Genomic DNA, 115343 nt, shown 5'->3' with positions numbered 1-115343 from the left:
CCTGCCGGCGGTGCCGGCCGAGGAGCCGCGGACCGTGCACTGGGTCGAGCCGTTGCTGGTCGGCGAGGTCGAGTTCGCGGGCTGGACCGAGCCGGGCCTGCTCTGGCACCCGGTCTGGCGCGGCTGGCGGCCGGACAAGACGCCGGACGAGATCGTCGTCGAAGAGTGATGTGTACGATTGGTGTATGACACGCACCAACGTCGACATCGATGATGAACTCGTCGAGACCGTGATGAAGCAGAACGGGCTGTCCACGAAGCGTGAGGCGATAGATTTCGCGCTCCGCCGGACCGTCCGTGATCAACGTGCATTCAAGGCGAAGTTCCGCAGCCTGCGCGGCATCGGCTACCCGATGAGCAACGACGAACTCGAAGATCATTCGGGTTCTTGATGGCGCGCTACCTGCTCGACACCTCGATCTGGGTGAGTTGGCTCAGGGGTGACAGAGATCTGTCGGACCGGGTCGATGCCCTCATCGACCCCGACGACGCGGAGGTGTGGAGTTGCGGACCTGTGCGACTCGAACTGCTTCGCGGCACCGACGCAACAGATCAGCAGCTGATCCGGGAGACGTTCAGTCTCGTCCCGTCCGCGCCGGTGGATGAATCAGATTTCGACGAGGCGGCGACGATCTACCACCTCGCCCGCGGCCGCGGCCACACGATCCGGTCCAGCCTCGACTGCCTCATTGCGGCCGTCGCGCTCCGGCAGGAATTCGTCGTGGTTCACCGCGACGTCGACTTTGTCCGGATGGCCGATGCCATCCCGGCCCTTTCCGTGATCGACCTAACGGCGTGACGCCCGCCGCGGCAGGATCGGCCGCGGCTCCTCCGGATCGCGGGACAGCGAGGAAGCCAGCAGCACCGGGATGATCCCGCCGAACGGCCAGGCCAGGAAGCCGATCGGGGTCCGCAGGGTGAGGTCGACCGGCACCCGATCTCCGGGGACCGCGGCGGCCAGCCGGGCCTCGAAGTCGTGCGGCCCGATGACCCCGCCGGCCAGGAAGCAGAGCAGCCCGGCGGTGATCACGCCGAGCACCGCGACCACGACCACCGGCCAGCCGAGCCGGCCGAGCCAGCGCCAGGCGATCACGCCGAGGCCGAGCCCGACGGCGAAGCCGATCACCACGAAATAGGCATCGCCGGCGACGATCTCGACCATTTGCCGCTCCGGCATCGTCGCCGACGCGTCCGACGCGACCTGATAGCCGGCCAGCGGCGTGACCCGGGACCAGAGGACCCCGGTCAGCACCCCGACGGCGACGCAGAGCGCCGCGTACGCCGAGATCCAGATCGTGGATTTGCGCCGGCGCTCCCGCCTCGTCTCGATCGCCCGCCGTGCTGACATCTGGCGAGTCTATTGCGACCGCTCCGCCGCCCGCGCTCAGGCCGGGCGGAGCGCGATGTTGGCGTACGTGATCGGGTCGCCGGACAGGTCGAGCGCCTCGCCCATCGTGCAGAAGTAGAGGTCGGTTCGGTGCCGGCGAAGGGCCAGCCGCCGCTCGCCGTCGAACTCGATCGCCGCGGCGCCCCGGCGGCGGAGCAGCCGGACGGAGTTGATCTTGCTGCCGGCGATGGTGATCGTGTAGTCCCGGTTCCAGGGACCGTCGACCGGTTGATCATCGGCGATCTCGATCGGGTCGTTGCGATAGAGCGCCAGCCCGTCGTTCTGGATCAGCCAGTCGCCGTCCTGCCGGAAGGTGGTGCCCGGCTCCTCCTCGTTGAGCTGGTCGGCCGAGAAGGTCACGGCCCCGCGGGCCGCATAGCTGCTCTCGATCCGCGGCCGCCGCGTGGTGATCAGGGGCGCCCGTTCGGCCCCGGCACCGAGCAGCTCCCGGAACGCGCGGCGGCAGAGGTCCTCGAACAGCGACGATCCGGACGAGTTGGTCAGCACCACGACACCGACCCCGTCGCGCGGCGCCCAGCCGAGGTAACAGGTGAAGCCGTAGCCGCCCCCGCCGTGGCCGAGGATCACCCGATCGTCCCAGCGGGCGTGCCGGACGGCGAGGCCGTACCCGAGATCCTGGTCCGGTTCCGGCGACGGCACCGCGTACTGCTCGCGCAGCAGCTCCGGCGTCAGGATCCCTTCGCCGCCGGCGAGGTGGAAGCTGACGAAGCGGCAGGCGTCGTCGATGCCGGAGTACACCCCGCCCGCGGCGATCATCGGGATCCAGACCGGCAGCCGGGCGACCTGCGGGTCGTGCCCGCGGGCCCGGTCCGGTTCGGTCATGATCGCGCGCTGGTCGAAGGTCGTCCGGCGCAACCCCAGCGGCTCCAGCAGCCGCTCCCGGGCGAGGGTCAGGAACGGCCGGCCGGTGACGGACTCCAGGGCGTGCGCGGCCAGATCGATGCCGAGGTTGGAGTACTCGTAGTGGTGGCCGACCGGAAACCGGAGCCAGCTGTCGGAGATGCTCCGCAGGTGCGCCGCCCAGGATCGGTCGGCGTGGTAGTTGCTGCCGATCGGGGCCTCGTGGGTGAAGCCGGCCCGATGGCTGAGCAGCAGGCGCAGCGTCATCCGGCGCTCCGGGTGCCGCTCCCAGGAACTGTGCACGGTGAAGTCCGGCAGATAGCTGGTGATCGGCTCGTCCAGGTCGAGCAGGCCGTCCCGCACCGCGGTCATGATCACCGTCGACGTGTACAGCTTGGACACCGACTGGATGCTGAACATCGTGCTCGGCGTGACCTCCGCGCCGCCGCGGGTGGTGTGGCCGAAGCCGGCCGACCAGCGCAGCCCGGAGGCGTCACAGATCCCGATCGCCAGCCCCGGCACGTCGTGCTCGGCCAGCAGGCCCGGGACATCGCGCCGCAACCGGTCCGTCGTCGTCTTCAGCCGCACCGGAGTCAGTCCTTGATCACGAAGCCAGGCAGGACGGGCCGAGCAGCGCCTTGAGATCCGCCATCAGCGGCCCGGACGGGTTGACCCGGAGTTGTTGATCAAGCCGCATCAGTGTCGTCTTGCCCGACGACACCAGCTTGAGCCGGACCTCGGTGCCGCCCGGATGGGAGGACAGCACCTCGCGCAGCTGCTCCACCACCGGCGGGGTGCAGCGGACCGCGGGCAGCGAGATCACCACCGGGCCGGACGGGGCATCGGTCACGTCGGGCAGGGACAACTCCTGCCCGGTCAGCGCGACGCTGTCGTCGTCCACCTTGATCCGGCCCTTGACCTTGACCACCGTGTCGGTCGCCAGTGAGGTCGAGACGAGGTCGTACGCCTTGGGGAACAGCAACACCTCGATCGAGGCCTCCAGATCCTCGACCGTGACCACCGCCCAGATGTCGCCGCGTTTGGTCGTCTTCCGGGTGATGCTGGTGATCATGCCGCAGACGGTGATCATGCCCTCGCGGGGCCCGTCGTCGGCCAGCACCGCGGCGATGCTCAGGTCTCGCTCGGCCGACAGGATGTGCTCCAGCCCCTGCAGCGGATGATCACTGACGTAGAGCCCGAGCATCTCCCGCTCGAACGCCAGCTTGGTGGTCTTGTCCCAGTCCTCCAGGTCGGGCACCGTGCCGCCGAGCACCGGGTCGGTCCCGCCGAGATCACCGAACAGGTCGTCCTGCCCGTGCGCCGAGTTGCGCTTGATGTCGATCACGCCGTCGACCGCGTTTTCGTAGATCGACATCAGCGCCCGCCGCGGATGGCTCATCGAGTCGAAGGCGCCGGCCTTGATCAACGACTCGGTGACCCGCTTGTTGCAGGCGATCTGGCCGATGTGATCAAGGTAGTCGTAGAAGGTGGCCGCCTTCCCCTTCTGCTCGCGGGAGGCGACGATGTCGTCGACCACGTTGCTGCCGACGTTGCGGATCGCGGTCAGGCCGAAGCGGATGTCGGACCCGACCGGGGTGAAGTTGTGCTCGGACTCGTTCACGTCCGGTGGCAGCACCTTGATCCCCATCCGCCGGCACTCGGCCAGATAGATGGCCATCTTGTCCTTGTCGTCCTTGACCGAGGTCAGCACCGCCGCCATGTATTCGGCCGGGTAGTTGGCCTTCAGGTACGCGGTCCAGTACGAAACCTGGCCGTACGCGGCGGCGTGTGCCTTGCCGAAGCCGTAGTCGGCGAACGGCATCAACGCGTCCCAGACCGCCTTGACCGCCTGGTCGGAGAAGCCGCGCTCCTTCATCCCGGCCTCGAACGGCGCGTACTCCGCGTCGAGGACTTCCTTCTTCTTCTTGCCCATCGCGCGCCGCAGCATGTCCGCGCGTCCCAGCGTGTACCCGGCCAGGTGCCGGGCGACCTCGATCACGTCCTCCTGATAGACGATCAGGCCGTAGTTGTCCTCGATGACCGGCTTGAGGGCGTCGACCACCTCGGGATGCGGATAGACGATCTCCTGCTGGCCGCTGCGCCGCATCGCGTAGTTGACGTGGGAGTTGATCCCCATCGGACCGGGCCGGTACAGCGCGATCGTCGCCATGATGTCCTGGATCCGCTTCGGCCGCATCAGCCGCAGCAGCGACCGGGTGCCGCCGGAGTCCAGCTGGAACACGCCCAGCGTGTCGCCCCGGCTGAGCAACTCGTACGCGGCCTCGTTGGTGGGGTCGGCGCCGAGGGCGTCCAGGTCGAGCTCCACGCCGCGGTTGAGCTTCACGTTCTCCACCGCGTCGCCCAGCACGGTCAGGTTGCGCAGCCCGAGGAAGTCCATCTTGACCAGGCCGAGCGCCTCGGACGACGGGTAGTCGAACTGGGTGATGATCGCGCCGTCCGCGTCCCGTTTCATGATCGGGATGATGTCCAGCAGCGGCTCGGAGGACATGATCACGCCGGCCGCGTGCACGCCGGACTGCCGGATCAGGCCCTCCAGCCCCTTGGCGGTGTCGACGACCCGCTGGACGTCGTTGTCGGTCTGGTAGAGCTGCCGGAACTCCCCGCCCTCGCCGTAGCGCGCGTCGGTCTGGTCGAACAGCTTCTTCAGCGGCACGTCCTTGCCCATCACGGGCGGTGGCATCGCCTTGGTGATCCGGTCGCCCATCGCGAACGGGTAGCCGAGCACCCGGGACGCGTCCTTGACGGCCTGCTTCGCCTTGATCGTGCCGTAGGTGGCGATCTGGGCCACCCGGTCGTCGCCGTACTTCTCGGTGACGTAGCGGATCACCTCGCCCCGCCGACGCTCGTCGAAGTCGACGTCGAAGTCGGGCATCGACATCCGCTCGGGGTTCAGAAAGCGCTCGAAGGTGAGCTTGTATTCCAGCGGATCCAGGTCGGTGATCCGCATCGCGTACGCCGTCAGGGAGCCCGCGCCGGAGCCGCGCACGCCGGTCCGGATGCCCCGGTCCTTGGCCCACTGCATGAAGTCGGCGACCACCAGGTAGTACCCCGGATACCCCTTGCCGATGATCACCTCGTTCTCGTAGTCGGCCCGGGTGCGGATCTCTTCGGTGATCCCGTTCGGATAGCGGTAGCGCAGGCCCTTCTCGACCTCCTTGAGATACCAGGTGGTCTCGTCCTCGCCGGGCGGGCAGGGGTAGCGCGGCATGAACCGGCCCTCGCCCTCGGTGAAGGTGATCTCGCACCGCTCGGCGATCCGCAGCGTGTTGTCGCAGGCCTCCGGCAGTTCCTTGAACACCTGCCGCATCTCGGCCGGCGACTTCAGGTAATAGCCGTTGCCGTCGAGCTTGAACCGGTTCGTGTCGGCCATCGTGGAGCCGGTCTGCACGCAGAGCAGCACCTCGTGCGCCGCCGCGTCCTCCGGCGTGGAGTAGTGCAGGTCGTTGGTCGCGACCAGCGGCAGCCGCAGGTCCTTGGAGAGTTGCAGCAGCCCCACCCGGACCCGCTTCTCCAGGCTGAGGCCGTGGTCCATGATCTCGATGAAGTAGTTCTCGGCGCCGAAGATGTCGCGGAATTCGGCGGCGCTGGCCCGGGCCTCGTCGTACTTGCCCAACCGGAGATAGGTCTGCACCTCGCCGGACGGGCAGCCGGTGGTGGCGATCAGGCCCTTCGAGTATTCCGACAGCAGCTCGCGGTCCATCCGCGGCTTGTAGAAGAAGCCCTCCAGCGACGCCCGCGAGCCCAGCCGGAAGAGATTGTGCATCCCCTCGGTGGTCTCGGACAGGATCGTCATGTGGGTGAACGCGCCGCCGCCGGACACGTCATCGCCGCCGCCGTCACCCCAGCGGACCCGCTTCCGCTCGCTGCGGTGCGTCTTCGGCGTGACGTAGGCCTCGATGCCGATGATCGGCTTCACCGGGTAGGACTTCGAGACCTTGTAGAACTCGTACGCCCCGTGCAGGAAGCCGTGGTCGGTGACGGCGAGGGCCGGCATCCCCATCCGCTCGGCGCCGGCGTAGAGGTCCTTGATCCGGGCCGCACCGTCCAGCATCGAGAACTCGGTATGGACGTGCAGGTGAACGAAGCTGTCGTCCGCCGCACCCGCTGCCGCCGTGGTTCCCGCCATGACCTGGACCAACCTCCAAATGTCGAAGTGTGCGGCGCCGGCCGTGGGGAAGTTCGGCTCGGAGACACACTTTATGCCCTCCTCGGAAGGTCCATCATGAGGCACGCCGCTGACAGTCCGACCCAACCCCTCGAGGGGCCGGATCCGGTGCTGTGCAAGGGATTTCTCCCTGGAATTCGACCACCGGTCAGCCGGAGATCCGCGACACGCCGAGCGGACCAGGCTCCCCGCCGACCTGGCGGTCGGATTCCAGGGCGACGGCTCAGGCGAACGGCCGCAGACCCTCCAACAGCGGGGTGGTCGGCCGGCCGATCAGCGACGCCAGCACCCCGTCCCCGGTGTCGGCCAGCACCCCGCCGGCGATGTTGGTGTCCAGAGCCGCGACGAAGCCCGCGGTGCCCTCGTCCAGGCCGGCGACGGTCAGTTCCTTGATCAGCACGTCGGGCTCGACCGGCCGGTAGCCGACCTCGCGGCCGAGCACGGTACCGACGGCGACAGCGAGTTCCGGGAAGTCCCAGGCGATGTCACCGGCGAGTTCGTACACCCGGCCCTCGTGGTCTCCGGCGGTCAGCACCGCGGCCGCCGCCTCGGCGTAATCCACCCGGGATGCCGACGCCACCCGACCCTCGCCCGCGGCCGCTGTGATCGTCCCGGTCTGCCGGGCCTGGTCCAGCTGGGGCGCGTAGTTCTCGGTGTACCAGTTGTTGCGGAGGAAGGTGTACGGCAGGCCGGACTCCTTGATCAACTCCTCCGTCGCCTTGTGCTCCGGAGCCAGCGCCAGGTCAGTGCTGTCCGCGTGCGGCGCACTGGTGTAGACGACGTGCCCGACCCCGGCCGCCTTCGCCGCCTCGATCACGTTGCGGTGCTGCGGGACCCGCTGCCCCGGCTCGCTGCCGGAGATCAGCAGCAGCTTTTCGACGCCCTCGAACGCCGCCCGCAGGGCCGCCGGCGATCCGTAGTCGGCGACCCGGACCGAGATCCCCCGTTCGGCCAGGTCCGTCGCCTTGGCCGGGTCGCGGACCACCGCCACCAGCTCGTCCGGCTGGTGCTGCCGCAGCAGCGCCTCGATCGTCAGCCGCCCCAACTGTCCGGTGGCTCCGGTCACTCCAATCGTCATGGATTCTCCCTCGGTCGAGTTACTTGATACTTCAAACAACCCCGAGGGCCGGGAAGTATTCCCGGTTGACGGTCCCTGAGCCTGTCGAAGGGCAAGCCTGATCGCGCCTCGGAGCCCACGATCGGGGCTCACCTGGCCTGCCCTTCGACAGGCTCAGGGAACGAACGACCTAGCCGCCGGCGAGCTCGGTCAGGGCCTCCTTGGAGCCGGGGGCCAGCTCGACGGGGGTGGTGTCCTGGGCGAGCTTGGGGTCGAGGTCCTTGGCCGAGGGGTGCACCTGGGCCAGCTTCTCGGTGTTGCTCCAGAGCAGCTTGGTGATCGCGCAGGCGTTGTTGGCCGGGAACTCGTCGGTGACCAGCAACAGGTTCGGCACCACGATGGTCTTGGCGTCGGCCTTCAGGTTGTACGTCGCCGCCGGGATGGTGCCCTCGGCGTAGACCGGGTTGATCTCCTGCATCTTCGGCAGCAACGGCGTGATGTCGATGAACTTCGCCAGGTCCGGCTGCGAGGTGTACAGGTCGGTCAGGTTCGGGGTCGGCAGGCCGCCGGACCAGACGAAGGCGTCGATGCTGCCGTCCTTCAGCCCGTCCACGGTCTTGGCCAGGTCGAGCCGCTGGGCCTTGACGTCCTTGGCCGGGTCGAGGCCGGCCGACTCGAGCAGCCGGTTGGCGATCACCTCGGTGCCCGACTTCGGCGAGCCGGTGGAGACGGTCTTGCCGCGCAGGTCCTCGACCGAGTCGATCCCGGCGTCGGCCCGGGCGACGACCTGGGTGTAGTTGGAATAGATCCGGCCCAGTGCCCGGATCGGCTGCGGCTCGGTGAACGAGCCCTTGCCGGTCGCGGCGTCGGCGGCGGTGTCGGCGAGGGAGAAGGCGATGTCGTAGGTGCCGTCGACGAGTTGCTGGATGTTCTGCACCGAGGCGCCGGTCTCGGCGGCGGTCGCCTGGATCGGGGTTTCGGCGCTGATCAGGCTGGCCATGCCTCCGCCGAGGACGTAATAGACACCGGTGCTGTTGCCGGTGGCGATGGTCAGCTGGGCCGCGGTCGCCTCGCAGGCACCGGCCGATCCGCTCGCGCCGGGCTCGCTGGTCCGGTCCTGCCGGCCGCCGCAGCCGGTGAGCAACAGGGCCACGACGGACACGGCGGCGACCATCGCACCGGCCCTTCGACGGTTCCAGGTGAGGGCGCGGCGTAGCTGATCAGGCATCGGTGACTCCTTGCGTCAGGGGTTGTCGTCGGGACGAGATCAGGTTCAAGATCACCGCCGCAGCGGCGAAGGCGAGCCCGATCGCGATCGAGATCGGGTGCAGATAAAGCAGCAACAGAGCGGCCGGCAGGCAGAGGATCCGCTGCAGCCGGCTGGCCTCGCGGAAGATCCAGCCGCCGGTCACCACGGCCAGGGCGGCGACCGCGATCATGCTCACCACGGTCGTCCAGATCACCTCCCACGGCGTGCCCTGGAGCAGCAGGTGCGAGCCGTTGTCGGTGATCACGAACGCCAGCGGCGCCAGGAAGGCGGGCAGCGTGTATTTCGTCGCCTGCCACATGGTCTTGATCGTGTTGCCGCCGGTGATCGCCGACGAGGCGACGGCGGCCAGCGCCGTCGGCGGCGACACCTCCGACAGCACGGCGTAGTAGAAGATGAACATTGCCGACTCCCCCGGGCTGACGCCGAGGGTCTGCAGCGCCGGCCCGATCACCACCCAGGCGATGATGAACGAGGCGGTCACCGGCACGGCCAGGCCGAGCAGCAGCACCGCGATTGCGGCCAGCACGGCGGTCAGCACCAGCACCACGGTCGGGTTGTCGGTCAGCGCCCGGCCGACGGCGACGAGGATGTCGGCCAGGTTCTGGCCCAGCCCGGTCTTCACGATCACCGAGGTGATCACGCCGGCCGACGCGCAGACCGTGACCACGCCGAGCGCCGACCGGATGCCGCCACTGAGCGCCCGGCCCAGGTCCTTGGCGTACGTGATCATGGCCGGACCGAACCTTTCGGCGATGCTTTCCGGGTCCAGCGGATCGCGGCGGGAGATCATCCGCTCGACCAGCCCGAAGACGGCAGCCACCGCGGTCGCGTACACCACGGCCCGGAACGGCGGGATCCCGGCGGCGAGGAAGACGATGATGATCGCCAGCGACAGCAGGTGGTAGCCGAAGCGCAGCAGCAGTTTGCCCGCGTGCTTCCGCGGCATCTCGACCGCCTTGGCGCCGAACCGGCGGGAGTCGATCTCGACCGCCAGGATGATGCCGAGGTAGTACAAGATCGTCGGGATCACCGCCCAGAGCAACACCTGCAGGTAGGACACCCGCAGGTATTCGGCGATGATGAACGCCGCCGCGCCCAGGGTCGGCGGCGACAGAATCGCGCCGATGCCGGCGGCGGCCAGCATGCCGCCCGCGTTCTCCCGCGGATAGCCGGCCCGGCGCAGGATCGGCCAGGTCACCGCCCCCAGACTGACCGCGGTCGCGGTGCCGGAGCCGGACACGGTGCCGAGCAGGAAGCCGCTCAGCGTGACCGTCCGGCCGGGTGCGGACCGGGACTTGCGGAACAGGGCGAAGCTCAGGTCGATGAAGAACCGGCCGGCCCCGGTCGCGTCCAGCACCGCGCCGTAGATCGTGAACAGCACGATGTACGACGCCGCGACGTCGAGCGGTGTGCCGAAGAAGCCGGACTGGTCGTTGTAGAAGCCGTTGATGATCTGGTCGAAGTCGACGCCGGCGTGACTGATCGGCCAGGAGATCGGCAGGAAGCCGCCGTAGTAGGCGTACAGGAAGAAGGCGACGCAGACGATCGGCAGCACCAGCCCGGTGGTCCGCCGGCAGGCCTCCAGCACCAGCAGGGTCAGCAGCGCTCCGGCGATCACATCCAGCGGGCTGAGCTGACCCTGTCGATCAAGGAATGCGTTGAAGCCGCCGCCCGGCACCGGCAGCACCGGATAGAGGCAGACCAGCAACGCGATCATGGCCAGCGCCCAGTCGATCACGTTCGGGTTGTCCGAGAGTCTGTTCCCTGAGCCTGTCGAAGGGCCGCTACGGGCCACCCGGCGCTTCCGGAAGCGGAAGGTGAGGAAGACCAGTGGCAGCGTCGAACCGAGGAAGATGATCAAGGAAAACTGGTTGCCCTGCGGCAGCGGGAAGAACACCTGCCACAGCACCCAGGCCGCGATCACGAAGCAGATCACGCCGATCACCCGGTCGAGCCGCGGCCCGAGCTTGCGCGCCGGCCGCTCCTCGTCGTAGGTCGCGATCAGCTCCTCGACCTGCTCCTTGCCGACCGTCCCGGCTCCTGATTCACGTCGCTTCTCAGCAGACGGAGCATCCACGGCGTCGGGACCCATGCGGTGACTATACGGCCGAAGCCCGGTGCCGGGCAGCCGGGTTAGGCTGCGCGGTACGGAACCACCGGCAGCCAGGGATGATCATGACGCGCAGCACCGCAGGTCGCGGCGAGCGGGTCCTGCTCGGCCGGGAGGAGCGCCGGGACCAGATCATCCAGGCGGCCGCCCAGGCGTTCCTGCGGCGCGGCTTCGCCGCCACCACGGTGGACGAGATCGCCGAAGCCGCCGGGGTGACCAAGGTGTTGATCTACCGGCACTTCTCGACCAAGCGCGAGATCTATCTGGCCGTCCTCGGCCGGGCCTGGGATCGGCTCGCCGCCACCGGCGACCAGGGCCCGGACGCCGACCGGCTGAGTCGGCTGGTGCAGGCGGCCGACCAGGACCCGGACGGCTTCCGGATCCTGTTTCGGCACGTCCGCCGCGAGCCGGAGTTCGCCGACTACGTCCGGGACCTGGACGAGACCCAGCGCGCCACCTCGAACGATCTGCTCGCCGTCCGGGTCCATGATCGCCGCCGCCGGGCCTGGCTCGCCGCCTTCGTCCCGGAGCTCGCGATCCAAGCCATCCTCGCCTGGCTGGACACCGACCGCCCGATCCCCGCCGCCGACCTGATCACCGCGATCCACGGCATGGCCGCCGCCGCCATCGGCAAGGACGCTCGCTGAGAGGCTCGGGGCGATCGGACCGCTGCCTGTTGCTGGGGACGGTTGATCAATCTGGCTTGCTGACGTTGGCGAGATGGAGGTTTGGGTGTTCGTTCCCTGAGCTTGTCGAAGGGCAAGAGTGATGACCCGACCTGCCCTTCGACAGGCTCAGGGAACGAACATCTCGACGTCCCATCCCAACGGCGCGGGGCTCGCTACCAGGCGACCTCGAGAGCAGCCAACCCGCCGCCGATCGCGTCGTGCCGGTGCTCCAATTGATCACTCGCCAGGTGCAGAGTCGGGTAGCGCTCGAACAGCCGGCTGAACACGGCCCGCAGCTCGACCCGGGCCAGGCTGTTGCCGATGCAGAAGTGCGGGCCGTGGCCGAACGCGAGGTGCGGGTTGGGCTGGCGGGTGATGTCGAAGGCGTCCGGCCGGTCGAAGACGGCCGGGTCCCGGTTGGCGACACCGAAGCCGAGCAGCACCGCGTCACCGAGGTTGATCACCGTCGAGTCGATCTTGAGTTCCTCGCCTGCATAGCGGAGCAGGGTGCCGGCCGACGAGCCGGTGCCGATGGTCAGCCGGAGGATCTCCTCCACCGCCGAGTTGATCAAGGACGGATCCTCATGCAGCAGCCGGCGCTGCTCCGGATGCCGGAGGAAGAGCAGGGTGCCGAGGTCGATCCGGGTCATCGTGGTCTCGTGGCCGGCGAACAGCAGGCCCTTGGCCAGCCGGGCCGCCTCGGCCGCGGCCAGCCCGTCGACTCCTGCCAGATCCGAGAAGACATCCTCCCCGGGCGCTGATCGTTTACGGTCCAGCAACTCCCCCGCGTACGCCGTGAACTCCTCGTCGGCCGCATGCGAGTCGGCGGCGTCGGTGATCTTGGCCAGCCGGGTGGAGAACGTACGCAATCGTTCGGAGTCCTCGACCGGTGCGCCCAGCAGGTCGCAGATCACCATCACCGGCAGCGGCGCCGACAACGCCTCGTGCAGATCGGTCGGCGGGCTGGGAAAGGCCTCCAACAGAGCGTCCACCCGATGCTCGATCGACTCCTGCAACAGCCGCATCCGCTTGGCCGAGAAGGCCGAGCCGAGCAGCCGCCGCATCTGGGCGTGCTGCTCCTGCTCGGTCTCGAAGTCGCCGCTCGGCCCACCCAGCAGCGCCGCTTCGTGGCTGCGCGCCGCGCGTTCGGGCTCGGGATGGGAGCGGCCGAGCGCCGGCTCCGAGGCCAACTGCCGGACCACGTCGTAACCGGTGGCCAGCCAGGCCTCGTCGCCGACCCGGGTCAGCACCCGGGTCAGCGGGCTGGAGTGCTGGAGCTCGCGATACCGCGGCGCGATCTCGATCGGGTCGTCGCTGGACGGGAAGGGCAGTTGATCCATCAGACCTCCTGAGAAGTGTTTACTTCCAAGTTAACAGTCGTGATCATGGACGAACAAGGGCGGCTCCGTGCGCCGATCACCGCTCGCGTGCCCGAAGCGGTGCATCCTGGTCCGCATGAATCGTCGCCGGGGTCGTCGTGGCTGAACCTTCGCAACTCCAACTGCGGCACATCGGCCCGGCTCGGTTCGGCCCGTATCTGGCGGCCGGCCAGGGTGATGCCACGGCGGCGGCACTCCACTATCACTGGAACGCCCAGCTGTCGGCCGCCCTGTGGATCGATCTCGGCCACACCGAGGTCGCGCTGCGCAATGCGCTGAACGAGCGGATGCAGCACCGTCATCTGGAGCGCGGTCGGCCCGGACACTGGCTCGACGATCCGACCCGGGAGCTGGGCAAGGCCGGCGTCCCGGGCGGCCGGCATGCGCAGCCGTACCTCGACATCCAGCGGGCCCGGGAGCGGGTGCAGCGCCGCCGGGAGCGGGTCACGCCGGATCGGATCGTCTCCGAGACGTTGATCGGGCTCTGGCATCAGCTGGTGTCGCGGCGCCAGATGTTCCTCTGGCCCGACCTGGCCGCCGCGTTCCCCGGGGCGCCGAACCGGCGTCAGGACACGATCGGCGAGTTGGTCACGTCGATCCGCGATCTCGGCAACCGGATCGTTCACCGACATCAGTTGCTCGACCTGCCGGTGGCCGGCCGGCACGAGGATCTGTGCACCCTGGCCCGCTATCTCGACCCCGAGCTCGAGCAGTGGATCATCGAACATTCCACGGTGGCAGGGATTCTGGAACAGCGCCCGGGATCGTGAACTGGACTGAGCCGGCCCTGATGCCTAGACTCGACTGCGGCGAACGCCCCGGAGCCGTCCCTGTAGTCCGTTTCTCGGACCGATCACACGGCCGGGGCTTTTATGTTGTTGGGCCGAATCGCCGGGGTGATCAACCCTGGCGGCTGCGGCGGTACGCGGCCGGCGAGGTCCCGGTCAGCTCCTTGAACTGCCGGCTGAAGTAGAACACGTCCCGATAGCCGAGCCGCTGGGCGACCTGCTTGATCGGCACCTCGCTGTCGCTGAGTTGGCGCTTGGCCTCGGTCACCCGGCATTCGAGATGGTGCTGGTGCAGGGTCTTCCCGGTGGCTTCGCGGAACTGGCGGCGCAGCGTGGTCAGCGACCTGCCGGACTCGGCCGCGAGCCGGGCATAGTCGGGCCGCCGGTCGGCCGCGACGAGCTCCCGCAGCACCCGTTCCAGCCAGGGCGGCCGGCCCGGTCCCGGCGTCTGCGCGGCTTCGGCCAGCTCGAGCAGCATCCGCTCGACCAGGTTGGCCGCCCGCCGGTGCGACCAGCTGCCGGGCTGCTGGGCCAGGTCCATCGCCTCGTCGAACAGTGCGGTGAGCGAGGCCGCGAGGACCGGCCCGGCCTTCGCGGGCCGGGTCGGCCACAGCCCGTCGGCCTGCCAGGACGCCACCCGCGGCCCGGTGAACGACAGGTAGCGGTGGTCCCAGGGCCGGCCGCGCGGCCATTCGTGGAACCGGATCCAGGGGCCCGGGTGACACGGCCATGCCCAGGCGCCGCCGCTGAGCTCGTACCGCTGATCGTCGTAGAACAGCTCGACCGCGCCCGAGGTCAGGAACTGCAGCGTGTAGTAGTCGAAGCGTTTGTCCACCGACGCGATGCACGCGGCCGTGCGTTTGCCGTGCAGGAAGATCAGATCGTCCAACACGGCAGCCTCCCGGTCTCGTGGTCGAAATACACAAAGTGGTGACGACAACCTCCATGGTCAACTGATCGCCAGCCAACCAGGATGTACGAGAGCAGTCAGCACTGATCAACCGGGGAAGGACCTGAATCCATGATCACTCCGACCGACACCGAGGTCGTGCAACCGTTGTCGTTGACCGACAGCGAGGTCGAATTCTACAAGCGTGAAGGCTATCTCTGCCTGCCCGGGCTGGTCGCCAGCGGCGCGGTCGAGCAGCTGCGGGCCGAGGTCTTCCAGGTCCTGGAGGCCAACGGCGTCTCGCGCGCCGGCCTCGATCAGGCCACCGAGACCGCCGACAAGCTCCGGCAGTGCCCGCAGTACCTGGCCGGCTCGGCTCTGGACACCTTGATCAACGGCGAGGCCACCCTGGCCGTGGCGGCCCGGCTGATCGGCGGCCCGGCGCACCGCTATCTGCCGTTCACCGCGGTGAAGGCCGGCGGCGGTGGCGGCACCATGCACTTCCACCAGGACAACAACTACACCCGGCACGACCCCGCCCTCGGCTCGATCAACCTCTGGGTCGCCCTCGGCGACATGACGCCCGACAACGGCTGTCTGCAGATCGTCCCCCGGTCCCACCATGATCAACTGGAGTCCCGCACCAGCGACGACGGTGACACCCACCGCCAGGTGGAGGTCGATCCGCTGGAGTGCCTGCCGATCCGGATGCGCGCCGGCGACGCCGTCGCCTTCAGTCGGTGGACCGTGCACGGCTCCGGCCCCAACGTCACGTCCGAACCGCGCGTCGCGTACGCGCTGCAGTATCACCGCGACGACGTCCGTTGGCTCGACACCGAGTCCGGGGACTGGCGCCTGCTGGTCGACACGCCACGAATGGCCACGCCGCCGGTTGCCAGACTGGGGGCATGAGCGCTTCGAAGGTGCTGACCCTGCGCGACCTCAACCGGGCGACGCTGCATCGCCAACGGCTGCTGGAGCGGGCCGACGGTCCGGTGTCCGAGGTCGTCGGCCGGCTGGCGGGACTGCAGGCGCAACATGCAACCTGGCCGTACGTCGCGCTCTGGAGCCGCCGGCACACCGCCGCCGTGAGCGAGTTGGAGGCAGCGCTCGCCGACGGCGCGGTGATCAGGGCGACGGTGATGCGGACGACGTTGCACCTGGTCGACGCCGCCGACGCCCGGACCTTCGACGTCCTGTCGGCACAGCCACGGCTGGCGACCTGGCAGCCGAGCGCGGCCCGGGCCGGGTTGGACCTCGTCGAGCTCAACGCGGAGGTACGGGCCTTCTGCCGCGAGCCGCGTACCGTCGCCGAGATCGAGGCCCGGCTCGGCCGGCTGCATCCGGAGATCGATCCGTCCCGGCACATCCCCGGCGGCGTCCGCAACGCCTGGTTCCGGCTCGGCACCGCGGCCGGTGGGCTGGTGCACGTGCCGCCGAGCGGCTTCTGGGGCGAGCACGGCAAGCCCAGCTATGTCGCGCTCGATGTTCGGGTGCCGGGCCTGGCGGACCCGACGCCGGAGCAGGCACTGCGGACCGGCATCGAGCGGTTCCTCGCCGCCTACGGCCCGGCGACCGCCGCCGACTTCATGCAGTGGTCCGGGCAGCGCCGGATCGGCATCGTCCGCGCCGCGCTGAAGTCGCTCGGCGACCGGATCGTCGAGCTCGAGGGGCCCGGACCGGACCCGTGGCTCGATCTCGCTGGGTTGGAAACGGTGCCCGCGGATGCCCCGCCGCCGCGCCGCTTCCTGGCCCGTTGGGACAGTGCCCTGATCGCCTATGGCACGAGGGCACGGGCCCGGCTCGTCGATCCGGCCCACACCGCCGCCGTCTACAAGAAGAACGGCGACGTGCTACCCACCTTCCTGATCGACGGTCAGGTCGCCGGCCTGTGGTCCACCGAGACCGCCGATGACCGGGCCATCCTTACCCTCGAGCCGTTCGCCAAGGTCGGCCGCAAGGACCGTGCCGCCCTCACCGAGGAGGCCGACCGGCTGCTCCGCTATCTGTCCCCGACCGCCACCACGCACAAGATCAACTGGTCCGACTGACCCAACGCGGATCAGCGGGATGGAACTGTTGCGTCCCAGACAGCGCGCGCGAGCCAAGCCCCGCGTCCACGACCAAGACGCCGGAATAGACCTCAGCCACGCGCAAGATCAACTGGTCCCGCTGACCTATCCCGCGTGGATCAGCAGGGCGGAACCGTAGAAGCGGCCCAGCCATCACGCGCGAGCGAAAGCGCGGCAGCGACCAATACCCCGGAACAGACCTCAGCCACACCCAAGATCAACAGGTCCGACTGACCTATCCCACGGCGGATCAGCAGGGCGGAACCGTAGAAGCGGCCCAGCCATCACGCGCGAGCGAATGCCCGCGGCAGCGACCAAGACCCCGGAACAGACCTCAGCCACACCCAAGATCAACTGGCCCGACTGACCTATCCCACGCGGATCAGCAGGGCGGAACCGTAGAAGCGGCCCAGACATCACGCGCGAGCGAAAGCCCGCGGCAGCGACCAAGACCCCGGAACAGACCTCAGCCACACCCAAGATCAACTGGCCCGACTGACCTATCCCGCGCGCTTCAGCGCGTTGGAGTGCTCGCGTCCCAGACGGCGCGGGCGAACATCCCGCGACCGAGGTCGAAGGTGCCGGAGTGGTTGGTGAGCTGGGTGTCGCCGTGCGGTGATCGGAAGATCATCGTGCCCGGCTCGGGTTGTCGCCGCCGCCACCCACCGTGGGTCACCGCCCGATGCTCCCGTCTCGCCAGCGGGGCCAGAGCGTCGATGCCGGTCTGGCCCGGCGGCCCACCCTCGCCCATCGACCGATAGGGCACGGTGTGATCAAGCTCCAGGTTCCCGGTCGCGGTCGACCACGGGAAACTGCTCCCCGGCCGGGCGAACCGCAGATAGCGTCTGTGCCGGTCGGGGATCTCGTAGGCATCGACCGGTGCCGGCGGATCATTCAGATCAACCACCGGAACGACGTTCACCCGATCATGACCGAGCCAGTCCTTCACCACACCCATCGTGGTCGGCCCGATCCCCGGCACCCGACAGATCCCGGACCCGGTCTCCAACGATTCCGCCGCGACGTGCACGACCAGGGTCGAGGTCGGCAACAGCAGGGACGGATCCAGCCCGGCCACGATCCGCTCGACCGCCGCCCTGAACACGACCAGTCCCGTATCGGTGATCATGGCCGGCTGATCCCGCAACGACTGGTGTAGCTCGGACTCCTCGACCGGCTCGTCGGGGTCCTCGCCCGCGACCGGTTGGACCGCGGCGGCGAACTCCTCGGCGAACAGATCAGGCTGCCGCGCCTCGGCCAGGATCCGGGTCGCCTCCAACTCATTACCCAACAACGCGAGCGCTTCGGCGCGGCGTTCGTCCGGCGTGCGGTCATCGGCGGGAAGCGCGTCGGCAAGCTCCTGGATCCGGGCATACAACCGGATCGCCGCGGCCGGTTCGAGACGGGCAAACAGCGACTTCAACCCTTCATCGGAGGTCTGCGACAACCACACCCCCAACTCGGACTTCCGTTCCGCCGCGACCCGCTCCACCCGCTCCGCATCGACCCGCGCGATCGCCGCCTCCGCCCGATCCCGCAGCTTCGAGAACCCGACCAACCCGGCGAACCCGGCCAGGTCCGCATCCACCTGGAGGGCCTGCTCGAGGGTGAGGTGGTGGGTCATCCGGGCGATCGTGCGGGCCTGCCAGCCCTCCACCTCACACCCCATCACCTTCTCCCACAACAGAGGCAACCGAAACCTGACATCGAGCACCTCACCGACGAACCGGGTCCCGGCGAACTCACCCTTCCGCATCGCCACCGCCAGCTCGACCAGGGCCAGATCGTTGACCTCCGGCGTCCCGTCCCCGCCAGGCCGGATCCCTCGCGGCCCGCCCCGCAATCGCAGCTCGTCGGGATGGATCGAGTCCGCGGAGTTCGCGTCCGCCCAGGCCGCGGTCCAGGCGATCAGTTCGTTCTCCGCTTCCAGCCGCGCCCGCACCGCGGCCTTGGCAGCTTTGAGGATGTCGTCGGTGCCGTACCCGGCAACCCGCAACTCCAACGACTCGAACATGTGTTCTATTATAGCTGTCGCCGCCCACAAACGCAGCAAAACAAGGAAAATCCAGGACACCAACCCAAAGATCACCCGCCCGCGAGCCCGTCGAAGGACAAACCAGATCCGTCAACATCGACGGCCCTGCGGCACGGTGATCGGCTGGCTCGGGCTGGACGACTGCCCTGGCTCCGGCCGGTCAGTCCGCAGCGCCGATCTGCTCTGGCCGGCCCTTCGACAAGCTCAGCCTGGATCCACCTGAGCTTGGATCGGGCGCCAGGCTGTTCGCTCCCAGAGGCCGGACCCACCAATCAACTCTGCGAGATCCCCGCCTGACCGGTAATCCGATGTCCGAAATCGACCCAACGTCACCCGAAACCCGCCGACAACGCCCCGGATCCCGTCACGTCGGGTCGATTCCGGACACCCCACCAAGACCGCCGCCCCGACCACACCACCCCAACCCAGCCGCCACCATCGACCCACGCCCAACCGTGCCCGGCCGCCATCCTCACCGACCGCGCCAACCCGCCCGCTCCTTGACGCGTTCTTTCCGGCCGTCAGGCCGAAACCGGAGGCGCACCAGCCGGCCTGCCCTTCGACAAGCTCAGGGAACGAACACCCAAACCTCCCGATCGATAGGCCCTACAGCACGAGGAAACGGAGGTCAGCGAAAGATCATCCGCTCCCTGAGCCAGCCAACGTCCCCCTCGACGAGGTCAGGTAGGAACACCCGAGACCGAGATCAGAGATCCCCCTTGCCGCCATGGTGATCAACTGCGCAAGGATCGGTGGAGGGAAGATCATCCGCTCCCTGAGCCTGTCGAAGCGCCGTCCTGAGGCTGTCGAAAGGGCAAGCCGGATCGATCAAGGTTCTCAGCGCCGGACGGAACTGGCCGGCCCTTCGACAAGCTCAGCCTCGATCCACCTGATCTTGGATCGGGTGCCAGGCTGTTCGCTTCCAGAGGCCGGACCCACCGATCAACTCTGCGAGATCCCCGCCTGACCGGTAATCCGATGTCCGAAATCGACCCAACGTCACCCGAAACCCGCCGACAACCCCCGGATCCCGTCACGTCGGGTCGATTCCGGACACCCCGAAGACCGACCCGGCCAGACCACCACCCAGCCGCCACCATCGACCCGCCCCAACCGAGCCCGGCCGCCATCCTCACCGACCGCGCCAACCCGTCCGCTCCTTAGCGCGTTCTTTCCGACCATCAGGCCGAGCAGAGAGGAGATCGCCGGGGCTCGGGAGCGGGCGATCGCGTGGAAGTCGGGCCGGGATCCGTCGACGATCAGTCGTGAGTTGCGGCGGGTGAAGCATGATCGCGGTCCGAGTGATCGGCACAAGCTGCCGCACCGAGCCTCGACCGCGCAGGCCGATGCCGACGTGAGGACCCCGCAAACCCTCGACTGGCGCACCCCCGCCGAAGCACACAGCCAGCTATGTCAAACCCGACAGCATCAACCGGTGTTGCAACAACCGCGTGAATCCACCCGCCGGTTGAGCCGGGAAACAGTCAAGGCCCAACCAGCGCCGGCTGACGTCCAAACCGGCGCCCGGCCGTAAGAGTCCACGGGCCGCCGCGACCCGCCCGCTCCTCGGCGCGTTTTCCGGCCGTCAGGCCGAAGCCGAAGGGGCACCAGCCGACTTGCCCTTCGATCGGCTCAGGGAACGAACACCCAAACCTCCCATCGAGAAGCGCATGACCAGTCCACCATGATCAGTGGGCGGGCCTGGCGGGAGCACGCGGACGCCATACCGCGGGAGCGGCACCTTGATCACCCGCGGGCGGATGGTTGCCCGCGCACAGACCCCCAGACCTCAACGCGGGCCCACGACCAAGTCAGATCGACCGTGGACTCAGACGGCCATCTGCCGCGCTGTGGACGGAATCGGTCGAGGCAGCTTGGTGGATCCGGACAGATACTCGTCCACGGTCGCGGCGCAGGCCCGACCCTCGGCGATGGCCCAGACGACCAAGGATTGCCCGCGGCCGGCGTCACCACAGACGAAGACTCCGTCGGCATCGGTCGAGTAGTTCTCGGCCCGTACGGCCAGCCCGCGGTCGGTCGAGACGCCCAGCTGATCCAGCAGGTCGGGCTCCGGACCGGTGTAGCCCATGGCGAGCAGGACGAGGTCGGCCGGGAACTCCCGGTCGGTTCCCTCGACAGGGGTGTTCACCCGATTTTGCCGGACCACCTCGACGATCCGCAGGGCCCGCACGGTGCCGTCGTCGTCGCCGACCAGCTCCGTGGTCGCGGCCTTGAAGATCCGCTCACCACCCTCTTCGTTGGCGGCCGAGGACCGGAAGATCCGCGGGTAGGTCGGCCACGGCTCGTGGGCTTCCCGCTGGTCCGGCGGGGTGATGTTGTGCTCCAGCTGCAAGATCGATTTTGCGCCCTGCCGGATGGCGGTGCCAAGGCAGTCGGCGCCGGTGTCGCCGCCGCCGATGATGATCACGTTCTTGCCGGCGGCGGTGATCTGGTCCGGCACGTCCTCGCCGAGCGAGGCGCGGTTGCCCTGGGTCAGGTAGTCCATGGCGTAGTGCACGCCGCCGAGCTCCGGGTTGACCGCTTCGAGCTTGCGCGGCACGGTCGCGCCGGTGGCGACGACCACCGCGTCGTAGCGCTGCCGCAGCTGGTGGCCGGTGACGTCGATGCCGACCTTGACGTTGCAGCGGAAGTTGGTGCCCTCGTCGCGCATCTGCCGGATCCGGCGATCGACGACCTTCTTCTCCATCTTGAACTCGGGGATCCCGTAGCGGAGCAGGCCGCCCGGCTTGTCGTCCCGCTCGAAGACGGCGACGGTGTGGCCGGCCCGGGTCAGCTGTTGGGCGGCGGCCAGGCCCGCCGGGCCGGAGCCGATCACCGCGACGGTGCTGCCGGTGTGCCATTCGGGTGGCTGCGGCTCGACCCGGCGCTCGTCCCACGCCTTGTCGATGATCGCGACCTCGACGTTCTTGATCGTCACCGGTTCGTCGGCGATCGCCACCACGCAGGCGTCCTCGCACGGCGCCGGGCAGACCCGGCCGGTGAACTCCGGGAAGTTGTTGGTCGCGTGCAGCCGTTCCAGGGCCTCGGCCCAGTCGTCGCGCCAGACCAGGTCGTTCCATTCGGGGATGAGATTGCCGAGCGGGCAGCCGGTGTGGCAGAACGGGATACCGCAGTCCATGCAGCGGCCGGCCTGATCACTGATGATCGGCAGCAGGGCCCGGCCGGGCGTGCCCGGATAGACCTCGTTCCAGTCCTTCACCCGCTCGGTGACCGGGCGGCGCTCGGCCACCCGGCGGGGATGCTTGAGGAATCCTCGTGGATCAGCCATGAGCGGCCTCCATCATCCGGGTCGTGGTGGTCGCGTCGTCGAGGCCGTCTCGTTCCGCCTGTTCCCGGGCGGCGACCACCCGGGCGAAGTCGCGCGGCAGCACCTTGGTGAACCGCGGGGCCGCCGCGGTCCAGTCGGCCAGCAGCGCTTCGGCCACGGCGGAGCCGGTGTTCTCGGCGTGCTTCGCGATCAGGGCCCGAAGCACCTCGAGGTCGGCCTCGGTCGGCAGCCCGGCGTCGACCAGTTCGGCGTTCAGCCGGCTCAGGTCGAGGTCGAGGAAGTAGCCGATGCCGCCGGACATGCCCGCGGCGACGTTGCGGCCGGTCGGGCCGAGCACCGCGACGATGCCGCCGGTCATGTACTCCAGGGCATGATCACCGACGCCCTCGACCACGGCCGTGGCGCCGGAGTTGCGGACGCAGAACCGTTCGCCGACGACGCCGCGCAGGAACAGCTCACCGGACGTGGCGCCGTAGGCGATCACGTTGCCGGCGATGATGTTTTCCTCCGCGGTGAGCACGGCCTCCCGGGCCGGGCGGACGACGATCCGGCCGCCGGACAGGCCCTTGCCCAGATAGTCGTTGCTGTCGCCCTCCAGCCGGAGCGTGATGCCGGCCGGCAGGAAGGCGCCGAAGCTCTGTCCGCCGCTGCCGGTCAGGGTGATGTCGATGGTGCCGTCCGGCAGGCCGACGCCGTCGGTCGCCTTGGTCACCTCGTGGCCGAGCCGGGTGCCGACGGTGCGGTGGATGTTGCGTACGTCGATCTGGGCCCGGACCGGCGAGCCGTTGTCCAGCGCCGGCCGGCAGATCTTGATCAACTCGGTGTCCAGCGACGACTCCAGGCCGTGGTCCTGGGTGATCACCTGGTGCCGGGCCGCCCCCTCGGGCAGCTCCGGCAGGTGCAGGATCGGGCTCAGGTCCAGCCCGTGCGCCTTCCAGTGATCTACAGCCTTGGTCGCGTCCAGCAGCTCGACGTGACCGATCGCCTCGTCCAGCGTCCGGAATCCCAACGAAGCCAGGTGTTCCCGGACCTCCTCGGCGATGTATTCGAAGAAGTTGATCACGAACTCGGGCTTGCCGGTGAACCGCTGCCGCAGCGTCTGGTTCTGGGTCGCCACGCCGACCGGGCAGGTGTCCAGGTGACAGACCCGCATCAGCACGCAACCGCTGACCACGAGCGGCGCGGTGGCGAAGCCGAACTCCTCGGCCCCGAGCAGGGCGCCGATGATCACGTCCCGGCCGGTCTTCAACTGACCGTCGACCTGGACCACGATCCGGTCCCGCAGTCCGTTGATCAACAACGTCTGCTGGGTCTCGGCCAGGCCGAGCTCCCACGGACCACCGGCGTGCTTGAGCGAGGTCAGCGGCGCCGCGCCGGTGCCGCCGTCGTGGCCGGAGATCAACACCACATCGGCCTTGGCCTTGCTGACCCCGGCCGCGACCGTACCGACGCCGACCTCGGCCACCAGCTTGACGTGCACCCGCGCCGACGGGTTGGCGCACTTCAAGTCGTGGATCAGCTGCTTCAGATCCTCGATCGAATAGATGTCGTGGTGCGGCGGCGGCGAGATCAGACCGACGCCCGGCGTCGAGTGCCGGGTCTTCGCCACCCAGGGATAGACCTTGGGCCCGGGCAGTTGACCACCCTCCCCCGGCTTCGCGCCCTGGGCCACCTTGATCTGGATGTCGTCGGCGTTGGTCAGGTAATCCGAGGTGACGCCGAACCGACCCGAGGCGACCTGCTTGATCGCGCTCCGCCGGACCGGGTCGTGCAGCCGGTCGGTGTCCTCGCCGCCCTCACCGGTGTTGGACTTGCCGCCCAGCCGGTTCATCGCGATCGCCAGGGTCTCGTGCGCCTCCTTGGAGATGGAGCCGTACGACATCGCCCCGGTGGAGAACCGCTTGACGATCTCCGAGACCGGCTCCACCTCCTCGATCGGGATGGCCGGCCGGTCACCCTTGAAGTGCAGCAAACCGCGCAGCGTCATCAGCCGCTCGGACTGATCATCGACGGCCCGGGTGTAGGTCTTGAAGATGTCGTAGCGGCCGGCCCGGGTGGAGTGCTGCAGCCGGAACACGGTCTCCGGGTCGAACAGGTGCGGCTCACCCTCCCGCCGCCACTGGTACTCGCCGCCGACCGCAAGCCGGCGGTGAGCCAGCGGGATCCCGTTCGCCGGATAGGCACCGAGGTGCCGCAGCCGGACCTCTTCGCTCAGCTCGGTCAGTCCGATCCCGCCGAGCTTGGAGGTGGTGCCGGTGAAGTAGCGGTCGACCAGGTCCGACGCCAGGCCCAGCGCCTCGAAGATCTGCGCCCCGGTGTAGGAGGCGACGGTGGAGACGCCCATCTTGCTCATCACCTTGAGTACGCCCTTGCCGAGCGCCTTGATCACGTTCTTGACGGCGTCCTCGGGCTCAAGATCAACAAAGTCGCCCTGCCGGGCCAGGTCCTCCACCGTCTCGATCGCCAGATACGGGTTCACCGCGGCAGCGCCGTACCCGATCAACAGCGCGACGTGGTGCACCTCGCGCACGTCGCCGGCCTCGACGATCAGACCGACCTTGGTCCGGGTCTTCTCCCGGACCAGGTGGTGGTGGATCGCCGAGGTCAGCAGCAGCGTCGGGATCGGTGCCAGCTCGGCGGTGGAGTGCCGGTCGGACAGCACGATGATCCGGGCGCCGTCGGCGATCGCGGCCGAGGTCTCGGCGCACAGGTCCTCCAGCTTGGCCGCCAGCGCCTCCGCGCCGCCCGGCCCGCCGGAGGTGCCGTGCACGTCGTACAAACCCCTGATCACGTGCGTCGCGTAGCCCGGCATGTCGCCGTCGCGGTTGATGTGCCTGATCTTGCTCAGCTCGTCGGAGTCGATCACCGGGAACGGCAGCACCACCCGGCGGCAGGACCGCGGGCCGGGCTCGAGCAGATTGTGCTCCGGCCCGATCGTGTTGTAGAGCGAGGTGACCAGCTCTTCCCGGATCGCGTCCAGCGGCGGGTTGGTCACCTGCGCGAACAGCTGGGAGAAGTAGTCGAACAGCATCCGCGGCCGCTCGCTCAGCACCGCGACCGGGGTGTCGGTGCCCATCGAGCCGATCGGCTCCGCCCCCGCGTTGGCCATCGGGGCGAGGATCCGGCGCAGCTCCTCCTCGGTGTAGCCGAAGATCTGCTGCCGCCGGGTGACCGAGGCGTGGCTGTGCCGGACGTGCTCCCGCTCCGGCAGGTCGGACAGGCCGATCCGGCCGCCGACCAGCCATTCGCCGTACGGCGCGGCGGCGGCCAGCGAGCCCTTCACCTCGTCGTCGTCGATGATCCGGTGCTCGGCCAGGTCGGCCAGGAACATCTTGCCCGGCTGCAACCGGCCCTTCTTGATCACCTTCTCGGCCGGCAGGTCGAGCACGCCCGACTCCGACGCGAGCACCACCAGGCCGTCGTCGGTGACCCAGAACCTCCCCGGTCGCAGCCCGTTGCGGTCGAGCACGGCGCCGATCTGGGTGCCGTCGGTGAAGACCACGCAGGCCGGGCCGTCCCACGGCTCCATCAGGCAGGAGTGGAAGGCGTAGAAGTCCTTCTGCGCCCGGGCCATCTCGGCGTTGTTCTCCCACGCCTCCGGGATCATCATCAGCACCGCGTGCGGCAGCGACCGGCCGCCCAGGTGCAACAGCTCCACCACTTGATCAAACGAGGCCGAGTCGGATTCGCCGGGCGTGATGATCGGAAACAGCCGCTCCAGGTCACCGGGCAGCAGGTTGCTCTTCAGCAGCGTCTCCCGGGCCCGCATCCAGTTCCGGTTGCCCATCACCGTGTTGATCTCGCCGTTGTGCGCGATCATCCGGAACGGGTGCGCCAGCTCCCAGGCCGGGAACGTGTTGGTGGAGAAGCGCGAGTGCACGATCGCCAGGGCGCTGGCCAGCCGCTCGTCGTGCAGTTCGGGAAACACCTGCTCCAACTGCGCGGTGGTCAGCATCCCCTTGTAGACCAGGGTCCGGCAGGACAACGAGGACAGGTAGACCCCGACCTCGTTCTGCACCCGGCGGCGCAGACAGTACGCCAGCCGCTCCAGCGCCATTCCGATCAGCGGCGTCGCCCGGGCGGCGACGAAGAGCTGCTCGAACCGCGGCATCGCGGCCCGGGAGACGTCGCTGAGCGAGCTCGGGTCGGTCGGCACCGGCCGCCAGCCGAGGACGGTGAGGCTCTCCTCCTCCGCCAGTAGTTCGATCTGGGCCCGGGCCTTGGCCGCATCCTCGTCGTCGACGGGCAGAAACACGTGCCCGACCGCGTAGCCGCCCGGCCGGGGCAGGTCGAAACCGACCTCGGCCCGCAGGAACGCGTCCGGGACCTGGATCAGGATGCCGGCGCCGTCACCGGTGCCGGGATCGGCGCCGGTCGCGCCGCGGTGGTCGAGGTTGCGCAGCGCCTCCAGGCCCTGCTCGACGATGGTGTGGGTCGGTTCGCCGGACAGGGTCGCGACGAACGCCACGCCGCAGGCGTCGTGCTCGTACGCCGGGTCGTAGAGACCCTCGGCGGGCCGAGACAGCCTGGAATGCACTGTGCTCATCGTCGGTACTCCCGTCGTCGAGGCCGGTGGCGGGATCGCCACGGGGATTGCTGTTGCGGCATCGGCGCACCCCGGAGGCGGCGCTGGCCAGGAGTGGTCCGAGCGATGCTAACTCAGCCCGACAGGCATTGCGGAACCGGTTTGTCGCACGGGCGACGCGGCGGTACCGACGACCTGCAAACACCTGGCGCAAAGATTGGCGCGCCCCCGAAAATCCCGGCCCGATCCGGCCGAGGTGCTACACATCTTTCACGCCGGGCCGCCCTGGTGTGACGCCCCTCACCCGCCCGCGGGGTGCTGCGAACGGCACCAACGATCCTATCGCGGGTGCCCTAGGCGGCTTCGGACCAGCGACGATGGTGGTCTCGGCCCCGGCCTCAGCAGTTGACGATGTCGACGCCGTTGTTGTCCTTGGCCACGTCATTGCCCCAGCGGGCCAGGTAGTAGGCGGAGACCCACTGGTTCTGCCACGGGTTGCCCTGGTCCAGATCCGTCTTCAGCCACCAGTGGTTGAAGCTGTCACCGACCTGGACCTTGGGGCCCAGCTGCCGGCAGTAGACGTAGTTGGTGCCCTTGAGCAGGGTGCCGGTCTGCGCACCACCCGGAGTGCTGTGCCCGGGCGCGTCGGCGAACGTGTCCACCCACTGCTTGCCGCCACCGCTGCAACCGTTGTCGCTGGTGATCGACTTCTGCCCGTAGCTGCCCGGATACGGTGCCAGCGAGGTGCCGTTGATCCGGATCGTCTGGCCCTGACCGTTGTACAGCTGCTCGTAATGGATGTGCGGCCCGGTCACGTTGCCGGTCGCGCCGGTGGTGCCGATCTGCTGGCCCTGCACGACGTTGACCCCGTTGCCGACCGAGAAGGCGGCCAGATGGAAGTAGTACGTCTTCCAGCCGCCGCCGTGGTCGATGATCACGTAATTGCCCGCGCCGCCGGCCTGGTAGTGCCGGGTCGCATAGCCGGCGGCGGAGGCCAGGTTGGGCTGGCCATTGGTGCCGCCGCCGTTCTTGATGAAGTCGAGCGCGAGCCGTACCTCTTGGCTGTGATGGCTGTAGGTCCAGCTCTGCCCGCACGGGAACGGTGCCTTGAAGTTCGGCGCCGCCGCCGGCGTGACCTGCTCCGCCTGCGCGGCCCCGGTCGGGGTCAGCGCGCCGACAACGGCCAGCGCCAGGATGAGCCCGACGATCAACGCTTTCTGGACAGTCCGCATGTCATCCCCCTGGGTAAGGAATTTGCCCGCCGGGCCTCACCTGGAGAATAAACCAACGAAGTGACGTACGCCACACTCCTGGCATGACAACCTGGCTGAGGCCCGGCCTCGTATAGCACGGTGCACGCAGTTGACGGCTGAGATGCGGAGGACAATGAGCCGGCGGGATGCAGAGTTCACCGAGTACGTCGCTCCACGACGGCGTAAGTTCCGGCGCACCGCGTATCTGATGTGCGGCGACTGGAGTCAGGCCGACGACATCGTCCAATTGGCTCTGGTCAAGCTCTATCGGGCCTGGCGCCGGATCCGGTCCGACCAGGCCGATGCGTACGTCCGCCGAACGATCAGCCGGACCGCCATCGACGAGTCACGCCGGCCGAACCGTCGAGTGAGTCTGCCGGGAGACGAACTGCTCGACCTGTCCCCCGTCCCGGCCGCGGGTGATCGGGTCGAGGATCGCTCGGTGCTGATGGCGGCGCTGCGCGAGTTGCCCCTCCGGCAGCGCCAGATCGTCGTGTTGCGGCACTGGTGCGACTGCTCGGTGGCCGAGGTCGCCGCGGATCTGAAGATCACTCCCGGCACCGTGAAGAGCCAGACCGCCCGTGCTCTGGAGCGGCTGAACAGCCTGCTCCTCGAACAACCGGACCTGGGCTATCGGCCCGTCGGACCGAAAGGACGTTGATCATGAACCCCTCGTCATCGCTGGACCACGAATCGCAGCCGAGCAGGTTCGACTTCGAATCCTGCTTCCACGACGAACCGCCGCTCGGCCCGCTGGCCGATGACCTGACCCGGGTCCAGACCCAGCTGCGGAATCGGCGCCAGGTCACCGTCGGTGTGACCGCCGTGGCCGCCGCCGTCCTGGCCGGTGCCGTCTGGATCGGGTTCAGCCCCGGCCAGCCGCCGACGCTGATGCCGGCCGGACAACCGACCCCCGGACAGCCGACCAAGGCTCCCGGGCTGCCGTCCGAGGCTCCTGGACTTCCGTCCGAGGGGCCCGGCTTGCCCTCCGAAGAGCCCGGGCTCCCCTCCGAAGGCCCGAGCACTCCCTCCGCGGGTCCCAGTGAACCGTCCGAGAGTCCGGCAGGACCGTCCGAGGGTCCGGCGGAACCGTCCCAGGGTCCCGCAGAGCCGTCCGAAGGCCCGGCCGAACCGTCCCGAGGTCCCGCGGAGCCGTCCGCCGGTCCCGGGGAACCGTCCGAAAGCCCTGGGCTCCCGACGCCGCGCTAGTCCTCGCGTCGCCGGTGATCGTTTCATCGCACCCGGAAGCAGGGATTAGCCTGCCGCCCATGCATCGCAGCCGGGTCGGCGTCATCCTGATCGATCATCCGCAGCCCCGTTCGGCCTCGGCGCTCGCCTTCTGGCGGGCCGCGGTCGGCGGACCGCCCGGCTCGTCCGACGGCGCGACCAACGGGGTGTACGCGGACCTCGGCTGGCTGAACGGGGTCGAGTTCGCGTTCCAGCATCTCGGCCAGGGCGACCCGCGGCTGCACCTGGACCTGGAGACCGACGACGTGCCGGCCGAGGTGGCGCGCCTGCTCCGACTCGGCGCGTCGGTCCGGACCGATCACGGTGAGTACGCGGTGCTGACCGATCCGGACGGAGTGGTGTTCTGCGTCGTCCCGGTGCAGACCGGCCCGGCCCGGTTTCGCGCCGGTGCGACGACCTGGTCTGAGGCCGGGGCAGACGGGGCCGACTGGTGGGGCTGGCAGCGCAGCTGGGATGCGCAACAGGAGGTCTATCTGCCGGACCGGGAGCAGCGTTTCGGCGCTCTGTTCGACGCGGTCGAGGCGGCGGTCGGGACGGCGCCGCGGGTGCTCGACCTGGCCGGCGGCACCGGCTCGATCAGCCAACGGCTGCTGGACCGGTTCCCGGGGGCTTCGACCGTCGTGCTGGACGCCGACCCGGCGCTGCTCCGGATCGCCGCGCACACGGTCGGCCGGGACGACCGGGTCGAGCTGGTCCGGGCCGACCTGCGCGATCGCGGCTGGGTGAACGCGGCCGCCGGGCCGTTCGATGCCGTACTGACGGCGACGGCCCTGCACTGGCTGGCCGAGGACCGGCTGGCCGAGCTCTATCGCGAGCTGACCGGCCTGGTCCGGCCCGGCGGGCTCTTCGGCAACGCCGATCACCTGCCCGACTCCGGGCTGCCGGGGCTGACCCGGCGGCTCGGCGAGCTGGCGGAACACCGGCGTGAGAAGGCCGTCCGCGACGGCGCGGCGGAGTCGTGGGGCGACTGGTGGCAGCGGGCCCGGGACTCCGCGGAGCTTGCCGACGCGGTGGTCGAACGGGACGTGATCTTTCCCGGAGCCTGGCACGATCGCGGACTGCCGACCCATGATCGACATCTCGAACTGCTGCGGTCGGCCGGCTTCGCCGAGGCCGGTCTGGTCTGGCGCGGCGGCGCCGATGCCGCGTTCGCGGCTATCCGCTGACCCCGTAATCGGCCCCGGACACCCTGGCGGCCGTTACAGTCCGATCAACGCCCGCGACATCCGAGGAGTGATCATGGTCATCTGCGCCACCTGTGCGGTCGAGTACGACGAGCCGTTGCCGGACGTCTGCCCGATCTGTGCCGACGAGCGGCAGTGGGTGCCGTCGGACGGCCAGCACTGGACCGACCTGGCGAAGCTCCGGGCCGAGGGCCGGACGATCAGCTGGACCGACCGCGAGCCGGGCCTGGCGGCGCTCGCCGCCGATCCGGGGGTCGGCATCGGCCAGACCATGGAGTTGATCACCACCCCGGCCGGTTCGTTGCTCTGGGATCCGCTGGGCTACCTCGACGACGCCACGGTCGAACGCATCCGGGCTCTCGGCCCGGTGCTGGCGATCGCCGCCAGCCATCCGCACATGTACGGGGTGCAGCTGGAATGGGCCGACGCCCTCGATGCCCCGGTCCTGGTCTGTGAGGCCGACCGGGAGTGGCTCGGCCGGACCGGGCCGCGGGTCGAGCTCTGGTCCGGTCGCCGCGACGTGACCGACGGGCTGACCCTGCACCAGGTCGGCGGCCACTTCGTCGGCAGCTGCGTCGCGCTCTGGGAAGCGGGCGCCGAGGGGCAGGGCATCCTGTTCGCCGGCGACACCGTGTTTCCCAATCCGGACCGGACCTCGCTCGGCTTCCTGCGCAGCTATCCGAACAAGATCCCGCTGTCCGGGGCCGTGGTGGAGCGGATCGCCGCCCAGCTGGGCGAACTCTCCTTCGACAAGATCATCGGCAACTTCGGCAACAGCACCGACTCCGGGGCCAAGGAGATCCTGCGCCGCTCCGCCGACCGGCACATCGGCTGGGTCCGCGGCGACTTCGACCACCTGACCTAGTCGGCGCGACCGGATCAGTTCCGTTCCACGGCGAGCCTGACGCCCAGGCCGACCAGGACGGTCCCCAGCACGGCGTCCAGGAGACGCCGCACCCGGGGCGTCCGGAGCAGGTTGCCGGCCTTCGCGACGATCACCGCGTAGAGCGTCAGCCAGCCGAACGTCAGCGCACAGAACCCCAGGCCCAGCAGCGCCGACCAGCCGAGCGTGGACTCCCCGGCCGGCACGAACTGCGGCAGCAACGCCAGGAAGAACACGGCCATCTTGGGGTTGGCCAGATTGCTCAGCAGACCCTGCCTGAAGCCGCCCCGGACCGACAACCGCCGTCGCGCTCCGGCCCCGCCCGGCTCGCCGTCGGGTGACGCCGGACCATCCGACCGAGCCCGCCAGGCCCGATACAGCGACTGCAAACCCAGCACGATCAGATAGCCGGCCCCGGCCAACTTCACCGCAAGGAAGACCGGCTCCGAGGCGACCAACAGCGCCGCGAGGCCCGCACTCGCGGCCAGAGTCCAGACGCCTTGGCCGGCCGCGACCCCGAGAGCCGTGCCGGTGCCGGCCCGCCGCCCGCCCAGCAGGGTGTTGCGGATCGTGATCGCGGTGTCCGGCCCGGGCGTCATGATCACCACGGCGGCGACGCCGAGGAACGCGATCAGGGTTGCGATGTCCATTCCGTACCGCCTCTCCGGTTTGCCCGATCCGAGAGTCCGTCATGCCCGCCCCGGCGCGCAACCGGTTTCAACCACCGGCCCGCGGGCTCGGAGGCGGATCGCGTGCCGAGTGGACCCTCCGACCAACTCCAAGGAAAGAACTCGCGGCCAAAGCGTCCACTCACGTAACGCCGCGGCCGCACAGACCGACGACCGGCAGCGTCAGCCGCGTTCCGCACGGCCCGCCCGTCCTTGATGCGTCTTTCCCCGCAGAACCATCGGCACCCGGCCGGCGGCACATCCCAAGGCACGGCGGGATCAACCGCCCTGACCCTTCGACAGGCTCAGGGAACGAACATCCAGTCGTCGGAGCTAGCCGTTGGTGCTGGGCTCGGGTTGCTTCTCCGGCTTCGGGTCGGGGTCATCGGACGGTTCGGGGTCGGTGTCGGTGTCGGCATCCGCCTTGGAGGCTTCGTCGCTGTCGGCCTCGTCGCTGTCGGCGGGGTCGGGTTGATCATCGGGGTCGCCCTCGACGATCGCTTCCCGGCCGGGGCGGAACTTGAAGAGCAGGGCCAGGCAGATCAGCGCGGCGACGAAGACGATCAAGGAGGTGTAGTTGTTCAGGCGAAAGCCGCCGACCTCGTTGACCGGGTCGATCCGCAGCGCCTCGATCCAGAACCGGCCGGCGGTGTAGAGCGCGACGTAGAGGGCGAAGACCTTGCCGTGGCCGAGCTTGAACCGGCGGTCGACCAAGATCAACACCACGTAGGCGCCGAGACACCACAGGATCTCGTAGAGGAAGGTCGGGTGGAAGGTCTCGAACTGCTCGTAGCCCTCCGGCCGGAACTGCGGCTCGATCGCCAGGCCCCAGGGCAGGGTCGTCGGCTCGCCGAACAGTTCCTGGTTGAACCAGTTGCCGAGCCGGCCGATCGCCTGCGCGACGATGATGCCCGGCGCCGCGGCGTCGGCCAACGCGAGGAACTTGATCTTGCGCTTCCGGGCGACCAGCCAGGCACCGAGCGCGCCGAGCGCGACCGCGCCCCAGATGCCGAGGCCGCCCTGCCAGATCTTCAGCGCGTCCAGCGGGTTCCGGCCGGGGCCGAAGTACAGCTGGTAGTCGGTGATCACGTGATAGAGCCGGGCCCCGATGATGCCGAACGGCACCGCGACCGCGACGACGAGCTCCATCGAGTCGGGCTTGCCGCCGCGGGCCTGCCAGCGCCGGTTGGCGATCAGGTAGCCGACGACGATGCCGATGATGATGCAGACCGCGTACGCCCGGAGTTGGAAGCCGAAGATGTTCCAGCTGGACCACGGCGGGCTCGGGATGCTGAGCAGCGTCAGGTCGATCATCGCGCCGGCGCCTTCTCGATCATGGCGATGAGCATGTCAGGTGTGGTGCCGGTCAGGTCAACCGGGTCGCCGTCCAGGAAGACCGTCGGCGTCTGCTGTACGCCGGCCGCCTCCGCGGCCGCGTTGATCGAGTCGACCCAGCCCGCCTCGGCCCGGGATCCGACGCAGCCGGCGAAGGTCGGCGGCACCTCGTTCGTCACCGCCGCGGCGAGCGCGGTCAGCTGGCTGTCGCTCCAGTCGAGGTCCCGGTTGGCGAACAGGCCCCGGTAGTAGGCCCGGCCGAAGCCCGCCTCGGTCGCGCAGCCGAAGGCGTTGGCCGCCGCGGTCGAGCCGGCGTCGTGGAACGACATCGGATAGACGTCGATCGCCACCGCGCCGCGGGCCGCCGCGTCGAAGAGCGCCGGGCCGTAGTCGTCCTCGAAGCCGGCGCAGCCCGGGCAGTGGAAGTCGACGTAGGCGGTCAGGGTCCGCGGCGCATCGGGCGTCCCGATCCGGACGGGTTTGCCGGCGGCGACCGGCTGCGGCGCGAGCGCCTCGGCCCGTTCCGGCACCGCTCCCGGCGCCCGGTTGACCTGCCAGACCTGATAGCCGACGCCGCCGCCGACCACCAGCAACAGCACCACTGCCGCCGCGATGATCAGGATCCGGCGGTCCCGGCGGCGTTGTTGCTGCTGCCGCTGCTCCTCAGACCCGTCGCGGCCGGACCGGTTCATCGCCGTGACCTCAAATCAGGCTCGCTTCCCGCTCGTCGTCCCGCGCCAACTCCTCGTCGCCCGGGCCCCGGTCGAAGCTGAACCGGCTCCGTGGCCGGGCGATCAGCCAGCCGGCGAGGGCCAACAGACCGGTCGCGCCCAACGCCTCGAAGCCGTAGCGGGCCTGGCCCGACGCGACCTCACCGCCGCCGCCGAAGCAGCCGCAGTCGATGTTCAGCCCGCGGGCCGCGGCGGAGGCGATGACGATCAGGAAGATGACCATCAGCGCCGCCGAGATGATCGCCGCGACCCGGGTGAAACCGCCGGCGAGCAGCACCAGGCCGAGCAACAGGGCGAAGAAGGGGGTGACCGTGCCGACCAGCACGGCGAGCGGATCGGGCAGCAACTGATAGGCCCGCACGGCCGCGGCCGAATCGATCAGGTCGACCACCTTGATCGCGCCGGAGGCGATCAGCACCCCACCGAGCAGCCACCGGGCCAACGTGGAGATCCACGCCGCCACCGGCGACGGACTCGCCGGATACGGAGGTTCGGCAGGATGCTGGAGACTCACTGTGGGACTAACCCGGCTGCTCCCGCAATGGTTCCGGCCGTGTCCGACTTGTGACCGCCGCTGTGATCCCGGACACCCGCGGCGAGGTCGGCGACCAGCGCACGCAGCCCGGACAGGTCCTCGGGCCGGCCGGCTTCGTCGGCCTCGATCATCCGCGACACCAACGCCGAACCGACGACGACCGCGTCGGCATAGGCCCCGATCTCCGCCGCCTGGGCGCCGTTGGAGACGCCGAGCCCGACGCCGACGATCGCGTCCGGCACGGCCGCGCGGACCCGGCGGACCAGCTCCGGAGCGGCCGCGGAGGTGGTGGCCCGGGCGCCGGTGACGCCCATCACGGCGGTCGCATACACCCAGCCGCGGCAGCTCTGGACGGTGCGGGTCAGCCGCTCGTCGGTGGACGACGGTGACACCAGGAAGACCTTGTCCAGCCCGTGCGCGTCGGCCGCGGCGATCCACTCCGCGCCCTCGTCCGGGGTCAGGTCGGGCGTGATCAGCCCGGCCCCGCCGGCCGCGGCCAGGTCGCGGGCGAAGGCGTCGACGCCGTAGCGGTCGACCAGATTCCAGTACGTCATCACGACGGCCGGGGTGCCGGTGGCGGTGACCGCCTCGACCCCGGCGAACACGTCCCGGACCCGGAAGCCGCGCTCCAGCGCCGCCGTTCCGGCCCGCTGCACGGTGACGCCGTCGATCACCGGATCCGAGTACGGCATGCCGACCTCGACCAGGTCGACGCCGGGCGAATCGCCCTCACCGGTCAGCGCCCGCAGCGCCGCCAGCGAGCCGGGCACCGACGGGAAGCCGACCGGGAGATAGCCGACCAGCGCGGCCCGATCCCCCGCTCCGTCGGCACCGGCCCGGACGGAGGCGATCGCCGCCCCGCTGTTGCCGAGTTCGTACCCCATCAGCCGATCTCCTTGCTGGCGTCCACATCGAGACCGAAGTAGTCGATCGCGGTGGCCACATCCTTGTCGCCGCGGCCGGACAGACTGACCAGGATCAGCGGCCGCTCGCCGTCCTCGCGGCGCAGCCGCCGACCCAGCTTGAGCGCACCGGCCAGGGCGTGCGCGGATTCGATCGCCGGCATGATCCCCTCGGTCTTGGTCAGCAGCGAGAAGGCCTCCATCGCCTCGGCGTCGGTGACCGCCTCGTAGCTGGCCCGACCGGTGCTGGCCAGCCAGGAATGCTCCGGCCCGACGCCGGGATAGTCCAGCCCGGCCGAGATCGAGTGCGAGTCCTTGGTCTGCCCGTCCTCGTCCTGCAGCACGTACGTCCGCATCCCGTGCAGCACGCCGACCTCGCCGCCGGTGATCGCCGCCGCGTGCTTGCCGGTCTCCACGCCGTCGCCGCCGGCCTCGAACCCGCACAGGGCGACCTCGGCGTCACCGATGAAGTCGGCGAAGATGCCGAGCGCGTTCGAGCCGCCGCCGACGCAGGCCGCGACCGCGTCCGGCAGTCGGCCATAGCGATCGAGCAGCTGAGCCCGGGCCTCGGTGCTGATCACCCGCTGGAACTCGCGGACGATCATCGGGAACGGATGCGGACCGGCGACCGAGCCGATCAGGTAATGGGTGGTGTCGACCGAGGCGACCCAGTCGCGCATCGCGTCGTTCATCGCGTCCTTGAGCGTCCGGGTGCCCGACTTCACCGGGACGACCGTCGCGCCGAGCAGCTGCATCCGGGCCACGTTGAGGGCCTGCCGCTCGGTGTCGACCTCGCCCATGTAGACGGTGCAGTCGAGGCCGAACAGCGCCGCAGCCGTGGCGGTGGCGACGCCGTGCTGACCGGCGCCGGTCTCGGCGATCACCCGGGTCTTGCCCATCCGCCGGGTCAGCAGCGCCTGGCCGAGCACGTTGTTGATCTTGTGCGAGCCGGTGTGGTTCAGGTCCTCGCGCTTCAGCACGATCCGGGCCTCGCCGGCGTGGGCGGCGAACCGCGGCACCTCGGTGACCGGGCTCGGCCGGCCGGTGTAGTCGGCGAGCAGGCCGGCCAGTTCGGCGACGAAGGCCGGGTCGGCCTGCGCGGCGGCGAACTCGCGGTTCAGCTGCTCCAGCGCGGCGTACAACGCCTCCGGGACGTAGCGTCCGCCGAAGGCGTCGAAGTGACCCTGCTCGTCGGGCAGGCGGCGATCACTCTGCTGAGTGGGTGAGCTAGGCACAGAAGATCACTTTCGTGGATGCGGCAGGTTGGCACCGTGCCGGAAATGCTTCAACGATCGAATTGTTGCCCGTTCGTGTCCCGGGTCGTGCACCGGGACCCCGATCTGCGCTCGGGTCAGGACTTGTAGAGCGCCGGGTGGGCGCCGGCGGCGACCAGGTCGGCCACCCCGGCCCGCGGGTCGCGACCGGTGACCAGGGCCTCGCCGACCAGGACGACGTCGGCACCGGCGCGGGCCAGCTCGATCACGTCGTGTGGGCCGCGGACGCCGGACTCGGCGATCCGGACGATCCCGCTCGGGATCGACGGCGCCAGCCGGGCGAAGGTGCTCTGGTCGACCTCGAGGGTCTGCAGGTTGCGGGCGTTGACGCCGATGATCTTGGCGCCGGCATCGACCGCACGCTTGATCTCGTCCGCCGTGTGCACCTCGACCAGCGGGGTCAGGCCGATCGACTCGGCCCGCTCGATCAGGCTGACCAGCTCGTTGTCATCCAGCGCGGCGACGATCAGCAGCGCCAGGTCGGCGCCGGCCGCGCGGGCCTCGAACAGCTGGTACGCGGTGACGATGAAGTCCTTGCGCAGCACCGGGATGTCGACCGCACAGCGGACCTTGATCAGGTCGTCCAGCGATCCGCCGAAACGACGACGCTCCGTCAGCACCGAGATGGCCGCTGCCCCGCCGGCCTCGTACTCGCCGGCCAGGGCGGCCGGATCGGCGATCTCGGCCAGCGCTCCCTTGCTGGGGCTGGACCGCTTCACCTCGGCGATCACGGCGACGGCGGAGCCGGCCAGGACCGGCACCGGGTCGAGCGCCGGCGCGACCTGCTGCACCCGCTCCTTGAGCCGTTCCAGCGGAACCTCTTGCTGGCGTACCTCGAGGTCGTCCCGGACGCCCGCGATGATGTCGTCTAGTGCTCCCATGACATGCCCACCCGATCGATTCTGCTCGGCCGAGGTCAGACGGCGCCGTGGCCGAGCTTGCGCATGATTCCGGTCACGATCAGGGACACGACCAAGATCGCGACCGAGATCCAGAAGAGGGTCCAGTTGGGGCCGGTCACCATGGCGATGCCGCCGACGATGAAACCGATCATCGCGATGGTCACGCCGGTCCAGGCGGCCGGGGTCCGGCCGTGGTGGACGTGCTTCACCCGAGGTTGCGCGGACGCCGTGTCCGATGCGCTGGATGTGTCAGTCATGGTCCCCTCGCCTCGCCATGTGTGGTCCCATTGTGGCCTCTCGACACCCCTTGATGCACATCGGGGTCGTGAGCAGGGCCGACGGGCGCGGCTCGCTACAGTGTGCCGTCGTCGAAACCGCGGGAGTCGTGATGTCCGAACCGAGCAGCACCCCAGGCCCGCCCCAGCGGGGTCGGATCGGCAGCCGGGTGCTGCTCGTGCACGGGATCGTGGTCCTCGCCTTCCTGATCCTGTACGTGATCGCGACCGCCCTGCACACCGGCCCGGACGCCAACATCGGCGCCGGTCTGGTCGGCCTCGTGCTGCTCGTGCTCGGCCTGCCCTGGACCATCCCGTTCCTGGCCGGCGCCACCGAACCCACCGGCGGGCTCGGCCTCCTCCTCCGCCTCGGCCCGGCGGTCCTCAACCTCGCCCTGCACGCCCTCCTCCGCCTCGCCCTCCGCCGCCGCCCCCGCTGACTTGTCAGAACTGAGTAGCCCCAGGGCACAACTCAGTTCTGACAAGTCGGCGTGGGATCAGCCGTAGGTCGGGTGTTGCGGCCAGCCCTCCGGGGAGTCCTCCCAGTCCTCCTGTCGGCCGTACGGCAGCAGGTCGAGCAGGTTGGTCGAGAACATCAGCCGGTCGACTCCGCGCGAGCCCGTGGTCCAGGTCTTGAACACCTGGTCGCCGTCGCGGAGGAAGATCGTCAGTTGGAAGCCGATCACGCCGCAGTCGGCGGCGAAGCTGGTGCCGCGGGAGGACGCGTACGGCACCGTCCAGCCGCGCTGCTGCCAGTAGCCGGCGATCTGCTCCAGCGGCATGTCCGAGACGGTGACCCAGGCGGCACCCCTCGACCGGAGCGTGTCGAGGTTCGTGACGTTGTCGGTGAACGCGGTGCAGCCCGGGCAGTAGTCGTCCGGCCCGTTGTCCATGAACTGGTACACGGCGAGTTGGAGCTGATCGCCGAACAGGTCGAGCAGGGTCTTCGGCCCATCCGGTGTCTCCAGCCGGTGACCGGTGCCGTCGAACGGGACCATCGGCAGCCGCCGCCGCTTCGCCGCCAACTGGTCCAACTGCCGGGTCAGCGCCTTCTCCTCCGCCAGCAGCTCGGCCCGGGCCTGCTGCCACTCCTCTTTCGTGACCACGGGCGGCAGCGCGGATGCACGAATTTCGTGGGACATGGACGGCCTCTCTGTCGGAACCCGAAACAACATCCGCAGGTTAGAACCATCGGACCCCGCGCCGGGCAGATTCCCAGACATCCCGCAGACCAGTTGGCAGACCGCGCCGTTCTCCCGGCCTTGATGCATCTTTCCGGCCGCCAGGCCGAATCCGTCCGGCGAACGGCGCGGACTGGCCTGCCCCCTTCGACAGGCTCAGGACATGCTTCGACAGGCTCAGGGAACGCACCCTTACGAATCCTTGGTCCGCCCGGGTGGCTCGGCGGCGGTGGGGTCCTGGCCGGAGTCCATCGCCTTCCACAGGTCGATCGGCTCCGCCTCCTCGACCGGCGTGGCGGCCCGGTCGCGGCGGAAGCGGTCGGTCCGGGTGGGCCAGGAGGGGGCGGTGATCATGATCATGGCCGCGGCGGCGAGCAGCAGCACGCCGGCGACCACGTAGCCGATCGGCCAGGGCGTGCCGGTCAGCGCGAACTGATCACTGAGGCTGACCTGCTGCAGCCGGGCCCGGACGGCGTCGGAGTCGGGCTGGAACCGGAACCCGCCGACCACGACGATCGCCACTCCGACCACGCCAAGCAGACCGGCGAGCACCTGTCGGCCGCAGCCGCGCAGCGCGAGACCGAGCAGGAACCCGGCCAGCGCGACGGCGCCGAGGGCCTGGCTCAGCCCCGCGGTCGCGTCGGTGCCGGTGAACACGACCCCGGCGTCGCTCCCCTGGGCCCGCCACCACGGCTGGGCCGAGACGATCAACGCGAGCAGGCCGGCCAGTGCCACGCCGGCCAGGCCGGCGATGCGGGATCGGGCCGGAGTGATCATGATCGGAGGCTGATCGTCACCGTGCCGCGGCCGTCGGTTCGGCGAACGACTCGGCGATCGAGATCGCCCGGATCACGGCGGCAGCCTTGTTCTGGCTCTCCTGATCTTCGGTGGCCGGCACCGAGTCGGCGACGATGCCGCCGCCGGCCTGCACGTACGCGACGCCGTCCTTGACCAGGGCGGTCCGGATGGCGATCGCGGCGTCGGCGTCACCGGCGAAGTCGAAGTAGCCGACCACGCCGCCGTAGAGGGCACGGCGGCTGGTCTCCAGCTTGTCGATGATCTCCATCGCCCGGACCTTCGGCGCACCGGACAGGGTGCCGGCCGGGAACGCGGCCAGGACGACGTCCAGCGCGCTGCGGCCGTCGGCGATCACCCCGGTGACGGTCGACTCCAGGTGCATGATGTGGCTGTAGCGCCGCACCTCGGCGAATTCGATCACCTCGACCGTGCCCGGCTTGCAGACCCGACCAAGATCATTGCGGCCCAGGTCGACCAGCATCACGTGCTCGGCCCGCTCCTTGGGATCGGACTCGAGCTCGGCCTCGTACGCGGCGTCCTCGGCCGGCGTGGCCCCGCGCGGCTTCGACCCGGCGATCGGGTGCGTGATCGCCGTGCCCTCCTTCACGGTCACCAGCGCCTCCGGCGAACAGCCGACGATGTCGAAGCCGTCCAGCCGGAGCAGATACATGTACGGGCTCGGGTTGGTCAGCCGGAGCACCCGGTAGATGTCCAGCGCGTCGGCCGACGTCTCCACCTCGAACCGTTGACTGACCACGATCTGGAAGGCCTCGCCGGCCTTGATCTCCTCGATCGCCGCCCGGACCGCGTCCTGGTATTCGTCCGCCGTCCGCTGCCGCCGGACCGGCACGGTGTGATCACGATTCGCCGCGACCACGGCCGACGGGGTGGGCCGGCGCAGCGCCTCGGTCATCGCCTCGACCCGGCGGACCGCGTCGGCGTACGCCTCGTCGACCCGCTCGTCGGTGGCGTCGTAGTTGATCGCGTTGGCGATCAGCCACACCTCGCCGGTGTGCTGGTCCAGCACGGCCAGATCGCTGGCCAGCAGGAACGCCAGCTCCGGGATGCCGATGTCGCCCGGGTTGGTGTCCGGCAGCACCTCGACCCGGCGCACCGCGTCGTAGGACAGATAACCGACCAGCCCGGAGGTGAACGGCGGCAGCCCCTCGTCGCGCGGGGTGTGCAGCAGCCGCAGCGTCTCCTGCACGGCCTGGATCGGGTCGCCGCCGGACGGCAGCCCGACCGGCGCATGCCCGGTCCAGTGCGCCTCGCCGTCGCGCTCGGTCAGGGTGGCCGCGGCCTTCACCCCGATGAACGAGTAGCGCGACCACACCCCCTGCTCGGCCGACTCCAGCAGATAGCTGCCGGGCAGGCCGCGGCTCAGCTTCGCGTACAGGCTGACCGCCGATTCGGTGTCGGCCAGCAGCCGGCGGTAGACGGGGATCACCCGGCGTTCCACGGCCTGCTTGCGGAAGTCCTCCAGGCTGGGCGTGATCATGGCCGACGCCGGCTCGGCGTCGGACGGGGCGACCACGACGGCCGGCAACTCCCGGTCGTCGAAGCAGCTGTGGGTGCCGGTGTGGCAGGCCGGGCCCTCCTGGTGGACCTTGATCAACAACGCGTCGCCGTCGCAGTCCAGCCGGACCTCGCGGACCCACTGCCGGTGGCCGCTGGTCTCGCCCTTGACCCAGTATTCCTGCCGGCTGCGGGAGTAGAACGTCGACCGCCCGGTGGTCAGCGAGCGGTGCAGCGCCTCGTCATCCATCCAGCCGAGCATCAGCACGTCGCCGGTGCTCTCCTCCTGGACGACGGCGGCGATCAGGCCGTCACGGTCGCGCTTGAGCGCGGCCCGGATCTCCTCGGGCAGGGTCTGGCTGGGGGTCGCGGGGGTGTCGGACACGGGTCCATTGTTGCGGCTCTCACCACATCGCCCACCACCGGATAGGGCAACGAACAGTCGGGTGTCCTAGCATTTCTGGTCATGACCTTCGCGAAGACGGAACGCGCCGCGTTGTGTGACCTCTTCGACGAGCTCGGGGCGGAGGCCCCGACCTTGTGCGAGGGGTGGACGACCCACGATCTCGCGACCCACCTGTGGATCCGGGAGACCGATCCGCTCGGGGCGCCGGGCATGCTGGCCAAACCGCTGGCCGGGCTGACCGAGCGCCGGATGGCCGAGACCAAGCAACGCTGGGAGTACGGCGAGCTGGTCGACCGGCTGCGGCACGGACCGGCCCGGTTCTCGGTCTTCGCCATCCCCGGGGTGGACGACGCTGCCAACACCACCGAGTTCTTCATCCACCACGAGGATGTCCGGCGCGGCGGGCCGGTGCCGCAGCCGCACCGGGAGCTCGACGACGAGGTCGAGGAATGGATGTGGCGGCGGCTCAAGCTGCTCGGCCGGGCCTTCTTCCGCCGGGCCCAGCTCGGGGTCACGCTGGAGCGGTCCGGCTCGGTCACCGACTCCGGCGAGGCGGAGAGCATCCGGGCCAGCACCGGCTCCTCGATCGTCACCGTCGTCGGCGTACCCAGTGAGCTGATGCTGTTCGCCAACGGCCGGACCACCGCCGCCGAGGTCAAGCTGGTCGGCGAACCGGAGGCCATCGACCTCCTCAATTCCACCGACCTGAACCTATGACTGGCCGAGGTGGGGGCATCGTGGAGTTGCGAGCGTTGGGTCCGGAGGACATCCCGGGCTGGGTGGAGTTGCTGGACGCCTGCGCGGCGGCCGACCGGACCGGTGAGCACTACTCCGCGGAGGACCTGGTCGAAGACCTGGAGTCCCCCGGGCTCGACCTGGCCCGGGACACGCTGGCGGTGCTGCGGGACGGCCGACTGGCCGGATACGGCAGCCTCGCGGTCCGGGAGACGACCGAACCGGTGTTCCGGGTCGCCCTCGACTCCGCCGTGCATCCCGAGCACCGCGGCCACGGGGTCGGCACCGAGCTGCTCCGCTGGGCGATCCGGACCGCCGAGCAGCGGCAGGCGGCCGAGGGCTCCGACCAGCCGCTGAACCTGCGGGCCGGCCTGCCCGAGGCCGACCAGCGCGGTGCGCGGCTGCTGACCAAACACGGCTTCAGCGCGGTCCGCTGGTTCTCCGAGCTCACCCTCGAGCTGGCCGCGGACCGGCCGGCGCCCGGCCCGGATCCGGCCGGGCTGACCCTGCTGCCGTACGCGCCGGAGTTCGAGGAGCCGCTGCGGATCCTGCGCAACGACGCATTCGCCGATCACTGGGGCGCCGGGACCTGGACCATCGAGGAATGGCGGCATTACAAGACCCGGAGCCGCAACTTCCGGCCCGAGCTGACCTGGCTGGCACTGACCGAGGACGGCACGCCGGTCGGGATGGCGATCACCATGTACTACGAGGCCGACACCGACGCGACCGGGGTCAAGGACGCCTGGATCGACATCGTCGGCACCGCGGCCAGCCACCGCAAGCGCGGCATCGCGTCGGCCCTGATCGGACGGGTCGGAACGTCGGCCACCGAGCTCGGCTACCAGACCATGTCCCTCGGCGTCGACGCGGCCAGCCCAACCGGCGCCGACGCGCTCTACCGTTCGCTCGGCTTCCAGCCGGAACGGACCACCGTGACGTACGACCGCATCGCGGCCGGTCCCGGCGACGCGTGACGGCTCCCAACCTGGTCGTCGTCCTGTCCGACGAGCACGCCGCGGCGGCCAGCGGCTTCGCCGGCCATCCGCGGGTCCGGACGCCGCGGCTGGATCGGCTGGCCGGCGAGAGCCAGCGGTTCGACAACGCCTACTGCGGCAACCCGATCTGCGTGCCGTCGCGGCTGTCGTTGCTCTCCGGCCGCTACCCGCACCAGGTCGAGGCCTGGGACAACGGGGCGATCCCGGGGCCGGACTTCCGCTCCTGGGGGCATCACCTGCGGCCGGCCGGTTATCGGTGCGTGATCGCCGGCCGGACCCACTTCAACGGGCCGGACCGGCTGCTCGGCTTCGACCGGCGGCTGTCCGATGATCTTGGTCACTGGCTCACCCCGGGAGCGGCGCCGCGGCGGACGCCGGAGGCCCGACGGGAGAGCAATTCCCACGTCAGCGAGGTCGGCGCCGGGCATGACGTGCAGACCCGCTACGACGAGCTGACCACGGAACTGGCGGCCGAATTCCTGACCCGGGAGGCGGCGCGGCCGGCCGAGCGGCCCTTCCTGCTCTATGTCGGCTACATGCATCCGCACTTCCCGCTGGTGGCGCCGCCGGAGGACCTGGCCCGCTACGACCCGGCCGACGTCGAACTGCCGCCGGACTGGCGGGCCGACCCGGCCGACCAGCATCCGGTGATCGCCCAGCTGCGCCGGTTCTTCCGCAACGACGAGCCCCTCACCGAAGATCAACTCCGGCGGGCCACCGTGGCCTACTGGGCCTTGATCAGCCACCTGGACCGCCAGGTCGGCCGGGTGCTGGACATGATCGACTCCGGGCCGCTGCGAGACAACACGGCCGTGCTCTACACCAGTGATCACGGCGAGATGGCAGGCCGGCACGGCATCTGGCAGAAGCAGTGCTTCTATCAGGACTCGGTCCGGGTGCCCCTGCTACTCCGGCTGCCCGAGTCGCTGCGCGAGGCCGGGGCGCCGGCCGTGATCACCGACGACGTCAGCCACCTCGACGTCCTGCCCACCCTCCGCGAGCTGGCCGGGCTGCCGGCCGACCCCGACCTGCCCGGCCGGAGCCTGCGCGCCATCGCGCGGGACGGGTCGGATCGGCCGGTCTTCGCCGAATACCACGCCCAGGGCATGCTGAACGCCGGCTTCATGATCAAACAGGGTCGCTACAAGCTCTGCGAGTACGTCAGCGATCAGCCCCAGCTCTTCGATCTCGACGCCGACCCCGACGAGCTCACCGACCTGGCCGCCGACCCCGCCCAGGCCGAGATCCTGGCTCGGCTGCGACAGCACCTGCGCACCATCGCCGACCCAGCGGAGCTGGACCGCCGAGCCAAGGAAGATCAACAACGCCGCCGATCGCGGTAAGGCAGGGCGCCTGGCCGACCGTCATCGCGGGCCGACCGTCATCGCGGGCCTCCGGTCGTCGTACCGCAGAGGGCTTCGAGCAGCTTGCCCATCGCGCTCTGCGCCGTGGCCGATGCCCGCGGGCCGAGGACGGTCAGCGCGGCGACCAGGGCCGACGCCTCGCCCGGGGTCAGGCTGAGCGGCGGCAGCTCCCGCCGGGCGTCGATCGCGTACCCGCCGCCCGGTCCGCGCCGGGTGGTGATCGGCACTCCCGCGTCGATCAACTCGGCGAGGTCCCGCTCGACCGTCCGGGCCGCCACCTGGACCCGGTCACCCAGGGCATCGGCGGTCACCGCCTTCGGCGCGCTGATCCGCAACTCCTCGATCAGTCGATGCTGGCGTTCCACGCGCGGGATCAGCGGCTGGGCTCGTCCGGTCATGACCCCCAACTTATGGCCCGGTGGCGGTTTTGCTGTCCGGAGAACACTGGGCCCCATGTCTCTGCCCCGGCGCAGCTTTCTGGCTCTGACGGCCGCGGTCGGTGTCACGGCCGCCTGCTCCAACCCGACGACGCCGCCCCCGTCGACTTCGCCGACCCCGGTGCCGAGCGCCTCCCGGGCGGTCGGCTCGCCCACGCCGTCCAGCGCGACGCCGAGCGAGACGCCCTCGGAACCGAGCGCGACCCCGACGAAGCTGGGTGAGCCGAAGGCCACCGAGCTCGTCACCGGCCTGACCTCGCCCTGGGGTCTGGTGCCGCTGCGCGACGGCGGTTTCCTGGTCTCCGAGCGGGACACGCGGAGGATCAAGCGGATCGTCGGCCGACAGGTGGCGGTGGTCGCCACCGTGCAGGACGCGGAGCCCAACGCCGAGGGCGGGCTGCTCGGCCTCGCCGCAACCGCGGATGCGCGGTCGGTCTTCGCCTACTTCACCTCCGGCCGGGACAACCGGATCGCCCGGTTCAGCTGGGACGGCAACCGGCTCGGGCAGCCGGAAGTGATCTTGGACGGGATCCCGTACGGCGCCCGGCACAACGGCGGTCGGATGATCGTCGGCCCCGACAATCTCTTGTACGTGAGCACCGGTGAGACCGGTGACCGGGAGCTCGCCCAAGATCGCGACTCACTGGCCGGCAAGATTCTCCGGATCACCACCGACGGCGATCCCGCCCCCGGAAATCCCTTCGACAACGAGGTTTTCAGCTACGGCCACCGCAACGTGCAGGGTCTCGTCTTCGACCCGGAGGGACGGCTCTGGGCGAGCGAGTTCGGCGATTCGACTTGGGACGAGCTGAATCTGATCAAGGCCGGGGGCAACTACGGCTGGCCGCAGGTCGAGGGCCGCGGCGGCGGCTCGGACCTGATCGATCCGCTGGCCGTCTGGTCGCCGTCCGACGCGTCGCCCTCCGGGCTGACGTACTGGAAGGGATCGCTCTATCTGGCCGCCCTGCGCGGCGAACGGCTGTGGGAGGTGCCGCTCGACGGCGACGAGGTCGGTGAGCCGATCGCCCACTTCACCGAGACCTACGGCCGGCTCCGCTCGGTCGAGGTCGCCGCCGACGGCGAGTCACTGCTGGTGCTGACCAACAACACCGACGGGCGGACCCAGCCGCGCGACGGCGACGACCGGCTGCTTAGGATCACCCGGTGACCACGAGGCGAATCCGATGAACTCACGCGTCCGGGCCCGGCTGTTCACCGTGATCGGAGTCGTCGCCCTCGTGCTCGGCCTGATCTGGGTCGGGCAGGGAGCCAACCTGATCAAGGGCAGCTCGATGACCGGGCAGTCGATGTGGTTGATCATCGGCCTGATCGTGGCCGCCGGCGGCGCGGTGTTGCTCTACCTCGGCGTCCGCTCCGGCCGCGACCCGAACGGCCCGCCCGGCCAGCACTGACGTCGCACATCTGATTCGCGACATCACGGCGCGAACGACCGCCGGTAGGCGACCGGGGAGGTGCCGACGACGCGGCGGAAGTGCTGGCGGAGTCCGATCGCGGTGCCGAAGCCGGCCCGGGACGCGATCTCCTCCACCGAGAGGCCGGTCGTCTCCAGCAGCTCCCGGGCCCGGTGCAGCCGCCGCTGGATGAGCCATTGCAGCGGCGTCGTCCCGGTCTGGGCCCGGAAGGTGCGATTGAGCGTCCGTACGCTCGTCGCCGCCCGCTCGGCGATCTCGGCCAGGGTGAGCTCCTGCTCCAGCCGGCCCTCCATCCACCGCATCACCGGCTCGAGACTGCCCGCGGATTCGGGCTCGGCATGGTGGATGAACTGAGCCTGGCCGCCGTCGCGTTGCAGCGGCATCACGGTGGCCCGCGCGGTCTGGGCCGCCACCGCGGAGCCGAAGTCGCGCCGGACGAGGTGCAGGCAGAGATCAAGGGCGGCCGCCCCGCCGGCCGAGGTGACGATGTCGCCGTCGTCGAGGTAGAGCACCGAGTCCTCGACCTGGATGTCCGGGTAGCGCGCCGACAGCTCCGCGGCATGCCCCCAGTGGACGGCGGCTCGCCGGCCGGCGAGCAGTCCGGCGGCGGCGAGCACGAACACGCCGTTGCAGATGGAGCCGATCCGGACGCCGCGGCGGTGCGCGTCGCGGAGCATCTCGACGATCTCCGGCGGCGGCGGCACGTCGTGCGGGTTCAGCCCGGGCACCAGGATCGTGTCGGCCTTGGCGGCTTCGGCCAACGGGTACGGCGGCGTGACCTTGAAGGTCTTCCGGCCGCCGGAGAAGGTCGTGGTCACTTCCGGGCCGCTGACCCGCACGTCGTAGAGGGCCTGACCGGTCGGGGTTCGGGGCGCCGGGTAGGTCTGACCGAAGATCATGCAGGGCATGGCGATGTCGATCCCGCCGGCTCCGTCCAGGGTCACGACCGCCACGACATGCATGACCAGAATCTATCGGATCATGTCATTCTTGCCACTGGGTTGGCCGCGTCCCGCTCGGAACCATGGGGGTCATGGATGCCGGCTCGTTCCTGATCGCCCTGGTTGCGGGGGCGTTCGGCCTGGCCGCGCTGCTCGGTCTGGGCTGGCTGATCGAACGCCCGCTCGGCTCCCAGGTGCGCGCCTGGGTGAGGCAACTGCTGGGTGAGCGGGAGCGACGGAAGTAGCTCCGCTGATCATCCGCACGTCCCGCAGGATGGATGCCCGGCTCCCCTCCGCCGGATCCGATCCATATACTCGAGATACGAATTCCGTCTTCGGTATTCAGAAGATTTCTCGTGGAGGTTCGTCGATGAACGCGGAGATCCCGATCGCGGTGGTGGGCCTCGGACCGCGCGCGCTCGGCACCTGGATCCCTTCCCTGCTGCGGATTCCGGGCTATCGGGTGGTGTCGGTCTGCGACCGGATCGGGCCCTTGGTCGACCGGGCCGTGGCGGCGATCCCGTACCCGGTGCGGACGGCGACCGACTACGCCGAGGTGCTGGCCGACCCCGGCGTCGAGGCGGTCGCCCTCGTCGTCCGGTCGCCCGAGCAGGGAGCGATGGCCGCGGCCGCGCTGGAGGCCGGCAAGCACGTGCACGCCGAGGTGCCGGCGGCGCACACGATCGAGGACTGCTGGCGGATCGTCCGCGCCGCCGCCGCGAGCGACCGGGTCTATGCGCTGGCCGAGCAGACCCGCTACTGGGGCTTCGTCGAGGAATGGCGGAAGCTGGTCGCCGCCGGCGAGCTCGGCCACCCGACGCTCTGCGAGGGCCAGTATTTCCACCACCTGCCCGGCGACAAGCTGGTCGATCCGGCGACCGGTGAGTTCTACGGGCCCGACAACGCGCCGCCGCAGGCGGTGCCGACCTGGCAACAACGGATGCCGCCGATCCACTATCTGCCGCACGAGCTGAGCCCGATGCTCAAGGTGCTGGACGACCGGGTGACCGAGGTGGTCGCGATGAGCACCCGGCCGACCAGCTATGCCCACCCGACGCTGGACCAGCCGGACATGCAGGTCGCGCTGATGAAGACCGAGAAGGACACCATCCTGCGGATGGCCGCCAGCTTCGCCCAGCCGCACCCGCACGGCGAATGGCACTGGTATCACCTGTCCGGCACCGGCGGCCGGCTCGAGTGGCGGCGGGCCGCCCAAGATCAGCCGAAACTGTGGCTGAGCAGCGATCCCGACGCCGGGCTGCGGGACATGGACTGGGGCTACGAGCGGGCCGACGCCCCGAACGAGGCGGTCGGCAGCGGCCACGGCGACGCCGACTACTACGTGCACGCGTCCTTCCGGGACGCGGTCCGCGGCGTGTCCGACCCGGAGCTGAGCGTCTATCAGGCGATGGAGACCGCCGCCCCGGCGATCCTCGCCGCCGAGTCGATCAAGCTCGGCGGCCAGCCCCAGTTGGTCCCCGACTTCCGCCCCGCCGGCTTCCCCACCGTTCCTTGAGACCGTCGGCCCGTTCATTCCCCGAGCCTGCCGGCTTGTTCGTTCCCTGAGCCTGTCGGCTTGTTCGTTCCCTGAGCCTGTCGAAGGGCAAGCCAGACGCCGCCCCTCGGGTTCTGGCCTGGCGGCCGGAAAGGACGCATCAAAGGACGGGCAGGTCCTGGCGGTCGTGGACTTTGCGGCCGGGGCCGGGGGTTCGGCGTCGGCCGGCGCTGTCCGAGCATCGACTGTGACGTTTCCCGGCCTTCCGGCGCCGATCGAGCCGGGAAAAGTCACAGTCGACGATCCAACATCGGACCAACCGATACCCGGCCGGATTTCCCAGGCGACGCCATGAGCCGCCCGCCCTTTGGCGCGTCCTTTCTGGCCGTCAGGCCGAAACCCGAGGGGGCACGATCTGGCTTGCCCTTCGACAGGCTCAGGGAACGAACAGCCGACAGGCTCAGGGAACGAACGCTCACGTCCCATTTCCTGAACCGGGTGCTCAGGTCAGGCCAGCGTGATCATGAACTCCCGGCCGTCCTGGTCGGCGTCCAGCCAGACCAGGGCGTAGTCGATCCCACCAACGGTTCGCCTGATCAACGGCACCGCAGTTCCGTCGACCAGCACGGAACGGTCGGCCGGCACCGGCAGCATCAGGGTGCGGCCCGACTTCGACCCGGGCACCGCCGTCCCGTACGCCCGCACGGTCCAGCTGTCCGGACCGGTGTTGATCATGGTCGACCGGTCCCGGGCGTCGGTGTCGAGGGCCCACTCCTCGGCGCTCCAGATCGGCAGTCCAAGATCACGGGCGTGCCGCCAGACCGCGGTGAAGAACGGGCCGCTGTAGGTCGCGAAGGACACCGGATGGGACTGCATCGACAGGGGCTGGAAGCTGACGTCGCGGCAGTGCCGCAGGTGATCGGCGACGGTGGCGGCCTCGCGTTCATGATCACCGCCGAGTCGTTCGATCATGCTCGTGTCGTCGAACACCTGGGTCGGCTGCTGAAAGACGTCGATCACCGTGCCGTCGAGATCGACGAACCGCGCCGGCCGGGCCGAGCCGAACAGATAGCCGGTCCAGACCTCGCCGGTGCCCTGGGCGTTCAGGTCCATCCGCACCCCGAGTTCGGCGTACACCCGGGCCAGATCGGCCCAGCCCTTCCAGATCAGGCAGTGATTCCGGTTGGCCACCGGTGAGGAGCCGAACCGGCTCCGGAACGTTCCGATGTCGGCGCGGACGATCCCTTCCAGAGTCAGCTCGGAGTCCTCGGCCTCGTCCCAGCCCGCCATCCCGTCGTGGTGGATGCCGAAGGAATGCCCGCTCTGCCGCAGCCGGTGCACGTCGTCGGCCGTGAGCACGGTCTCCCGCTCACCCAGCATCAGATAGCAGGTCAGCCGGACCTCGTGCTCGGCCGCCGCGTCCAGCAGCACCTGGAACTGGTCCCGGCTCGACCAGTCGTCGTCGGAGTCCTGGATCACTACGGAACTGGTGTCCGGGTCGGGATAGAACCACCAGCGCGGCAGTGGGCTCGGCGCCGCCGCGGTGAGCAGCCGGACCAGGAGCTCGGCGTGCAGATCGGCCTGCGGAAGGTGCCAGCAGGCGCGGTCGACGGCATCCACAGCGAGATCCATCTGCCGGTACGGCGCCACGCCGTTGGCCCGGGTGCCGATCCGATCCGGATCACCCTGCCGCAGCCGGGCGACGGCCTCCGCGAGGTCGTACGCGATCACCGCGACCGTGCCCTCGCCGTACGAACTCCGCAGCACCCCCGGCGTCCCGTCGGCCCCGTCCAGCCCGACACTCACGGTGTGAGTAACAGCATGGTGATGGGGAGGTAGGGGTTTCGTTCCCTGAGCCTGTCGAAGGGCAGGCCCGGTGATCCCCGGCTCGAGCCGCTCGGTCGGGACCAGGACCTGAATAGGCCCCTCCGGCAGCCCGGTCAGATAGCCGGGTGCCAACTGCCGATCCAGCGGTCGCAGCCCGAGCGCCAGCGCCAGCCGCCGCGACGGCCGGACCACGACCAACCCGGCGCCGGACCGGGTGCGATCCAGGATCGCGTCGATCTCCGCCTGCCAGAGCGGGCTCCGGGCGAGCAGGATCCGGTCGAACCGCTCCAGCGCCGCGCTCAGTCCGTCCGGCCCGACCGCGTCGAGCTCGACCAACTCGAACCCGGCCAGCCCCTGGCTCCGGCACACCTCGCCGAGATAGCCACCGAACATCCCGGTCGACGACCCCGACCGCACCAACAACCCCACCGTCATGGTGGTCCCCCTCGACCTTTCGCCGAGTTGTCAGAACTGAGTTGCCCTCTGGCACAACTCAGTTCTGACAAGTCAGCTGAGTTTCTCCAAGATCAACTCGCGGACGCGGCCGGCGTCGGCCTGGCCGCGCATCTCCTTCATCACGGCCCCGATCAGGGCGCCGGCGGCCTGCACCTTGCCGGACTTGATCTTGTCCGCGACATCGGGGTTGGCGTTGATCGCGGCGTCGACGGCCGCGCCCAGCGCGCCGTCGTCCGACACCACGGCCAGGCCGCGGGCCGTGACCACCTCGGCCGGAGTGCCCTCGCCGGCGAAGACGCCGTCGAAGACCTGCCGGGCCAGCTTGTCGTTGATCGTCTTGTCGTCGACCAGGGCCTGGATCTCGGCCACCTGTTCCGGCGTGATGCCAGCGTCGGCAAGATCAACTCCGGTCTCGTTGGCCCGCCGGGCCACCTCGCTCAGCCACCACTTCCGCGCCGCCTGCGCGCTGCTGCCGGCGGCGACGGTGCGGTCGATCAGGTCCACCGCACCGGCCGCGACGACGTCGCGCAGCTCGAGCTCGGTGAAGCCCCACTCGGCGCTGACCCGCTTCAGCCGGGCGGCCGGCGGCTCAGGCAGGGTGGCCCGGAGCTCCTCGACCCAGGCCTCGTCCGGGGCGACCGGGACCAGGTCGGGCTCGGGGAAATAGCGGTAGTCCTCCGCGCTCTCCTTGCTCCGGCCGGGCGTGGTCACGCCGGTGTCCTCATGCCAGTGCCGGGTCTCCAGGGTGATCGTCCCGCCCTCGGTCAGCACGGCTGCCTGGCGGGTGATCTCGTACCGGATCGACCGCTCGACGCTGCGCAGCGAGTTGACGTTCTTGGTCTCGGTCCGGGTGCCGAATTCCGTTGCCTGCTTGGGCATCAGCGACACGTTGGCGTCGCAGCGCAGCGAGCCCTGCTCCATCCGGACGTCGGACACGTCGAGCGCGCGGAGCAGGTCGCGGAGCATCGTCACGTACGCCCGGGCGACCTCTGGCGCCTTCTCCCCCGCCCCCTCGATCGGCTTGGTGACGATCTCGATCAACGGCACCCCGCACCGGTTGTAGTCGAGCAGCGAGTATTCGGCGCCGTGGATCCGCCCGGTGGCACCGCCGACGTGCAGCGACTTGCCGGTGTCCTCCTCCATGTGCGCCCGCTCGATGTCGATCCGGTACGTCTCGCCGTCGACCTCCACCTCGGTCCAGCCGTTGAACGCGATCGGCTCGTCGTACTGCGAGATCTGGTAGTTCTTCGGCATGTCCGGATAGAAGTAGTTCTTCCGGGCGAAGCGGCACCAGGACGCGATCGAGCAGTTCAGCGCCAGCCCGATCCGGATCGCCGACTCGACCGCCCGGGCGTTGACCACCGGCAGCGAGCCGGGCAGGCCGAGGCAGGTCGGGCAGGTCTGGGTGTTGGGCGGCGCGCCGAACTCGGTCGAGCAGCCGCAGAACATCTTCGACGCCGTGTTGAGCTCGACGTGCACCTCGAGCCCGAGCACCGGATCGAAGGTGGCCAGCGCATCTTCGTAGGGCAGGACGGTCATCGCGCCGCCACCTCCAGCTCCGGGATCCGATCCAGCAGATTGCCGCCCCAGTCCTTGATCAACTCGCGCTCGAGGGCGGCCCCGACGCGGTACAAACGATCATCGGCCAGCGGCGGCGCCATCACCTGCAGCCCCACCGGCAGCCCGTCCTCGGGCGCCAGCCCGATCGGGAACGACGCGCTGGCGTTGCCGGCCAGGCTGGACGGGATGGTGCACAGGTCGTTGGCATACATGGCCAGCGGGTCGTCGACCTTCTCGCCGATCTTGAACGCCGTGCCCGGGGTCGACGGGGAGATCAACACGTCCACCCGCTCGAACGCCGACTCGAAGTCGCGGATGATCATGGTCCGCACCTTCTGCGCCTGGCCGTAGTAGGCGTCGTAGTAGCCGGCCGACAGGGCGTAGGTGCCGATGATGATGCGCCGCTTGACCTCGTCGCCGAAGCCGGCCTCGCGGGTCGCGGCCATCACCTGTTCGGCCGAGTTCGCGCCGTCGTCGCCGACCCGGAGGCCGTAGCGCATCGCGTCGAACTTGGCCAGGTTGGAGCTGCACTCGCTGGGCAGGATCAGATAGTAGGCGGCCAGCCCGTACTGGAAATGCGGGCAGGCGACCTCGACGATCTCGGCGCCCAGCTCGGACAGCTTGGCCACCGCCTCGTCGAACCGCTGCATCACACCAGGGGCATAGCCCTCGCCGCGCAGGTCGGTGATCACGCCGATCTTCAACCCGCTGACGTCGCCGGACCGGGCCGCCTCGACCACCGGCGGCACCGGCGCGTCGATCGAAGTGGAGTCGCGCGGATCGTGGCCGGCGATCACCTGGTGCAGCAGGGCCGCGTCGAGTACGTTGCGGGCGCAGGGGCCGGGTTGATCAAGACTGGACGCGAGCGCGACCAGGCCGTAGCGCGAGCTGGCGCCGTAGGTCGGCTTGATCCCGACCGTGCCGGTGACCGAGGCCGGCTGCCGGATCGAGCCACCGGTGTCGGTGCCGATCGCCAGCGGCGCCTCGAACGCCGCCAGCGCCGCGGCCGAACCGCCGCCGGAGCCGCCGGGGATCCGGTCCAGGTCCCACGGGTTGCGGGTCGGACCGTAGGCCGAGTTCTCGGTCGAGCTGCCCATCGCGAACTCGTCCATGTTGGTCTTGCCCAAGATCACCACGCCGGCGTCCAGCAGCCGCTGAGTGATCGTCGCGTTGTACGGCGGATGCCAGCCCTCGAGCATCTTCGAGCCGCAGGTCGTCGGCGCGCCCTTGTAGGTCAGCACGTCCTTCAACGCCAGCGGCACCCCGGCCAGCTGGCCGACCGACTCACCGGCCGCGACCTTCGCGTCGACCGCGGCCGCCTGGGCCAGCGCCCGCTCACCGTCGAGATGCAGGAAGGCGGCGACCCGGTCGTCGACGGCGCCGATCCGGTCCAGGTGGGCCTGGGTGACCTCGACCGCGCTGACCTTGCCGCCGGCGATCCGGCCGGCCAGGTCCGCCGCGGTGGCAGTGATCAACTCGTTGCGCGCGCTCATCACGCCTCCTCGTCGAGGATCCGGGGCACCCGGAACCGGTCCTGCTCGGCGGCCGGCGCACCGGCCAACACCTCGTCCCGGGGCAGCGACCGCTGCACCTCGTCGGCCCGGAAGACGTTGCTCAGCGGCAGCGCGTGCGAGGTCGGCGGCACGTCGTCCGCGGCCACCTCGGAGACCTTGGCCACCGATTCCAAGATCACGTCCAGCTGCGGCGCGAGATGCTGCAACTCGTCCTGGGTCAGGTCGATCCTGGCCAACCGGGCCAGGGCGGCAACGTCGTCGGCGGTCAGAGCCACGTCTCTCCTCGAAGGGTGCTGCAATGAGTACCGAGCAATCCTAGGGACGGCGAGCCGGAACGGGGAATCGGGCTCACGCGGCAGTCGGGCCCGGCAGTGCGCCCAGCGTGAGCCAGGCAAATCCGAGGTAGCCGTGATGCCCGCGCAGCCACTGCTGCCGGCCGTCGTCGAGCCGTCGCCGCAGGGCCGCCGCCTCAGGATGATCGGCGTGGTCGAGCAGCCATTCCTCCTGGTTGCGGACCAGCCCGCATTCGTACGCGTCCCACTCCGACTGCGACACCTCGTGCAGGTCGAGCAGCCGCCAGCCCGCGGCCGCCGCGGCGGCGACCACGTCGGGCAGCAGCACGCTGTCCTCGACCGTCGCCCCACCCCACATGACCTCCAGCCGTTCGGCCGGTGGCACCGTCAGCCAGTAGTCGATGCCGAAGAGGAGCCGCCCGCCGGCGGCGGTGAGTCCGCGGAGCGCGGACAACGCCCGGCCCGGGTCATCGGCCAGTGCGTGCTGGGCGCCGACGCAGAGCACGAGATCGTACGTCCCGGTCAGCGTCTTCGCGTCCGCCGCGCGCAACTCGACCCGGTCGGTCAAGCCGCGAAGCTCGGCGTTCTTCCGGCCACGGTCGAGGTCCACCTGCTCCAGATCGACGCCCACCCCGGTCGCGCCGGGGACGGCGGCCAGCATCCGCAACAGCACCTCCGCCCACCCGCAACCGACGTCCAGCACCCGCTGCGGCTCGGACCGGGCCAGATCGGCGACGATCCGATCCAGCCGTCCCGGGTCGATCGGTGAGTTGAGTTCGAGGGACAGCCCGTTCAGCGGCACCGTGGTCATCGGGTCAGCGTGGTCCATCCCGCCCAGGCCGCCAACCGGTTTTGACGCGCGCCGCAGCCCGCCGTCGAGGCGGCGGTTGCACGGCGCCGCTAGCGTGGGGGCCATGAAGCGGATCATTTCGACCGTCGTCGCCGGGATCGCCGTGTTGGCCCTCGGCGGCTGTGCCGAGGCCGGGATCTCGGCCGACGACGCGTACGCGATCGGCTGCCCAGCGGTCGATTCCGCCGTGGCGACCGGCTCGGTGGCCAACAAGGCGACGCTGGCCGGGCTCAAGGCGCTCCGCGACTCCGGACAGCTCGACCCGCAGGGTCAGACCTGGGTCGAGGCGACGATCGCGGTGATCGAGAACCCGAACGACGTCCCGGCCGAGGCCAAGACGTTGATCATCGACGGTTGCGCCGCGCACGGCCAGGAGTTGAAGAACCTGAAGTGATCGGTCCTGATCACTCCGCCGGCATCTCGTTTCACCGCCAGAGGTAGTCTCTGCGCCGAAGCACATCGACCGTTCCGATCGCTCGGGTGATCGGCACCGGTCCAGGCATTGCCGGCACCGAAGAGACGGGGATCGTCCGGGCCGGCCGTGATGGAAAGGCGTGGTCCGTGGAGAACGCAGTAGTGCGGCGGTTGGTGCTGATATTCGCGGTGATCACCTTCGCGGCCGCGTGGCTCGTCTGCGTCCCGCTCTGGTCGAGTGGTCAGGGCATCGCCTCGCCGCAACTCGGGTTGATCGCGTCGGTGATGATGTTCACGCCGTCGCTGGCGGTGCTGGTGATCTGGTTCCTCACTCGGCCCCGGGGGGACCGCAGCCCGCGCGAACTGGCGGCCCAGACCGGCTTGGGGCTCGGCCCGCAGCGCCGCCGGACGATTCTGGTGATCATCGGGCTCTGGGTCGGCATCCCGGTCTTCGTGGTGATCACCACGCTGATCTGCGCCGCCCTGGGCCTGTACCGGCTCGATCTGGTCAACCTGTCGCTGCTGGCCCAGCAACATCAACAGTTGACCGGCCAAACGCCCAACCCGCAGATGATGATGTTGGTGTCGATCGGCGCGGTGGCGCTGACCCCGATCCTGAACGCGATCCCGTCGTTCGGCGAGGAATGGGGCTGGCGGGGTTGGCTCTATCCGACTCTGCGTCGCTTCGGCGTCTGGCCGGCGATCTTGGTCTCCGGGCTGATCTGGGGTGTCTGGCACGCACCGCTGACCCTGCTCGGCTACAACTACGCGCTGCTCGGACCGTGGTCGGCACTGATGTTCGTGCCGTTCTGCATCGCCTTCGGCGCCGTGCTCGCCTGGACCCGGGAGTTCACCGGCAGCATCTGGCCGGCCATCGCCGCGCACGGCGGGTTCAACGGCTCGACCGGGCTGGTGCTGCTGCTCGGCGCCGCGGGCCAGGAGGTGAACTTCGCGTTGGTCGGACCGATCAGCGTGGTCGGGATCCTCCTGTTCGCCGGCATCGCCGCGCTGCTGTTCAAGATCACCTCCGGCCGGACCCCGGTCACCGAGCCCGCGATCCCCGGCTCCTTCGTTCCCTGAGCCCGCTGCCCGCTCCTTCGTTCCCTGAGCCCGCTGCCCGCTCCTTCGTTCCCTGAGCCCGCTGCCCACTCCTTCGTTCCCTGAGCCTGTCGAAGGGCAAGCCCGATCAACCCGCCGACACCTCAGCCCGCACTCACCAACCGACCTCGTCGCAGCCGCGATGATCACTCGGTTCGACCTGGAGCGTGGCATGGGCGACCCCGTGCCGTTCCTTGAGCACGGCCCGGGCCTGATCCAGCACCGAGTGCGGGTCGGCGGCGTCCGCGGTCACCAGATGGGCGGTGGCGACGTTCATCCCCGAGGTCAAGGTCCACAGGTGCAGATCGTGCACGTCGCCGACCCCGTCGATCGCGGCCAGGTCACCGGCGACGTCGTCGGCGTTCATCCCCTCCGGCACGTGCTGGCCGAGCACGGCGAACACCTGCCGGCCCAGCATGATCGCCCGGACGGCGACGAAGATCCCGATCGCCACCGCGATCCAGGTGTCCCAGGCGGTGCTGCCGGTGACCATGATCAGGATGCCGGCGACGATTACGCCGACCGAGCCGGCGGTGTCGGCCATCACCTCGAGATAGGCGCCCTTGACGTTCAGGCTCTCCCCCGCCCCGTCGCGGAGCAGCAGCAGGGCGGCCAGGTTGATCACCAGCCCGATCACGCCGACGATCAACATCGGTCCGGTCTGCACCTCGGCGGCGGCGCCGATCCGGCCGATCGCCTCGATGATCACGTACGCGGCGACGCCGAGCATGACCAAGACCGCCAGCAACGAGGCGAAGATCTCCGCCCGGTAGGACCCGTAGCTCCGCCGGCCGCTGCGATCCGGCCGGGTCGCGATCCGGGTCGCGACCAGCGCCGCACCGAGGGTCACCACATCGGCCGCCATGTGCCCGGCATCGGACAGCAGCGCCAGCGAGCCGGAGAGCAGGCCGGCGACCAACTCGACGCCGAAGAAGGTCGCGATCAGCCCGAACGAGACCGCCAGCCGCCACCGATGACGGCCGCCGGCATGATCACCACCGGATCCGTGGCTGTGCCCGTGCCCCATCAGTGCTCCCGCTCCGGGTGGATCGCCTCGGTGTGCTCACTGTGCGCGATGGCGACGTCGAGCAGCATCCGCACGTGCGCATCGGCCAGCCGGTAGTACGCCAGCCGGCCGGACCGCCGCGCGCTCACCACCCGATGCGCCCGCAACAGCCGCAACGCATGCGACGCCGCCGACTCGCTCTGCCCGGTCACGGCGGCCAGATCGGACACGCACAGCTCGCCGTCCAACAGCGCAATCAACAACCGCAGCCGGCTCTGATCGGACAGCAGCCCGAAGATCTCCGCCGTGTCGACGATGTCGTCCGGCCCCGGCATCCGGTCCCGAACATCCGAAACCCGCCCCTCATCCACCAGATGCACATCTGAAGACTTGTTCACACATAAAACCCTACCCCAACCCCGCCGACCCGTCACTAACGCACGCGTTTCTGCGGCGTGTCGGTGCACAAGTGACGTCTCGGCGACCCCGGGATGGGCCACGATTCTTCGTCCCACGGAGCCGATCCGATCGACCATGCGGAGGCGGCGCGGCCTACGCTGTTGATCATCACCGGCGCCGTCGAGCGCTCGGTCACGGCTTGCGACGTCCATCCGACCTACCGCAGAGGATCCCTGAACGATGAAGATCAGCTCCGTCGAGACCTTCGTGATCACCAACCGCCGCATCCTGCTCAAGATCAGCACCGACACCGGCCCGGCCGGCTGGGGTGAGCCGACGCTGGAGGGCTGGTCCCGACCGATCGAGGCGATCGTCGAGCAGATGGCCAACTATCTGGTCGGGCAGGACCCGCGCCGGATCACTCATCACTGGCAGGTGCTGGCCCGCGGCGGCTTCTATCGTGGCGGTCCCCTGTTCGGCTCGGCGCTGGCCGGGATCGACCAGGCGCTCTGGGATCTGAAGGCCCGCTCGCTCGGCGTACCGATCTATGAACTGCTCGGCGGCGCGACCCGGAGCAAGATCAGGATCTACGCTCACGCCAACGGCCGGTCCGGGCACACCGGACACCCGGACCGGGCCCGCGAACTGGTCGCCGCCGGCTACACCTTGATCAAGGTCGCGCCGGACGGGCAGGTCGGCTTCGTCGACAACGCCGACTACCTGGACCGGTTCGTCACTGACCTGGCCGAGCTGCGCGGCACGATCGGCGACGCCATCGACTTCGGTATCGACCTGCACGGCCGGTTCTCGGTGCCGATGTCGCGGCGCGCCCTGCCGCTGATCGAGGAGTTCGCGCCCGCCTTCGTCGAGGAGCCGCTGCGGCCCGAGCACTCGGAGCTGATCGGGTCGATCGTCGACAGCACGTCGATCCCGATCGCGACCGGCGAGCGGCTCTACACCCGGACCGAGTTCCGGTCCGTGCTGGAGGCCGGCGTGGCGATCGTGCAGCCCGACCTGTCGCACGCCGGCGGGATCTCCGAGTCCTTCCGGATCGCCACCCAGGCAGAGATCTACGATGCCCAACTGGCCCCGCACTGTCCGCTCGGGCCGGTCGCCCTCGCCGCCTGCCTGCAGGTGGACGCGGCGGTGCCCAACTTCTACGCCCAGGAGACGGTGATCGAGGTCCATGATCAACAACCCGGCCGCGGGCTGGAGCTGCTGACCAATCCCGAGGTGTTCGTCCCGGTCGACGGCTATCTCCCGGTGCCGACCGGGCCGGGCCTCGGCATCGAGCTGGACGAGGACGTGATCCGCTCCCAGGTCGCCACCGAGCCCCTGGCCCCGGGCTCGCCGACCTGGTTCTACCCCGCCGACGACAGCTTCGCCGAATGGTGACCTGACCTGGTCGCCGAATCGGGACCTGACCTGTAGCCCGAGCCGCGCTCCGAACATGCCCGAGACGTCACTTGTGCACCGACACGCCGCAAAAGTGCGTGCACTTGTGACGGGTCGGCGGATCTAGAGGGGGCGGAGGACTAGGCCGGTTTTCAGTTTGGGGGTGAAGAACGTGGACTTGGGGGGCATCAGGAGGGCTTCGCGGGCGGTGCGCTGGATCTCCTGGACCGAGACCGGGCGGATCAGGATGGCGGCGGTGGCGCGGCCGGCGTGGACGGCTTCGGTCACCTCGGGCAGGCCGTGCTGGTAGGTCACCTCGTGCGGGACGCCGTCCAGGGCGGCTTCCAGCCAGGCGCCGTCCAGCTCGCGTACGTCATCGAAGGCGCCGGTCAACGGCTCCAGCCGCCAGGTCGCCCGGTCGCCGACCAGGACCAGGAAGCCCTTGGCCTCCATCTCGGCCAGGGTCTCCGGCTCCGGCGGGGAGATCTCCGTGGCCTCGAAGCGGCGGCTCAGCGCGGCCAGCAGCTCGTCGACGGAGATCCCGGTGTAGAGCCGGTGGATCGCCGCCACGCTGAGCTGATCGGCGACCAGTTCGCTGACGAAGGCGAGGGTCTGCTCGGACTCGGTGTCGGTGCGGCCGGTGGCCGTGCGGACCTCGTCCCGATAGATCCGGCTCACCCCGTAACGATGGTGTCCGTCGGCGATCAGCACATCGTCGGAGCCGATCAGGTCCGCGATGGCGGTGATCCGATCCGGGTCGCTGACCCGTTCGACCAGATGCTCCACGCCTTCGTCCACCACCCGGCCGACCAGTCCGCCCGGCTCGGTCAGCAGCTCGGTCAGGCCGGCGGCCAAGGACAGGCCCCAGATCGGGGAGAGGTTGGCCCGGGTGGCCCGGGTCAGGTCGAGCCGGTCGGTGGACGCCTTCGGGGTCGTACGTTCGTGCGGCAACACCCCGCCCGCGCCCTCATCGACGACCTCCAGGCCGCCGAGCACCCCGGCGATGTCGCGCCGGGTCCCGCCGGCGTCGGTGAACCGCAGCCGATAGATGGTGAAGGTCGGCCGCGCGTCGGTCGACAGCACCCCGTCGGCCTGCCACTGGTCCAGCAGCCGGGCCGACTCGGCATAGCCGTCGGGCCCCCGCGGCACGTCGATCCGCACGATGTTGTGCTCCGAGCGCTGCCGGTACGACTCCGCGTCCGCCTCGGACAGCACGTCGTACGGCGGCGCGACCAGGGACTCCAGGTCGTCGGTCGCGGTGTAACGCAGGGCGGTGAAGGGTACGAATCCGGGCACCGCCCAAGACTGCCAGAACGGCCCCGAGTCTCAGCCCAGCGGTCCGAAATGCGACGGTAACGCTGTTTGAGCGATGATGTCGGTGTGTTCTTGATGCGCGTGGCCCTACCCGATCGACCAGGCTCCCTCGGAGCGGTCGCAACGGCGCTGGGCACGGTGGGCGCGGACATCAACGCGGTGGAGATCGTGGAGAAGAACGGTGAGGTCGTGATCGACGACTTCATCGTCGACCTGCCGAACGGCCAGCTGCCGGAAACCATGGTCAGCGCCTGCGAGGTGCTCGACGGAGTCCGGGTCGAATGGATCTCGCGGTATCCGGAGGGCGGCGGGTTGCAGTCCGACCTCGAGGCGCTGGAGCGGATGACCGCCGACCCGCCGCAGGCCGCGGAGACCCTCGCCTCGATGTGCCCGGTGGTGTTCCGGTCGCACTGGGCGACGCTCCTGGATGTCACCGCAGAACGCCCGCGGCAGCTCTTCGGCACCACTCTGGCCCCGGATTTCGGTGATCAGATCCCGGACGGGCTGGCTCCGTTCGATCAGACCCGGCGGATCGACCTGCCGGCCGGCTGGCTGACCGGCTGGGGCGAGTCGACGGTGGTGATCACGCCGCTGGCCGGCGACCGGGCGATCATCATCGGCCGGCACGGCGGACCGCCGTTCCTCGATTCCGAGATCGCCCGACTGAACCACCTGGCCGGCCTGGTCAAGTAGCTCGGCGCCGATCGCCCGGATAGTCCCGCCGGCTCGCTACGGTACGAAGCGTGCAACTCGGCTGGCCGGAACTGGTGGCGCTGCTGACCTCCTTGGGGTTCGGCGTCGTGTCGGCCATCGTCCCGATCGCCAACGCCGAGGCGTACGTCATCGCCTCCCAGGTCACCGCGGTCGCCGGCCCGATCCCGATCGCGGTCGGCGTCGGCCTCGGCCAGTCGGTGGGCAAACTGCTGCTGTTTCTCGGCATCCGCCGCGGCCGTGATTTCTGGTTCTTCCGGCGCCGGCAGCACCCGCCCGCCCCGGCTCCGGTCGACAACCCGGAGCCGTCCGACCAGCCGCTCACCCGGATGGCCCGGTTCCGCGCCTGGCTGCACCGGATCGTCGCCCGCCTGCTGGAGCTGGTCGGCACCAACAGTTGGGGGCTGCCGATCGTGCTGGTGGCCGCGGTGGTCGGGCTGCCGCCCCTCTATGCCGTGACCTTGATCGCCGGGGCCAGTCGGATGCGGGCCCTGTGGTTCTGGCTGGTGGTCGCCGGCGGCCGGGTGGCCCGATTCGTCGTGGTCGCGCTCGGTGTCGCCGGGTTACCCTGTTTCTGCTGACCAGGGAGATCCCGATGATCATGAAAACGGAGGATCGGCTGCAGGAGCCGTGGCGGCTGCGGTCCGCGGCCCTGCTCACCGCGCTGCGGCGGGCTCGTGATCATGTCGACCGGTTCTACGCCGAGCCGCTGGAGCTGAACGACCTGGCCCGGGTCGCCGGCTACTCCCGCTACCATTTCGCCCGCGAGTTCCGGGCGGTCTATGGCGAGTCCCCGGGCCGCTATCTCAGCCGGCGCCGGATCGAACGCGCGGCCGAGCTGTTGCGCTGGGCCAATCTGAGCGTCACCGAGGTCTGTCACCTGGTCGGCTTCAGCAGCCTCGGCTCGTTCAGCAGCGCCTTCACCGAGTTCCTCGGCATGTCGCCGACCCGGTTCCAGGCCGAAGCGCATCGCACCGGACGGCCACCGATCCCGGGCTGCTACGTGATGATGTCCGGCATGCCGACCAGGAGAGCAAGCTCGGAGAAGCCGCCGGCGGGTGATCACCACTAGCGTCGGTGTCGACCCGAAAGGAGCCCGACCATGATCACGAAACTGGGTGTTGTCGGCGTATACGTGACCGACTACGACGAGGCGAAGGAGTTCTTCCTCGGCAAGCTCGGCTTCACCGAACGGTTCGATGTGAGACTGGACAACGGATTCCGCTGGCTCACCGTCGGCCCGCCGGCCAGCCCCGACCTGCAGGTCAACCTGACGGTCCCCGGCCCGCCGATGCACGACGAGGAGACAGTCGCGGCGATCCGGATGCTGATGGCCAAGGGCGCGCTCAGCGCCGGCGCCTGGAACACCGACGACTGCCGCGCCACCCATCGGCTCTACACCGACCGCGGGGTGGAATTCCTGCAGGAGCCACAGGAGCGCCCGTACGGGATCGAGGCGGTGTTCCGCGACCCGTTCGGCAACTGGTACAGCCTGAACGAGACCAACGACATCGCCGACAACGCCGAGGAGATCAGCAAGCACTACGCGCCCGGCGACGCCCGCTGACGGCACTGCAGATGATCAGGAACCTGCGTCGAGGACCCAATCGAGGCCGAGACCCAGCAGGACCCGGTCAGCTGTCACCAGAGGGATCTGCTCCACCAGTGCCTGAGCCATCAGGATCCGGTCGAACGGGTCGTGACCGACCAACTCGGGAAAATCAACCAAGCCGGCGGTGTGCTCAGGAGTGATCGCGAGCGCTGCCAGGCCTGCGTCGCCGAGCCGATCCATCCACCCCACTGGAAGCTCCAACCGACCCAGCATCGACTTGATCGTCAACTCCAGCGTGCTGGCCGCGGAGAAGAACACCCTGGGTGCGGCCGCCAACCTCTCGCGAGCACCGCCACTGAGCCGCCGGTCATCGTCCAGGAGCCAGATCAGCACCTGACTGTCGAGCAGCATCGCCTCAGCCCTGCTGATCGCCGTTGAACTGGGCGATCAGCTCCGGATCCGGCTCGAAAGCCTTGTCGTCGACAACAATCTCGCCCTTCATCGTCCCGAAGACGAGATCGACGCGCTGATGCGGCACCAGGTCCGCGACCGGAACCCCGGCCCGAGCGATGACGATGCGCTCTCCGCGCGCGACGCGCTCCAACAGGCGCGATAGATGGGTCTTCGCCTCGTGGATGTTCACCGTCGCGGACATAGTGCCAAAATACCGGCTTAGTCCGACTTAGTCCAGCACGATCTTCACTAGAAGAGGCTCTCCTTGGCGACGCGGCGGGCGAGCCAGTTGGCCAGCAGTAGCAGGGTCAGGGCGATGATCGACTTGAACAGGCCGATCGCCGTGGCGTAGGAGAACTGCGGCAGGGCCGACACGAAGGCGATCCGGTACGAGTAGGTGTCGATCACCTCGGAGACGCCGAGGTTGAGCGGGTTCTGCATCAGCAGCACCTTCTCGAAGCCCACCGACAGGATCGACCCCATGTTCAAGATCAACAAGGTGATCGTCACCGGCAGGATGCCGGGCAGGTCGATGTGCCAGATCCGTTTCAGGATGTTCGCGCCGTCCACCCGGGCCGCCTCGTGCAGTTGCGGATCGATCCCGGCCAGCGCGGCGAGATAGATGATCGCCGAGTAGCCCATGGTCTGCCAGGCGCCGGACCAGACGTAGGTGTGCCGGAACATCCCCTCGCTGAGGAAGTCGACCGGGGTGCCGCCGACGGTTTCGATCGCCTGGTTGACGATGCCACCGCTGGGCGAGAACAGCATGATGATGATGCCGACGACGACCACGGTGGAGATGAAGTGCGGCGCGTAGGTGATCAACTGCACGCCGCGGCGGAACTTGCTGCTGCGGACGGCGTTCAGCAGCAGGGCCAGGATGATCGGCAGCGGGAACAGGGCCAGCAGTTCATAGAAGTTCAGCGCCAGCGTGTTACCCAGCACCTGCCAGAACTGGTACGACTCGATGAACTGCTCCAGGTGCTTGAACCCGGCCCACGGACTGCCGAGCACCCCCTTGGCGACACTGAAATCCTTGAACGCGATCTGGATGCCGTACAACGGCCAGTAGAGGAAGATCACGGCGTAGATCAGCGGGGCCGCGAGCAGCACGTAGAGCTGCCAGCAGCGGGCCATCCGGCGCAGCAGCAATCGGCGGTTGGAGACGACGCGGCGTGGCTCGCCGGGCTCACCGGACGCCGCCCGCCGGGCACCCGGATCCGTGCGGCCCGGTTCGGTGCCGGCGGCGGTGGATTCACTGAGTGTCATCTGCCGTCCCCCTTACTTGAGCGAACCGATCAGGGCACCCTTGACGAAGTGCTTCTGGACAAAGGGGTACGCGATCAGCGGCGGGATCATCGCCACCACGATCAGCGCGTACTTGAGCTTGTCGAACAGCTCCTTGCGCTTGACCAGCTCGCCGACGTCCGGGCCGCCGATCTGCGCCGGATTCACCGCGCTCTGGGCCAAGATGTCGCGCAGCACCAGCTGCAGCGGATACAGGTTCTCGTTGGTCAGATAGAGGAACGCGTTGAACCAGCCGTTCCATTGCGCAATGCCGTAGAACAGCAGGTTCACTGCGATGATCGGCTTGCTCAACGGCAGCGCGATCCGGAAGAAGAAGCCGAAGTCCGACGCTCCGTCCACCCGAGCCGCCTCGAGCATCTCGTTCGGCACGTTCATCTTGTAGAACGTCCGGGTGATGATCATGTTGAACACGTTCATCGCGCCGGGCAGGATGATCGCCCACCAGGTGTCCAGCAGGCCGAGCTGGCGGACCACGATGTAGGTCGGAATGATGCCGGCCGAGAACAGCGTCGGGATCAGGAAGAAGAACGTCAACGCCCGGCGCCAGGGAAGATCATCGCGGGACAGCGCGTACCCGGCCAGCATGGTCAGCGCCGTGCCGAGCAGCGCCCCGGCCACCGTGTAGATCAACGAGTTGAGGAAGCCGGTGACCAGCCGCGGCGAGGCCAGGATGGTCTGGTAGGCGTCGGTGTTGAAGTCCACCGGCCAGAGCACGACCTCGCCGGAGTTGACCGCCGACGCGCTGCTGACCGACGCGCTGATCACGTAGATCAACGGATACAGCACCGAGATCGTGAAGAACGCCAGGACGCAGTAGTTGACGATGTGGAACCCGCGATCCTCCATCGGGGTGAGCCGTCTCCGGCCCGGACCCGGTGGAGCCGCAGTGATCGCCGTCATTACTTCGGCCGGCTCTCGTACGCCTTCTGGTACAGCTCGAGATATTGCTTCATTCCCATACCGTCGAACGCCGAGGTGTAGGCGTTCCAGGCGGCGTCGTCGTTGATGTCGAGCTCACCGACCGCGAACTTGGCCAGATTCTGCTTCACGTGCTTCTCGATCGAGGCGGCGGTGTCGGCCTTCTGTGCCGCGCTCGACTCGTCGAAGATCAGCGGCTGCAGCTGGAAGTCCTTGGGCTGCGCGAACGGCTCGTACTTGGTGGACGCCTCGTACAGGCCCTGCTCGAAGTCCGGGTTGTCCGGGTTGCTGTACTGCCCGAGCCGGAAGTCGTTGGACCGGTACATGATCGAATACTGGCTCCAGGACTGGCCCTCCGGCGGCGGCCATTCCTTGATCTTGAACACCGCCTGGTCGCCGGTCAGGCTGGTCTCGCCCTTCTTGGCCCAGCTCCAGTTGCTCTTCGGGTCACCGCCGTAGCCGTTCATGATCGCCTCGAGCTCCATCTGCGCATCACCCCACTGCACCAAGATTTCGGGGTTGCTGCAGGCGCTGGTGATCACCAGTCGGGCGGCGCCGTAGTTGTAGTGCTCCCAGGCCGTGTACTGGACGCCGTTCGGGCCCTTCAGCGGCGGCACCGCCTCGTAGTCGCGCCAGAGCGCACCGTCGTCGTAGGAGATGTCGAGGAAGGATCCCCACCAGTACGCGCGAGCGATGCCGACCCGGCCCTGGTTGCCGGCACGCAGATACGCGTCGTCGGTGAAGGTGAACGCCTCGCGCGACATCGTGCCGTCGTCGAACAGCGTGCGCAGATAACGCAAGCCCTCGCGCCATTCCGGCTTGTTGGCGACGAAGTCGACCTTGCCGTCCTGCAACCGGAGCCAGCCGCCGTTGCGGTCGCCGCCGGGGTTGTACAGGAAGGCGTTCATGATGAACCGGTCGATCTGGTTGTTCACGCCACCGGTGAACGGGATCATCTTGCCGGTGCCGCTGGGATCCTTTTCCTTGAACAGTTTCAGCAGCTCGCGCATCTCGTCCGTGGTCGTCGGGATGGCCCCGCCGACCTTCTCGACGTACTTCTTGTTGATGAAGGCCCGGGCGTTGCCGACCCGGCAGTGGTAGCAGTCGTTGATGCCGCGGAACTGGTAGTGGCCGCCGTCGGTGGCCGCCGTCAGGTTTCGCCAGTCCGGATATTCGGTGTAGACCCGGCGCATCTCCGGGGCGTAGGTCTCGATGTAGTCGTCGAGCTTGGTGAAGACGCCCTGCTGGCCGTAGAGCGAGATCTGATCATCGGTGAACGGGATGTCCAGGAAGGCGTCCGGAAGATCACCGGAGGCGAGCATCGCGTTGATCTTGGTCATGTCGACGGTGCCGTCGGTGTTGGTCACCAGCACCGATTCGAACTTGACCTTGACCCCGGTGCGCTGCTCGAACCACTTGGTCATCTCGTTCTTGTTCCAGTCGCCGACGACCTGGGCGTTCTGCTGGACCACGATCCGGAACGTCTTCGCGGCGTCACCGAACGGCTTCTTCTCGCTGGCCCGCGGGCCGACGTAACCGTCCTTGTAGAGCACACCTTCGGTCTCCGCGCCGAGCTGGACCTGCGGCACGTCGCCGATGCCCTTGGGCTGCTCCGGACCGCTGGCGGTGGAGCATCCGGCCAGTGCGCCGGTCACGCTCAGTGCGCCCAGCCCCGCCCCGGCCGCGCCGCGTACGAATGCTCGACGGCTGATGGCCGACAAATCCCAAGATTCATCTGATGCCCTCATTGGCAAAACCCCCTCGTTGGCATGGGTCGTCCTCGACCGACCACACCAGGAGACTAAACATCAGATCTATTGTCAAGCGTGGGGGAGCTGTTTTCGGGGGTTGATCGACCTGTTATGAACGCCGGAAATTACTGCCACGGGGGCAGGAGTCAGCAGCGGGCGGCGCGTTGAAAGGGTCAGGACCGCGACGGCGCGGGAGGAACTGCGGCGGTTCCGGGCGTCAGCCGAAGAACTGCTCGCCCTCCTGCCGGCCGAGGCCGAAGCCCATGTCGCCGGTCATCAGGTAGTAGACGTACCAGCCGAGCAGGAAGCAGGCGAGCATCGCGCCGAACAGGGCCAGGCTGACCCAGATCCGCATCCGCTTCTTCGACTTCGTGCTCGGCACCTTCTCCGGGCCCCACTCGCCCACGCTCGGCTGCACGCGCGGCGGCGCCTGCCCGTTGAGGTTCAGATTGGAGAAGATCTTCGGCACGACGTCCACCTTAGCCAAGACCGGCTCGATACCCCCGGCGCATCCAGTCGTGGGGACGAGGCCAACGAGTTCGGAGTACGAACGCTCTGGTGATCGGCTCAATCCTCCCCGGTCTTGGCCACCTCGCTCGCCGCCTCCGGACCGTTGTGCAGCAATACCTCGAAGCCCTCGGCGTCCAGCATCGGCACCTTGAGCGTGACCGCCTTGTCGTACTTGGAGCCGGGCGACTCGCCGACCACCACGAAGGAGGTCTTCTTCGACACCGAGCCGGACACCTTGCCACCGCGGCTGGTGATCGCCTCGGCCGCCGAATCCCGGGTGTAGCCGGAAATGGAGCCGGTGACCACGAACGAGTGGCCGGCCAGGGTCTGGTCCCGCTGCTCCCCCGGCTCGTCGGCCATCACGCAGCCGGCCGCCTGCCACTTCTCGACGATCTCCCGTCGCCACGGCACGGCGAAATGCTCCCGGATCGCGACGACCAGAGTCGGGCCGATCCCCTCCACCTCGGCCAGTTGTTCCTCGTCGGCGGCCATCAGCGCGTCGATGCTGCCGAACGCGGCGGCCAGGTCGGGCGCGACGCCGGGGCCGACGTGCCGGATGGACAGGGCGACCAGGAACTTCGCCAGCGGCTTGCTCTTGGCGTCCTCCAGGTTGGCCAGCAGCTTGCGGCCGTTGGCCGACAGGGCGCCGGCCTTGGTGGTGAAGAACTCGCTCTGCAGCAGCTTGTCCTCGGTCAGCTCGAACAGGTCGCCCTCGTCGGCGATCAGCCCGGCGTCCAGCAGCGCCTGCCCGGACTGGTAGCCGAGCACCTCGATGTCCAGCGCCGCGCGGCCGGCCAGGTGAAACATCCGCTCCCGCAGCTGGGCCGGGCAGGATCGGGTGTTCGGGCAGCGGATGTCGGCGTCGCCCTCCTTCTCGTACGCCAGCTCGGTGCCGCACTCCGGGCAGTGGGTCGGCATCACGAACGCGCGTTCGTCACCGGTCCGCAGGTCGACCACCGGGCCGACGATCTCCGGGATCACGTCGCCGGCCTTGCGCAGCACCACCGTGTCGCCGATCAGCACGCCCTTGCGGACCACCTCGGACGCGTTGTGCAGGGTGGCCATGCCCACCGTGGAGCCGGCCACCAGGACCGGCTCCATCACCCCGAACGGCGTCACCCGACCGGTCCGGCCGACGTTGACCCGGATGTCGATCAGCTTCGTGTTCACCTCCTCCGGCGGATACTTGAACGCGATCGCCCAGCGCGGCGCCCGCGAGGTCGAGCCGAGTTGATCTTGGACGGAGCGCAGGTCGAGCTTGATCACGATGCCGTCGATCTCGTGCTCGACGGAGTGCCGGTGCTCGCCGAAATAGTTGATCACCTGCCACACCTCGTCCAGGCTGTGGCAGAGCTTGGCGTGCGCGCTGACCGGCAGGCCCCACTTCTGCAACGCCGGATAGACCTCGGACAGCCGCGGCACCGAGAAGCCCTCGGTCGCGCCGAGCCCGTGCGCGACGAAGCCGAGCTTGCGCGATGCGGTGATCTTGGGATCCTTCTGCCGCAGCGACCCGGCGGCGGCATTGCGCGGGTTGGCGAACGGCGCCTTCTCGTCGGCGACCAGGTGCTCGTTCAGCGCGGCGAAATCCTCGACCGCGAAGAACACCTCACCCCGGACCTCCAACAGGTCGGGCACACCCTGGCCGGTCAGCCGGGACGGGACCGACCCGATGGTGCGGACGTTCGCGGTCACGTCCTCGCCGACGCGGCCGTCGCCGCGGGTGGCGGCCCGGGTCAGCCGGCCCTTCTCGTACACCAGATCGATCGCCAGCCCGTCGACCTTCAGCTCACACAGGAAGCCGGACTCGGTGATCTGGCTCTCGTTCAGCTCGCGGATCGCCCGCGCCGCCCAGCGCTCCAACTCCTCGGCCGAGAACGCGTTGTCCAGGCTCATCAGCGGCTGCAGATGGGTCACCGGCGTGAACGTGGTCGACGGCGGACCGCCCACCTGCTGACTCGGCGAATCCGGCGTGCGCAGCGACGGGAACTTCTCCTCCAGCCGATTGAGCTCCCGCATCGTCTTGTCGAAGTCGGCGTCGGAGATGGTCGGCGCGTCCAGCACGTGGTAACGCCAGCGTGCCTCGTTCAGCAGTTCCGACATCTCGGCATGCCGCTCCCGTGACTTCGGGTCCGGCGCCTCGATGTCGATGTCCACCTTGGCGACGCCGGCCAGATCCTCGTCGATACGTTCTCCTGCCACAGGCGAAACAGTAGTAGGCCGGACGGACATCCGAGGTCGTTGCGCGGACGGCGCGTTGGGCAGGCCGATAATCGTGGGGACGGACCGAATGGGAGGTGACCGTGTCCACCAAGGAGTACCTGACGCCGGACGGCTCCCCGCTGGACGAGGCCGCCCACGAGCCGGGCGCGGAGGCGGTGCCGCCGGCGCGGGCCATCGGGCCCCGGCAGGCCTGGCTCCTGGTGGCGGCCGGGTTGCTGCTCGCGCCCGCGCTGCTGCTGGCCGTCCTGTCCGGTTCGGACGCGCCGCCCGAAGTCCGGCTGGCCCTGTGGGCGGCACCCGGCGCGCTGGTGGTCCTCCTCGTCGCGGTGGCAGCCCGGAGTGCCCCGCCCCGGACCCGGTCGGTGATCATCGGCACGGTCACGGCCGTCGTCGTCGCCGGGGTGCTGGCCACAGTCATCGTCCCGGGGCTGCTGCCCCGGCCGGGTCCGCGCGGCACCGGGATCATCTGGACGGCCGGCTCCGACGCGCCGGCGCGGTCGACGCCGCTGGCCGTACTGGACGGCACCGCGGTGTTGGCCGGCGCCGAGGGCGTCCTGTTCCTCGATCTGGCCGACGGGCGGGTGGCAGGCCAGGCCCCCGCCACCGAGCCGGGCGAGCCCGCCGAGGCGGCCGAACGGCCGGTGGTCGCGGGGGCCGGGGTGCTGATCAAGTCGGCGGCCGGGTTCCGCCGCTACGACCTGACCGGCCGGCCGACCTGGCCCGAGCCGGTCCCGGCCGACCGGGTGGTCGCCCACGACGACGGCATCACGGCGTTGGCCGGCTGCTCCGGCGGCCAGTGCCTGATCGAGGGGTACGACGACGCCGGGGCCCGTGTGTGGCGGTTCGAGGCGGCCTACGACGCGTTCCACCAGCCGGGGCGGGACGATTCCGATACCGGCGCGTTGCCGTCGCAGCTGGCCGTCCAGGACCGGTTCGCGCCGACCGGCGCGCCGCGCTGGCTCCTCTACTCCGCCGCCTCCGGCGCCCGGACCGGCGCCATCGAGGGCAAGGCGATCCAATTGATCGACCAGTACGCGATCACGCTCGCCGGGGCCGACTTCGGGCCGTGCCTGGTCCGGCTGAGCACCGGCCCCACCGAGGCGGTCGACTGTGTCAGCCCATGGTCGACCCAGGTCCGCAACGGGTTGCTGATCGTCGAGCAGAAGCACGGGTTCGCCTCCGTGCTCCGACCCGGGCCCGGCATCGAGGGCGGCGAACTGTTCGAAACAGCCGCCGCTTCCGGCCGGTTGCCCGACACCGACTTCGGGACGATCGGCCGGGCGCGACTCACGAACGACCGGCTCGAGGGCTGGCACTGGCGGCCGTTCCGGCGGTCCAACGACCCGCCCGCCTGGCGCTCCGAGCCGCTGGCGACCGAACCGGCCGCGGTCGTCATCGCCGGCACCGCGGTCGCCGTCCTCGCCGACGCTCCGGCCGAGCCGTTCGGGATCGGCGGACCGGAGAGCCGACTGATCGTGTTCGACCTGACCGACGGTGCCGAGACGGCGCGGCTCCGGTTTCCGCGGCTCCCGTTGGCCGAGCTGCGCGACCGGCTGCGCGGCGCCGGCGACGGGCGGGTCCTGCTCAGCCTGCCCGACCATCCGCCGATGCTGTTGGGCCGGCCGCTCTGATCCGTGATCGAGCCCGGAGTCAGCGCGGGAGCTCTTCGGCGACGATCTCCGCCGCCCGGCGGACCGAGTGCAGGATGCGTACGGCATCGGTCGGCGTCGATCCGGCCAGGCCGCAGGCCGGGGTGATCACCAGCCGGCTCGACTCGGGATCCAGACCAAGATCACGCACCGGGCGGAGCACCCGCTCGGCGACGGCATCGGGGCCGATCACCCGGTCGGTCGGGGCCGCCCCGGCGCCGAACCAGATCCCCTGCTCGATCGCCGCGCCGATGCCGTCCCAGTCGGCCGTCCGGAGTTGATCAAGGTCGAGACCGATGCCGGTGATCCCGGTGCCGGCCAGCAGCGGGATGGGTGCACCGGCGGCGCAGCAGTGCAGCACGACCGGGTGCGGCTCGAGCCGCCGGACCAGTTGGGTCAGCGTCTCGCTCAGCTCGGGATCGTCGATCGCCCGGTAGCGGCCGTAGCCGCTCGCGGTGGGCACCGAGCCGCGGTGCACGGCCGGCAGCAGCGGCTCGTCCAGTTGGATGATCAACCGTAGGTCGGGCAGTCGCCGGTTGAGCTCGGAGCTCAATTCGGCCAGTCCCTCGGCCAGCGACTGACCAAGATCGCGGCGGGCGCCGGTGTCGGACAGCACCAGTCCGCCACGCTGGCGTTCGATCGAGGCGGCCAGCGTCCACGGCCCGGCGAAGCCGATCTTGAACCAGCCTGCGTAGCCCTGGGCCTGCTCCTCCAGTTGGTCCAGGTCGTCCCGGAACAGGCCGACCGCGCGCCGGTGGTCGATCCCGTAGCCGTCGATCAGCCGCCAGCCGGACGGCTGCAGGTCGACGGTCAGTTCGGCCAGGATCCCGCTGCTCCGGCCGATCAGGCCGGCCGGCGCTCCGCGGGCCGGAAGCTCAGGCAGGTAAGGAAGATCGGGGCACTCGTCGAACGTGATCTTGATCGCTTCGACGATGTCGGTGCCGGGCCAGGAGCCGATCCCGGTGCTGATCACCGGCTGCTCGAAGGTCATTGCGGGCCGGGGGCTTCGGGCCCGGCGCGACCCGGGCCGGCGCCGTCGATCGTCGCGCTGCCGATCACCCGGCTGCCGTCGTAGATCACCATCGCCTGGCCCGGAGCGATCCCGGCGGCCGGCTCGTCCAGCACCGCCCGGCAGTCACCGCCGTCCATGATCACCTCGGCCGGCATCGGCGCCCCGTGCGCCCGGACCTGGACCAGGCCGCGCCGGGCGTCACCAGCCCAGCCGAGCCGGTTGGCCCGGATGCCGGCGATCTCCCGTACCGCCAGCGACTCCCGCGGCCCGACGGTCACCGTGTTGGTCACCGGCGAGATGTCCAGCACGTAACGCGGCTTGCCGTCGCCGGCCGGATCGCCGATCTTGAGCCCGCGGCGCTGCCCGATGGTGAACCGGTGGCTGCCGGTGTGGCTGCCGACGGTCACACCGGACTCGTCGACGATCTCCCCCGGCCGAGCGCCGAGGTGCCGCTCCAGGAAGCCCGCGGTGTCGCCGTCGGGGATGAAGCAGATGTCGTGGCTGTCCGGCTTGTCGGCCACGGCCAGCCCGCGGCGGGAGGCCTCGGCCCGGACCTCGGACTTCACCGACCCGCCCAGCGGGAAGTAGGACCTGGCCAGCTGGGCCGGAGTGAGCACGGCCAGCACGTAACTCTGGTCCTTGTCCTCGTCCACCGCCCGATGCAGCTCGACCTCCGAGTCGGTCCGGACCAGCCGGGCATAGTGCCCGGTGCAGACCGCGTCGTAACCCAACGCGATGCCGCGGTCCAGCACGGCCGAGAACTTGATCTTCTCATTGCAGCGCAGGCACGGGTTCGGGGTCCGGCCGGCCGCGTACTCGGCGACGAAGTCGTCCACCACGTCGGCGGCGAACCGGTCGGACAGATCCCAGACGTAGAAGGGGATGCCGAGCACGTCCGCGGCCCGCCGGGCGTCGTGCGAATCCTCCCGGGAGCAGCAACCGCGGGCACCGGACCGGAACGACTGCGGGTTCTTGGACAGCGCCAGGTGGACCCCGGTCACGTCGTGCCCGGCCTCGACCGCGCGAGCCGCGGCCACCGCCGAGTCGACGCCACCGGACATCGCGGCCAGGACCTTCATGATCGAATTTCAACTTCCGTGGATCGGGAGAGCGCAGGACCGGCCAAGTCTAATGCCCCCGCCGGTGAGGGGGTCTAGCCGGCGAGACGCCCGGCGGCTCGGGCCCGTTCGACCGCCTCCGGCAGGGCGCGAAGCAGACGGTCGAGGTCGGCCTCACCGGTGCCCCGGCCGAACGAGAACCGGACCGACGACCGGGCCTCGGCCGGAGTCCGGCCCATCGCCAGCAGGACGTGGCTCGGCTGGGTGACGCCGGCCGAGCAGGCGGCGCCGGCCGAGCAGTCGATCCCGGCGGCGTCCAGCAGCAGCACGATCGCGTCGGCCTCGCAGCCGTCGAAGGAGACGTTGACGATGCCGGGCAGTACGGCCTCCCGCGGGCCGTTCACCCGGGCGCCGGGCAGGCCCGCCAACCCCTCGACCAGCCGATCCCGGAGCCGGCCCAGGCGCTCGGCGTACGCGACCCGGTCGGCCACCGCGGCCTCGACGGCGGCCGCGAAGCCGGCGATCGCCGGGACGTCGACCGTGCCGGAGCGCACGTCGCGTTCCTGGCCGCCGCCGTGCTGGACCGGAGTCAATGTCACCTCGCGCCGCGTCAGCAGGGCACCGACCCCGACCGGCCCGCCGAGCTTGTGCCCGGTCACCGTCATCAGGTCCAGGCCGGAAGCGGCGAAGTCGATCGGCAGCTGGCCGGCCGCCTGCACCGCGTCGGAATGAGCCAGCGCCCCGATCCCCCGGGCCTGCTCGGCCAGCCGCGGGATCGGTTGCACCGTCCCGACCTCGTTGTTGGCCCAGATCACCGAGACCACGGCGGTCGGCGTCGGCAGGCCGGCCACGGCCGCCGGATCGACCCTTCCGTCGGCGTCGACGCCGAGCAGGGTCAGCCCCGCACCCTGCTCCTTGGCCAGCCATTCGGCCGCCTCCAGCACGGCGTGGTGCTCGATCGCGCTGACCGCGACCCCGGTCCGGCCGGCATCGGCGCCGCGGGCGGACCAGAAGGCGCCCTTGATCGCCAGGTTGTCGGCCTCGGTGCCGCCGGAGGTGAAGATCACCTCGGTCGGATGCGCGCCCAGCGCCGCGGCGATCGCCTCCCGGCTCTCCTCCACCACCCGCCGCGCGTCCCGTCCGGACCGGTGCAGCGACGACGGATTCCCGACCCGGTCGAGTTCCCGCGTGATCGCCCGGATCGCGGCCGGAACCAACGCGGTGGTCGCCGCGTGGTCGAGGTAGACCCGCTCGCTCACCCGGCCAAGGCTACGTGGCCGGCCCGACCGTTGCCTCCGCCCCGGACCCGGCGCGAAATCTTGACGCGATCCATACGCGTCGCCACCCCGGAGTGACGTGCGCCGATGGCTATTCTCCGGGCGGTGTTCGACTGTCATCCGCGGGCCGTTCCGGAGGTGCATGGTGAGTGATCGACAGCAGGCGGGCCCGGCGGGCCCAGCCGCGGCGACGGAGGTCCCGGCTCCCGCCGACCCGGCCGGCCACGGCCGCGGCGCCGGCGGTGTGGTCCGGCTCGCGGTCGTGGTCGGAGCGCTCGGGGTGGTGTTCGGCGACATCGGCACCAGCCCGATCTACACCCTGCAGACGGTCTTCAACCCGGCCGATCCGCACCCCGTCCCGGTCACCACCGACAACGTGTACGGCGTGGTGTCGTTGATCTTCTGGTCGGTGATGATCATCGTCACGATCACCTACGTGATGCTCGCCATGCGCGCCGACAACGACGGCGAGGGCGGCATCATGGCGCTGATCACGCTGTTGCGCCGGTGGACCGCGGGGCGGGGTCGCAAGGCCGCGGTCGTGCTGGCCGGAGTCGGCATCTTCGGCGCCTCGCTGTTCTTCGGCGACAGCATGATCACCCCGGCCATCTCGGTGCTGTCGGCGGTCGAGGGCATCAAGGTGATCCAGCCGTCGCTGGAGCAGTTGATCATCCCGGTCACCGCGGTGATCATCGTGATCCTGTTCGCCGTCCAACGCCGGGGCACCGCGGCGGTCGGCCGGGCGTTCGGGCCGGTGATGATCGCCTGGTTCGTCACCATCGGCGTGCTGGGCGCGATCGGCATCTCGTCCAACCCGGTGATCCTGACGGCACTGTCACCGACCTACGCGATCGGCTTCCTCGCCGGCCATTTCCACATCGCGTTCTTCGCGCTGGCCGCCATCGTGCTCTCGGTCACCGGTGCCGAGGCGCTCTACGCCGACATGGGCCATTTCGGCCGCCGGGCGATCTCCCGCGGCTGGCTGTTCCTCGTCTTCCCGGCCTGTGTGCTCAGCTACTTCGGCCAGGGGGCACGGATCCTGGCCGATCCCGCGACGATCTCCAGCCCGTTCTTCCTGCTCGCGCCGGACTGGGGCCGGCTGCCGCTGGTCATCCTGGCCACGGCGGCGACCGTGATCGCCTCCCAGGCCGTGATCACCGGCGCCTTCTCGGTGGCCTCCCAGGCCGCCCGGCTCGGCTACCTGCCGCGGCTGCGGATCGCCCACACCTCCGAATCGACGATCGGCCAGATCTACGTGCCGTGGGTCAACTGGCTGCTGCTGGTGACGGTGCTCACCCTGGTCTTCGCCTTCCGGAGCTCCTCGGCGCTGGCGTACGCGTTCGGGATGGCCGTGACCGGCACCATCGCCATCACCACGCTGCTGTTCCTGTTCATCGCCCGCTCGACCTGGAAGGTCCCGCTCTGGCTGCTCATCCCCGGCGGGGCGATCCTGCTCGGCGTCGACGCCCTGTTCATCGCGGCCAACCTGACCAAGCTGGTGCACGGGGCCTGGCTGCCGCTGTTCATCGGGCTGACCGCGTTCGTGATCATGACCACCTGGCAGCGCGGCCGGCAGATCGTCACGGAGCGGCGGGAGCGACTCGAGGGCTCGCTGCAGACCTTCGTCGAATTCATCCGCTCGGGCACACCGGCCACCACCCGGATCCCCGGCACCGCCGTCTTCCTCAACCGGGGCAAGGAAACCGCACCGCTGGCCATGCGGGCCAACGTCGAGCACAACCACGTGCTGCAGGAGCATGTGGTGATCGTTTCGATCGAGACCCTGCCGACCCCGCGGGTCCCGCTCAGCGACCGGATCGTGGTGGACGACCTCGGGTACGGCGACGACGGCATCATGCACGTCACGGCACGGTTCGGGTATCTGGACACCCCCGACGTGCCGGCCGCCCTCGACTCACTCGACCCGGCGACCACCGAGGGGCAACTGGACCTCAGCCAGGCGTCCTACTTCCTGTCCAAGATCGAGCTCCGCCGCGGGACCGACCCGACCATGGCCGGCTGGCGCAAGCACCTGTTCATCGCCACGTCGCACATCACCGGCGACCCGGTCGAACACTTCGCCCTCCCCCGCGACCGCACCGTGATCATGGGCTCCCACATCGACCTCTGAGCGACTTGTCAGAACTGAGTTGTGCCGGAGCACAACTCAGTTCTGACAACTCGGTGAATCACTTGCGGGAGTTGACCTCGGCGGTGACGGCGGGGAGGACGGTGTGCAGGTCGCCGACGATGCCGAGGTCGGCGAGGGCGAAGATCGGCGCCTCCGGATCCTTGTTCACCACCAGGATCGACTTCGAGGTCTGCATCCCGGCCCGGTGCTGGATCGCGCCGGAGATGCCGGCGGCGACGTACAGCTGCGGCGACACGGTCTTGCCGGTCTGGCCCACCTGGTACGCGTGCGGATACCAACCCGAGTCGACGGCGGCCCGGGACGCGCCGACCGCGGCGCCGAGGGCGTCGGCCAACTCCTCGACCGGGGAGAAGTTGCCGCCGGTGCCCCGGCCGCCGGCGACCACGATCGCCGCCTCGGTCAGCTCGGGCCGGCCGCTGGCCTGCTTCTCCTCGGTCTTCACGATCCGGGCCCGCTTGGCCGCGTCGTCGATGGAGACCGCGGCCGACTCGACGGCCGGCTGGGCCGGTGCCGCCTCCGGCGCGGTCGCGTTGGCCTTGACGGTGATCACCGGAGCGCCGTGGGTGACCTTCGCCCGGACACTCCAATTGCCGGCGAAGACGGACTGGGTGGTGATCACCTCGCCGTCGGCCAGCTCGAGATCGACCACGTCGGTGATCAGCCCGGAGCCGAGCTTGAACGCCGCCCGGGCGGCGATCTCCTTGCCGTCCAGGGTGGAGGTGATCAGGATCGCGGCCGGCTGCAACGGCCCGGCGACCTCGGCCAGCGCGGCCGCCTTCGGCGCGATCAGGAACTCGTCCAGAGCCGGATCGACCACGGAGATGATCTTGGTGGCGCCGTACTCACCCAGCTGCGGCGCCGCGGCCTCCGCACCGGCCCCCAGCACGACCGCGACCGGATCACCGATCCGCCGGGCCAGGGTCAGCAGCTCCAGGGTCGGCTTGGCGACCTGGCCGTCGGTGTGTTCTACCAGGACTACGACTGTCGACATCGCGTCTCCCTCGCTCTCAGACGTACTTACCGGCGGACAGGAATTCGACGACCGCGGCGGCCCCGCTGCCGTCGGCGTCGGTGACGACCTGACCGGCCTGCTTCGGCGGCCGCGGGTCGGTGGTCGCGACGGCGGTCCAGGACCCGGCGAACCCGAGCCCGGCCGGATCGACGCCGAGATCCTCGACGGTCCACTCCTCGACCGGCTTCTTCTTCGCCGCCAGGATGCCCTTCATCGACGGGTAGCGGGCCTCGCCCGACTGGTCGGTGACGCTGACGATGGCCGGCAGCTCGGCCTCGATGGTCTGGCTGGCCACGTCGCCGTCCCGGCGGATCGAGATGGTCCGGCCGTCCAGCGCCACGGTCGCCCCGAACGTCAGCGCCGGCCAGCCGAGCCGCTCCGACAGCAGCGCCCCCATGACGCCCATCGACCCGTCGGTCGAGGACATGCCGGTGATCACCAGGTCCGGCTCGAGCTTGCCGATCGCCGCGGCGAGCAGCGCGCTGGTGCCGATCACGTCGGTGCCGTGCACGGCGTCGTCGCAGATGTGGACGCCGGACGTGGCGCCCATCTGCAGCGCGCGCTTGATCGCGTCGGCCGCGTCGTCCGGCCCGAGGGTCAGCGCCACCACCTCGACGTCGTCGCCCTCGTCGGCCAGCCGGAGCGCCTGCTCCACCGCGTATTCGTCCAACTCGGACAACAGCCCGTCGACCTCGCGGTCGACCGTTCCGTCGTCGGTGAACGTCCGATCACCGGTGGCATCCGGCACGTACTTGACCAGCGTCACGATCTTCATCGCAGCTCCCTCTGCTCGCTTCAGGTCAGCATATTACCGACGAGTAACTTATCCGTCAGGTCGCCCCACCCAACGGGACGACGGGGTTTGCACCCTGAGCCTGTCGAAGGGCCGGTCAGCTGATCCCTCAGGCACTCTAAGGGGCGCGATCGGCCCTGCTCCACGACAGGTTCAGCCGGGATCCACCGATGATCTTGGTCGTGGTGTCGCGAAAGCTCTTCGTGCGGGGCGAAACGGCCATTGCCACGTGGCAATCTCCAGCACGAAGAGCTTTCGCGACACCACGACCGGGTGCACGCCGAGGATTGGAAAGACGCGCCAAGGACGGGCGGGTTACGGCGGTTCCCGGGAACCGCCGGCCGGGCACCGGTGGCGCGGCGGCCGGGATCATCGATTGTGACGAATCCCGGCTCAACCGGTCCCGAAGGGCCGGGAAACGTCACAGTGGATGCCCAACCAGCGACTTCCCGCCCAACACCGACACCCGGCCACCCAACCCGGCGGACCGCCCTGACCCGCCCGTCCTTAGCGCGTCTTGTCCGGCCGTCAGGCCGAAACCCGACCGGGCACTCAACTGGCGGGCCCTTCGACAGGCTCAGGGAGCGAAAGGGTCACCCGCGAGCAGGCGTTGCACCTCGGCCTCGGCCTGCCGGCCCAAGGCTTCGACGTAGGCGCGTTCGGCGGCGGCGTCGGCGTACCGGTCCGACCGGTTCGCGACCACCCGGGCCGGTACGCCGGCGCAGATCGACTGCGGCGGGATCACGCCCCGGACCACCGCGTGGGCCGCCGCCACGGACCCGTCGCCCAGGTCGGCGCCGCGCACCACGGTGACCCCCGCCCCGAGCCAGCAGTCGGCCCCGATCCGGACCGGCGACTTGATCAGCCCCTGGTCCTTGATCGGTACGGCGATCTCGGCGGTGCGGTGATCGAAGTCGCAGACGTAGACCCGGTCGCCGAGGATCGTGGCGTCGCCGACCTCGATGTCGAGATAGCAGTTGATCGTGCTGTCGTACCCGATCACGCACTTGGCGCCGACCCGCAGCACGCCCTCGTGCGCCCGCAGCTTGACCCGCTCGCCCAGGTGGGTCCAGCGGCCAATGATCAGCCGCCCGAAACCCTTCCGCACCTCGAACCGGACGCCCGGACCGATGAACGCGTACCCCTCGAACTCCACCTCCGGGTGGCGCAGCCGGACCCAGAGGTAGCGCAGGGCGGTCCGCAGGTGTCCGGGCGTCAGGAACCGGCGCCGGATCAGCCAGCGGACGGTGTCGAGGAACCGCGCCATCCGGGTCAGGCCGCCGGCTGGGGCTTGGTCCCGGTCACCGACACGTTGTAGTAGAGCCAGTCGGGGACGACCCGGGACAGCACCCGGTCGACGGCGCTCAGCCCGAGCCAGGATCGGTAGGCGAACATCCGCCAGCCCCAGCCCAGCCGCTCCGGCCGGATCGCCGCCTCGAAGGTCCGGATCGGCCAGCCGGCCCAGGCCGCGGTCAGTTCCTCGGTCACCGTCGCCACGTCGTCCAGGCCGGCGGACCGCACGGTGGCGGCCAGCGCGGCGGGATCGAAGGTGTGCAGGTCGACCACGGCCTCCAGCGCGGCGGCCCGGGAGGACTCGTCCAGCTCCTCCCTGGGCCGGGACCAGGACCGCAGCGGGCCGAGGCTGGTCACCTTGGTCGTCGCGGCCCAGGTCGCCCGGGACAGCCGGCGGGCGATCGCGTCGCCCCAGCGGGTCGGCTCGCCACAGATCACCACCCGGCCGCCGGGCTTCAGCACCCGCCGGATCTCGGCGAACGCCTGGGCCACGTCGGGCAGATGGTGGATCACGGCGTGGCCGATGACCAGGTCGAAGCTGTTGTCGTCGTACGGCAACTTCTCGGCGTCACCGACCCGGCCGCCGATCGTGTAGCCGAGCCGCTCGGCGTTGCGCTGGGCGGCGGTGACCATGCCGGCCGAGATGTCGCTCACTTCGCCGTCGGCGATAACCCCGGCCTGCATCAGGTTGAGCGTGAAGAAGCCGGTCCCGGCGCCGATCTCCAACGATTTCGGGTACGGCCAGCCGTCGGCGCCGGCCACCGCGGCGAAGCGATCCCGGGCGTAGTTGATGCAGCGCTCGTCGAACGAGATCGACCACTTGTCGTCGTAGCTGCCGGCCTCCCAGTCGTGGTAGAGCACCTGAGCCAGCTTGGTATCGGACCAGGCCGCCTCGACCTGCTCAGCCGTGGGCGGCGGAATGGGTTGCGACATGCCGCAAACTCTAGCGGCCTAGTTACCGGCGAGTAACCTGCACAATGGACAGTCCGGCCAGCGTCGACCGGACCCGGTCGGAGTCGACCGCAATTGATGGCCGACCGGTAGGAGTGTGAGGACTTGGGGGAAGGGCAGATGACGACGACCGCCGCGACCGACCCGGCGGCTGCGACCGCGCCCGAACCGGAGGCGGCCGGCGCGCCCGAATCGGCGAACCCGGACTCGGCGACGCCGTCCACCGTGACCGAATCGACCGCCCCTGAGGCGGCTGAGCCGACGGAATCGGCGTCGGCGACCTTCACAGCGCCCGATCCGGCGACCGTGCTCGGGGCCCGGGTCCACGACGGCGGCGTGACTTTCGCCCTGTGGGCCCCGCGGGCCAGCCGGGTCGAGCTGGTGCTGGTCGGCGACGACCGGTCGCAGTCGAACCGGGATCTGGCGCGGGCCGAGGACGGGGTCTGGAGCGGCGAGGTGCCGGGCGTCGGCGCCGGCCAGCGGTACGGCTACCGGGTGCACGGCGAGTGGGCGCCGGAGCTGGGAGCCCGGTTCAATCCGGCCCGACTGCTGCTCGATCCGTATGCCCGCGCGATCACCGGCGGGGTCGACTACAGCGGCCCGATCCTCGACCATTCGGGTGGCTCGACCGATGTCCCGGACCGGACCGACTCGTTCCTGGCGGTGCCACTGAGCGTCGTCGTCGGCGACACACCGAGCCCGGAGCCGCTGGCCGAGCCGGTGCCGGCGGAGCGGACCGTGATCTATGAGTTGCATGTCGCCGGCTACACCCGGCTGCATCCGCTGGTGCCCGAGCACCTGCGCGGCACCTTCGCCGGCCTGGGCTATCCCGCGGTCACCGATCACCTGCGCTCGCTCGGGGTGACGTCGGTGGAACTGCTGCCGGCGCACCATTTCGTCTCCGAGCCGTTCCTGGTCGGACGTGGGCTGACCAACTATTGGGGTTACAACACCCTGGGCTTCTTCGCGCCGCACGCCGCCTACGGCTCGGTCGGCACCCTCGGCGAGCAGGTGACCGAGTTCAAGGAGATGGTGACGGCGCTGCACCGGGCCGGGATCGAGGTGATCCTGGACGTGGTCTACAACCACACCGGCGAGGGCGGCCACACCGGGCCGACGCTGTCCTTCCGCGGCATTGATCATCGCGGCTACTACCGACTGACCGATGATCAACGCAACGACTACGACGTCACCGGCTGCGGCAACTCGGTCGACACGTCCAACCCCGGCGTGCTCAGGATGGTGCTCGATTCCTTGCGCTACTGGGTTTCCGAGATGGGCGTGGACGGGTTCCGCTTCGACCTGGCCACCACCCTGTTGCGTGATCAGCGACACCACGTCGACCATGATCATCCGCTGCTCAAGGCTATCGCCGAGGATCCGGTGCTGGTCGGGACCAAGATCATCGCCGAGCCGTGGGACGTCGGCCCGTACGGCTATCAGGTCGGTGCCTTCGGCGTCGGCTGGAGTGAGTGGAACGACCGCTTCCGCAACACGGTCCGGGACTTCTGGCGCGGGCACACCCATGGCGTACGCGAGCTCGCGACCAGGCTGGCCGGATCGCAGGATCTGTTCGACCAGGACGGCCGGGAGGCGACGGCCGGCGTCAACTTCATCACCGCCCACGACGGGTTCACGCTGCGTGACCTGGTCAGCTACGACGGCAAGCACAACGAGGCCAACGGCGAGCACAACGCCGACGGCGCCGACGACAACCGGTCCTGGAACTGTGGCCACGAGGGCGAGACCGACGATCCCGGCGTGACCGGGTTGCGGCACCGGCAGGCCCGCAACCTGATGGCCACCCTGTTGCTGGCCTCCGGGACGCCGATGATCACCGCCGGTGATGAGCTGGGCCGGACCCAGCAGGGCAACAACAACGCCTACTGCCAGGACTCCCCCTTGTCCTGGGTGCACTGGGACACCGAGGCCGATTGGCGCGACCTCGGCGACCTGACCCGCGAGCTGCTCGCGCTCCGGGCCGACTCGCCGATCTTCGGCCGGCCGGGGTTCCGGCATTCGGAGCCGATCCTGGACGCCCGCTCCCGACCGACCGGCCGGAAGAATCTGGCCTGGTTCGGCGGCGGCGCGCAGGAGCTGACCGACGCCGAATGGGACGACGGCGCCCGGCGCACCCTCGGCATGTATCTCGCCGACGACACGCCGGATCGTGATCATGACGAGGCGTATCTGATCTGGTTCCACTCCGGTGCCGATCAGGTGGAGGTCGAGCTCCCCGGCGATCCATGGGCGAAGGGTTACACCGTGCTGGCCCACACCGGCGTCGAAGGCGAGCTGCCGGAGGAGCTGATCGACTCCGGTCATCGGCTGACCCTGCCCGGCCGGATCGTCGTGCTGCTGCGGGTCGACTGACGACGGATGTTGATCATGACCCCGGAGCGCCGGAACCGGATGGTGGGATTGATGTCGCGACTGATCCCGCACCCCGATCCACCGTGGCCGGCGGTGCTGCGGCTGCTCCGCGCGGAGCCGCTGCGGCCGCTCGCCCGGCTGATGTACGGCGCGCCACCGGACCGGGTCGTGGTCGCCGACCGGATCCTGCTCGATCGGCCGAACCAGCCGATCCGGCTCCGGATCTACCGGCCCCGCGACCTCGAGCCGGGCCGGCCGTTGATGATCAACTTCCACGGCGGTGGCTTCGTCCTGGGCAACCTGACCCAGACCGACTGGCTCTGCGGCCAACTGGCCGACCGGGCCCGGCTGACCGTGGTCTCCTGCAGCTACCGGCTGGCACCGGAGCATCCGGCGCCGGCGGCGGTCGACGACACCTGGACCGCGGCCCGTTACGTCACCGAACGAGCGGCCGAGTTCGAGGCCGATCCGGAGCGGATCGGCGTGATGGGCAACAGCGCCGGCGGCACCCTCGCCGCGCTGCTGGCGCTCCGGGCCCGGGACGAACCGCTCGCCGTGCCGCTGTGGCGGCAGGTGCTGCTCTATCCGGCGACCGACCTCACCCTGTCCTCCGCCTCGATCGCTGAATTGCCCGACGCCCCGCTGGCCACCCGCCGGGTGCTCGACTGGTACGGCCGGCAGTATCTGCCACGCGGCCGGCCGGACAGCCTGGAGGGAACCGATCCGCGGATCAGCCCGATGCACGCCGCTGATCATGCCGGCCTGCCGCCGGCCCTGTTGATCGCCGCGGGCCAGGATCCGCTGCGCGACGACGCCGTCCGCTACGGCGCCGTGCTCACCGCGGCCGGGGTGCCGAATCGAGTGATCGTCTATCCCGACGCCGTGCACGGCTTCCTGTCGATGCGCAGGATGGCCGAGGCAACCCTCGCCCTGACCGAGATCGTCGCCGAACTGTCGCAGTGACGCCCCGTCGACGGGCGCTTGTTCCGTTCCCTGAGCCTGTCGAAGCACGTCCTGAGCCTGTCGAAGGGGGCAAGCCTGACCGCGCCGCTAGCATCTGATCATGACCGAGTGGGCCAGGCCGCTGCAGGGGTTGACCGCGTTGATCATCGGCGGCGGGGGCGCCGGCATCGGACGCCGGATCTCCCAGGACTTCGCCGCCGCCGGGGCCGCGGTGGCGGTCGCCGATCTTGATCCCGACCGGGCCGGCGAAGCGGCGGCCGAGCTGGTCGCGGCCGGATCGGAGGCGATCGCGCTGGTCGGCGACGTCCGGGCCGAAGACGGAGCCGACCGGTTCGTCGCTGACACGGTGGCCCACTTCGGCCGGCTCGATGTCCTGGTCACCGTGGTCGGCGGTCAGCTCGCCTTCGTCCCGGCGGGTCGGCTGCACGAGCTGACCGACGCCGACTGGGAGTTGATCTTCGACGTCAACCTGGGCTACGTCCGGCGAGCGGTGCGGGCCGCGGTCACCGTGTTCCTGGAGCAGGGCGGCGGCACGATCGTCAGTGTCGGGTCGATCACCGGGATCATGTCGGCCCCGGAGCAGGGCGGTTACGGCGCGGCCAAGGCCGGCCTGTCCAGCCTGGCCCGGACCGTCGCCGCCGAATACGCCGGTGACGGGATCCGGATGAACGTGATCGCCTGCGGCGCGATCTCCACCGCCGTTGCCGCCGCCGCCCAGGACGACGCCGGACTGCGGCAGATCCCGTTGGGCCGCTACGGCCGGCCGAGCGACGCGAGCGCGGCCGCCGTCTTCCTCGCCTCTCCCCTGGCTTCCTACATCACCGGCCAGAGCCTGCTCGTCGACGGCGGCGTCTCGATCCGGGCGCCCTTTCCCGACTGACCGGTCGGCCCCGGCACCGAACAACGGTTTCGTAGTGAGGCGCAGTTCTACGCCAATGACTGCTTGATCGATCGCCCGGACGACGCACACTCGATTCAAGAATGCTGTTTCGAGATTCCGGGGGGAATCATGGACGCAATCAGCATCATCATGATCATCTTTTTCGGCTTCTGCGTCAGTCTCGGCATTTGCGGCCATCTGGCCTGCTCTTGGCTGACTCGGCCCGCCACTGTTCGCATCACCGGTCGCATTCCCGACATGGAGGAATGGCTGCCACAGGCCATGCACCGCTCGGCGATCGCCCACTATTCTTCGGCCCGGTGGGGATCCCAGTGTTTGATCATGCAGGATCGGGGCGGCCGGCCGACGAAATACCTGGCCGTACTACTCGGAAATCAGGGCGAATATCGAGTCGAAGTGGAACTCCCGCCCTATACCGCCGGCACCTACTTCACCGCGGAATTCCCATTAGTGGCCACGGTGACGTTGATCACCTATCTTTACAGCGGATCCTGGCCGCGCCGGCTGTTCTTCGGAAAGTGGCCCGACAAGATCGCGATCATCGCCCGTGCGCGGGTGATCCGGCAGCTCAGGAAGCACGCCCGCCGAGCGGCGCGCGAACTCAGCTATCCGTGATGATCATGCGTCAGCGGACGGAAGGATCCCAGGTCCACTCCGGCTGCCGCGGATGATCCGGCAGAGCGATCCGGCCGGTGCACCAGAGCAGCTGCGCGACTGGATCGACGTGATCGGGCCGGCTCGGGAAGAGCCGCTCGACCGCGAATCCGGCTAACTCCGCCGGCGGTCGCCAGTCACGGCCCAACGCGGCCGAGATGTCAAAGGCATGCACGAGACCGTCGACGGTGGCCATCGCCACCCATCCGGACAGGTCGGCGGCGCCGTGCGGATGCCAGGCCCGGAGCTCCGGATCGGCGGTGGCGACGGCGATACGCAGCAGGCCGGCACAGGCATCGACGGCCCGCAACACCTGCTCCGGCTCGGCGGCGGGATCGGTCCGGACCTCGGCCGGCACCCAGTCGTGCCGCGGCCGGGCGACGACCTGGGCGGCCTGGGCGAAGAACGAGTCGGCGATGTGCGCCGCCGTCTCGCGGCAGGTCCAGTCCAGGTCACGGGCCGGGGTCGACCAGTCCGCACCGGTCAGCGGGGTCAGCGCCGACCGGAGCTGTGTCGCGACCTCGGAGATGATCATGGCCCCACTCGCCGCGTCCGACACTGTCCGGGCCGGCTCAGACGCCGGCACGGCCGTCGATCCTCTCCCGGATCAGATCGGCGTGCCCGCAGTGGCGTGCGTACTCGGCGATCAGGTGGGTGTAGATCCAGCGGAGGCTCACCTCGCCGCCGAGAAACGGGCTGGTGTGGTCCAGCGCCAGGGCCGCGGCGTTGCGGTCGCCGTGCTCGACCTCGCCACGCCAGATCGCCAGTGCGTCGGCCAGGGTCGTCTCCGGCGACAGGTCGAAGCCGCCGTCCGGCCCGTCCGGGTCGGCCTCGGGATCGAAGATCGGCGGCGCGTCCTCGCCGGCCAGCACCCGCCGCAACCAGTTCCGCTCGACCTCGGCCAGGTGCTGCACCAGCCCGAGCAGGGTGAGCGGTGAGGGCGCCGCCGAAGCCGTCCGGGCCTGCTCCTCGGTCAGCCCGTCGCACTTCAGCGCGATCGTGGCCCGATAGAAGTCCAGCCAGGCGGTCAGCGTGGTCCGCTCATCCGCGGTCGGCGGCGGACGCAGTCGTTCGGTGATCATCACCGCATCCTGGCAGCCCGGACCGACAGCCCGGGTCAGAAGGTGAGTTGCCGCGGCGGTAGCCCGGACTGGATCTCCTCCATCGCGGAATAGAGATGGTGCCAGCCGTCGCGTACGGCGAACAGGCCGTGACCCGGATACAACCCGTCGGGCTTCAGGGCCGCGAGCCGGCGGATCGTCCGGGTCGACTCGCGCACGGAACAGTCCCACAGGTCCTGCAGCAGGATCCGTCCCTGGGCGAAGGCGGCGTCACCGCTGAACAGATCGGTGCCGCCGGGCCGGTGCAGTAGAAAGGCGAGATGCCCGCTGCTGTGCCCCGGCGTCGACAACACCTCCAGTTCCAGCTCGCCGACGGCCAGTCTTTCGCCGTCGGTCAGCTCCCCGTCGACGGCGCAGGATCGAAACCGGTAGTCGTCGGGATAGCCGCCCGGCCCCTGCATCACATCGAAGCTCGCCTTCTCGGCGTCACCCTCGCGCAGGTAGCCCGCGACCTCGGCCGATGCGTAGACGGTCGCGCCGAGCACCCGGCCGAGCTCCGCCGCTCCGCCGGAGTGATCGGCATGCGCGTGAGTGATCACGATCCGACTGACCAGGGCCCCGGCACCCGCCCGCTCGATCTCGGCCAGGATCGGCTCGGTCTCGATCCCGGCGCCGCTGTCGATCAGCACGGCGTCGCCGCCGCTCATGATCAGATAGACGTGACAGTCGCGGGGATGGGTGATCGAGAAGCCGGCGCCGCCACTGCCGACGAGCCAGACGTGATCGGTGAGTCGCACGTCGCGAAGACTAGCCGCCACCGCCGACGACCGTCGCCTTCGATTCGGCGCCGGCGAGCCTGCGTAGGCCACCGACCACCAGCGACGGATGCTTGCGCCCGTTCAGCCAGCGGCCGATCGGGGTCGCCCGGACCAGCAGGTCGTAGCTGATCAACAGCACCGCGGCGCAGACCGCCCAGGTGACCAGCAGCTTGATCAGGATCGGCCAGTTCAGGTCGCGCAGCCCCCATTCGATCAGCAGCAGGATCGGCAGGTGCAGCAGATACATCCAGTACGACGCATCGGCCAGATAGCGCACCGCCGGCACCTCCCGCCGCATCAACCGGGTGCACAGGCCGACCAGGCCGAAGGTCCAGGTCCAGCCGGCCAGCGCGATCACCGCGATCGTCAGCGGACCGGGCAGGATGTCCGGCGCGAACCAGCCGAGCACGGTCAGGCCCGCCGCGATGATCAACTGGAACGGCCAGCCGCGACCGAGCCGGGCCAGCGCGTCGCCCCGGCTGTGCAGGAACCAGCCGGTGAGGAACGCGCCGAGATAGGCGGTCGAGGCGCCGGGGACCGGCATCAGGGTGACCGGCTCCTGGATCCCGGTCAGCCGGTCCGGGCCCTGCAGCAGCAGCCCGGCCGCGTACGGCAGCGCCGCGATCAGGACGCCGGCCGGCGTGGCCAGCAGCGAGCCGATCCGGCCGGCGATCCGGCCGCTGCGCTCGGCGCCGAGGACCCGGACCAGGATGGCTCGGACCGCGACGGTGATCAACACACACTGCAGCAGCACGACCAGGAACCACAGCTGGCCCGGCGGGATCCAGTTCAGCGGGTTCGCGGTGTCGGTCGGTGCCGCGGTCTGCGGCGATTCGCTGAACGTCCCCGCGGCCACCGCGATCAGCCCCAGCGAGCCGACCGCGAGCGGCCAGAAGACGATCACCGGCAGCCCGATCCGCAGCGCCCGGTCCTTCAGGTATCGGCCCGGCCCACGCCGCTGCAGCACCATTCGGCCGAAGTAGCCGGCCAGCATCATGAACAACGCCATCCGGAACAGGTGGATCACATACATGCCGGCCGCCGCCGCCTCGGTCGTGTACCGGTCGGCGACCAGCCAGCCGCCGCCGGGCAGGAACGGCGCCAGGCCGTGCAGCACGATGCCGAGCAGCAACGCGCCGCCGCGCAGCGCGTCGAGCCCGTGCAGCCGCGGAGCGGACGGGGTGGTCTGGTTCGTGACGGCCGGAGCCGCAGCAGTCGTCATGCCACCGAGGTTACGGATCCGCGGTCCACGCCCGCATCGTCCATTCGTCTGACTCGACCCCGACTTTCGTCGGTCCGGCCGGCCGCTGTCGCAGAACCTCTTGGTATGGGGACCTAGCCTGCGATTTAACGTTGTAACGGCTCGCACGAAGAGGAATCGCGACATTCTCAGCGAAGCCACCTCTCCCTGCGGCCGGCGGCTCGCCCCTCGAACCGGACCACACTCGCGCCGCACGGACAACACCGCAGCCTGTGGATTGTGGGCTGCGGCGATGCCGGAACGTCGATGCTCGTCAGATGGCTCGGGACGAGATCGAACAGGCGTTGCATCGGGGTGGCGGGGTGATCAGGATCCGCGATCACCCGTCGTTGGCGCGGGCCGTCCAGCGACTCGCCGCCCAGGGACGGCTCCGGGCCTTGCTACCCGGGGTCTACTGCGACGGCGAGCAGAGCGAGTTGGCCGAGATCCGGATCCGGGCCGCTGCCTTGTGGGCGCCCGAAGCGGTGCTGACCGGGCCGGCGGCAGCCCGCTTGACCCTCTGGCCGGAGATCGCGGTGCCGGTGGTCACGCTGTCCCGCCGGATCCGACGGGCCGCACCACCCGGCTACCGGATCACTCAGGAACAACTGCCGCTCGATCTGATTCAGCAGCATCGGGGAGCCTGGGTCACGGTGCCGGCACTCACCGCGCTGGATCTGGTGCCGTGGATCGGCGGCCAGGGCATCGACGACGTGCTCCGGACCCGGACCGCGACCCTGGACTCGCTGTGGGAGGCGATCGCCCACACGCCGCGCCGGGCCGGCAACGCGTTGCGTCGTGCTGCTCTGCTCGACTCACGGCACACGCCCTGGTCCGAAGCCGAGCGACTGCTGCACGGGATCCTGCGCCGGGCCGATATTCGCGGCTGGTCGGGCAACGTGGCGATCGACTGCGCCGGCCGGTGCTACCCGGTCGATGTCGCCTTCCGGCGCCGCCGGGTGATCCTCGAGGTCGAGGCTCCTGGTGCCGTGAGCTACGTCTTCGACCCCGACAGAGCGATGCCCTCGACGATCTGGCGCTGCGCGATGATGAAGATGATCAGCAGCGGCGCCGCGGCGATCGTAACGGCCGCCATCAGGGCGCCCCAGTCGGAGCTGTAGGCGCCCTTGAACTGGTTGACCAGCAGCGGCACCGTGTAGTTGCTCTCGGTGTTGAGGAAGATCAGCGGATAGAAGAACGAGTTCCACTGGCCGAGGAAGATGAAGATCCCGAGCGCGACCATCGGGGTCCGCAGCAGCGGCAGGATGATCGTCGCGAAGATCCGGATCCGACCGGCCCCGTCGATCGCCGCCGCCTCCTCCAGCTCCAGCGGGATGCCGCGGACATACTGCCGGAGCAGGAAGACGCCGAACGCGTTGAACAGTGCCGCCGGCAGGATCAGCGCCCACAAGGTGTCGACCAGCCGCAGCGAGCCCATGATCACGTAGAGCGGGATGATCGTCAGCTGCTGCGGCACCATCATGGTGGCCAGGAAGACCAGGAACAGGGCCTCCCGGCCGGGGAAGCGCAGCCGGGCGAACGCGTAGGCGGCCATCGAGCAGGTGAGCAGGGAGACGACGGTGACACTGACCGAGACCAGCACGCTGTTGCCGAAGCCCTGCAGGAAGTTCGCGCCCTCGACCGCGGCGGTGTAGTTCTCCGAGGTCCAGTTGACCGGGAGCAGCAGCGGCGGCACCTGGAAGATCTCGTCCAGCGGCTTGAACGAGGACAACAGCATCCAGACGAACGGCATCGCCATCAACAGGCCGAACAGGATCAGCAACGCGTGCAGGATGATCATGGTCCAGCGGAACGGCCGCCGGTTGGCGCCGGGTTTGCTCGCTTCGACCGCCGAGACGGCCCTGATACTGAGATCGGTGGCAGTCATTCTGCGTAGTACACCCATCTGCGCTGGGCCAGCAACTGCAGGCCGGTCAAGATCAACAGGGAGATGAACAGACACACCGCGATCGCGGAGGCCTTGCCGTACGCGAACTGCCGGAACCCGATCTGGACGATCTCGTAGACGATCGTCCGGGATCCCGACGGGGCCGTCGTGTCGAGCATGACGTAGACGATGTCGAAGATCTGGAACGAGGCGATGATCGAGGTGATGGACAGAAACAGGATCGTCGGCGACAGGATCGGCAGTGTCACCTTGCGCAGCTTCTGCCAGGCATTCGCACCGTCGATGTCGGCCGCCTCGATCAGCGCCCGCGGCACGTTGGCCAGGCCGGCCATGAACATCACGACCTGATAGCCGATCCCCTGCCAGATCCCGACCAGGGCGAAGGACATGATCACGGTCTTCGGGTCCTGCAACCAGTCCGGCCCGGTGATCCCGACCGCGGCCAGCGCGTTGTTGATCGGCGAGATCTCCGGGTTGAACAGCCAGAGCCAGATCGCGGCGATCGCCACCCAGGAAGTCACCTGCGGCGCGAAGAACAGCACCCGGTAGACGCTGGTCATCCGACCCGCCTGTTGCAGGAAGAACGCGGCGATGAACCCGGACAGCAGCAGGCCCGGCACCTGCATCACCGTCAGCCAGATCGTGTTCCGGGCCGAGACGGCGATCTGAGGGTCACTGAAGATGTAGGCGTAGTTGCCGAACCCGGCGAAGGTCCGCTCACCGAAGCCGGTCCAGTTGGTGAAGGACAGGAACAGGGCGAAGATCAGCGGGCCGACCATGAAGACGATCAACCCGATCAACTGCGGGCCGAGGAAGCCCAACGCCCACAGGGATTCCCGGCGCCGCGAACGACGTTGCGCCGGTCGCTGCGGGACCGGAGCGGTCCGGGCGCCGGGCTTCGTCGACCGTTCGATCTCCTCCGCCAGATCGGTCATAGCGTCGCCGTCCCGTTCATGTAACCGGCGGCCTTCTGGGCGAAGGTCCGGAAGTCGGTCTTGTTCCGCATCAACGAGTCGAGATTGGTGCTCAGGTTCACCGAACGCTCCGGGTACGTGACCAGGACCTGCGGCGTGGTGAAACCGCGGGCCGCGATCTCGCTGAACCAGTGGCCGTGCTCCGGCACCCCGCCCTCGGTGACGATCTCGTCCAGCCCGGGGATCGCCGGCACCGCGTTGCCGCCGCCGGACAGCCGGAACCGTTGCCCCTCGGCGTTGCAGAACCGCGCGGCGAACTGGTTGGCCTCGACCGGGTTGTTGGTCTTGCTGTTCACGCACATCGCCGCGCAGTAGACCGCGGTGGTGGAGATCTCCGACCCGGATTCCGACGGCAGCGGGGCGATGTCGTAGGTGAAGCCCTCCAGCTTGCGCAGGTTGGGCAGGATCCACCGCCCGTACTGGATCGTGGCCAGCTGGCCGCCGTAGAACAGCGCGTCCACGCCCTGGCCGCGAGGCAGGGTGCCGCCGTAGCTGACATTGCCCTCGGCCAGCTGGTCCCACAGCCATTCCAGCACCGCGATGGCCTTGGGATCCTCGTGGAAGATCGCCTCGCCGCGTTCGTCGAGCGTCGCCCCGCCGAAGGTGGAGATCCAGCCGAGCAGGTCGAACCAGTTGGCCTCGAAGACCATCCCCCGTTTGCCGGTCGTCTTGATCTTGGTCAGCAGCTCGGTCAGCGCGTTCTGGTCCCAGCGTCCGGCTTCCTGCAGTTGCGCCGGATTCTCGGTCACGCCGGCCTCGGTCAGCAGACTCTGGTTGAACCAGAACACCTTCGGATTGCAGTCCACCGGCACCCCGTACAGCCCGCCGCCGTCCGGACCGCGACACCACTGCATCAACCCGGGATAGAACTTGTCCAGCTCGATCTCCGACCCCGACTGGTCGGCGAACCGCTCGAAGTCGGCCAGCAGGTTGGCCTTGATCAACTGGCCCATCACGATCTCGTTGACGTAGAACGCGTCCGGTGCCGTGTCGCCGACGATCCTGGTCAGCAGCTTCTGCGTGTAGTCGCCGACCACGACTTGGAACAACGGCTCGATCCCGTACCGCCCGTTGTAGTCGGCACTGAACTGCCGGAACCGCTCCGCCTCACCGGGATTGGCCCAGCTGGACCAGGTCAGCGACTTCGAGCCGGCCGGGGTCGGACCGCCCGACGGTGCCGCGCAGCCAGCCAGCAGTCCACCGCCGAGCGCCCCGACTCCCCCGGCCACGCCGAGGGACAGCGCCTCACGCCGCGACATCCGCCGCTGCATCCGCAACCCGTGATCACCATGTCCCGGCATCTCATCCTCCTCGGTGAGGCCCCGTGCCGCTGATTGGACTGTACGCCTGCCTCGCCTACGGTGGAAGCCTTGATTTCCTCGGTGCTCGTTGTTATGTGACCTCTTATTGATCATCTCTTCTCTTTGGAGGTAGGGAATCCCGCGGGGACTGTTGGGGGTCTGTGCGCGGGCAACCATCCGCCCGCGGGCCAGTGTGGGTGCCGCTGCCGCAGTCTGAGCATCCGCGTGCTCCCGCCAGGCCCGTCCACGCCCGCGCACAGACCCCCAACAGTCCCCGCTCCCTTTACGACGGACACCCCTTTTTTCCGCCTCAGCCGAGCGCCAGTCGCCTCACCTCCACTGCCAAACCGAGCGCGAACCTGATCATGAAGGAGTAGTGGGATTGATCACCAAGGCGGGCGGTGTCGAGGTGGAGCCTCGGGTGCTCGTTCCCTGAGCTTGTCGAAGGGCAACCGGATGGACCTGGTCTGCTCTTCAACAGCATCAGGGAACAAACACCGTCGTGACTACTCCAGCGCTCGGTTTGGCAGTCGGCGTGAGGCGACTGGCGCTCGGCTGAGGCGGTAAAAATACGTGCGGACCAAAGGGAGCGCTGGGGTCTGGGGGATAGGTGCGCGGGCGCGGACGGGCCTGGCGGGAGCCCGCGACCGCAGATTCGCGGCAGCGGCACCCACACTTGCTCGCGGGCGGATGGTTGCCCGCGCACCTATCCCCCAGACCCCAGCGCGGGATGCACCCTACGAGACCAGATCCCCCGGATACCGAACCAGACTCAGCTCAGCGCTGGACGCGAGTTGATCATGATGAGGCACCACCCGAACGGTGTACCCCAATCCCCCAGCCCGCCCGACCTCGATCACTCCCGAGTAGCGCCGAAGTCCGGAATCGGCATCAACTCCGGTATCCAGAGAAACAACGTGCGTGTGACGTAATTCGTCGTCCCCATCGAGCTCACCCGTGACGAGTTCAACGCGTACGTCCTCAGGGTCCAGGTCACCGAGCCGGACGAGCGCGCTGACCTCGATCTTGTCGCCCACCTGGACGGCATCGCCGGAACGAGAGGCGACATGATCAACGATCACTCCGCGCCAACCGGACCGGAGGCGGCGCTTCCAGGCGGCCAGGGCCTCGGCGCTCTGATCGTCGAGGGCGTGGGAGGAGGCGGCGGCCGGGGTGTAGAGGTCGGTGACGTAGTCGCGGACCATCCGGGCGGCCAGGACCTTGGGTCCGAGACCGGCGATGGCGTCGCGGATCAGCCGGACCCAGCGGTGCGGAATGCCGTCGGCGTCGGCGTCGTAGAAGCGCGGCACGATCTCGTTCTCGATCACGTCGTAGAGGGCGGCGGCTTCCAGGTCGTCCCGGTGATCTTGATCGACTGCGCCTTCGGCCGACGGGATCTCCCAGCCGTAGGCGGGGTCGTACCACTCGTCCCACCAGCCGTCGCGGATGGACAGGTTCGAGGCGCCGTTGAGGGCCGCCTTCATGCCCGACGTGCCGCAGGCCTCGTACGGCCGGAGCGGATTGTTCAGCCACACGTCGCAGCCCGGATACAGGGGCTTGGCCATCGCGATGTCGTAGTCGGGCAGGAAGACGATCCGGCGCCGGACCTGCTCCTCGTCGGCGAACCGGACCAGCTGCTGGATCAGCCGCTTGCCGCCCTCGTCGGCCGGATGCGCCTTGCCGGCCACGACAAGCTGGATCGGCCGGGTCGGGTGGGTGAGCAGCCGGGTCAGCCGCTCCGGGTCGCGCAACATCAGGGTCAGCCGCTTGTACGACGGCACCCGGCGGGCGAAGCCGAAGGTGATCACGTCCTCGTCCAGCACCGAGGCGGTCCACTCGGCCGGCTGGCCGCGGTGCGCGGCACTTGCGGCCAGACGTTCCCGGCAACTGGTGATCAACTGTCCGCGCATCCGCCGCTTCAACGACCACAACGCGCCCGCGTCGATCTCGGCCAGCCCGGCCCAGCGATATCCGTCCGGGTCGCCGCCGTCGGCACCGGAGTCGGTGGTCGCCTCCAGCAATTCCAACAGTTCCGGATGCATCCAGCTGGCGTGGTGGACGCCGTTGGTGATCGAGCCGATCGGCACCTCGGCCTCGTCGAAATCCGGCCACAGCCCGCGGAACATCTGCCGCGAGACCCGGCCGTGCAGCCGGGACACCCCGTTGGCCCGCTGGGCCAGCCGCAGCCCCATCACAGCCATGTTGAAGGTGTCCGGGTCGCCACCGTCGAAGTCCTCGGTGCCGAGCTCGAGGATCCGCTCCGGTTCGAGATCACCGAAGTCGGCGAACTGGTCCTTGATCAACTGCCGCGGGAACCGGTCGATCCCGGCCGGCACCGGAGTGTGGGTGGTGAACACGGTGCCGGCCCGGGTCCGCTCCAACGCCGCGTCGAAGCCGAGCCCGTCGGCCAGATACTCGCGGATCCGTTCCAGGCCGAGGAATCCGGCGTGGCCCTCGTTGGTGTGGAAGACGTCCGGCGCCGGCCGGCCGGTGATCGCGCAGTACGCCCGGATGGCCCGCACCCCGCCGATCCCGAGCAGCACCTCCTGGGCCAGTCGATGATCGGCGCCGCCGCCGTACAACCGGTCGGTGATCTGTCGCTCCGGCCCGGTGTTGGCTTCGAGTTCGGAATCGAGCAGCAGCAATGGCACCCGGCCGACCCGGGCCAGCCAGACCTGGGCCACCAGTCGATGATCACCCAGCGGCACCTCGATCCGGACCGGACCGTCGCCGGTCCCGTCACCGAGATCGCCGTGCAGCAGGGTCAGCGGCAGCGCGTTCGGATCGAGCAGCGGATACTGCTCCTGCTGCCAACCGGTCCCGTCCAGCGCCTGCCGGAAGTAGCCCTGCCGATAGAGCAGGCCGACCCCGATGATCGGCGCGCCGAGGTCGCTGGCGGTCTTCAGATGATCACCGGCGAGGATGCCGAGGCCGCCGGAGTACTGCGGCAGCACCTCGGTGATCCCGAACTCCGGGGAGAAGTAGCCGATCGCCGCCGGCGCAGCCGGGACCTCGGCGGCATAGCGCTGATACCAGCGATCACCGGTCAGATATTCGTCGAGATCTTCCTGGATCAGCGCGAGGTTGGTGAGAAATCTCCGGTCCGCCGCGAGCCGGGTCAGCCGCTCCGGCGGGACGGCAGCCAGCAACCGTACCGGATCACCGCCGGTCCGCCGCCACAGCTCCGGATCGATCGTCGAGAACAGTCGTCGGGTGTCGGCATGCCAACTCCAGCGCAGGTTCAGCGCCAGTTCACTGAGCGGTGCCAGCTCGTCCGGCAACACGGGGCGGACGGTGAATCGTTGGATCGCGCGCGCGGCTCACGGTAACCGAGCACGGCCGGCAGCGGGCGGCGCGGGACACCCTCGATGTGCACTAGGTTGGCTGCGTGACACGCAACCCTCGTTCGGTGATCAAAAAGGACACCCGCAAGCGCCGGTCGGCCCAGTCGGAAACTCCGGCCACGGCCGCCAGTCCGGCGTCACCGGCAACGCCGGGGACGCCGATCGGCCGGATCCCGATCACCGACGTGTCACCAGTGATCGAGGGTGGGGCCTACCCGGCCAAGGCCGTGGTCGGCGAGGAATTCCCGATCCGGGCCACCGTGTTCCGCGAGGGCCACGACGCGGTGAACGCCACCGTCGTGCTGACCGCGCCGGACGGGACCGAGCGACGCGTTCCGATGGCCGAAAGCACCCCGGCCGGTTTCAGTTGGCGCGAGGCCACCGTCGCCCTGGATCAGGAGGGTTGGTGGACGTACCGGATCGAGGGATGGAGCGATCCGTGGGGCACCTGGGCGCACGCGGCGGAGATCAAGATTCCGGCCGGCATCGACATCAATCTGGTCTGCGCCGAGGGCCGCAACCTGTACGCCGAGGCGGCGCAGCGGGCCGAGGCCGTCGGTGACGAGACCTCGGCCCTGGTGCTGCGGCACGGCGCCGTCTCCCTGTCCGCCGGACTGCAGGCCGAGGATCGGCTGACCGTCGCGCTGGCCGCCGACGCGCGGGCCGCGATCGGCCGCTACGGGCCGCGCGAGTTGATCACCAGCACGCCCTCGTACCCGATCTTCTGCGAGCGGCAGCGCGCGCTGTTCTCCGCCTGGTACGAGTTCTTCCCCCGCTCTCAGGGGGCCACCTTCGACGAGAAGTCCGAACGCTGGACCTCTGGCACCTTCGACTCCTCGCACGAACGGCTCGAGGCCGCCGCCGCGATGGGCTTCGACGTCGTCTATCTGCCACCGATCCATCCGATCGGCACCGGCTACCGCAAGGGCCGGAACAACTCGCTGACGCCCGAGCCCAGCGATCCCGGCTCGCCCTGGGCGATCGGCGCGGCCGAGGGCGGTCACGACGCGATCCACCCCGAGCTGGGTGACTTCGCCGCCTTCGACCGGTTCGTTGCCAAGGCCACGTCGCTGGGGCTGGAGGTCGCCCTCGACCTGGCGCTGCAGTGCTCGCCCGATCATCCGTGGGTCACCGAGCACCCGGACTGGTTCTCCGTCCGCAGCGACGGCAGCATCGCCTACGCCGAGAACCCGCCGAAGAAGTATCAGGACATCTATCCGCTGAACTTCGACCGTGATCCGTCCGGGATCGCTGCCGAATGTCTGCGCGTCGTCCGGTTGTGGATGTCGCACGGCGTCCGGATCTTCCGGGTCGACAACCCGCACACCAAGCCGGTCAGCTTCTGGGCCTGGCTGATGGCGGAGGTCCGGCACACGGACCCGGACGTGATCTTCCTCGCCGAGGCCTTCACCAAGCCACCGATGATGCATCTGCTCGGCAAGGTCGGCTTCCAGCAGTCCTACACCTACTTCACCTGGCGCAACGAGAAGGCGGAGATCGAGGAGTACCTGACCGAGCTCAGCCAGGAGACGGCCGGCTTCTTCCGGCCGAACTTCTTCGCCAACACCCCGGACATCCTGCCGGCCTTCCTGCAGCACGGCGGCAAGCCGGCCTTCACGATCCGGGCCGTCCTGGCCGCGACCCTGTCGCCGTCCTGGGGCGTGTATTCCGGCTATGAACTCTTCGAGAACGCCGCGTTGCGTCCCGGCAGCGAGGAGTATCTCGACTCGGAGAAGTACGAGTTCCGGCCCCGCGACTGGGCCGGGGCGGAGGAGAAGGGCGAGCACCTCGGTCTGCTCCTCGGCCGGCTGAACCAACTGCGCCGGGAGCACCCGGCGTTGCAACAACTCCGCAACATTCACTTCCACCACGCCGCGCATTCCGAGGTGATCGCCTTCTCCAAGCGGTCCGGCGACGACGTGGTGATCGTGGTCTGCAGCCTCGACCCGCACAACGTCGTCGAGTCCGAGATCCGGCTCGACCCCACGGCTCTCGGGCTGCGGCCGGACGCCGTGTATCAGGTGCACGACGAGCTGACCGGGCAGACCTGGCGCTGGGGCCAGCGGGCGTTCGTCCGGCTGACCCACGACGATCCGGCCCACATCCTGTCCGTCGTCAAACGATCATGACGGGGTCCGAGGTCCCGGCCGCCGGATCCGATGGAGCCGGGTCCGACGGATCGTTGCTGCCGTTCCTGGAGTCATCGCGCTGGTTCGCCGGCAAGGGCCGGTCGGCGACGCTGCGTTCGCTGACCCCGCTGCCCTGGTTGCGGCCGCCCGGCGAGTGGCCGGCGGTGCGGATCGAGATCGTCGAGGTCGGCTATCCCGACACGCACGCCGAGTACTACCAGCTGCCGCTGGCGTACCGGCCGGCGGCGGAGTCACCGGACCGGTCGGAGCTGCGCCGGATCGAGGTCGATGATCACGGGACGCTGGCCGGCTTCGACGCGACCGACGATCCCGACGCCAGCTCGGTGATCTTGGTCTCCTTGCTCACCGGTGCCCCGGTGGCGGCCGATGATCATGAGCTGGAGTTCGTACCGGAGCCGGCCGTCACCGGGCTGCCGGCCGACCTGCCGCCGAGTCGGCTCACCGGCGAGCAGAGCAATACTTCGATCCGGTACGGCGACCGCGCCCTGCTCAAGCTGTTCCGCCGACTCGAGCTCGGCGACAACCTCGACATCACCGTGCACCGGGCCTTGAACGAGGCGGACGCGACGGACGCGGCGCGGCTGTACGGCAAGATCACCGCGACCTGGCCGCTCCGCGGCACCGCTCTGCGTGCCGATCTCGGGATGCTGACCGAACTGTTCTCCGACGCCGAGGACGGCTGGCGGCTCGCGGTCGAGGCGGCGGAGTCGACCACCGACTTCACAGACGGCGCCCGCCGGCTCGGTGCGGCGCTGGCCGGGGTGCATCAGGTGCTGCGCTCGGCCTTCCCGACCGGCACCCGGTCCGGCGAGGAGATCGCGGCGGGGATGACCGATCGGCTGCAGCGGACTGTCGAGTTCGCACCGCAGCTCCATGATCACGCCGACGCGATCCGGGCTCGGTTCGACCGGTTGTCCGGGCTGACCCTGGACACCCAGCGGGTGCACGGCGACTTCCATCTGGGCCAGACGCTGCGCACCTCGGCCGGCTGGAAGATCATCGACTTCGAGGGTGAGCCGGCCAAGACGATGGCCGAACGGCTGCTGCCGGACAGCCGGTGGCGCGACGTCGCCGGGATGCTCCGGTCCTTCGACTACGCCGTCGCCGATTCTCCCGAGGCGGCCGATGACGACTGGGCCGGTGCGGCGCAGGCCGCGTTCATCGAGGGCTATGCCGCGGCCGACCCACCAACCGAGGTGGACCGGATGATCATCGACGCCTACGTGGCGGACAAGGCCATCTACGAGCTCGGCTACGAGGTTCGCAACCGGCCGGACTGGGTACGCATCCCGCTCGACGCGATCATCCGGCTGGCGTCGGACAAGCAACGGACGAACGAAGATCAGGAAGTGGCGGGGAAGGATGATCATGACTGACACGGTGACCGGCGGGCTGACCGGAGTCGATCTGGGCGGGTTCCACGGCGGACACGACACCGAATGCTGGCGCCGGCTCGGGGCGGTCGAGATGTCGATCGACGGCGGCGACAGCGGCACCCGCTTCTCGGTCTGGGCGCCGAATGCCCAGCAGGTCCGGCTGGTCGGCGACTTCAACGGTTGGAACGGCGAGGACACCCCGCTGCACCGGGTGCCCGACTCCGGCGTCTGGGCCACCTTCGTGCCCGGCGTCGGCTCCGGCGCGCTCTACAAGTTCGAGATCCTCACCCCCGACGGCAGCTGGCTGCTCAAGGCGGACCCGATGGCCCGCTTCTGCGAGGCGGCGCCGCACACCGCCTCGATCGTCTACACCAGTGGTTATGCCTGGAATGACGATGCCTGGTTGAAGAAGCGCGAGCAGTACCAGCCGCACGCCGAGCCGATGAGCGTCTACGAGGTGCACCTCGGGTCCTGGCGGCGTGGGCTCAGTTATCTCCAGCTGGCGAAGGAACTGGTCGAATACGTCACCTGGCAGGGCTACACCCACGTCGAGTTCCTACCGGTGGCCGAGCACCCGTACGAAGGGTCCTGGGGCTATCACGTCACCGGCTACTTCGCGCCGGTGTCGCGACTCGGGTCACCGGACGAGTTCCGCTACCTCGTTGATCAACTTCATCAGGCCGGGATCGGCGTCATCGTCGACTGGGTGCCCGGTCACTTCGCCACCGATCCGTATGCGCTGCAGCGCTTCGACGGCACCGCCCTCTACGAGCACGAGGACCCGCGGCTGGGCTGGCATCCGGACTGGGGTTCCTACATCTTCAATTTCGGCCGCAACGAGGTGAAGAGCTTCCTGATCTCCAACGCCTGGTATTGGCTGGAGGAGTATCACATCGACGCGCTGCGGATCGACGCCGTCGCCTCGATGCTCTATCTGGACTACTCCCGCGGGCCCGGCGAGTGGGTGCCGAACGTCAACGGGGGCAACGAGAACCTGGAAGCGATCGAGCTGCTGCGCGAGGTCAACGCGCACGCCTACCGGCGCAAACCCGGCGTCTTCCTGGTCGCCGAGGAGTCGACCTCCTGGCCCGGCGTCACGGCCCGGATCGATCATGGTGGGCTCGGCTTCGGCTTCAAGTGGAACATGGGCTGGATGAACGATTCGCTGAGCTACTTCGGCCGCGATCCGATCCACCGGCAACATCATCATCACGATCTGACCTTCGCGCTGTCGTACGCGTACTCGGAGAACTTCATCCTGCCGATCAGTCATGACGAAGTGGTGCACGGCAAGGGATCGATGTTCGAGCGGGCGACCGGCGACGAGTGGCGGAAGTTCGCCACCCTGCGGGCGTTCTACGCGTTCATGTGGTCACATCCGGGCAAGAACCTGCTGTTCATGGGCACCGAGTTCGGCCAGCGCCGGGAATTCTCGGAGCAGCGCAGCGTCGACTGGGATCTGACCCAGCAGTGGGGTCACCGCGGCGTCCAGTTGTTGATCAAGGAACTGAACCGGCTCTACAAGGCCCACCCGGCGCTGTGGAAGCTGGACAACGATCCCGCCGGCTTCCGTTGGATCAACGCCGACGACAGCTACGGCAACGTCTTCTCCTTCGTCCGGCTGGACGGCGCGGGACAGATGCTGGCGAGCGTGATCAACTTCTCCGCCGATCCGCGGACCGACTACCGGATCGGGCTGCCGGCGGAAGGCATCTGGACCGAGATCCTGAACACCGATTCGAGCATCTACGACGGCACCGGCACCGTCGGCAACCTCGGTCAGGTGATCGCCACCGACGTCGGCCTGAACGGCATGCCGGCCTCGGCGACGATCTCCCTGCCGGCGCTCGGCGCGGTCTGGTTCCGGCACGATCCGCACGTCGTCGACGAGCAGCCCGACCAGGACAAGGCCGACGCGGCCGCCCGCGAGATCGCCCGCCTGGCCTCCGAATAGCCCGGCGGAACGTTCACTGAGCCTGTCGAAGGGCAGGTTGGATCAAGCCGCGGTACCGGTCAGACCAGAGCGGCCAGCACCAGGGCGATGATCGGCAGCGCGGCCTGCGCCAGGGCGGCGCGCAGCATCCGGCGGTCGGAGCCGTACAGTACGGCTGCGGCGCCGGCCATGCAGGCGCAGCTGAACAGAGCGATCGCATAGCCCCGCTCGCCGCCCAAGATCAACCCGCCGAGCGCCCCCATGGCCAGAAACAGGTTGTAGAAACCCTGATTGAAGGCCCACGGCCGTGCCGCGGCCGCCTCGGTCTCGTCCTTGATCAGAAACCGTTGATAGATGCTCGGCCGTCGAAACAGCACGCTCTCCATCACGAACACCCCGACATGAAACAGTCCGGCCAACACCACGAACACCTGTGCGATCACACTCATCCCCGAACCGTATCGCCGCCCAGCCGAAGTGCCCCGGATTCCCTTGTTCCACTGCGAATGTCGGTGGTGAATGTCGGTGTGTGATGTATCAGGACTTCGGTGACACTCAGCCGGTCTTGGGACGCGGGCCGCTCACCCGAAGCGCAAATGCGGACGATGGTCCACCGATCCACACGACCCGCCCGCCAGGCTCGGATCTGCGGCCAAACTCCGATGTCGGTGAAGCCGGAAATTTGGTCAGCGAAGGGCCGCGCGCCAGCTGGAAGCGTATGTGCTGAGGAAATCGGCGACAGATCGCCAGTAGTCGCCGTGTCCGCTAAGAAACATCGTGGCCCAGGGCTCCTCGCCGCGAGCGTGGGCATCGCGGAGGCTTTCGAAGCTAGCCCGGGCCCGGCGGGCCATGGCGTCTGGCAGCTGCTCGCGGAGTGTGTCGTCGGCGCCGTAGCCGGCGGCGAAGGCACCGAGCCGGTCCGGCGCGCCGTCGAGTTCGTCGGGGTTGAGTCCTGCGAAGGACTGGGTGGCGTAGGCGAGGTCCCACAGCCGGGTGCTGGGGCCTGCCGCGTCCCAGTCGATGAAGACCCACCGCTCGCCGACGATGAGATTCCACGGGGCAAGATCGTTGTGACAGATCAAGTCGGCGCCGTCGCTAGGAAGGAGCACGTCCCAAGCGGCGTCGTCAAGGGCCCGGTATGACGCACTGGCGTCGTGGATGGAGCGGACTAGGCCGCCGACACGCTGGAGTTCGTCTGAACCGAACCGAGGCAAGGTCTGGGCGAGGGCTCCATCGACGTACTCAAGAATCTGGCGGGCCTTGTCGTCACGACCAAGCGGCCGGGGAAGATCGATTCCGACGGCCAGAAGGTGGCCCGCGTAGTCATTCACGGCCGGAGTGCTGGCCAGCCATGGTTTCCGCACGGTCGATCCGACCCGTACCACTTCGGCAGAGGCGTTTCCGCCCTCAAGAGGCTGTTCGTCGACGTCGGCCACGCCGCGACGCTATCGGCATTGACGCCGAGCTCGGTAGCGATCTTCAGTCCAAAGCACCACGTCTTCATAGCCCGTGACGTCCCGAAGTGTCACCACCATTGAGGCCTGAACTGTCACCGATGTCTTGATGCGGAACGGTCACCGATGTCCTGCGACATGACAGCGAATGTCGGTGATCACGACTAGAATAGAACACATGTTCGACAGAGCGTTGGAGGGGTGCACCGCGGGGCTGGATGCCCGCGGGATCCTTGATGCCGCCGCCGAGGCGCAGCGGGCCCAGGTCCTGGCGGAGAACAAGTTGTTGGTGCTCGCGGCGGCGTGGGCTGATGCGTATCCGGCGGAGTCGATCCATCATGATCAGCTCGACTTGCCTGGTGCTGCGCGTGGGGTCCGGCCGGGTGGAGATGGTACGCCGGAGGTGAACGATCTGGCGATGGCGGAGTTCAGCGTGAAGATCGGCAAGAGCCTCGGCTCCGGGCTGTACTTCGTCGGCGACGCCCTCGACCTCCGCCACCGGTTCCCACTGCTGTGGGGAAAGGTGGTTCGGGGTGAGCTGCGGGGCTGGCAGGGAGCCAAGATCGCCCGCCTCACCCGTCCTCTTCTCTTCGATCAGGCCCTGTTGGTCGATGAAGAGATCGCCCGGTTCGCCGGGGTCGTGCCTTGGACCAAGCTGGAGAACCGCACGCTGGCGGCGATCCTGGCCGTTGACCCGGACGCCTACGAGGCGTTGATCGGGCGGCGGAGGAAGGAACGCGGCGTCTGGCTGGGTCGAGTTGACGAGGACGGGATGCGCAGCATCCACGGCCGAATCGAAGCCGTGAAAACGAACCGTCTGTATGCCGCGGTCGACGAGTTGGCCGGCTACCTTCCCGAAGAGGCCGGCACCGCCGACGAACGCCGCGCCGAAGCCCTCGCCCTGTTGGGTGATGATCTCCAAGCCGCTGAGCTGCGGGCACGGCATCGCCAGCCCGACCTGTTCGATGAAGACCTCGCCGCCGCCGTCGAAGAGATCATGGCCGAGACCGGCGGCCCGGTCGAGGAATCCGACGTCCACCCGGCGCTGCGTGACCTGCCGCCCGCGGTCGACGTGGAGTCGGCGATCTTCCAGGCTGCGGTACAACGCATGTTGGAACGGATCGACCTCACGAAATTGTTGCCGACCGCCTATCTGGTGGTGCATATTGCGGCGGAATCGTTGGAGAAGCGCCACGGGATCTGCCGGGTGCCTGGCCTCAAACCCACCACCATGAGCATCGTCCAAAGCTGGCTCGGTCATACCCGGGTGAAGGTCCGGCCGGTGATCGATCTGAACGACATCCCGCCGCCGGTCGACAGTTACGAGATCCCTGACCGGCACCGCCGCTACCTCCGCCTCCGACAGCCCGGGAGCAGTTTTCCCTGGTCCACCGCCACGAGCGGGTTCGATCTGGATCATGTCCAGCCGTTCCTGGCCCGGCACCGCGGCGGCCTGCCCGGTCAAACGAGGATCGACAACCTCGCCCCCGACACCCGGCCGGAACACCGCTGTCTCACCCACGGTGGCTGGCAACGCCGACAACCCGACCCCGGTGTGCTGCTCTACCGGTCACCCCACGGCGACGTGTACCTGACCAACCACTCCGGCACCCACGACCTGGGCAACCGCGCCTTCGCCCACGCCATCTGGACCCTCGCCGACCCCGACCGGACCGACCGGACCGAGCGCCGCGACCAGTAGTCAGCGCGCCGCTTCGTCGACCGATCTTGCGTTGGTGGTGTGGCGGCTCGGGTGTTCGTACCCTGAGCTGTCGGCAGATCGTGCTCCCGCACTCTGGGCGGTTCGATCGCCGGCCTCCTGATCAAAGGGCGGCTCACCGGGCGTCATCACCGAAGTCCTCACCGTCGGCCACAATGGGGCGGTGGCCGGGTTCGAGATAGCAGTGGAGACGACAGCCGACGACTCGGCGACCCTCCGGTGGAACGGGGCGCTGCCGCCTGCCTCGCTGGAACAGGCCGTCAGCGCCGCGGCCGACGACGCGCTGATCGGTCGCGGCCTGCGCCGACTCGAAGTGACCAGGCCGGCCGATGATCACGCCGCCCGCCGCGCCCTGCTCCGGGCCGGATTCCGGCAGGAAGGGATCCGACGGCAGGCCGTGGCCCGGCCGGACGGTGATCACGACGACATGATCATCTACGGCCGGTTGGCGGCGGACCAGGTGCGCGGACCCGACGGCTTCTCCGGAGTGATGAACTCCGCGCTGCCACGGAAGCGGCTGATCGCCCACGTGGTGTTCCGCGACCGGGCCGGCCGGGTGCTGCTCTGCCAGACGACGTTCAAGACCGACTGGGAGCTGCCCGGCGGCATCGTGGAGCCGTTCGAATCGCCGAGGGACGGCGCGATCCGGGAGGTCCGCGAGGAGCTCGGCGTCGACCGAACCGTCGGCCGGCTGCTGGCGGTGGACTGGCTGCCGCCCTACCTGGGCTGGGACGACGCCTGTGAGTTGATCTTCGACGGCGGCACCATCGAGGAGTCCGAGCTGGAGGGGTACGTCTTGGAGGAACGCGAGATCGTACGCGTCCGGCTGTGCACCCTGGACGAGGCGGCGGAGCTGCTCACCGAGGGCGCGCATCGCCGGCTCACCGCAGCCTGCACGGTCGGCCCGGGCGAGACCGCGTACACCGAACACGGCCGACGCGTCTGACCGGACCCGGGAGTGGGATCGGTCACGTCCCGGCACGATTGCCGGAATCGGGCCGTTGTCCAACCCCGTGGGGGAATCAGAACAGCGGCCGAAGCTCGACATCTCACCGATCCAGGTGATCGGCGGTGGCCTGGCGGCCGCGACGGCTGCGGCGATCGGCTCGAAACTCGGCAGCGCGGGAACGATCATCGGGGCGGCACTGATCAGCGTGATCGCCGCCATCGCGGGAGCCCTGTACACGCACACGATGCGGCGCACCAGGCACGCGGCCCGGGCCGCGCTGGACCGGCGTTCCGGCCGTCCGGCGGCGGCCTCCTGGGCCGAGGCGGAGACCGCTCCGCTCCCCCGCATTTCCGAGGACGACCCGGCGCCGACAAGCCAACCGAATCCGCCGGCGAAGGAGTTGCCGCCGCCGGCCGAGCGGCGCCGGTTCCCGATCAGGTCCGTCGCCATCGGCACCCTGGCCGCCTTCGCGATCGCGGCGGTGCTGGTGGTCGGGCTCGAGTTCGCGTCCGGCACCTCGCTGGCCGGCACGAAGGGCGGCACGACGGTCGGTGATGTCACCCAAGGCGGCGGGACCAAGACCCGCGACGACGGCGACGATCCGGGGCGTGGAGCGTCAGATCCGGATTCCGAAGAGCCGTCGCAGCAGCCCTCCGAGCAGCCATCGGACGAGCCGTCCGAGCTGCCCAGCGAGGAGACCACCGAGGAACCCTCCGAGCAGCCGACCGAACAACCATCCGAAGAGCCGACCGAGGATCCCGGTCAGCAGTCCGACGAGCCGACCGACGACCCAACTGAGCAGCCATCCGAACAGCCGCGTGACGACCAGAGCGAAGAACCCTCCGATCAGCCGTCCGACGAACCCACCGAGGAACCGAGTCAGAGCCCACACAGTGACTCCCCTCCCTCGGATCAGTAGGCCGACGCCGGCCCGATGGGACTCAGGCTACGTCGTCCCCGGTGAAGCTTCGGGTCAGAACAGAGCGGCCATCAGGTTGCGGCGGGCTTTCTGGACCCGGGGATCGGCGTTGCCGAGGGTCTCGAACAAGTCCAGCAGCCGGAGCCGTACCTGATCACGCTCGTCACCGGCCCGCCGCTTGATCTGCTCGATCAACCGGGCGAACGCCTCGTCGGCCTGACCCGCCACCAGCTCCACATCGGCGGCGTCCAGCTGCACCTGCAGCTCCGCGTCGGGCGCGGCCGCCGCAGCCAGTACGACCTCGGGCGTCACGTTGGCCGACCGGGCCAGCAGCCCGGCCTGGGCCTTGCCGGCCTTGGCTTCGGCATCGGCCGGGTTGGCGGCGAGCAGCTTGTCGAACTCGGCTTCGGCAGCGGCGAAATCGCCCCGCTCCAGGGCCGCGTCGGCCTCGGCGAAGCGCGGATCGGGTTCGGCCTCGGCGTCCTCGTCCACCGGTCCGCCCCCGACCGGTTCGGCCCGGCCGACGATGCCGTTCGCCACCGCCGCCTTGACCAGTTGATCAAGGGCGGCCTTGACCTGGTCGGCCGGGAGTACGCCCTGGAACAGTGGCACCAGCTGGCCGCCGACCACGCCGACCACCGTCGGCACGGCCTGCAGCCCGAGCTGGCTCGCGATCTGCGGGGCCGCGTCGACGTTGAGCCGGGCGACGAGATATTTGCCGCCGGCCTCCGCGGCCGCCGCGGCCAGCGTGTCGGACAGTTGCTGACCGGTTGACACCCGCGGCGAATAGAACTCGACCACGACCGGATGCTGCACCGAGGGACGGATGACGTCCGCCTCGAAGGTCTGCTCGGACACTTCGACGACATAGCTGCCACCGGCCGCGCCGCCGGGGCGGGGGGCACCGCCGGACGCGCGCTGCTTGGCCTGCTCGGCCAGCTGCGACAGGTCGACCGCTCCCCGGGGATTGAAGCTCGACGAACTCATGACCCACATCCTGTCAAAGCCCACGCCCATCCGCCCCACCGGTCTCGCCGACTTGTACCGGCTGGGCGGTAGTGGCCGGGAGTTCGGTGACCGAGTAGCCCCTCGCACCATCCCTTCACCGTCTTCGGCCAGATCCCGCCCCGCCGGTACAAGTCAGTGAGAATGGGGCGCATGGCGCATCCCCGAGCCGGGCAACCGGCACGTCCCGAGGACCTGATCGACGTCGACGCCGTGATCGGTGCCTATTACGATCTCCGCCCCGATCCGGACGATCCCGGTCAGCAGGTCGTCTTCGGCACCTCGGGGCATCGCGGCTCCAGCCTCGACACCGCGTTCAACGAGGCCCACATCGCCGCGACCACGCAGGCGATCGTCGAATACCGGGCGGCGCAGGGAGTGACCGGGCCGCTCTATCTGGGCAAGGACACGCATGCGCTGTCGCTGCCGGCCTGGCAGACGGCGATCGAGGTGCTGATCGCGGGCGGGGTCGCGGTCCGCTGCGAGGGCACCGACGAATACACCCCGACCCCGGCCGTGTCCCGGGCGATCGTCGTCCACAACCGCGCCGCGACCGCCGGCCAGGCCGACGGCATCGTCGTCACCCCGTCGCACAACCCGCCGCGTGACGGCGGCTTCAAATACAACCCGCCGCACGGCGGCCCGGCCGACTCCGACGCCACCGGCGCGATCGCGGCCCGGGCCAACGAGTTGCTCCGCGATCCGGCGCAGATCCGGCGGACGCCGTTCGCTCAGGCGTACGGACAGGTGGAGCGGTTCGACTACCTGCGCCGCTACTGCGACGACCTGGCGAACGCGCTCAACCTGCCGGCAGTCCGGGAGGCCGGGCTGCGGCTGGGCGCGGACCCGCTGGGCGGCGCCAGCGTCGGCTACTGGGGCTACCTCGCCGAGCACCTGGGCCTGGACCTGACCGTGATCAATCCCGAGGTCGATCCGCGCTGGTCGTTCATGACCCTGGACACCGACGGCAAGATCAGGATGGACTGCTCCTCGCCCGACGCGATGGCGTCCTTGATCACGAACAAGGATGCGTACGCGATCTCCACCGGCAACGACGCCGACGCCGACCGGCACGGCATCGTCACCCCCGACGGCGGACTGATGAACCCGAACGCCTACCTGGCCGTGGCGATCTCCTATCTGTACGGGCACCGGCCGCAGTGGGACCCGACGGCGGCCGTGGGCAAGACCCTGGTTTCCTCTTCCATGATCGACAAGGTCGCGGCGTCACTGGGCCGGAAGCTGCTCGAGGTGCCGGTCGGGTTCAAGTGGTTCGTCGACGGGCTGCGCTCGGGCGGGATCGGCTTCGGCGGTGAGGAATCCGCCGGAGCTTCCTTCCTGGCGCTGGACGGCAGCACCTGGACCACTGACAAGGACGGCATCCTGCTCGCCCTGCTGGCCGGCGAGATCACCGCGGTGACCGGCCGCTCCCCCAGCCAGCTGTACGGCGAGCTGACCGCGGAGCACGGCACGCCGGCGTACGCCCGGATCGATGCGCCGGCCGACCGGGAGCAGAAGGCGAAGCTGGCCAAGCTCGACGCCGCGGCGGTCACCGCGCAGGAACTGGCCGGCGAACCGATCACCGCGATCCTCACCTCGGCTCCCGGCAACGACGCGCCGATCGGCGGTCTCAAGGTGATCACCGAATCAGCCTGGTTCGCGGCCCGACCGTCCGGCACCGAGGACGTCTACAAGATCTACGCGGAGTCCTTCCGCGGTCAAGATCATCTCGCCCAGGTGCAGGCCGCCGCCCGCGACGTCGTCTCAGCCGCCCTCGGCTGACCCGGTGTTCCCTGAGCTTGTCATTGGGCAAGCCAGGCGGAGCGCTGTCTCGGTTCGGATCGCGGGACCTGTGCGTCAGTGGACCCGGAACGGCAGGATTCGCCCGCCCCGGGTCGGCCGGGCAAGTCTGCTCGGTGCTCGCCGAGGATTAACGACGCGCCAAGGACGGGCGGGTTGCGGCGCTTCTTGGGAGCTTCCGGCCGGGCGCCGGTTGGGCTGCGGTTGGGATCACCGACTGTGACGTTTCCCGGCTCGATCGGCACGGAATGGGCGGGAAACAGTCACAGTCGATGCCTAGCCGGCGACTTTCGCCGCCCGTACACCGGCGCCCGGCCACAAACCCGACGGACCGCATGACCCGCCCGTCCTTGGCGCGTCTTTGCGGCCGTCAGGCCGAAACCGAAAGGGCACCCATCTGGCCTGCCCTTCGACAAGCTCAGGGAACGAACAAGCGGCAGGCTCAGGGACCGAACACCCTCACCGGCAGTCGGACCGCGCCGGCCCGGCCGCCCGGCCCGAACAGGAGTCACGGCACCACGGCTCCATGATCAACGGTGGCTCAGGGTGCGAAGGTTCAAAAACCGTGGGAGTGCAGGACCGGATCGATCGGGCGGTGCTCGGCCAGGGCGTCGGTGACCTCCTCCAGTGCGCCGACGAGGCGGGCGCCGGCCAGGTCGAGGGTCCGGCCGGTGAGGTCGGCGTAGCAGTCGGCGATCAGGCCGGCCAGGTCCGCGCGGTCGCCGAGCAGGTAGCGCAGGTCACTGGCCGGATTGCCGTACTCGACGCAGGAGAAGTCCCAGACGCCGGCGACGACGCCGGTCGGTTGATCAAGGACCAGGTTGCCGAAGTGGAAGTCGCCGTGCAGCACGACCGGCCGCGGCTCCGGAGCCGAAAGTTCCGTTTCCTGATAGGCGGTCAGCAGGGCTCGCAGTGAACTCCGGGTCGGCTCCGGCAGGGACGGCAGGAGTTCCTCGATCTCGCTCACGATCGCCCGCGGATTCTGTGTCGTGATCCCGAGCTCGGCGCGTTCCGTCTCGTCGAATCGATCATGCATGGCGACCAGGAAGGCCGCCAGCGACCCGGCCGTCGCTCGGCGTACGTCCTCCGGCGCGCTCCGCAGCGCGGCGGAGTCGGCGGTCGCGCCCTCGATCGTCCGGTACGCGGCGAAGGGAGTCAGCCGCCCGGTCCAGGCGACCTCCGGCGTCGGCGCCGGCAGCGTCCCGGCCAGCCGTTCCAAGATCATCAACTCGCGCTCGAAGGCGGCCTGCCCCATCCGAGGAAAGCGATAGATCCAACCTTCGGCGGTCTTGATCACCGCGTTCTCCCAGCCGACGAGGAGTTCGGCGCCGTCCAGGTCGACCGGCCGCCCCTCGGCCAGGACCAGCGAGGCCAGCTCGGTCAGGGTGCGGGTCTCGGTCAGCGGCGACGGCATGGGCGTCACGGTAACGGTCGGGCATCACTAGGATGCGACGAGTGACCGGCCCCCGCATCGCCTACCAGGGTGAGCCGGGTGCGAACTCGCACCTGGTCTGCAAGCAGCACTACTCCGAGTCGGAGGCTGTCCCCTGCGCCTCGTTCGAGGACGTCTTCGCGATCGTCGAGAGCGGTGAGGTCGAGCTCGCGATGATTCCGATCGACAACTCGATCGCCGGCCGGGTCGCCGACATCCACCACTTCCTGCCGGATTCGCGGCTGCACATCATCGCCGAGCACTTCCTCCGGATCCGGTTTCACCTGATGGCCGTCCCGGGATCCACCCTCGAAACGATCACGACCGCGCACAGCCACGTGCACGCGCTCGGTCAGTGCCGCAAGATCATCCGCCGGCTCGGGCTGCGGCCGATCATCTCCGGCGACACCGCGGGCGCGGCCCGTGAGGTCGCGGAGGCCGCGGACCCCACCCAGGCCGCCATCTCGCCGCCACTCGCAGCCGAGATCTACGGGCTGGAGATCCTGGCCGAGGACGTCGAGGACGAGGACCACAACACCACCCGCTTCGTGGTGCTGTCCCGGGACTTCGTCAAGGCGCCGGCCGGCGCCGGCCCGGTCGTCACCTCCTTCATCTTCAACGTCCGCAACCTGCCCGCCGCGCTCTACAAGGCCCTCGGCGGGTTCGCGACGAACGGCGTGAACATGACGAAGCTGGAGAGCTACATGCTCGACGGCTCGTTCACCGGCGCCACCCAGTTCCTCGCCGAGGTCGACGGCCACCCGGACGACATCGGGGTCAAGCGCGCGCTGGAGGAGTTGGCCTTCTTCTCCACCGACGTGAAGATGCTCGGCGTCTTTCCCGCCGACCCCGCCCGATTCTGATCGTCCGACCCCGCGAGCCCCGGGGTCGCTGTTACGGTCGGCGGCATGGGGCGCGCCAGTCGCGACAGTGACCATGGTTGATCAGCGGAGCCCGGACCTGCGGCCCGACGCTGATCCCTGGTCCCCGGCGCGCCAGGATCCCGACCTGGACCGGCTGGCCGAGCTCGCCGCGTGCCTGGCCGGCGACGAGGCGAGCAACCTGCTGGCCCGGACCCGGCCCGGGGCCGGCGAGGACTACCCCGAGCTCCGGGATCGGCTGGTCCGGGCGGCGCTGCGGACCGAGACCTACCCGGTGATCGTCGGCGACGTGGATCCCGGGCCGCCGATCGTCACCTGGCTGCGGCGGCTGCCGGTCGCCGACCGGGTGCTGTTGACGTTGCGGTTCCGCGAGCGGCTCGCGCCGGCCGAGCTGGCGCGAATCCTGGACCAGAGCCGAGCGAGCATCACGGCACGGTTGGACGCCCTGCTCGCCGACGTTCCCGAACCGGTCGAGGGGTACGTCAGCTACGCCCTCGACCGGCTGGCCGCGACGGCGCCGGATCCGGCCACCATCCGGCGTGCTGGCACCGCTCGGGCAGGCCGGATCGCCCGACGCCGCCGCGGCACGGCCGGACTGGTCGGAGTGGCGCTGGTGTTCGTGATCATCGCGGCACTGACCTCCACCTTGCTCACCCCCGCTCGGCCCCAGCTCGGCGGCTGGCACCTCGGACACCGGGTCGACCCGCCGACCGGGTGGACCGTCGGCCAGATCGCCGTGTCCCGCTGGGACGAGTCGACCTGGCTCCGTCGAGGTACGGAGGAATGTCGGGTCACCATCCAGGGCTCGAGCGACTTCGGCGGGTCCCCGGTCCGCGGCGAGGGCCCCGCTTCCGATCGTGCGGTCCAAGTCGGCACCGAAACCGGCTGGCTCAGCCAGGACTCAAACCTGTACTGGGATCACGGTGACCTCCTGGCCAGCGTCACCTGTGGCCCGCCGGGCGATGCCGGCCGCCTGTTCGCGATCGCCGAGTCGATCCGATTCGAGAGCCGGCCGCTGCGGATCCCGGTCGGCCTACCGGAGCCGCCGCTCGGCGTCCAGGAGCCGATGATCAGCCTGATGCCGGACGGCTCGACCTGGATCACCGCCCGTCGGATCCTCTTTGCGGTGGCGTTCACCGTGCCACTGAGGTCCGCGTCCGGTGCCGCCTGCCCTCGGTCCGGTCCGACCTTCCGGTCGGTGCCGGATGCCGACGCGGAGCAGCCCGAGCTGCCGGTCGATCGCTGGTACGGCGGGCCACCGACGGGCAGCATCTGCGTCGAGCTGACCTGGCTCGGCGAGCCGGACCCGGCCCGGCGCACGCTGGTCAACCAGCAGGTCGCCGAGTTGATGCAGCACCTCGTGGTGGCCCCGGACCCGGACGATCCGGCGACCTGGTTCGACGCCAACGCGGCTCTCCCGCCCCGGCAGCCAAGATGAACTGTCGGTAAACGATTCGGCCCAGTTACACGTACGGTTCGACAAATCCCGGTGTCAACCCGCACGATGATCTCGTGCCCGTTGAGGTCTGGATCATCCTGGCGGTCGTCGTAGTCACGGCCTTGGCATTCGATTTCACCAACGGATTTCACGACACCGGAAACGCGATGGCGACCACCATTGCCACCGGGGCGCTCAGCCCCAAGGTGGCGGTCGCGACCTCGGCGGTGCTGAATCTGGTCGGCGCGTTCCTCTCCATCGAGGTCGCCCTGACGGTCACCAACAAGGTGGTGAACATCCAGGGCAGCGACGGCAGTCCGGTCGCCGGACTGATGGGGATACCGATCCTCACCCTGGTCCTCGCCGGCCTGATCGGCGGCATCCTGTGGAATCTCGCGACCTGGCTGTTCGGCCTGCCATCCTCCTCGTCGCACGCCCTGTTCGGCGGCCTGATCGGTGCGGCGATCGCCGCGCTGGGCCTGGGCGGCGTGAAGTGGAGCGGCGTGCTGGTCTCGGTGATGATCCCCGCGATCGCGGCGCCGCTGGTCGCCGGCCTGATCGCCGTGGTCGGCACCAAGGTGATCTTCCGGATCGTCGCCAAGCTGCCCGAGGAGCGACGCGACGCCGGCTTCCGCTGGGGCCAGGTCGGCTCGGCCGGGCTGGTCTCGCTGGCCCACGGCACCAACGACGCGCAGAAGACGATGGGCGTGATCACGCTGGCGTTGATCGCCGCGGGCGTCTGGACCGATCTGCACGCCATCCCGCTGTGGGTCAAGATCGCCTGCGCGGTGGCGATCGCCGCCGGCACCTACATCGGCGGCTGGCGGGTGATCCGCACCCTCGGCAAGGGGCTGGTCGAGATCGTTCCGCCGCAGGGCATGGCGGCCCAGTCGGCGGCGGCGGCGATCATCCTCTCCTCCAGCCACCTCGGGATGGCCCTGTCCACGACGCACGTGGCCACCGGCGCGATCCTGGGCAGCGGCATCGGCCGTG

General features: G+C 69.4%; 100 protein-coding genes and 1 pseudogene (2 of these 101 cut by a window edge). 41 read left to right on the top strand and 60 right to left on the bottom strand.

What is annotated here, in order from left to right; genetic code table 11:
* The 3 genes in view from FNH24_RS17865 to vapC are tightly spaced (at most 16 nt apart) and all read left to right on the top strand, a layout consistent with a single transcriptional unit that may run on beyond the window.
* Positions 1–169, top strand: partial view of an ATP-dependent DNA ligase gene (locus FNH24_RS17865; RefSeq protein WP_152363573.1) — the end only. Its footprint begins 2243 nt before the window's first position; only the last 169 of its 2412 coding nucleotides appear in the window; its start codon lies beyond the left edge, outside the window; the stop codon is at positions 167–169.
* 16 nt (positions 170–185) lie between these two features.
* Positions 186–392, top strand: coding sequence for a type II toxin-antitoxin system VapB family antitoxin (locus tag FNH24_RS17860; protein ID WP_170304512.1), 207 nt, complete (start codon positions 186–188; stop codon positions 390–392).
* A complete protein-coding gene (gene vapC / locus FNH24_RS17855; protein WP_152363571.1) occupies positions 392–799 on the top strand; it encodes a type II toxin-antitoxin system VapC family toxin in 408 nt (135 codons plus the stop codon). Before FNH24_RS17860 ends, vapC begins: the two co-directional genes overlap by 1 nt.
* Here vapC and FNH24_RS17850 read toward each other — a convergent pair.
* The 6 genes from FNH24_RS17850 to FNH24_RS17825 form a co-directional block, all read right to left on the bottom strand.
* The gene (locus FNH24_RS17850; protein ID WP_152363570.1) at positions 788–1348 is read right to left on the bottom strand and encodes a hypothetical protein; all 561 of its coding nucleotides are present in this window, start codon (positions 1346–1348) and stop codon (positions 788–790) included. The two genes, vapC and FNH24_RS17850, sit on opposite strands and share 12 nt — an antisense overlap.
* 36 nt (positions 1349–1384) lie before the next feature.
* Positions 1385–2836 (bottom strand): serine hydrolase domain-containing protein, encoded by a 1452-nt coding sequence (locus tag FNH24_RS17845; protein ID WP_161606182.1) that lies wholly within the window; start codon positions 2834–2836, stop codon positions 1385–1387.
* Positions 2837–2852: 16 nt separating this feature from the next.
* Complete coding sequence (dnaE, locus tag FNH24_RS17840; protein ID WP_152363568.1) at positions 2853–6395, bottom strand: DNA polymerase III subunit alpha; 3543 nt, start codon at positions 6393–6395, stop codon at positions 2853–2855.
* Between the two features lie 262 nt (positions 6396–6657).
* Positions 6658–7512: an SDR family oxidoreductase gene (locus FNH24_RS17835; protein WP_152363567.1), complete on the bottom strand. Its 855-nt coding sequence runs from the start codon at positions 7510–7512 to the stop codon at positions 6658–6660.
* A gap of 169 nt (positions 7513–7681) precedes the next feature.
* On the bottom strand, positions 7682–8719 hold the full coding sequence (locus tag FNH24_RS17830) for a TAXI family TRAP transporter solute-binding subunit (protein ID WP_152363566.1): 1038 nt from the start codon (positions 8717–8719) through the stop codon (positions 7682–7684).
* Entirely contained in the window at positions 8712–10853 is a 2142-nt protein-coding gene (locus FNH24_RS17825; RefSeq protein ID WP_152363565.1) for a TRAP transporter permease, read from the bottom strand. Before FNH24_RS17825 ends, FNH24_RS17830 begins: the two co-directional genes overlap by 8 nt.
* 83 nt (positions 10854–10936) lie before the next feature.
* On the opposite strand from FNH24_RS17825, the gene FNH24_RS17820 reads away from it, so the two are divergent.
* Positions 10937–11518, top strand: a complete 582-nt coding sequence (locus FNH24_RS17820) for a TetR/AcrR family transcriptional regulator (RefSeq protein WP_161606181.1) — start codon at positions 10937–10939, stop codon at positions 11516–11518.
* A 194-nt stretch (positions 11519–11712) separates the two neighbouring features.
* On the opposite strand, the gene FNH24_RS17815 is transcribed toward FNH24_RS17820, so the two are convergent.
* Entirely contained in the window at positions 11713–12879 is a 1167-nt protein-coding gene (locus tag FNH24_RS17815) for a cytochrome P450 (RefSeq protein WP_152363563.1), read from the bottom strand.
* 137 nt (positions 12880–13016) lie between these two features.
* Here FNH24_RS17815 and FNH24_RS17810 point away from each other — a divergent pair, with 137 nt between their 5' ends.
* The gene (locus FNH24_RS17810) at positions 13017–13688 is read left to right on the top strand and encodes a hypothetical protein (RefSeq protein WP_152363562.1); all 672 of its coding nucleotides are present in this window, start codon (positions 13017–13019) and stop codon (positions 13686–13688) included.
* Between the two features lie 130 nt (positions 13689–13818).
* Here FNH24_RS17810 and FNH24_RS17805 read toward each other — a convergent pair whose 3' ends face one another.
* Positions 13819–14598, bottom strand: coding sequence for a helix-turn-helix domain-containing protein (locus FNH24_RS17805; RefSeq protein WP_161606180.1), 780 nt, complete (start codon positions 14596–14598; stop codon positions 13819–13821).
* 129 nt (positions 14599–14727) lie between these two features.
* Here FNH24_RS17805 and FNH24_RS17800 point away from each other — a divergent pair, with 129 nt between their 5' ends.
* Positions 14728–15507, top strand: coding sequence for a phytanoyl-CoA dioxygenase family protein (locus tag FNH24_RS17800; protein WP_152363560.1), 780 nt, complete (start codon positions 14728–14730; stop codon positions 15505–15507).
* Positions 15504–16646, top strand: coding sequence for a winged helix DNA-binding domain-containing protein (locus tag FNH24_RS17795; RefSeq protein WP_152363559.1), 1143 nt, complete (start codon positions 15504–15506; stop codon positions 16644–16646). The genes FNH24_RS17800 and FNH24_RS17795 overlap by 4 nt, the downstream gene beginning before the upstream one ends.
* A gap of 535 nt (positions 16647–17181) precedes the next feature.
* On the opposite strand, the gene FNH24_RS17790 is transcribed toward FNH24_RS17795, so the two are convergent.
* The 4 genes from FNH24_RS17790 to FNH24_RS17775 form a co-directional block, all read right to left on the bottom strand.
* Positions 17182–18681: a DUF222 domain-containing protein gene (locus tag FNH24_RS17790; RefSeq protein WP_152363558.1), complete on the bottom strand. Its 1500-nt coding sequence runs from the start codon at positions 18679–18681 to the stop codon at positions 17182–17184.
* Between the two features lie 1849 nt (positions 18682–20530).
* The gene (locus FNH24_RS17785) at positions 20531–21991 is read right to left on the bottom strand and encodes a glutamate synthase subunit beta (RefSeq protein ID WP_152363557.1); all 1461 of its coding nucleotides are present in this window, start codon (positions 21989–21991) and stop codon (positions 20531–20533) included.
* Positions 21984–26537: a glutamate synthase large subunit gene (gltB, locus tag FNH24_RS17780; RefSeq protein WP_152363556.1), complete on the bottom strand. Its 4554-nt coding sequence runs from the start codon at positions 26535–26537 to the stop codon at positions 21984–21986. The genes FNH24_RS17785 and gltB overlap by 8 nt, the downstream gene beginning before the upstream one ends.
* 377 nt (positions 26538–26914) lie before the next feature.
* The gene (locus FNH24_RS17775; protein ID WP_152363555.1) at positions 26915–27748 is read right to left on the bottom strand and encodes a M23 family metallopeptidase; all 834 of its coding nucleotides are present in this window, start codon (positions 27746–27748) and stop codon (positions 26915–26917) included.
* Positions 27749–27902: 154 nt separating this feature from the next.
* Here FNH24_RS17775 and FNH24_RS17770 point away from each other — a divergent pair, with 154 nt between their 5' ends.
* The 3 genes from FNH24_RS17770 to FNH24_RS17755 all read left to right on the top strand — a co-directional run bounded on the left by FNH24_RS17770 (position 27903) and on the right by FNH24_RS17755 (position 31066).
* Entirely contained in the window at positions 27903–28430 is a 528-nt protein-coding gene (locus FNH24_RS17770; RefSeq protein WP_152363554.1) for a SigE family RNA polymerase sigma factor, read from the top strand.
* 607 nt (positions 28431–29037) lie between these two features.
* Positions 29038–30183: a VOC family protein gene (locus FNH24_RS17760; RefSeq protein WP_152363553.1), complete on the top strand. Its 1146-nt coding sequence runs from the start codon at positions 29038–29040 to the stop codon at positions 30181–30183.
* Positions 30184–30256: 73 nt separating this feature from the next.
* Positions 30257–31066, top strand: coding sequence for an MBL fold metallo-hydrolase (locus FNH24_RS17755; RefSeq protein ID WP_152363552.1), 810 nt, complete (start codon positions 30257–30259; stop codon positions 31064–31066).
* A gap of 14 nt (positions 31067–31080) precedes the next feature.
* On the opposite strand, the gene FNH24_RS17750 is transcribed toward FNH24_RS17755, so the two are convergent.
* The 8 genes from FNH24_RS17750 to FNH24_RS17715 form a co-directional block, all read right to left on the bottom strand.
* Positions 31081–31734 carry a LysE family translocator gene (locus FNH24_RS17750; protein ID WP_217428289.1) on the bottom strand — a complete coding sequence of 218 codons (654 nt, stop codon included), beginning with the start codon at positions 31732–31734 and terminating at the stop codon, positions 31081–31083.
* A 351-nt stretch (positions 31735–32085) separates the two neighbouring features.
* A complete protein-coding gene (lgt, locus tag FNH24_RS17745) occupies positions 32086–33066 on the bottom strand; it encodes a prolipoprotein diacylglyceryl transferase (RefSeq protein ID WP_152363551.1) in 981 nt (326 codons plus the stop codon).
* On the bottom strand, positions 33063–33779 hold the full coding sequence (locus tag FNH24_RS17740) for a DsbA family protein (protein WP_152363550.1): 717 nt from the start codon (positions 33777–33779) through the stop codon (positions 33063–33065). The genes lgt and FNH24_RS17740 overlap by 4 nt, the downstream gene beginning before the upstream one ends.
* Positions 33780–33789: 10 nt before the next feature.
* A complete protein-coding gene (locus FNH24_RS17735) occupies positions 33790–34281 on the bottom strand; it encodes a MauE/DoxX family redox-associated membrane protein (RefSeq protein WP_152363549.1) in 492 nt (163 codons plus the stop codon).
* Positions 34282–34328: 47 nt separating this feature from the next.
* Complete coding sequence (gene trpA / locus FNH24_RS17730) at positions 34329–35237, bottom strand: tryptophan synthase subunit alpha (protein WP_152363548.1); 909 nt, start codon at positions 35235–35237, stop codon at positions 34329–34331.
* The gene (trpB, locus tag FNH24_RS17725) at positions 35237–36490 is read right to left on the bottom strand and encodes a tryptophan synthase subunit beta (RefSeq protein WP_152363547.1); all 1254 of its coding nucleotides are present in this window, start codon (positions 36488–36490) and stop codon (positions 35237–35239) included. The genes trpA and trpB overlap by 1 nt, the downstream gene beginning before the upstream one ends.
* Positions 36491–36606: 116 nt before the next feature.
* The gene (trpC, locus tag FNH24_RS17720; RefSeq protein ID WP_152363546.1) at positions 36607–37410 is read right to left on the bottom strand and encodes an indole-3-glycerol phosphate synthase TrpC; all 804 of its coding nucleotides are present in this window, start codon (positions 37408–37410) and stop codon (positions 36607–36609) included.
* A 35-nt stretch (positions 37411–37445) separates the two neighbouring features.
* Positions 37446–37688, bottom strand: coding sequence for an HGxxPAAW family protein (locus tag FNH24_RS17715; RefSeq protein ID WP_152363545.1), 243 nt, complete (start codon positions 37686–37688; stop codon positions 37446–37448).
* A 131-nt stretch (positions 37689–37819) separates the two neighbouring features.
* Here FNH24_RS17715 and FNH24_RS17710 point away from each other — a divergent pair, with 131 nt between their 5' ends.
* The gene (locus FNH24_RS17710; RefSeq protein ID WP_152363544.1) at positions 37820–38146 is read left to right on the top strand and encodes a hypothetical protein; all 327 of its coding nucleotides are present in this window, start codon (positions 37820–37822) and stop codon (positions 38144–38146) included.
* Positions 38147–38203: 57 nt separating this feature from the next.
* On the opposite strand, the gene FNH24_RS17705 is transcribed toward FNH24_RS17710, so the two are convergent.
* The 4 genes and pseudogenes from FNH24_RS17705 to hisI all read right to left on the bottom strand — a co-directional run.
* Positions 38204–38848 (bottom strand): DUF899 family protein, encoded by a 645-nt coding sequence (locus FNH24_RS17705; protein ID WP_152363543.1) that lies wholly within the window; start codon positions 38846–38848, stop codon positions 38204–38206.
* Positions 38849–39079: 231 nt separating this feature from the next.
* A complete protein-coding gene (locus FNH24_RS17700; RefSeq protein ID WP_152363542.1) occupies positions 39080–39664 on the bottom strand; it encodes a Trp biosynthesis-associated membrane protein in 585 nt (194 codons plus the stop codon).
* Positions 39665–39680: 16 nt separating this feature from the next.
* Complete coding sequence (locus FNH24_RS17695; RefSeq protein ID WP_170304518.1) at positions 39681–41183, bottom strand: anthranilate synthase component I; 1503 nt, start codon at positions 41181–41183, stop codon at positions 39681–39683.
* Between the two features lie 57 nt (positions 41184–41240).
* Positions 41241–41585 (bottom strand): annotated as a pseudogene (hisI, locus tag FNH24_RS31735) (phosphoribosyl-AMP cyclohydrolase); the annotation flags it as partial.
* 81 nt (positions 41586–41666) lie between these two features.
* Between hisI and FNH24_RS17690 the strand changes: the two are divergent.
* Genes FNH24_RS17690 through FNH24_RS17680 form a run of 3 tightly spaced genes read left to right on the top strand, consistent with a single transcriptional unit; the run spans position 41667 to position 44682 of the window.
* On the top strand, positions 41667–42323 hold the full coding sequence (locus FNH24_RS17690) for a TIGR03085 family metal-binding protein (RefSeq protein WP_152363540.1): 657 nt from the start codon (positions 41667–41669) through the stop codon (positions 42321–42323).
* Positions 42324–42343: 20 nt separating this feature from the next.
* A complete protein-coding gene (locus tag FNH24_RS17685) occupies positions 42344–43318 on the top strand; it encodes a GNAT family N-acetyltransferase (RefSeq protein ID WP_161606179.1) in 975 nt (324 codons plus the stop codon).
* The gene (locus tag FNH24_RS17680; RefSeq protein ID WP_152363538.1) at positions 43315–44682 is read left to right on the top strand and encodes a sulfatase family protein; all 1368 of its coding nucleotides are present in this window, start codon (positions 43315–43317) and stop codon (positions 44680–44682) included. The genes FNH24_RS17685 and FNH24_RS17680 overlap by 4 nt, the downstream gene beginning before the upstream one ends.
* 38 nt (positions 44683–44720) lie before the next feature.
* Here the strand turns inward: FNH24_RS17680 and FNH24_RS17675 are convergent, their stop codons facing one another.
* Positions 44721–45101: a helix-turn-helix transcriptional regulator gene (locus FNH24_RS17675; protein ID WP_152363537.1), complete on the bottom strand. Its 381-nt coding sequence runs from the start codon at positions 45099–45101 to the stop codon at positions 44721–44723.
* A gap of 55 nt (positions 45102–45156) precedes the next feature.
* On the opposite strand from FNH24_RS17675, the gene FNH24_RS17670 reads away from it, so the two are divergent.
* Both FNH24_RS17670 and FNH24_RS17665 read left to right on the top strand, forming a co-directional pair.
* On the top strand, positions 45157–46308 hold the full coding sequence (locus FNH24_RS17670) for a PQQ-dependent sugar dehydrogenase (RefSeq protein ID WP_152363536.1): 1152 nt from the start codon (positions 45157–45159) through the stop codon (positions 46306–46308).
* 16 nt (positions 46309–46324) lie between these two features.
* Entirely contained in the window at positions 46325–46552 is a 228-nt protein-coding gene (locus FNH24_RS17665) for a hypothetical protein (RefSeq protein ID WP_152363535.1), read from the top strand.
* A 23-nt stretch (positions 46553–46575) separates the two neighbouring features.
* Here the strand turns inward: FNH24_RS17665 and FNH24_RS17660 are convergent, their stop codons facing one another.
* The gene (locus tag FNH24_RS17660) at positions 46576–47535 is read right to left on the bottom strand and encodes a GlxA family transcriptional regulator (RefSeq protein ID WP_152363534.1); all 960 of its coding nucleotides are present in this window, start codon (positions 47533–47535) and stop codon (positions 46576–46578) included.
* A 71-nt stretch (positions 47536–47606) separates the two neighbouring features.
* On the opposite strand from FNH24_RS17660, the gene FNH24_RS31500 reads away from it, so the two are divergent.
* Positions 47607–47759, top strand: a complete 153-nt coding sequence (locus tag FNH24_RS31500) for a hypothetical protein (RefSeq protein WP_161606178.1) — start codon at positions 47607–47609, stop codon at positions 47757–47759.
* 125 nt (positions 47760–47884) lie between these two features.
* On the top strand, positions 47885–49030 hold the full coding sequence (locus tag FNH24_RS17655) for a Gfo/Idh/MocA family protein (RefSeq protein WP_161606177.1): 1146 nt from the start codon (positions 47885–47887) through the stop codon (positions 49028–49030).
* 486 nt (positions 49031–49516) lie between these two features.
* Here FNH24_RS17655 and FNH24_RS17650 read toward each other — a convergent pair whose 3' ends face one another.
* The 5 genes from FNH24_RS17650 to FNH24_RS17630 form a co-directional block, all read right to left on the bottom strand.
* Positions 49517–51271, bottom strand: a complete 1755-nt coding sequence (locus FNH24_RS17650) for a hypothetical protein (RefSeq protein ID WP_152363532.1) — start codon at positions 51269–51271, stop codon at positions 49517–49519.
* A 72-nt stretch (positions 51272–51343) separates the two neighbouring features.
* The gene (gene gatB, locus FNH24_RS17645) at positions 51344–52831 is read right to left on the bottom strand and encodes an Asp-tRNA(Asn)/Glu-tRNA(Gln) amidotransferase subunit GatB (protein WP_152363531.1); all 1488 of its coding nucleotides are present in this window, start codon (positions 52829–52831) and stop codon (positions 51344–51346) included.
* Positions 52828–54345, bottom strand: a complete 1518-nt coding sequence (gatA, locus tag FNH24_RS17640; protein ID WP_152363530.1) for an Asp-tRNA(Asn)/Glu-tRNA(Gln) amidotransferase subunit GatA — start codon at positions 54343–54345, stop codon at positions 52828–52830. Before gatA ends, gatB begins: the two co-directional genes overlap by 4 nt.
* Positions 54345–54641: an Asp-tRNA(Asn)/Glu-tRNA(Gln) amidotransferase subunit GatC gene (gene gatC, locus FNH24_RS17635; protein WP_152363529.1), complete on the bottom strand. Its 297-nt coding sequence runs from the start codon at positions 54639–54641 to the stop codon at positions 54345–54347. Before gatC ends, gatA begins: the two co-directional genes overlap by 1 nt.
* A 73-nt stretch (positions 54642–54714) precedes the next feature.
* Positions 54715–55470: an SAM-dependent methyltransferase gene (locus FNH24_RS17630; RefSeq protein WP_161606176.1), complete on the bottom strand. Its 756-nt coding sequence runs from the start codon at positions 55468–55470 to the stop codon at positions 54715–54717.
* 103 nt (positions 55471–55573) lie between these two features.
* On the opposite strand from FNH24_RS17630, the gene FNH24_RS17625 reads away from it, so the two are divergent.
* Together FNH24_RS17625 and FNH24_RS17620 are read left to right on the top strand one after the other, a co-directional pair.
* The gene (locus FNH24_RS17625) at positions 55574–55903 is read left to right on the top strand and encodes a hypothetical protein (RefSeq protein WP_152363527.1); all 330 of its coding nucleotides are present in this window, start codon (positions 55574–55576) and stop codon (positions 55901–55903) included.
* A gap of 167 nt (positions 55904–56070) precedes the next feature.
* Positions 56071–57003, top strand: coding sequence for a CPBP family intramembrane glutamic endopeptidase (locus FNH24_RS17620; RefSeq protein ID WP_152363526.1), 933 nt, complete (start codon positions 56071–56073; stop codon positions 57001–57003).
* A 133-nt stretch (positions 57004–57136) separates the two neighbouring features.
* Here FNH24_RS17620 and FNH24_RS17615 read toward each other — a convergent pair whose 3' ends face one another.
* Both FNH24_RS17615 and FNH24_RS17610 read right to left on the bottom strand, forming a co-directional pair.
* Positions 57137–58048 carry a cation diffusion facilitator family transporter gene (locus FNH24_RS17615; RefSeq protein WP_152363525.1) on the bottom strand — a complete coding sequence of 304 codons (912 nt, stop codon included), beginning with the start codon at positions 58046–58048 and terminating at the stop codon, positions 57137–57139.
* Positions 58048–58425, bottom strand: coding sequence for an ArsR/SmtB family transcription factor (locus FNH24_RS17610; protein WP_246186951.1), 378 nt, complete (start codon positions 58423–58425; stop codon positions 58048–58050). The genes FNH24_RS17615 and FNH24_RS17610 overlap by 1 nt, the downstream gene beginning before the upstream one ends.
* 241 nt (positions 58426–58666) lie before the next feature.
* On the opposite strand from FNH24_RS17610, the gene dgoD reads away from it, so the two are divergent.
* A complete protein-coding gene (gene dgoD, locus FNH24_RS17605) occupies positions 58667–59821 on the top strand; it encodes a galactonate dehydratase (RefSeq protein ID WP_152363524.1) in 1155 nt (384 codons plus the stop codon).
* Between the two features lie 123 nt (positions 59822–59944).
* Here dgoD and FNH24_RS17600 read toward each other — a convergent pair whose 3' ends face one another.
* Complete coding sequence (locus FNH24_RS17600; RefSeq protein WP_152363523.1) at positions 59945–61117, bottom strand: DUF1015 family protein; 1173 nt, start codon at positions 61115–61117, stop codon at positions 59945–59947.
* A 93-nt stretch (positions 61118–61210) separates the two neighbouring features.
* On the opposite strand from FNH24_RS17600, the gene FNH24_RS17595 reads away from it, so the two are divergent.
* From FNH24_RS17595 to FNH24_RS17580, 4 genes are read left to right on the top strand one after another with little or no spacing between them, the layout of a single operon-like run.
* Positions 61211–61828, top strand: coding sequence for an ACT domain-containing protein (locus FNH24_RS17595; protein WP_246186994.1), 618 nt, complete (start codon positions 61211–61213; stop codon positions 61826–61828).
* A gap of 50 nt (positions 61829–61878) precedes the next feature.
* Complete coding sequence (locus FNH24_RS17590) at positions 61879–62427, top strand: hypothetical protein (protein ID WP_152363522.1); 549 nt, start codon at positions 61879–61881, stop codon at positions 62425–62427.
* Positions 62428–62441: 14 nt separating this feature from the next.
* Positions 62442–62918: a helix-turn-helix transcriptional regulator gene (locus FNH24_RS17585; protein WP_246186950.1), complete on the top strand. Its 477-nt coding sequence runs from the start codon at positions 62442–62444 to the stop codon at positions 62916–62918.
* Between the two features lie 30 nt (positions 62919–62948).
* A complete protein-coding gene (locus FNH24_RS17580; protein ID WP_152363521.1) occupies positions 62949–63413 on the top strand; it encodes a VOC family protein in 465 nt (154 codons plus the stop codon).
* A gap of 15 nt (positions 63414–63428) precedes the next feature.
* Here FNH24_RS17580 and FNH24_RS17575 read toward each other — a convergent pair whose 3' ends face one another.
* The 7 genes from FNH24_RS17575 to ligA all read right to left on the bottom strand — a co-directional run bounded on the left by FNH24_RS17575 (position 63429) and on the right by ligA (position 70438).
* The gene (locus FNH24_RS17575) at positions 63429–63809 is read right to left on the bottom strand and encodes a type II toxin-antitoxin system VapC family toxin (RefSeq protein WP_152363520.1); all 381 of its coding nucleotides are present in this window, start codon (positions 63807–63809) and stop codon (positions 63429–63431) included.
* A 4-nt stretch (positions 63810–63813) separates the two neighbouring features.
* Entirely contained in the window at positions 63814–64053 is a 240-nt protein-coding gene (locus FNH24_RS17570) for a type II toxin-antitoxin system Phd/YefM family antitoxin (RefSeq protein ID WP_152363519.1), read from the bottom strand.
* Positions 64054–64100: 47 nt separating this feature from the next.
* Complete coding sequence (locus FNH24_RS17565; RefSeq protein ID WP_152363518.1) at positions 64101–65120, bottom strand: ABC transporter permease; 1020 nt, start codon at positions 65118–65120, stop codon at positions 64101–64103.
* A gap of 12 nt (positions 65121–65132) precedes the next feature.
* Positions 65133–66005, bottom strand: a complete 873-nt coding sequence (locus FNH24_RS17560; protein WP_152363517.1) for a carbohydrate ABC transporter permease — start codon at positions 66003–66005, stop codon at positions 65133–65135.
* Positions 66006–66058: 53 nt separating this feature from the next.
* Positions 66059–67732, bottom strand: coding sequence for a type 2 periplasmic-binding domain-containing protein (locus tag FNH24_RS17555; RefSeq protein WP_161606175.1), 1674 nt, complete (start codon positions 67730–67732; stop codon positions 66059–66061).
* A gap of 313 nt (positions 67733–68045) precedes the next feature.
* Positions 68046–68297, bottom strand: coding sequence for a hypothetical protein (locus FNH24_RS17550; RefSeq protein ID WP_152363515.1), 252 nt, complete (start codon positions 68295–68297; stop codon positions 68046–68048).
* 98 nt (positions 68298–68395) lie between these two features.
* Positions 68396–70438: an NAD-dependent DNA ligase LigA gene (gene ligA, locus FNH24_RS17545; RefSeq protein WP_246186993.1), complete on the bottom strand. Its 2043-nt coding sequence runs from the start codon at positions 70436–70438 to the stop codon at positions 68396–68398.
* 200 nt (positions 70439–70638) lie between these two features.
* Between ligA and FNH24_RS17540 the strand changes: the two genes are divergently transcribed.
* Entirely contained in the window at positions 70639–72189 is a 1551-nt protein-coding gene (locus FNH24_RS17540; RefSeq protein ID WP_152363513.1) for a hypothetical protein, read from the top strand.
* Positions 72190–72208: 19 nt separating this feature from the next.
* Here the strand turns inward: FNH24_RS17540 and FNH24_RS17535 are convergent, their stop codons facing one another.
* The 3 genes from FNH24_RS17535 to FNH24_RS17525 form a co-directional block, all read right to left on the bottom strand.
* Positions 72209–73198 (bottom strand): uroporphyrinogen decarboxylase/cobalamine-independent methonine synthase family protein, encoded by a 990-nt coding sequence (locus FNH24_RS17535; RefSeq protein WP_152363512.1) that lies wholly within the window; start codon positions 73196–73198, stop codon positions 72209–72211.
* Positions 73195–74298: a tRNA 2-thiouridine(34) synthase MnmA gene (gene mnmA / locus FNH24_RS17530; RefSeq protein ID WP_152363511.1), complete on the bottom strand. Its 1104-nt coding sequence runs from the start codon at positions 74296–74298 to the stop codon at positions 73195–73197. The genes FNH24_RS17535 and mnmA overlap by 4 nt, the downstream gene beginning before the upstream one ends.
* 74 nt (positions 74299–74372) lie before the next feature.
* Positions 74373–75536 carry a cysteine desulfurase family protein gene (locus FNH24_RS17525; RefSeq protein ID WP_246186949.1) on the bottom strand — a complete coding sequence of 388 codons (1164 nt, stop codon included), beginning with the start codon at positions 75534–75536 and terminating at the stop codon, positions 74373–74375.
* Between the two features lie 160 nt (positions 75537–75696).
* Here FNH24_RS17525 and FNH24_RS17520 point away from each other — a divergent pair, with 160 nt between their 5' ends.
* The gene (locus FNH24_RS17520; protein ID WP_152363509.1) at positions 75697–77685 is read left to right on the top strand and encodes a potassium transporter Kup; all 1989 of its coding nucleotides are present in this window, start codon (positions 75697–75699) and stop codon (positions 77683–77685) included.
* A 58-nt stretch (positions 77686–77743) separates the two neighbouring features.
* On the opposite strand, the gene FNH24_RS17515 is transcribed toward FNH24_RS17520, so the two are convergent.
* From FNH24_RS17515 to FNH24_RS17500, 4 genes are all read right to left on the bottom strand, one after another.
* On the bottom strand, positions 77744–78697 hold the full coding sequence (locus FNH24_RS17515) for an electron transfer flavoprotein subunit alpha/FixB family protein (protein ID WP_152363508.1): 954 nt from the start codon (positions 78695–78697) through the stop codon (positions 77744–77746).
* A gap of 16 nt (positions 78698–78713) precedes the next feature.
* Positions 78714–79493, bottom strand: a complete 780-nt coding sequence (locus FNH24_RS17510) for an electron transfer flavoprotein subunit beta/FixA family protein (protein WP_152363507.1) — start codon at positions 79491–79493, stop codon at positions 78714–78716.
* Positions 79494–80088: 595 nt separating this feature from the next.
* Complete coding sequence (locus FNH24_RS17505; RefSeq protein ID WP_152363506.1) at positions 80089–80778, bottom strand: acyltransferase; 690 nt, start codon at positions 80776–80778, stop codon at positions 80089–80091.
* 5 nt (positions 80779–80783) lie between these two features.
* On the bottom strand, positions 80784–81737 hold the full coding sequence (locus FNH24_RS17500) for a class I SAM-dependent methyltransferase (RefSeq protein WP_152363505.1): 954 nt from the start codon (positions 81735–81737) through the stop codon (positions 80784–80786).
* 138 nt (positions 81738–81875) lie between these two features.
* Between FNH24_RS17500 and glgX the strand changes: the two genes are divergently transcribed.
* The 4 genes from glgX (at position 81876) to FNH24_RS17480 (ending at position 86607) form a co-directional block, all read left to right on the top strand.
* A complete protein-coding gene (glgX, locus tag FNH24_RS17495; RefSeq protein ID WP_217428288.1) occupies positions 81876–84128 on the top strand; it encodes a glycogen debranching protein GlgX in 2253 nt (750 codons plus the stop codon).
* Between the two features lie 51 nt (positions 84129–84179).
* Positions 84180–85091 carry an alpha/beta hydrolase gene (locus FNH24_RS17490; protein WP_161606174.1) on the top strand — a complete coding sequence of 304 codons (912 nt, stop codon included), beginning with the start codon at positions 84180–84182 and terminating at the stop codon, positions 85089–85091.
* Positions 85092–85191: 100 nt separating this feature from the next.
* On the top strand, positions 85192–85971 hold the full coding sequence (locus FNH24_RS17485; protein ID WP_152363503.1) for an SDR family NAD(P)-dependent oxidoreductase: 780 nt from the start codon (positions 85192–85194) through the stop codon (positions 85969–85971).
* 129 nt (positions 85972–86100) lie between these two features.
* Positions 86101–86607, top strand: coding sequence for a hypothetical protein (locus FNH24_RS17480; RefSeq protein WP_152363502.1), 507 nt, complete (start codon positions 86101–86103; stop codon positions 86605–86607).
* Between the two features lie 10 nt (positions 86608–86617).
* Here the strand turns inward: FNH24_RS17480 and FNH24_RS17475 are convergent, their stop codons facing one another.
* From FNH24_RS17475 to glgP, 8 genes are all read right to left on the bottom strand, one after another.
* The gene (locus tag FNH24_RS17475) at positions 86618–87232 is read right to left on the bottom strand and encodes a maleylpyruvate isomerase N-terminal domain-containing protein (protein ID WP_152363501.1); all 615 of its coding nucleotides are present in this window, start codon (positions 87230–87232) and stop codon (positions 86618–86620) included.
* Entirely contained in the window at positions 87219–87728 is a 510-nt protein-coding gene (locus FNH24_RS17470; protein ID WP_152363500.1) for a DinB family protein, read from the bottom strand. Before FNH24_RS17470 ends, FNH24_RS17475 begins: the two co-directional genes overlap by 14 nt.
* 35 nt (positions 87729–87763) lie before the next feature.
* Complete coding sequence (locus FNH24_RS17465; RefSeq protein ID WP_152363499.1) at positions 87764–88504, bottom strand: MBL fold metallo-hydrolase; 741 nt, start codon at positions 88502–88504, stop codon at positions 87764–87766.
* Between the two features lie 10 nt (positions 88505–88514).
* Complete coding sequence (locus FNH24_RS17460; RefSeq protein ID WP_152363498.1) at positions 88515–89747, bottom strand: acyltransferase family protein; 1233 nt, start codon at positions 89745–89747, stop codon at positions 88515–88517.
* A gap of 1012 nt (positions 89748–90759) precedes the next feature.
* Positions 90760–91653: a carbohydrate ABC transporter permease gene (locus FNH24_RS17455; RefSeq protein ID WP_152363497.1), complete on the bottom strand. Its 894-nt coding sequence runs from the start codon at positions 91651–91653 to the stop codon at positions 90760–90762.
* Positions 91650–92609, bottom strand: a complete 960-nt coding sequence (locus tag FNH24_RS17450) for a carbohydrate ABC transporter permease (protein ID WP_152363496.1) — start codon at positions 92607–92609, stop codon at positions 91650–91652. The genes FNH24_RS17455 and FNH24_RS17450 overlap by 4 nt, the downstream gene beginning before the upstream one ends.
* A complete protein-coding gene (locus FNH24_RS17445) occupies positions 92606–93949 on the bottom strand; it encodes an ABC transporter substrate-binding protein (protein ID WP_161606173.1) in 1344 nt (447 codons plus the stop codon). The genes FNH24_RS17450 and FNH24_RS17445 overlap by 4 nt, the downstream gene beginning before the upstream one ends.
* 737 nt (positions 93950–94686) lie before the next feature.
* On the bottom strand, positions 94687–97233 hold the full coding sequence (gene glgP, locus FNH24_RS17440) for an alpha-glucan family phosphorylase (RefSeq protein WP_246186948.1): 2547 nt from the start codon (positions 97231–97233) through the stop codon (positions 94687–94689).
* A gap of 104 nt (positions 97234–97337) precedes the next feature.
* Here glgP and FNH24_RS17435 point away from each other — a divergent pair, with 104 nt between their 5' ends.
* Genes FNH24_RS17435 through glgB form a run of 3 tightly spaced genes read left to right on the top strand, consistent with a single transcriptional unit; the run spans position 97338 to position 102773 of the window.
* Positions 97338–99422: an alpha-1,4-glucan--maltose-1-phosphate maltosyltransferase gene (locus FNH24_RS17435; protein ID WP_425486901.1), complete on the top strand. Its 2085-nt coding sequence runs from the start codon at positions 97338–97340 to the stop codon at positions 99420–99422.
* Positions 99419–100819: a maltokinase N-terminal cap-like domain-containing protein gene (locus tag FNH24_RS17430; RefSeq protein ID WP_152363493.1), complete on the top strand. Its 1401-nt coding sequence runs from the start codon at positions 99419–99421 to the stop codon at positions 100817–100819. Before FNH24_RS17435 ends, FNH24_RS17430 begins: the two co-directional genes overlap by 4 nt.
* Complete coding sequence (glgB, locus tag FNH24_RS17425) at positions 100812–102773, top strand: 1,4-alpha-glucan branching protein GlgB (protein ID WP_152363492.1); 1962 nt, start codon at positions 100812–100814, stop codon at positions 102771–102773. The genes FNH24_RS17430 and glgB overlap by 8 nt, the downstream gene beginning before the upstream one ends.
* Before the next feature lie 59 nt (positions 102774–102832).
* Here glgB and FNH24_RS17420 read toward each other — a convergent pair whose 3' ends face one another.
* Positions 102833–103201: a DUF1304 domain-containing protein gene (locus FNH24_RS17420; protein ID WP_152363491.1), complete on the bottom strand. Its 369-nt coding sequence runs from the start codon at positions 103199–103201 to the stop codon at positions 102833–102835.
* Positions 103202–103438: 237 nt separating this feature from the next.
* Positions 103439–104188 carry a phosphotransferase gene (locus FNH24_RS17415; RefSeq protein ID WP_217428287.1) on the bottom strand — a complete coding sequence of 250 codons (750 nt, stop codon included), beginning with the start codon at positions 104186–104188 and terminating at the stop codon, positions 103439–103441.
* Between the two features lie 196 nt (positions 104189–104384).
* Between FNH24_RS17415 and FNH24_RS17410 the strand changes: the two genes are divergently transcribed.
* From FNH24_RS17410 to FNH24_RS32465, 3 genes are all read left to right on the top strand, one after another.
* The gene (locus tag FNH24_RS17410; protein ID WP_161606172.1) at positions 104385–105908 is read left to right on the top strand and encodes an HNH endonuclease signature motif containing protein; all 1524 of its coding nucleotides are present in this window, start codon (positions 104385–104387) and stop codon (positions 105906–105908) included.
* Positions 105909–106089: 181 nt separating this feature from the next.
* A complete protein-coding gene (locus FNH24_RS17405; protein WP_152363489.1) occupies positions 106090–106872 on the top strand; it encodes an NUDIX hydrolase in 783 nt (260 codons plus the stop codon).
* Positions 106873–106927: 55 nt separating this feature from the next.
* Positions 106928–107794, top strand: a complete 867-nt coding sequence (locus tag FNH24_RS32465) for a hypothetical protein (protein ID WP_152363488.1) — start codon at positions 106928–106930, stop codon at positions 107792–107794.
* Between the two features lie 54 nt (positions 107795–107848).
* Here FNH24_RS32465 and FNH24_RS17395 read toward each other — a convergent pair whose 3' ends face one another.
* A complete protein-coding gene (locus FNH24_RS17395; RefSeq protein ID WP_152363487.1) occupies positions 107849–108781 on the bottom strand; it encodes a tetratricopeptide repeat protein in 933 nt (310 codons plus the stop codon).
* A 171-nt stretch (positions 108782–108952) separates the two neighbouring features.
* Between FNH24_RS17395 and pgm the strand changes: the two genes are divergently transcribed.
* Entirely contained in the window at positions 108953–110581 is a 1629-nt protein-coding gene (gene pgm, locus FNH24_RS17390; protein ID WP_152363486.1) for a phosphoglucomutase (alpha-D-glucose-1,6-bisphosphate-dependent), read from the top strand.
* Between the two features lie 574 nt (positions 110582–111155).
* On the opposite strand, the gene FNH24_RS17385 is transcribed toward pgm, so the two are convergent.
* Positions 111156–112013, bottom strand: coding sequence for a phosphotransferase (locus tag FNH24_RS17385; RefSeq protein WP_152363485.1), 858 nt, complete (start codon positions 112011–112013; stop codon positions 111156–111158).
* A gap of 41 nt (positions 112014–112054) precedes the next feature.
* On the opposite strand from FNH24_RS17385, the gene FNH24_RS17380 reads away from it, so the two are divergent.
* The 3 genes from FNH24_RS17380 to FNH24_RS17370 all read left to right on the top strand — a co-directional run.
* Entirely contained in the window at positions 112055–112894 is an 840-nt protein-coding gene (locus FNH24_RS17380) for a prephenate dehydratase (protein ID WP_152363484.1), read from the top strand.
* A gap of 73 nt (positions 112895–112967) precedes the next feature.
* A complete protein-coding gene (locus tag FNH24_RS17375; RefSeq protein ID WP_152363483.1) occupies positions 112968–114350 on the top strand; it encodes a helix-turn-helix domain-containing protein in 1383 nt (460 codons plus the stop codon).
* 74 nt (positions 114351–114424) lie between these two features.
* Positions 114425–115343, top strand: the 5' portion of a protein-coding gene (locus tag FNH24_RS17370; protein WP_152363482.1) for an inorganic phosphate transporter. Its footprint extends 284 nt past the window's final position; 919 of the gene's 1203 nt are visible here — the first part of the coding sequence; the start codon lies at positions 114425–114427; its stop codon lies beyond the right edge, outside the window.

The sequence above is a fragment of the Microlunatus speluncae genome (assembly GCF_009299835.1).
In the GTDB taxonomy this organism is placed as follows: Bacteria; Actinomycetota; Actinomycetes; order Propionibacteriales; family Propionibacteriaceae; genus Microlunatus; species Microlunatus speluncae.
Note: the sequence above shows the minus strand (reverse complement) of the source record. Positions and strands in the feature narration are given on the sequence as shown.

Coding starts and splice junctions, on each gene's coding strand:
- FNH24_RS17860 (WP_170304512.1), top strand. CDS start 186: ATGACACGCACCAACGTCGACATCGATGATGAACTCGTCGAGACCGTG.
- vapC (WP_152363571.1), top strand. CDS start 392: ATGGCGCGCTACCTGCTCGACACCTCGATCTGGGTGAGTTGGCTCAGG.
- FNH24_RS17850 (WP_152363570.1), bottom strand. CDS start 1,348: ATGTCAGCACGGCGGGCGATCGAGACGAGGCGGGAGCGCCGGCGCAAA.
- dnaE (WP_152363568.1), bottom strand. CDS start 6,395: ATGGCGGGAACCACGGCGGCAGCGGGTGCGGCGGACGACAGCTTCGTT.
- FNH24_RS17835 (WP_152363567.1), bottom strand. CDS start 7,512: ATGACGATTGGAGTGACCGGAGCCACCGGACAGTTGGGGCGGCTGACG.
- FNH24_RS17830 (WP_152363566.1), bottom strand. CDS start 8,719: ATGCCTGATCAGCTACGCCGCGCCCTCACCTGGAACCGTCGAAGGGCC.
- FNH24_RS17825 (WP_152363565.1), bottom strand. CDS start 10,853: ATGGGTCCCGACGCCGTGGATGCTCCGTCTGCTGAGAAGCGACGTGAA.
- FNH24_RS17820 (WP_161606181.1), top strand. CDS start 10,937: ATGACGCGCAGCACCGCAGGTCGCGGCGAGCGGGTCCTGCTCGGCCGG.
- FNH24_RS17815 (WP_152363563.1), bottom strand. CDS start 12,879: ATGGATCAACTGCCCTTCCCGTCCAGCGACGACCCGATCGAGATCGCG.
- FNH24_RS17800 (WP_152363560.1), top strand. CDS start 14,728: ATGATCACTCCGACCGACACCGAGGTCGTGCAACCGTTGTCGTTGACC.
- FNH24_RS17795 (WP_152363559.1), top strand. CDS start 15,504: ATGAGCGCTTCGAAGGTGCTGACCCTGCGCGACCTCAACCGGGCGACG.
- FNH24_RS17790 (WP_152363558.1), bottom strand. CDS start 18,681: ATGTTCGAGTCGTTGGAGTTGCGGGTTGCCGGGTACGGCACCGACGAC.
- FNH24_RS17785 (WP_152363557.1), bottom strand. CDS start 21,991: ATGGCTGATCCACGAGGATTCCTCAAGCATCCCCGCCGGGTGGCCGAG.
- gltB (WP_152363556.1), bottom strand. CDS start 26,537: ATGAGCACAGTGCATTCCAGGCTGTCTCGGCCCGCCGAGGGTCTCTAC.
- FNH24_RS17775 (WP_152363555.1), bottom strand. CDS start 27,748: ATGCGGACTGTCCAGAAAGCGTTGATCGTCGGGCTCATCCTGGCGCTG.
- FNH24_RS17770 (WP_152363554.1), top strand. CDS start 27,903: ATGAGCCGGCGGGATGCAGAGTTCACCGAGTACGTCGCTCCACGACGG.
- FNH24_RS17760 (WP_152363553.1), top strand. CDS start 29,038: ATGCATCGCAGCCGGGTCGGCGTCATCCTGATCGATCATCCGCAGCCC.
- FNH24_RS17755 (WP_152363552.1), top strand. CDS start 30,257: ATGGTCATCTGCGCCACCTGTGCGGTCGAGTACGACGAGCCGTTGCCG.
- FNH24_RS17750 (WP_217428289.1), bottom strand. CDS start 31,734: ATGGACATCGCAACCCTGATCGCGTTCCTCGGCGTCGCCGCCGTGGTG.
- lgt (WP_152363551.1), bottom strand. CDS start 33,066: ATGATCGACCTGACGCTGCTCAGCATCCCGAGCCCGCCGTGGTCCAGC.
- FNH24_RS17740 (WP_152363550.1), bottom strand. CDS start 33,779: ATGAACCGGTCCGGCCGCGACGGGTCTGAGGAGCAGCGGCAGCAGCAA.
- trpA (WP_152363548.1), bottom strand. CDS start 35,237: ATGGGGTACGAACTCGGCAACAGCGGGGCGGCGATCGCCTCCGTCCGG.
- trpC (WP_152363546.1), bottom strand. CDS start 37,410: ATGGGAGCACTAGACGACATCATCGCGGGCGTCCGGGACGACCTCGAG.
- FNH24_RS17715 (WP_152363545.1), bottom strand. CDS start 37,688: ATGACTGACACATCCAGCGCATCGGACACGGCGTCCGCGCAACCTCGG.
- FNH24_RS17710 (WP_152363544.1), top strand. CDS start 37,820: ATGTCCGAACCGAGCAGCACCCCAGGCCCGCCCCAGCGGGGTCGGATC.
- FNH24_RS17705 (WP_152363543.1), bottom strand. CDS start 38,848: ATGTCCCACGAAATTCGTGCATCCGCGCTGCCGCCCGTGGTCACGAAA.
- FNH24_RS17700 (WP_152363542.1), bottom strand. CDS start 39,664: ATGATCACTCCGGCCCGATCCCGCATCGCCGGCCTGGCCGGCGTGGCA.
- FNH24_RS17695 (WP_170304518.1), bottom strand. CDS start 41,183: ATGATCACGCCCAGCCTGGAGGACTTCCGCAAGCAGGCCGTGGAACGC.
- FNH24_RS17690 (WP_152363540.1), top strand. CDS start 41,667: ATGACCTTCGCGAAGACGGAACGCGCCGCGTTGTGTGACCTCTTCGAC.
- FNH24_RS17675 (WP_152363537.1), bottom strand. CDS start 45,101: ATGACCGGACGAGCCCAGCCGCTGATCCCGCGCGTGGAACGCCAGCAT.
- FNH24_RS17670 (WP_152363536.1), top strand. CDS start 45,157: ATGTCTCTGCCCCGGCGCAGCTTTCTGGCTCTGACGGCCGCGGTCGGT.
- FNH24_RS17665 (WP_152363535.1), top strand. CDS start 46,325: ATGAACTCACGCGTCCGGGCCCGGCTGTTCACCGTGATCGGAGTCGTC.
- FNH24_RS17660 (WP_152363534.1), bottom strand. CDS start 47,535: ATGCATGTCGTGGCGGTCGTGACCCTGGACGGAGCCGGCGGGATCGAC.
- FNH24_RS31500 (WP_161606178.1), top strand. CDS start 47,607: ATGGATGCCGGCTCGTTCCTGATCGCCCTGGTTGCGGGGGCGTTCGGC.
- FNH24_RS17655 (WP_161606177.1), top strand. CDS start 47,885: ATGAACGCGGAGATCCCGATCGCGGTGGTGGGCCTCGGACCGCGCGCG.
- FNH24_RS17650 (WP_152363532.1), bottom strand. CDS start 51,271: ATGACGGTGGGGTTGTTGGTGCGGTCGGGGTCGTCGACCGGGATGTTC.
- gatB (WP_152363531.1), bottom strand. CDS start 52,831: ATGACCGTCCTGCCCTACGAAGATGCGCTGGCCACCTTCGATCCGGTG.
- gatA (WP_152363530.1), bottom strand. CDS start 54,345: ATGAGCGCGCGCAACGAGTTGATCACTGCCACCGCGGCGGACCTGGCC.
- FNH24_RS17630 (WP_161606176.1), bottom strand. CDS start 55,470: ATGACCACGGTGCCGCTGAACGGGCTGTCCCTCGAACTCAACTCACCG.
- FNH24_RS17625 (WP_152363527.1), top strand. CDS start 55,574: ATGAAGCGGATCATTTCGACCGTCGTCGCCGGGATCGCCGTGTTGGCC.
- FNH24_RS17615 (WP_152363525.1), bottom strand. CDS start 58,048: ATGGGGCACGGGCACAGCCACGGATCCGGTGGTGATCATGCCGGCGGC.
- dgoD (WP_152363524.1), top strand. CDS start 58,667: ATGAAGATCAGCTCCGTCGAGACCTTCGTGATCACCAACCGCCGCATC.
- FNH24_RS17595 (WP_246186994.1), top strand. CDS start 61,211: ATGCGCGTGGCCCTACCCGATCGACCAGGCTCCCTCGGAGCGGTCGCA.
- FNH24_RS17585 (WP_246186950.1), top strand. CDS start 62,442: ATGATCATGAAAACGGAGGATCGGCTGCAGGAGCCGTGGCGGCTGCGG.
- FNH24_RS17580 (WP_152363521.1), top strand. CDS start 62,949: ATGATCACGAAACTGGGTGTTGTCGGCGTATACGTGACCGACTACGAC.
- FNH24_RS17575 (WP_152363520.1), bottom strand. CDS start 63,809: ATGCTGCTCGACAGTCAGGTGCTGATCTGGCTCCTGGACGATGACCGG.
- FNH24_RS17570 (WP_152363519.1), bottom strand. CDS start 64,053: ATGTCCGCGACGGTGAACATCCACGAGGCGAAGACCCATCTATCGCGC.
- FNH24_RS17565 (WP_152363518.1), bottom strand. CDS start 65,120: ATGACACTCAGTGAATCCACCGCCGCCGGCACCGAACCGGGCCGCACG.
- FNH24_RS17560 (WP_152363517.1), bottom strand. CDS start 66,005: ATGGAGGATCGCGGGTTCCACATCGTCAACTACTGCGTCCTGGCGTTC.
- ligA (WP_246186993.1), bottom strand. CDS start 70,438: ATGTCGGAACTGCTGAACGAGGCACGCTGGCGTTACCACGTGCTGGAC.
- FNH24_RS17535 (WP_152363512.1), bottom strand. CDS start 73,198: ATGACCTTCGAGCAGCCGGTGATCAGCACCGGGATCGGCTCCTGGCCC.
- mnmA (WP_152363511.1), bottom strand. CDS start 74,298: ATGAAGGTCCTGGCCGCGATGTCCGGTGGCGTCGACTCGGCGGTGGCC.
- FNH24_RS17520 (WP_152363509.1), top strand. CDS start 75,697: ATGGTGAGTGATCGACAGCAGGCGGGCCCGGCGGGCCCAGCCGCGGCG.
- FNH24_RS17515 (WP_152363508.1), bottom strand. CDS start 78,697: ATGTCGACAGTCGTAGTCCTGGTAGAACACACCGACGGCCAGGTCGCC.
- FNH24_RS17510 (WP_152363507.1), bottom strand. CDS start 79,493: ATGAAGATCGTGACGCTGGTCAAGTACGTGCCGGATGCCACCGGTGAT.
- FNH24_RS17505 (WP_152363506.1), bottom strand. CDS start 80,778: ATGGCGCGGTTCCTCGACACCGTCCGCTGGCTGATCCGGCGCCGGTTC.
- FNH24_RS17500 (WP_152363505.1), bottom strand. CDS start 81,737: ATGTCGCAACCCATTCCGCCGCCCACGGCTGAGCAGGTCGAGGCGGCC.
- glgX (WP_217428288.1), top strand. CDS start 81,876: ATGACGACGACCGCCGCGACCGACCCGGCGGCTGCGACCGCGCCCGAA.
- FNH24_RS17490 (WP_161606174.1), top strand. CDS start 84,180: ATGTCGCGACTGATCCCGCACCCCGATCCACCGTGGCCGGCGGTGCTG.
- FNH24_RS17485 (WP_152363503.1), top strand. CDS start 85,192: ATGACCGAGTGGGCCAGGCCGCTGCAGGGGTTGACCGCGTTGATCATC.
- FNH24_RS17480 (WP_152363502.1), top strand. CDS start 86,101: ATGGACGCAATCAGCATCATCATGATCATCTTTTTCGGCTTCTGCGTC.
- FNH24_RS17470 (WP_152363500.1), bottom strand. CDS start 87,728: ATGATCACCGAACGACTGCGTCCGCCGCCGACCGCGGATGAGCGGACC.
- FNH24_RS17460 (WP_152363498.1), bottom strand. CDS start 89,747: ATGACGACTGCTGCGGCTCCGGCCGTCACGAACCAGACCACCCCGTCC.
- FNH24_RS17455 (WP_152363497.1), bottom strand. CDS start 91,653: ATGACTGCCACCGATCTCAGTATCAGGGCCGTCTCGGCGGTCGAAGCG.
- FNH24_RS17450 (WP_152363496.1), bottom strand. CDS start 92,609: ATGACCGATCTGGCGGAGGAGATCGAACGGTCGACGAAGCCCGGCGCC.
- FNH24_RS17445 (WP_161606173.1), bottom strand. CDS start 93,949: ATGCCGGGACATGGTGATCACGGGTTGCGGATGCAGCGGCGGATGTCG.
- FNH24_RS17430 (WP_152363493.1), top strand. CDS start 99,419: ATGACGGGGTCCGAGGTCCCGGCCGCCGGATCCGATGGAGCCGGGTCC.
- glgB (WP_152363492.1), top strand. CDS start 100,812: ATGACTGACACGGTGACCGGCGGGCTGACCGGAGTCGATCTGGGCGGG.
- FNH24_RS17420 (WP_152363491.1), bottom strand. CDS start 103,201: ATGAGTGTGATCGCACAGGTGTTCGTGGTGTTGGCCGGACTGTTTCAT.
- FNH24_RS17410 (WP_161606172.1), top strand. CDS start 104,385: ATGTTCGACAGAGCGTTGGAGGGGTGCACCGCGGGGCTGGATGCCCGC.
- FNH24_RS17395 (WP_152363487.1), bottom strand. CDS start 108,781: ATGAGTTCGTCGAGCTTCAATCCCCGGGGAGCGGTCGACCTGTCGCAG.
- pgm (WP_152363486.1), top strand. CDS start 108,953: ATGGCGCATCCCCGAGCCGGGCAACCGGCACGTCCCGAGGACCTGATC.
- FNH24_RS17385 (WP_152363485.1), bottom strand. CDS start 112,013: ATGCCGTCGCCGCTGACCGAGACCCGCACCCTGACCGAGCTGGCCTCG.
- FNH24_RS17375 (WP_152363483.1), top strand. CDS start 112,968: ATGGTTGATCAGCGGAGCCCGGACCTGCGGCCCGACGCTGATCCCTGG.